Annotated in this window: 82 protein-coding genes, 3 pseudogenes and 2 other annotated features (1 of these 87 running past the window's edge); of the genes and pseudogenes, 14 read left to right on the top strand and 71 right to left on the bottom strand. The window is 37.5% G+C overall.

Going from position 1 to position 89,314, the window contains the following annotated elements:
• Window positions 1-462: the 5' portion of a helix-turn-helix transcriptional regulator gene (locus J3U73_RS10880; protein WP_323848366.1), read on the bottom strand. It extends 540 nt beyond the left edge of the window; 462 of the gene's 1,002 nt are visible here — the first part of the coding sequence; its start codon is at window positions 460-462; the stop codon falls past the left edge of the window.
• Between the two features lie 206 nt (window positions 463-668).
• Between J3U73_RS10880 and J3U73_RS03960 the strand changes: the two genes are divergently transcribed.
• Both J3U73_RS03960 and J3U73_RS03965 read left to right on the top strand, forming a co-directional pair.
• A complete protein-coding gene (locus J3U73_RS03960; RefSeq protein ID WP_220268154.1) occupies window positions 669-1,025 on the top strand; it encodes an arsenate reductase family protein in 357 nt (118 codons plus the stop codon).
• 101 nt (window positions 1,026-1,126) lie between these two features.
• Window positions 1,127-3,529 (top strand): Xaa-Pro dipeptidyl-peptidase, encoded by a 2,403-nt coding sequence (locus J3U73_RS03965; protein WP_267409650.1) that lies wholly within the window; start codon window positions 1,127-1,129, stop codon window positions 3,527-3,529.
• Window positions 3,530-3,630: 101 nt separating this feature from the next.
• Here J3U73_RS03965 and carB read toward each other — a convergent pair whose 3' ends face one another.
• From carB to J3U73_RS04010, 9 genes are all read right to left on the bottom strand, one after another.
• The gene (gene carB / locus J3U73_RS03970; RefSeq protein WP_267409651.1) at window positions 3,631-6,813 is read right to left on the bottom strand and encodes a carbamoyl-phosphate synthase large subunit; all 3,183 of its coding nucleotides are present in this window, start codon (window positions 6,811-6,813) and stop codon (window positions 3,631-3,633) included.
• On the bottom strand, window positions 6,806-7,891 hold the full coding sequence (locus J3U73_RS03975) for a carbamoyl phosphate synthase small subunit (RefSeq protein WP_267409652.1): 1,086 nt from the start codon (window positions 7,889-7,891) through the stop codon (window positions 6,806-6,808). The genes carB and J3U73_RS03975 overlap by 8 nt, the downstream gene beginning before the upstream one ends.
• Window positions 7,892-9,166: a dihydroorotase gene (locus tag J3U73_RS03980; protein WP_267409653.1), complete on the bottom strand. Its 1,275-nt coding sequence runs from the start codon at window positions 9,164-9,166 to the stop codon at window positions 7,892-7,894.
• Window positions 9,166-10,122, bottom strand: coding sequence for an aspartate carbamoyltransferase catalytic subunit (locus tag J3U73_RS03985; RefSeq protein WP_267409654.1), 957 nt, complete (start codon window positions 10,120-10,122; stop codon window positions 9,166-9,168). Before J3U73_RS03985 ends, J3U73_RS03980 begins: the two co-directional genes overlap by 1 nt.
• 167 nt (window positions 10,123-10,289) lie before the next feature.
• On the bottom strand, window positions 10,290-10,829 hold the full coding sequence (gene pyrR, locus J3U73_RS03990; protein WP_267409655.1) for a bifunctional pyr operon transcriptional regulator/uracil phosphoribosyltransferase PyrR: 540 nt from the start codon (window positions 10,827-10,829) through the stop codon (window positions 10,290-10,292).
• Between the two features lie 340 nt (window positions 10,830-11,169).
• On the bottom strand, window positions 11,170-11,433 hold the full coding sequence (locus J3U73_RS03995) for a hypothetical protein (protein WP_267393296.1): 264 nt from the start codon (window positions 11,431-11,433) through the stop codon (window positions 11,170-11,172).
• 121 nt (window positions 11,434-11,554) lie between these two features.
• The gene (locus J3U73_RS04000) at window positions 11,555-11,911 is read right to left on the bottom strand and encodes a hypothetical protein (RefSeq protein WP_267409657.1); all 357 of its coding nucleotides are present in this window, start codon (window positions 11,909-11,911) and stop codon (window positions 11,555-11,557) included.
• 91 nt (window positions 11,912-12,002) lie between these two features.
• Complete coding sequence (locus J3U73_RS04005) at window positions 12,003-12,371, bottom strand: hypothetical protein (protein ID WP_267409658.1); 369 nt, start codon at window positions 12,369-12,371, stop codon at window positions 12,003-12,005.
• Between the two features lie 152 nt (window positions 12,372-12,523).
• Window positions 12,524-13,447, bottom strand: a complete 924-nt coding sequence (locus J3U73_RS04010) for a dihydroorotate dehydrogenase (protein ID WP_267409659.1) — start codon at window positions 13,445-13,447, stop codon at window positions 12,524-12,526.
• 241 nt (window positions 13,448-13,688) lie between these two features.
• Here J3U73_RS04010 and pyrF point away from each other — a divergent pair, with 241 nt between their 5' ends.
• The gene (gene pyrF / locus J3U73_RS04015; RefSeq protein WP_267409660.1) at window positions 13,689-14,396 is read left to right on the top strand and encodes an orotidine-5'-phosphate decarboxylase; all 708 of its coding nucleotides are present in this window, start codon (window positions 13,689-13,691) and stop codon (window positions 14,394-14,396) included.
• Window positions 14,397-15,035, top strand: coding sequence for an orotate phosphoribosyltransferase (gene pyrE / locus J3U73_RS04020; protein WP_267393306.1), 639 nt, complete (start codon window positions 14,397-14,399; stop codon window positions 15,033-15,035).
• Window positions 15,036-15,095: 60 nt separating this feature from the next.
• Here pyrE and J3U73_RS04025 read toward each other — a convergent pair whose 3' ends face one another.
• The 10 genes from J3U73_RS04025 to J3U73_RS04070 all read right to left on the bottom strand — a co-directional run bounded on the left by J3U73_RS04025 (window position 15,096) and on the right by J3U73_RS04070 (window position 24,531).
• The gene (locus J3U73_RS04025; protein WP_220268166.1) at window positions 15,096-16,274 is read right to left on the bottom strand and encodes an MFS transporter; all 1,179 of its coding nucleotides are present in this window, start codon (window positions 16,272-16,274) and stop codon (window positions 15,096-15,098) included.
• Between the two features lie 243 nt (window positions 16,275-16,517).
• Window positions 16,518-17,855, bottom strand: coding sequence for a type I glutamate--ammonia ligase (gene glnA, locus J3U73_RS04030; protein WP_267393310.1), 1,338 nt, complete (start codon window positions 17,853-17,855; stop codon window positions 16,518-16,520).
• Window positions 17,856-18,039: 184 nt separating this feature from the next.
• The gene (locus tag J3U73_RS04035) at window positions 18,040-19,287 is read right to left on the bottom strand and encodes an aminotransferase class I/II-fold pyridoxal phosphate-dependent enzyme (RefSeq protein ID WP_103751847.1); all 1,248 of its coding nucleotides are present in this window, start codon (window positions 19,285-19,287) and stop codon (window positions 18,040-18,042) included.
• The gene (gene miaA, locus J3U73_RS04040; protein WP_220268168.1) at window positions 19,280-20,200 is read right to left on the bottom strand and encodes a tRNA (adenosine(37)-N6)-dimethylallyltransferase MiaA; all 921 of its coding nucleotides are present in this window, start codon (window positions 20,198-20,200) and stop codon (window positions 19,280-19,282) included. Before miaA ends, J3U73_RS04035 begins: the two co-directional genes overlap by 8 nt.
• Before the next feature lie 78 nt (window positions 20,201-20,278).
• Window positions 20,279-20,683: a rhodanese-like domain-containing protein gene (locus tag J3U73_RS04045; RefSeq protein ID WP_103751849.1), complete on the bottom strand. Its 405-nt coding sequence runs from the start codon at window positions 20,681-20,683 to the stop codon at window positions 20,279-20,281.
• A 49-nt stretch (window positions 20,684-20,732) separates the two neighbouring features.
• The gene (locus tag J3U73_RS04050; protein ID WP_220268169.1) at window positions 20,733-20,951 is read right to left on the bottom strand and encodes a YqgQ family protein; all 219 of its coding nucleotides are present in this window, start codon (window positions 20,949-20,951) and stop codon (window positions 20,733-20,735) included.
• Window positions 20,948-21,631, bottom strand: a complete 684-nt coding sequence (locus J3U73_RS04055; RefSeq protein ID WP_103751851.1) for a rhomboid family intramembrane serine protease — start codon at window positions 21,629-21,631, stop codon at window positions 20,948-20,950. The genes J3U73_RS04050 and J3U73_RS04055 overlap by 4 nt, the downstream gene beginning before the upstream one ends.
• 11 nt (window positions 21,632-21,642) lie before the next feature.
• A complete protein-coding gene (locus J3U73_RS04060) occupies window positions 21,643-22,215 on the bottom strand; it encodes a 5-formyltetrahydrofolate cyclo-ligase (protein WP_267409662.1) in 573 nt (190 codons plus the stop codon).
• Between the two features lie 54 nt (window positions 22,216-22,269).
• Complete coding sequence (gene rpmG / locus J3U73_RS04065; RefSeq protein WP_081945351.1) at window positions 22,270-22,419, bottom strand: 50S ribosomal protein L33; 150 nt, start codon at window positions 22,417-22,419, stop codon at window positions 22,270-22,272.
• Window positions 22,420-22,503: 84 nt separating this feature from the next.
• The gene (locus J3U73_RS04070) at window positions 22,504-24,531 is read right to left on the bottom strand and encodes a peptidoglycan D,D-transpeptidase FtsI family protein (protein ID WP_267409707.1); all 2,028 of its coding nucleotides are present in this window, start codon (window positions 24,529-24,531) and stop codon (window positions 22,504-22,506) included.
• A 326-nt stretch (window positions 24,532-24,857) separates the two neighbouring features.
• On the opposite strand from J3U73_RS04070, the gene J3U73_RS04075 reads away from it, so the two are divergent.
• Window positions 24,858-25,772 (top strand): N-acetylglucosamine kinase, encoded by a 915-nt coding sequence (locus J3U73_RS04075; protein WP_220234668.1) that lies wholly within the window; start codon window positions 24,858-24,860, stop codon window positions 25,770-25,772.
• Between the two features lie 68 nt (window positions 25,773-25,840).
• Here J3U73_RS04075 and greA read toward each other — a convergent pair whose 3' ends face one another.
• The 5 genes from greA to J3U73_RS04100 form a co-directional block, all read right to left on the bottom strand.
• Window positions 25,841-26,317 carry a transcription elongation factor GreA gene (gene greA, locus J3U73_RS04080; protein ID WP_103751854.1) on the bottom strand — a complete coding sequence of 159 codons (477 nt, stop codon included), beginning with the start codon at window positions 26,315-26,317 and terminating at the stop codon, window positions 25,841-25,843.
• Window positions 26,318-26,394: 77 nt separating this feature from the next.
• Window positions 26,395-28,812, bottom strand: coding sequence for a phenylalanine--tRNA ligase subunit beta (gene pheT, locus J3U73_RS04085; RefSeq protein ID WP_267409663.1), 2,418 nt, complete (start codon window positions 28,810-28,812; stop codon window positions 26,395-26,397).
• Entirely contained in the window at window positions 28,812-29,861 is a 1,050-nt protein-coding gene (gene pheS / locus J3U73_RS04090; RefSeq protein WP_103751856.1) for a phenylalanine--tRNA ligase subunit alpha, read from the bottom strand. The genes pheT and pheS overlap by 1 nt, the downstream gene beginning before the upstream one ends.
• A gap of 40 nt (window positions 29,862-29,901) precedes the next feature.
• Window positions 29,902-30,106: a binding site (T-box leader), on the bottom strand.
• 52 nt (window positions 30,107-30,158) lie between these two features.
• Window positions 30,159-30,509, bottom strand: a complete 351-nt coding sequence (locus J3U73_RS04095; RefSeq protein WP_103751857.1) for a winged helix-turn-helix transcriptional regulator — start codon at window positions 30,507-30,509, stop codon at window positions 30,159-30,161.
• A 77-nt stretch (window positions 30,510-30,586) separates the two neighbouring features.
• On the bottom strand, window positions 30,587-31,354 hold the full coding sequence (locus tag J3U73_RS04100; protein ID WP_103751858.1) for a TrmH family RNA methyltransferase: 768 nt from the start codon (window positions 31,352-31,354) through the stop codon (window positions 30,587-30,589).
• A 105-nt stretch (window positions 31,355-31,459) separates the two neighbouring features.
• On the opposite strand from J3U73_RS04100, the gene J3U73_RS04105 reads away from it, so the two are divergent.
• Window positions 31,460-31,789, top strand: a complete 330-nt coding sequence (locus J3U73_RS04105) for an acylphosphatase (RefSeq protein ID WP_103751859.1) — start codon at window positions 31,460-31,462, stop codon at window positions 31,787-31,789.
• 36 nt (window positions 31,790-31,825) lie between these two features.
• On the top strand, window positions 31,826-32,794 hold the full coding sequence (gene yidC / locus J3U73_RS04110) for a membrane protein insertase YidC (protein WP_103751860.1): 969 nt from the start codon (window positions 31,826-31,828) through the stop codon (window positions 32,792-32,794).
• Window positions 32,795-32,980: 186 nt separating this feature from the next.
• On the opposite strand, the gene J3U73_RS04115 is transcribed toward yidC, so the two are convergent.
• The 39 genes and pseudogenes from J3U73_RS04115 to J3U73_RS04305 all read right to left on the bottom strand — a co-directional run bounded on the left by J3U73_RS04115 (window position 32,981) and on the right by J3U73_RS04305 (window position 74,488).
• Window positions 32,981-34,552, bottom strand: a complete 1,572-nt coding sequence (locus J3U73_RS04115) for a HAMP domain-containing sensor histidine kinase (RefSeq protein WP_220219919.1) — start codon at window positions 34,550-34,552, stop codon at window positions 32,981-32,983.
• Window positions 34,530-35,242 (bottom strand): annotated as a pseudogene (locus J3U73_RS04120) (response regulator transcription factor). The gene J3U73_RS04115 and the pseudogene J3U73_RS04120 overlap by 23 nt, the downstream one beginning before the upstream one ends.
• Before the next feature lie 144 nt (window positions 35,243-35,386).
• Window positions 35,387-35,950, bottom strand: a complete 564-nt coding sequence (locus tag J3U73_RS04125) for a DUF177 domain-containing protein (protein ID WP_267409665.1) — start codon at window positions 35,948-35,950, stop codon at window positions 35,387-35,389.
• Window position 35,951: 1 nt separating this feature from the next.
• Entirely contained in the window at window positions 35,952-37,106 is a 1,155-nt protein-coding gene (locus J3U73_RS04130; protein ID WP_267393338.1) for a nucleotidyltransferase, read from the bottom strand.
• Between the two features lie 6 nt (window positions 37,107-37,112).
• On the bottom strand, window positions 37,113-37,460 hold the full coding sequence (rsfS, locus tag J3U73_RS04135; RefSeq protein ID WP_220268177.1) for a ribosome silencing factor: 348 nt from the start codon (window positions 37,458-37,460) through the stop codon (window positions 37,113-37,115).
• 12 nt (window positions 37,461-37,472) lie between these two features.
• Window positions 37,473-38,069 carry a bis(5'-nucleosyl)-tetraphosphatase (symmetrical) YqeK gene (yqeK, locus tag J3U73_RS04140; protein ID WP_220268178.1) on the bottom strand — a complete coding sequence of 199 codons (597 nt, stop codon included), beginning with the start codon at window positions 38,067-38,069 and terminating at the stop codon, window positions 37,473-37,475.
• Window positions 38,062-38,703, bottom strand: a complete 642-nt coding sequence (locus J3U73_RS04145) for a nicotinate-nucleotide adenylyltransferase (RefSeq protein ID WP_267409666.1) — start codon at window positions 38,701-38,703, stop codon at window positions 38,062-38,064. The genes yqeK and J3U73_RS04145 overlap by 8 nt, the downstream gene beginning before the upstream one ends.
• An 8-nt stretch (window positions 38,704-38,711) precedes the next feature.
• Window positions 38,712-39,827 (bottom strand): ribosome biogenesis GTPase YqeH, encoded by a 1,116-nt coding sequence (gene yqeH / locus J3U73_RS04150; protein ID WP_267409667.1) that lies wholly within the window; start codon window positions 39,825-39,827, stop codon window positions 38,712-38,714.
• Window positions 39,820-40,344, bottom strand: a complete 525-nt coding sequence (locus J3U73_RS04155; protein ID WP_103751869.1) for a YqeG family HAD IIIA-type phosphatase — start codon at window positions 40,342-40,344, stop codon at window positions 39,820-39,822. The genes yqeH and J3U73_RS04155 overlap by 8 nt, the downstream gene beginning before the upstream one ends.
• Before the next feature lie 105 nt (window positions 40,345-40,449).
• Entirely contained in the window at window positions 40,450-40,806 is a 357-nt protein-coding gene (rplT, locus tag J3U73_RS04160; protein ID WP_103751870.1) for a 50S ribosomal protein L20, read from the bottom strand.
• 36 nt (window positions 40,807-40,842) lie between these two features.
• Window positions 40,843-41,043: a 50S ribosomal protein L35 gene (rpmI, locus tag J3U73_RS04165; RefSeq protein WP_103751871.1), complete on the bottom strand. Its 201-nt coding sequence runs from the start codon at window positions 41,041-41,043 to the stop codon at window positions 40,843-40,845.
• 27 nt (window positions 41,044-41,070) lie between these two features.
• On the bottom strand, window positions 41,071-41,580 hold the full coding sequence (gene infC, locus J3U73_RS04170) for a translation initiation factor IF-3 (RefSeq protein ID WP_103751872.1): 510 nt from the start codon (window positions 41,578-41,580) through the stop codon (window positions 41,071-41,073).
• A 37-nt stretch (window positions 41,581-41,617) separates the two neighbouring features.
• Window positions 41,618-41,731, bottom strand: a sequence feature (ribosomal protein L20 leader region).
• Between the two features lie 72 nt (window positions 41,732-41,803).
• Window positions 41,804-42,460: a putative bacteriocin export ABC transporter gene (locus J3U73_RS04175; protein ID WP_267393349.1), complete on the bottom strand. Its 657-nt coding sequence runs from the start codon at window positions 42,458-42,460 to the stop codon at window positions 41,804-41,806.
• 8 nt (window positions 42,461-42,468) lie between these two features.
• A complete protein-coding gene (locus J3U73_RS04180) occupies window positions 42,469-44,484 on the bottom strand; it encodes a DUF1430 domain-containing protein (protein ID WP_267409668.1) in 2,016 nt (671 codons plus the stop codon).
• Window positions 44,485-44,696: 212 nt separating this feature from the next.
• Window positions 44,697-46,078: pseudogene (locus J3U73_RS04185) on the bottom strand (IS3 family transposase).
• Between the two features lie 119 nt (window positions 46,079-46,197).
• Entirely contained in the window at window positions 46,198-46,854 is a 657-nt protein-coding gene (locus J3U73_RS04190; RefSeq protein ID WP_103751875.1) for an amino acid ABC transporter permease, read from the bottom strand.
• A gap of 17 nt (window positions 46,855-46,871) precedes the next feature.
• Window positions 46,872-47,510 carry an amino acid ABC transporter permease gene (locus J3U73_RS04195; RefSeq protein ID WP_103751876.1) on the bottom strand — a complete coding sequence of 213 codons (639 nt, stop codon included), beginning with the start codon at window positions 47,508-47,510 and terminating at the stop codon, window positions 46,872-46,874.
• Complete coding sequence (locus J3U73_RS04200) at window positions 47,507-48,325, bottom strand: transporter substrate-binding domain-containing protein (protein ID WP_267409670.1); 819 nt, start codon at window positions 48,323-48,325, stop codon at window positions 47,507-47,509. The genes J3U73_RS04195 and J3U73_RS04200 overlap by 4 nt, the downstream gene beginning before the upstream one ends.
• A gap of 12 nt (window positions 48,326-48,337) precedes the next feature.
• A complete protein-coding gene (locus J3U73_RS04205; protein WP_270262716.1) occupies window positions 48,338-49,075 on the bottom strand; it encodes an amino acid ABC transporter ATP-binding protein in 738 nt (245 codons plus the stop codon).
• A gap of 215 nt (window positions 49,076-49,290) precedes the next feature.
• Window positions 49,291-51,222 carry a threonine--tRNA ligase gene (thrS, locus tag J3U73_RS04210; protein ID WP_267409672.1) on the bottom strand — a complete coding sequence of 644 codons (1,932 nt, stop codon included), beginning with the start codon at window positions 51,220-51,222 and terminating at the stop codon, window positions 49,291-49,293.
• A 317-nt stretch (window positions 51,223-51,539) separates the two neighbouring features.
• On the bottom strand, window positions 51,540-53,375 hold the full coding sequence (locus tag J3U73_RS04215) for an ABC transporter ATP-binding protein (RefSeq protein WP_267409674.1): 1,836 nt from the start codon (window positions 53,373-53,375) through the stop codon (window positions 51,540-51,542).
• The gene (locus tag J3U73_RS04220; RefSeq protein WP_267409676.1) at window positions 53,362-55,245 is read right to left on the bottom strand and encodes an ATP-binding cassette domain-containing protein; all 1,884 of its coding nucleotides are present in this window, start codon (window positions 55,243-55,245) and stop codon (window positions 53,362-53,364) included. Before J3U73_RS04220 ends, J3U73_RS04215 begins: the two co-directional genes overlap by 14 nt.
• A 255-nt stretch (window positions 55,246-55,500) precedes the next feature.
• A pseudogene (locus J3U73_RS04225) lies at window positions 55,501-56,768 on the bottom strand (ISL3 family transposase).
• A 251-nt stretch (window positions 56,769-57,019) separates the two neighbouring features.
• Window positions 57,020-57,913, bottom strand: coding sequence for a primosomal protein DnaI (gene dnaI, locus J3U73_RS04230; protein WP_267409677.1), 894 nt, complete (start codon window positions 57,911-57,913; stop codon window positions 57,020-57,022).
• An 8-nt stretch (window positions 57,914-57,921) separates the two neighbouring features.
• The gene (locus J3U73_RS04235) at window positions 57,922-59,271 is read right to left on the bottom strand and encodes a DnaD domain protein (protein WP_267409678.1); all 1,350 of its coding nucleotides are present in this window, start codon (window positions 59,269-59,271) and stop codon (window positions 57,922-57,924) included.
• Window positions 59,272-59,273: 2 nt separating this feature from the next.
• Window positions 59,274-59,741 carry a transcriptional regulator NrdR gene (nrdR, locus tag J3U73_RS04240; RefSeq protein WP_103751882.1) on the bottom strand — a complete coding sequence of 156 codons (468 nt, stop codon included), beginning with the start codon at window positions 59,739-59,741 and terminating at the stop codon, window positions 59,274-59,276.
• Window positions 59,728-60,345, bottom strand: coding sequence for a dephospho-CoA kinase (gene coaE / locus J3U73_RS04245; protein WP_267394096.1), 618 nt, complete (start codon window positions 60,343-60,345; stop codon window positions 59,728-59,730). The genes nrdR and coaE overlap by 14 nt, the downstream gene beginning before the upstream one ends.
• Complete coding sequence (mutM, locus tag J3U73_RS04250) at window positions 60,342-61,172, bottom strand: bifunctional DNA-formamidopyrimidine glycosylase/DNA-(apurinic or apyrimidinic site) lyase (RefSeq protein ID WP_103751884.1); 831 nt, start codon at window positions 61,170-61,172, stop codon at window positions 60,342-60,344. The genes coaE and mutM overlap by 4 nt, the downstream gene beginning before the upstream one ends.
• 13 nt (window positions 61,173-61,185) lie before the next feature.
• The gene (gene polA / locus J3U73_RS04255; RefSeq protein ID WP_267409679.1) at window positions 61,186-63,861 is read right to left on the bottom strand and encodes a DNA polymerase I; all 2,676 of its coding nucleotides are present in this window, start codon (window positions 63,859-63,861) and stop codon (window positions 61,186-61,188) included.
• Window positions 63,862-64,070: 209 nt separating this feature from the next.
• Window positions 64,071-65,342 (bottom strand): SLAP domain-containing protein, encoded by a 1,272-nt coding sequence (locus J3U73_RS04260; protein ID WP_267409680.1) that lies wholly within the window; start codon window positions 65,340-65,342, stop codon window positions 64,071-64,073.
• 150 nt (window positions 65,343-65,492) lie between these two features.
• Window positions 65,493-66,248: a DeoR/GlpR family DNA-binding transcription regulator gene (locus J3U73_RS04265; RefSeq protein ID WP_267409681.1), complete on the bottom strand. Its 756-nt coding sequence runs from the start codon at window positions 66,246-66,248 to the stop codon at window positions 65,493-65,495.
• Between the two features lie 81 nt (window positions 66,249-66,329).
• On the bottom strand, window positions 66,330-67,706 hold the full coding sequence (locus J3U73_RS04270) for a PTS transporter subunit EIIC (RefSeq protein ID WP_220232137.1): 1,377 nt from the start codon (window positions 67,704-67,706) through the stop codon (window positions 66,330-66,332).
• A gap of 33 nt (window positions 67,707-67,739) precedes the next feature.
• The gene (locus J3U73_RS04275; protein WP_323848367.1) at window positions 67,740-68,678 is read right to left on the bottom strand and encodes a sugar phosphate isomerase/epimerase family protein; all 939 of its coding nucleotides are present in this window, start codon (window positions 68,676-68,678) and stop codon (window positions 67,740-67,742) included.
• A gap of 549 nt (window positions 68,679-69,227) precedes the next feature.
• Window positions 69,228-70,538, bottom strand: coding sequence for a UDP-N-acetylmuramate--L-alanine ligase (murC, locus tag J3U73_RS04280; protein ID WP_103751887.1), 1,311 nt, complete (start codon window positions 70,536-70,538; stop codon window positions 69,228-69,230).
• Window positions 70,539-70,870: 332 nt separating this feature from the next.
• A complete protein-coding gene (ytpR, locus tag J3U73_RS04285; RefSeq protein ID WP_220219935.1) occupies window positions 70,871-71,518 on the bottom strand; it encodes a YtpR family tRNA-binding protein in 648 nt (215 codons plus the stop codon).
• 20 nt (window positions 71,519-71,538) lie between these two features.
• Window positions 71,539-71,859 (bottom strand): thioredoxin family protein, encoded by a 321-nt coding sequence (locus J3U73_RS04290; protein ID WP_103751889.1) that lies wholly within the window; start codon window positions 71,857-71,859, stop codon window positions 71,539-71,541.
• A 32-nt stretch (window positions 71,860-71,891) separates the two neighbouring features.
• Window positions 71,892-72,551: a tRNA (guanosine(46)-N7)-methyltransferase TrmB gene (gene trmB, locus J3U73_RS04295; protein WP_267409682.1), complete on the bottom strand. Its 660-nt coding sequence runs from the start codon at window positions 72,549-72,551 to the stop codon at window positions 71,892-71,894.
• Between the two features lie 4 nt (window positions 72,552-72,555).
• Entirely contained in the window at window positions 72,556-73,755 is a 1,200-nt protein-coding gene (locus J3U73_RS04300; protein WP_267409683.1) for an ABC transporter permease, read from the bottom strand.
• The gene (locus tag J3U73_RS04305; RefSeq protein ID WP_267394115.1) at window positions 73,748-74,488 is read right to left on the bottom strand and encodes an ABC transporter ATP-binding protein; all 741 of its coding nucleotides are present in this window, start codon (window positions 74,486-74,488) and stop codon (window positions 73,748-73,750) included. The genes J3U73_RS04300 and J3U73_RS04305 overlap by 8 nt, the downstream gene beginning before the upstream one ends.
• A gap of 90 nt (window positions 74,489-74,578) precedes the next feature.
• Between J3U73_RS04305 and J3U73_RS04310 the strand changes: the two genes are divergently transcribed.
• From J3U73_RS04310 to J3U73_RS04320, 3 genes are all read left to right on the top strand, one after another.
• A complete protein-coding gene (locus J3U73_RS04310; RefSeq protein WP_103751893.1) occupies window positions 74,579-75,010 on the top strand; it encodes an HIT family protein in 432 nt (143 codons plus the stop codon).
• Between the two features lie 9 nt (window positions 75,011-75,019).
• Complete coding sequence (locus J3U73_RS04315; protein WP_103751894.1) at window positions 75,020-75,361, top strand: hypothetical protein; 342 nt, start codon at window positions 75,020-75,022, stop codon at window positions 75,359-75,361.
• A gap of 126 nt (window positions 75,362-75,487) precedes the next feature.
• Window positions 75,488-76,387 carry a peptidylprolyl isomerase PrsA gene (locus tag J3U73_RS04320; RefSeq protein WP_220219939.1) on the top strand — a complete coding sequence of 300 codons (900 nt, stop codon included), beginning with the start codon at window positions 75,488-75,490 and terminating at the stop codon, window positions 76,385-76,387.
• 49 nt (window positions 76,388-76,436) lie between these two features.
• Here J3U73_RS04320 and J3U73_RS04325 read toward each other — a convergent pair whose 3' ends face one another.
• From J3U73_RS04325 to J3U73_RS04345, 5 genes are read right to left on the bottom strand one after another with little or no spacing between them, the layout of a single operon-like run.
• On the bottom strand, window positions 76,437-77,414 hold the full coding sequence (locus J3U73_RS04325; RefSeq protein ID WP_220219940.1) for a 3'-5' exoribonuclease YhaM family protein: 978 nt from the start codon (window positions 77,412-77,414) through the stop codon (window positions 76,437-76,439).
• Window positions 77,407-79,908: an ATP-binding protein gene (locus J3U73_RS04330; RefSeq protein ID WP_267409684.1), complete on the bottom strand. Its 2,502-nt coding sequence runs from the start codon at window positions 79,906-79,908 to the stop codon at window positions 77,407-77,409. Before J3U73_RS04330 ends, J3U73_RS04325 begins: the two co-directional genes overlap by 8 nt.
• Window positions 79,889-81,106, bottom strand: coding sequence for a metallophosphoesterase family protein (locus tag J3U73_RS04335; protein WP_267409685.1), 1,218 nt, complete (start codon window positions 81,104-81,106; stop codon window positions 79,889-79,891). The genes J3U73_RS04330 and J3U73_RS04335 overlap by 20 nt, the downstream gene beginning before the upstream one ends.
• A gap of 8 nt (window positions 81,107-81,114) precedes the next feature.
• Window positions 81,115-81,465 (bottom strand): YlbF family regulator, encoded by a 351-nt coding sequence (locus J3U73_RS04340; RefSeq protein ID WP_220268202.1) that lies wholly within the window; start codon window positions 81,463-81,465, stop codon window positions 81,115-81,117.
• Between the two features lie 16 nt (window positions 81,466-81,481).
• Complete coding sequence (locus J3U73_RS04345) at window positions 81,482-83,539, bottom strand: PBP1A family penicillin-binding protein (protein ID WP_267409686.1); 2,058 nt, start codon at window positions 83,537-83,539, stop codon at window positions 81,482-81,484.
• An 86-nt stretch (window positions 83,540-83,625) separates the two neighbouring features.
• Here J3U73_RS04345 and J3U73_RS04350 point away from each other — a divergent pair, with 86 nt between their 5' ends.
• Window positions 83,626-84,495: an RluA family pseudouridine synthase gene (locus J3U73_RS04350; RefSeq protein WP_267409687.1), complete on the top strand. Its 870-nt coding sequence runs from the start codon at window positions 83,626-83,628 to the stop codon at window positions 84,493-84,495.
• Between the two features lie 29 nt (window positions 84,496-84,524).
• On the opposite strand, the gene J3U73_RS04355 is transcribed toward J3U73_RS04350, so the two are convergent.
• Window positions 84,525-85,244 (bottom strand): GntR family transcriptional regulator, encoded by a 720-nt coding sequence (locus J3U73_RS04355; RefSeq protein ID WP_267409688.1) that lies wholly within the window; start codon window positions 85,242-85,244, stop codon window positions 84,525-84,527.
• A gap of 18 nt (window positions 85,245-85,262) precedes the next feature.
• Window positions 85,263-86,510, bottom strand: coding sequence for an alpha-L-fucosidase (locus J3U73_RS04360; protein WP_267409689.1), 1,248 nt, complete (start codon window positions 86,508-86,510; stop codon window positions 85,263-85,265).
• Window positions 86,511-86,684: 174 nt separating this feature from the next.
• On the opposite strand from J3U73_RS04360, the gene J3U73_RS04365 reads away from it, so the two are divergent.
• Genes J3U73_RS04365 through J3U73_RS04375 form a run of 3 tightly spaced genes read left to right on the top strand, consistent with a single transcriptional unit; the run spans window position 86,685 to window position 89,188 of the window.
• Window positions 86,685-87,596, top strand: coding sequence for a PTS mannose/fructose/sorbose transporter subunit IIAB (locus J3U73_RS04365; protein WP_220268207.1), 912 nt, complete (start codon window positions 86,685-86,687; stop codon window positions 87,594-87,596).
• Between the two features lies 1 nt (window position 87,597).
• Window positions 87,598-88,392: a PTS mannose/fructose/sorbose/N-acetylgalactosamine transporter subunit IIC gene (locus tag J3U73_RS04370; protein WP_220268208.1), complete on the top strand. Its 795-nt coding sequence runs from the start codon at window positions 87,598-87,600 to the stop codon at window positions 88,390-88,392.
• A complete protein-coding gene (locus tag J3U73_RS04375; RefSeq protein ID WP_374106766.1) occupies window positions 88,367-89,188 on the top strand; it encodes a PTS system mannose/fructose/sorbose family transporter subunit IID in 822 nt (273 codons plus the stop codon). Before J3U73_RS04370 ends, J3U73_RS04375 begins: the two co-directional genes overlap by 26 nt.
• Window positions 89,189-89,314: the final 126 nt, after the last annotated feature.

Below are 89,314 nucleotides of genomic sequence, written 5' to 3' on the forward strand. Positions count from 1 at the left end.
TAAGTTTTTAGAATAAATGGCATAAATTAGGCAAAGAAATAGGATTCCAAGATCTTGCACACTTCTTTGCAAAACAGACGTACCAGTATTACTGTAAAAAGCCAAAACTGCCACAATATCTATTAACGTAACGACAATAATTGGCAGATAAAAGAAAAAGCGTGGTTTTTGCAAGAGCATGCTAGACATTAACTTGACATAACAGCACCCCCCAATTAAATAAATAAGAACCCTAATTAAACAGTAGGCTCGATTATTAATCTGTAACCATGAATTACTCATTTTTAAAATATCAAAGGAAAATGCAGTCGTACTATCAATAATTAAAATAACGTATAGCAAAACTGCATAGTAAAAAAAATTATTTCCTGTAGCTTTATATGCATAACCAGCGACGTTAATAACCCATAGATACAGAATAATAAACCCAATATTATAAATATAAACAAATATTTCTTGCAAGTAACTCACCTCTATATTTTTTTAATAGAATGTAACAGGACATTTAAATCATACAAAAGTATACGAGTTCATCATAATACTTTTTAGCAAATAATTTGTCATTATGATTAAACTTACTTAATTTTTAGTTATTAGAATTCCTCTAAAAGTATAAATTTTTAAGTACTGCTATAATAAAGCATGAATAAATATGAAGGGAGCTATTAATGATAAAGTTTTATGGTTACAAGCGTTGTTCAACTTCCAGAAGTGCACAAAAATGGCTAAAAGACCACGATGTAGACTTTGAGCTACAAGACTTAGTTGAAGAACCACCAAAAAAAGAGGATTTGGTTAAATGGATGAGTGAGCACCAAGACCGCGGCTTAAAGTATTTCTTTAATACCCATGGTCAAGACTACCGCAAACTTCATCTTAAGGATAAAGTTGACCAAATGTCAATTGATGAAGCGGCAGAGCTAATGTCCCAAAATGGTAAACTGATCAAAAGACCATTAGTTGTGGATGGTAAAAAATTAACTTGTGGTTTTAACGAGGAGCTATACCAAAATACTTGGTTATAGTTTTTAGCCCAAACGAGTCTAACGACTCGTTTTTTACTTCAGACCAACTTTCTTATTTTAATCATAACAGGTAAAATAAGTAGTTAAAAAAGGAGCTTAGCATGAAATACAATCAATATGCCTACGTTGAAACTGACTTTAATACTCAGGTTAAAGAACTAATTAATATCAAATTCTTACCTAGCAACTATCAAACTCTATCATTTACGGATCTTTTAAAAGTAATGTCTGAAAACGCCATAGCTGAAGTTGCTCCAGATGCTGAAGATGCACGTCAAGCAAAACTAACCGAATTTGCTGTTTCTTCCGAGCAAACTTTAGCGGATTTTCTAACGCAGCAGCCTGAACAAGAAACTGCCACGCAGTTTTATAATGTTGCTTTGCAGCTTTTGGGCTATCATGTTCATTATGATTATGACTTAGATGATCCCCTGAAATTGATGAAAAAGCAGGCACTACCGTTTTTAACTAAGTTTGAAAACAAGGATGATTTGATTCAGGGTTTTTACCGCCTACTTAATACTCGTGCCAAAAATGGTCAATTACTAATTGACGTCATGGCAGGCAAAGGCTACTTTTATAACCGACGTCAGCTATTTGACAGTAATAAGTTTGTTTTCTTAAATGGTAAAAGCCTACCAGTTTTTGCCACTAGTAAAATAATCAGAGAAGTTGTTTACGTTGAAAGCGACTTAGATACTGATAATGATGGGCACTCAGACCTTCTCCAAGTTACTATTTTTAGGCCATTTGAGAGCCAGAAAATGCCAGTACCAGCATTGTATACAGCCAGTCCGTATTTTGGCGGTATCATTGCCAACGAAAAGCGCAATCACAACGTCGACGAGAATTTAAGCGATGCTACTGAATGGACTAATCCCAAATATGTTCCTTCTAATCAGGTAACTGCTAAAAAGCCAACGGGTACAAATTCACCTGCCAATCAGGCGATTGAAAATGCCGTAGGTAAATCATCTTACGGTCTTAATGAGTACATGTTAGCCCGCGGGTTTGCCAGTGTTTTTGCCGGTGCAATCGGTACACGTGGAAGTGATGGCTTGCGCATCACGGGAGCACCAGAGGAAACAGAAAGTGCAAAAGAAATTATTGAGTGGCTTCATGGTGACCGAATTGCCTACACTGATCGCTCACGCAAACACGAAACAACCGCTTTTTGGTGCAATGGTAATATCGGCATGACCGGTCGTTCTTATTTAGGAACTTTGCAAATCGCAATTGCAACCACTGGTGTTGCCGGTTTAAAGACCGTGGTTTCTGAAGCAGCCATTTCGTCTTGGTACGACTATTATCGTGAGCACGGCTTAGTCATTGCCCCGGAAGATTGTCAGGGAGAAGATCTTGATTTACTCGCTGAAACTTGCCAGTCAAATCTTTGGGATGCAGGTGATTATCTCAAGATTAAGCCCAAGTATGACGGGATGCAAAAAGATTTATTGACAAAAAGCGATCGAACAACGGGACAGTATTCAGATTTCTGGGAAAAGAGAAATTACCGGCATCAGACAGATGGCATTAAGTGTTCTTGGATTAGCGTTCACGGTTTGAATGATTGGAATGTTAAACCTAAAAATGTCTATAAGATTTGGCAAAAGGTTAAGAACTTGCCAATTAAACAGCACCTCTTTTTGCATCAGGGACCACATTACAACATGAACAACCTAGTTTCAATTGACTTCACTGATTTGATGAACTTGTGGTTTGTCCATGAATTACTTGAAATTGACAATCATGCCTACGAGCAATGGCCAACCGTAATGATTCAGGATAACCTAGAAGCAGATAATTGGCATGAAGAAATTGATTGGAGTAACGATCTTGGGCAAAAGACGGTTTACTATCCGACTGATGACAGCGAATTGCAAAAGGATGGCAACGGCAAACAGCATCTAAGTTTCATTGACCTTGGCGGCAAAGAATTTAAAGAAGCTAAAATTACGGAAAGCGACTGGCAGTATAAGTTTATCTGCGGTGATGAAAAATGGGCCAAACCAAGTTTGCGGTTTACCACTGACGAGTTCATCCATCCCGTAACTATTGTCGGTCGACCTCAAGTCAAGGTTCGCGTATCTTCAAGTCTTAATAAAGGCCAGCTTTCCGTCGCATTAGTAGAAATGGGCGACCGTAAACGCTTGACTCCTACTCCTAAATTCATCATGCCTGGCGGACAAGAGCTCGGCTTTCGGTTTGGTCAAGATACATTACAAGAATTTCAACCTGATAAGCTGACACATGCTAAGTTAATTACGAAAACTCACATGAATTTACAAAATTATGCCGATTTAAAACGGCCTGCCGCTATTAAACCAGGAGAATTCTATGATCTGACTTTTATGCTGCAACCAACATACTACCAGATTCCGGTTGGTAGCAAGCTCTGTCTGATTATCTATTCAACTGATCAAGGAATGACTAAGAGACCACTAGAAGAAACTACCTATACAATTGACTTAGCTGGAACTGAAATCAATTTTAGTCAAAAATAGGAATTAGATTTAAGAAATAAATTTTGCACTAAAAAAGAGCTAGATCTTAATCTAGTTCTTTTTTGTTTGGTAAATTAAATTGTAGTTTTATGCTAAACAGCCTAGTTTAAACTAGTTGTTGAAAATGACCGGTTCTCTAGAGCGGTTAAGAGAGCCCTAGCGGTGTCCAGACTAGTTAAAAGTGGAATATTTTGCTGAATTGCAGCTTGCCTAATGATAAAACCATCTGAATTTTTGGCAATGTCGTGCCCCATAGTATTAATGACTAAATCAATTTGTCCAGTCCGAAATTCTGCTAAAATATTATTTTCTTTCTGTTCGTGAATTTTGCTTACCTCGGTAACATATAGACCATTTTCTTTAAGAAAAGCTGCCGTTCCGCTAGTTGCAAATATTCGGTAGCCAATTTGGGCAAATCTTTTAGCGATTGGCAAAATTTCTTGCTTATCCCTATCCTCAATCGTTAATAACACATTACCACTGTCAGGAATTTGCATATTAGCACCGGAAAAGGCCTTATACAGAGCTTTAGGGAAACTTAGGTCACTGCCCATTACTTCACCGGTTGATTTCATTTCGGGTCCCAGATAACTGTCAACATCGGACAGCTTACTAAACGAAAAGACTGGTGCTTTAACACTAATCATTTTTGGTTCTGGAGCTAACCCATCTTCAAATCCTTGTTCACGTAAACTCTTACCCATAATTACTTTAGTTGCAACCTGGGCCATTTCAATACCAGTAATTTTACTTAAGAAAGGAACAGTCCGACTAGCTCGTGGGTTCACTTCAATGATATAAATCTCACCGTCACGCTCAATTAACTGTAAGTTCATAATGCCATGGCAATTTAGTTTCAAGGCTAATTTCTTAGTGACTATGGCTATTTTTTGTTTGATTTCAGGGGTAAAAGTTTGCGCTGGATAAACAGCCATTGAGTCACCGGAGTGCACGCCCGCATGTTCAATATGTTCCATAATTCCGGGAATTAAAACCGTTTCACCATCACAGATAGCGTCGACGTCACATTCTTTGCCATCAAGGTAATCGTCAACTAAAATCGGGTGACTAGCTGCTATATCCACGTGATTTCGTAAATAATCTTCTAGTTCGCTTTCAGTATAAACAATTTCCATTGCTTTACCACCAAGCACATAACTTGGTCTAACTAAAACAGGATATCCTAATTCTTTAGCGGCTTTAATAACGCCATCATGAGTGGTGGTAGTGATGCCTTGCGGTTGCTTAAGATTTAGCTCTTTAACCACTTGATCAAACAGTTCCCGATCCTCTGCTCGATTTAGATCAGCCACAGTTGTTCCCAAAATCTTAATACCGTGATCTTCAAGCCCAGCTGCCAGATTGATGGAGGTTTGACCACCAAACTGGATAATTACCCCTTCAGGCTGCTCAAGATCACAAACATTTAAGACATCTTCTAGTGTTAGAGGTTCAAAATAAAGTTTGTCAGAAATTGAAAAATCGGTTGAAACTGTCTCAGGATTTGAATTAATTACAATCGCTTCATAGCCCATTTTTTGAAGAGCTTTAACACAATGAACGGTTGCATAATCAAACTCTACACCCTGACCAATTCTGATTGGACCGGATCCAACAACTAAAACAGACTTCTTGCCGGTTTTTTCACTTTCATTTTCACCATCATAGGTTGAATAAAAGTATGGCGTTGTTGACTCAAATTCAGCTGCACAAGTATCAACCATTTTGTACACCGGAATAAGATGATGCTTTTTACGCAAATTGCGGACATCATCTTCTGTTTGCTGCCATAATTTGGCAATCGTTGCATCACTAAAGCCGTATCGCTTAGCATTTTTTAACGTAGCAAAATCGCTCGGCTTAGCTGCGATTTCTTTTTCTAGCTCAACTATATGTTTAACAATATCTAAGAAATAGTAATTGATCTTGGTAAGTTCATGAACATCCGACATTGTATAGCCTCTTCTAAATGCCTCAGCAAGATAGAAAAGACGGTCATCCTGGACCTTTACCAACTTGTTTTCAAGATCTTCATCACTAGCATGATGGGCCTGGGACGAATAAAAATCTTTTTGATCAATTTCTAATGACCGAACCGCTTTTTGAAATGCTTCTTCGGCCGTGCGCCCAATTGCCATTACCTCACCGGTTGCCTTCATTTGAGTACCTAATTCACGGTCTGCCTTAGTAAATTTATCAAACGGAAAGCGTGGTATTTTGCATACTACGTAGTCAAGAGCAGGCTCAAATTCCGCAAAGGTAGTCCCAGTGACGGGGTTTTTAATTTCATCCAGAGTTAAGCCAACAGCAATTTTGGCAGCCATTTTAGCAATCGGATAACCAGTGGCTTTTGAAGCTAGGGCTGACGAACGAGAAACACGGGGATTAACTTCGATAACATCATAATTAAAACTGTTGGGATCAAGAGCGAGTTGGACATTGCATCCCCCTTCAATTTTCAGTGCCCTAATCAAGCGTAAGGAGCAGTCCCGCAACATTTGATACTCTTTATCAGATAAGGTTTGCGATGGGGAAAAAACAATCGAGTCACCAGTATGCACGCCAACAGGATCAAAGTTTTCCATACAGCAAACAATCATGGCATTATCATCATGGTCACGCATTACCTCAAACTCAATTTCTTTATAACCAGCAATTGAACGCTCGATTAAGCACTCTGTCACCGGCGAAAGCTCTAAACCATTTTTGGCAACACTGGCTAATTCTTCGCGGTCGTTACAAATACCGCCACCCGTTCCGCCCATTGTAAAAGCGGGACGAACAATAATTGGGTAACCAATTTCATCACCAAACTCTAAGGCTTCCTGAACCGTCTTTACACTTTTAGATGGCGGTACTGGCTCACCCAGTTTTTGACAAAGCTCTTTAAATTTTTCCCTGTCTTCTGCTTGCTCAATTGACTCAAGTTTAGTTCCTAATAATTCAATATTGAGTTCCGTCAAAATACCGCTTTTAGCTAAGGACAAGGCCATATTTAACCCCACTTGTCCGCCTAAAGTTGGCAGAATTGCATCGGGGTATTCTTGACGAATGATGCGGGAAACTGAATCAACTGTCAACGGCTCTAAATAAACCTTATCGGCAATTGTCATATCAGTCATGATCGTGGCAGGATTCGAATTGACCAAAACCACTTCATACCCCTCTTCACGCAATGCTAAGCAAGCTTGCGTTCCTGAATAATCAAATTCGGCAGCCTGGCCAATAATAATCGGGCCAGACCCAATAACCATAATTTTTTTAATATCAGTTCGTTTAGGCATGATTTTCAGTTTCCTTTCTTTGATCAATCATCTGCATAAAGTAGTCAAAAATACCTTCCTCATCGTGTGGTCCAGGTGTACTGTCTGGGTGAAACTGTACTGAAAAGGCTGGATACTTTTTATGGCGCAAACCTTCAACGGTACCGTCATTAACTTCAACATGCGTAATCATCAGGTTATCGGGATCAATTGATTCGCGCGCAACAGCATAGCCATGATTTTGGGAAGTAAAGCCAATATTACCGGTTGCGATTTCCCTTACTGGATGGTTAAAACCACGGTGACCGAATTTCATTTTATAAGTTTTAGCACCATTGGCTAAAGCAAAGACTTGGTGACCCATACAAATGCCCATCAAAGGAATTTGTTTTTCCACCTTGCGAACCATTTCAGCCGCAGCGCTCATTTCTAAGGGGTCGCCCGGTCCATTCGATAGTAAAACACCGTCTGGCTTTAATGCTAGAATCTTTTCTGCCGAAACAGTATAAGGCAAAACAACGCAGTTACAATCACGTTTTCCTAATTCACGTAAAATACTATTTTTTAGTCCAAAATCGACCACCACAATGTTGCGCTTTGATCCTGGTACGGGATAAGATTTTGAAGTTGAAACGCGGTCAATCACTCCTTTAGTGACATTTAATTGCTGCAACTGTTCAGCAATCTCTTTTGCTTCAGCTTTATCAGAGCAAATTTGACCACGCATGGTGCCGTACATTCGTAGCTTTTTAACTAAAGCGCGCGTATCAATTCCCTGAATTCCAGGAATATCCAAGCTTTTCAGAAATTTAGGCAAAGTTGTTTGCATCCGCCAATTATCTGGATGACGTGCTACTTGGTGACAGATGACACCCTTAATTCCGGGCTCCAATGATTCGTAATCTGCTAAGGTAATACCATAATTACCAATTAGCGGATTAGTAAAAACCAGAATTTGATCTGCATACGACTGGTCCGTAATCGCTTCTTGGTAGCCAGTCATTCCAGTTGTAAAAACAACTTCACCTTTGGTTTCACGGTCACTGCCAAAACCTTCACCCTCAAAAATACTTCCATCTTCTAAAATTAAATACCTCATTTAATTTCCTTTCTTTTGGAAGACAATTTCACCTGCCACCATTGTCAGTTCAGTTTGTCCGTATACTGAGTCACCAGTAAAAGGTGTATTTTTACCCTTTGATAAATAATCCTGTTCCTTTATTTGCTTTTCATGCGCTAAGTCAAAAATTGCTAAATCAGCTGGCTGACCAAGTGCTATCTTACCAGCGTGTAGTAAGTTAAAAGCGGCTGCAGGTTTAGTAGTAAGCCAACTCAGTAATTGCGTTAAAGTAAAAATCCCGGGTTTAACAAAATGTGTGTACAGTTCGCTAAAGGCAGTTTCACTTCCCGTAATGCCAAAAGCCGCTTTGGCAAATCCGCCCTGTTTATCTTTTGCTGTGTGTGGTGCATGGTCAGTAGCAATCATGTCAATTGTGCCATCAAGTAAACCCGTAATTAAGGCCTGTTGGTCGGCCTTAGATCTTAGTGGTGGATTCATCTTATATTGTCCTTGGTTAGCGATAATATCTTGGTCAGCTAATAACAAATGATGCGGTGTTACTTCACAAGTCACATGAATACCCTTTTGCTTAGCAATTCTGACCAGTTCAACACTAGTTGCGGTTGAAACATGACAAATGTGGTAGTGGACACCCGTTTTTTGCGCTAGTAATAAATCACGGGCAATTTGGGTGGTCTCAGCTAATTCAGTGACTGGTCGCAATTCAAACTCATCCGCTTTGGTTCCTTCATTGATCACACCAAAGTTAAACAAAGAATCATCTTGGGCATGTTCTGCAATAACCAGATCATTTTCTTGCGCTTTTTGCATTGCCAAATACATTGTCTGGGCTTCTTGAACACCTTTACCATCATTACTAAGAGCAAAACAACCTGCTTGTTTCAAACTATGATAATCAGGTAGTTCAGTTCCTTGCTCATCGACTGTAATTGGGCCGTATTGCAAAATATTTACTTGGCCATTTTCCCGATTATTTTTGACCATTTTACTCATTAATTCGGCAGTGTTGGGAACCGGTACAACATTAGGCATTGCCCCCACCGTAGTAAAACCACCTCGAGCAGCCGCTAGCGACCCGGTTTGCACATTTTCCTTAGCGGTTTGTCCTGGATCACGATAATGTACGTGCATATCCACTAACCCTGGGCTTACTAACTTGGCATTGGCATTTATTTCATGTTCGGCTTGCAAATTAGTACCGATCGCACTAATTACACCATTTTCAATTAATAAATCTCCTCGCTCAATCTGATCCCCTAAAAATAGCTGACCGTTTTTAATTACCGTCGCCATTATGAAAGTCCTCCTAATTTGCGTCCACGAAGAACTGCCTCAATCATCGCCATTCGCATAAACACACCATTTTCCATTTGACGAACAAAGCGTGACTTGGGGGCCTCAACCAAGTCCCCTGCAAGTTCAACATCATGATTAATTGGACCCGGGTGCATAATGATGGCGTCATCCTTCATGGCCTGATAGCGCTCTTGATTAATGCCATATTCTGCATGATACTTTTTAGCATCAAATTTCGACTCATTAGGGTCACCCGCATGGCGTTCATGTTGAACACGCAAAAGCATCATGACATCCATCTCTCTAACCAAATCATCAAGTTTCTTAAATTGACCATAACGATCATATTCTTTGTCATACCAGTATTCAGGGCCGGAAAAGTAAACTTTAGCTCCTAGCTTAGTAAGAAGTTCCATGTCACTTTTAGCAACCCGAGAATTAGTAATGTCACCGACAATTGCGACCTTTAGATCTTTAAAGTGGCCAAATTGTTCATAAATCGTCATCATATCCAGCATGCATTGTGATGGGTGCTGACCGCTGCCATCACCAGCATTAATTACCCCAATAGCCAAATGGTGACCTTGACCTGGATGAATCAGCTTTTCATAATATTCATTCTCAGAATGTCTGATTACTTCAATATCAATCCCGAGAGCCTGCATGATTAACGAAGTATCATATAATGTTTCGCCTTTTTTAGTAGAACTGTGAGATGGGTCAAAGGGAATTACAGTTAGGCCCAAACGTCTTTCTGCCATTTCAAAACTGGTATGAGTTCGACTAGAATTTTCGAAAAACATGTTAGTAACATAAACTGGTTTAGTAAGGTGCGGACTCGCACCACCATTTTTGAAGTATTGTGCACGGTCAATTAAGGCCTCTACTTCTTCGACACTTAAATTTTCCACACTGACAAATGAAGGTAAGGTAACTAAGTTAGTTGTTTTCATTGTTTAAAACTCTTTCTTTTGTAAAAAAATAAACCTGAAGCATTAATTTCGCTCCAGGCTTATCAAAAGGATTTTTTCGGTGCAACAATGTGCATGACGAAAGAAACTCAAACCCTTCTGACCCTCTCTGGAGCCAATTAAATGGTTGAATTAATTAAAAGTATTAATCATGATAATGGTTTTAATTCGACACTATCTTTTTGGTCGATTTCTTCAACGTGAACAGCAACTTGCTCATGCGATGAAGTTGGGATATTTTTGCCGACAAAGTCAGCACGAATCGGCAATTCACGGTGACCACGATCAACCAAAACGGCGACCGCAATTGAACTTGGCCGGCCAGCATCCATGATGGCGTCCATCGCGGCACGAATAGTTCGGCCAGTAAAGAGCACATCGTCAACTAACACAACATGCTTGTTAGAAACATCAACGCCCAAGTCCGCGTTATTGACAACTGGATCTTGCTTAAGCGAAGCATCATGGCGATCATCACGGTAAAGCGTAATATCAAGTTGGCCAATTGGGACATCTACACCTTCAAGCTTTTGAATGCGATCATGAATTCTTTGTGCCAGATAAACACCACGCGTTTTGATGCCGACTAAAACTAAATACTCAGTTCCCTTATTATGTTCAATAATTTCATAAGTAATTCGCGTTAAGGCCCGCTTCATTGCGAGTGCATCCCAAATTTCTTTTGCCATTTTCTTCTCCTCTTACTTCTTCGCCCATGAAAAAAGCACCTAATCTGCTTGAGACTAGGTGCTTCCTAAAAAGTCAATACTTAATTGAGCTTGCCTTGCTAGCCTCACGGGACTAATTTAAAAGACATTAATCTAGTTAAATATACGAGATGTTGGGCAAGTTGTCAATATAAAAATCGTTTATTTGTAAAATATATTATTTAGCCTGGATAGTAGACACTAACTTGATTGAAATCAAGAAAAAATCTTAATTTAAAAAAGGAGCAGAAACTAAGATAGAAAACCCAGATAAGAAACATAACTGGCTTTTTAAAATTTGGACCTTTTAATTCTTGCAGTTTCATCCTTTGACAAAATAAATAACCCAAAGCATCATTGCAGAAACTATAAGAGTGACCGCCGCGGCAACCCCTTTAAATTTCGTGCTAGTCGTTTTGTTAGCCAAGAATTCACTGCCAAATGCTGTTATGAAAACAAATAAAACAAAAAATGGCGCCAGCCAGCCTGGTTTAAAATCACTCTTAAACGAACCACCTACGCTAGTCAACACAGCTAATATAAAAAAAGTCAGAGTTACAGAATAATCTTTTATTGCTTTTTGCATTGTGTCTCCCCTTTACTTTAATTAAAACCAATTATCTTTTGTAATGATCTTTTAGCAAAAATGTCTTATACACTGTTAACTAGCTACTTTCCAAGCTTATTTAATTTCAATTGACTTCTAACTAAAGTATTTCAAAAAAGACCATGCCTAAAACTAAGATCGGCCAATCAATGTCAGGAATTATTTTTTTCAGAAACAAGAGGTCAAGCGCGGCAAAGATAATCATAATAAGCCCAATAACTCTTTCCCATTTCTGCAAAGAAGATAGGCGTGCGCCGACTTCATGAGGATAAAATTTTTTAACCACTTTTTGGCTAAAAGACAGAGCGAAGAAAATTACTCCAAGCCCAACCCAAAAAAGCAGGTAAAATAACCCTTGTTTTGAGTTAAAATCAGAATAATTAACTATTCCAACAAAAACTGCAAAAAAAGCGGTAATTCTCATTATCTGCTTGCCCGTAAACTTAGAAGTTAACATCTCTTTTTACCTTAAACCTTTTTAATCCTTTTCACCGTTAATAATAATTTGTTTGTAAAAATCGATCACTTTAAAATGCCAAGTAAAAAAATCATTTCCAAAGAGAAAAGGCAGCCTCAGCAGGAAAAAGTGCAAATAGCAACCCGGTATCAAGTGTTATTAACGGAACTGTCTCATTATCTAGCATAAAGCAAAATAATGATACTGCAATCAACACTAAACCTAAGCCTCGGTCGAATTTTTGATTAGAGGATAATTGCGCATTTTTTTCGGGTATTTTTGCAACAATCTTGGGAATAAAAGAACCCGCCAAGATTAAAAGCCCAATAATTAAAAATGTTATCAGGTATGTTGAACGGAAATTAGAACTTGTATGATAATATCCAAATAAACCTAGCAAAAATTGGACAGCTGCCATTAGCCACATTCTGACTTTACTGGCTAATTTTAACTCAAACATAATTAATTTACGCCGCCTTTAATTCCAATTACTAAAAACAAAAATTAAATAGTATTTTTATTATTTAATAATATTATAATACAGCCAGAAAGTAAAGCTGCCTATTAAATAAAAAGCGCAAGCTTCCCGAGCGGATTTTGCGTTTTCCTGAACTAATTAAATTCTACTTGACCAACTAAGTCATTAATATCAGCAACACCTAATTTTTCAAGTATTGCAGGCAAATCTTGCGCAATGTGCGGACAAATAAGGGCATCCTTAAAGTGTGCACTGCCAACAGCTACTGCATTTGCTCCAGCTAGCATAAACTCAACTACATCTTGAGCACTTTCAATACCACCCATGCCAATAATCGGCAAGTCCGTTACTTGGCGAACCTGATTAATTTGATACAAAGCAATTGGCTTAACACCCTCACCAGAATAGCCGCCAATATTATTACCAAGACGCGGTTTGCGGGTTTCAATATTGATCCTCATTCCGGTAACGGTGTTAATCATGGATAAGCCATCTGCACCACCCGCTTCGGCAGCCTTGGCAATTTCGGTCACGCTCGTGACATTAGGCGTCAGTTTAATGTAAATTGGCACATCCACGACTGCTTTAATCGCTGCTGTTAACTCCTCAATTAAAGCTGGTTGAACGCCAAAGGTCATTCCGCCTTCAGCCACATTTGGACAGGAAAAATTAATTTCTAAGGCATTTACTTTGCCCGAATCTGCTAATTTACGGGCAACTTCAATATAGCCTGTCTTACTTTCGCCACCAACACTAGCCATTAATGGCAATTCGGGATATTGCTTTTTAATTGGCGGCAACTTAGCCGTAATTACTTCATCGACTCCAGGATTAGTAAGTCCCACAGAGTTTAGAACACCCTCATCGAGAACCGCTATTTGTGGCTGTGGGTTACCAATTCGTGCTTCAGGTGTTGTGGTTTTAATGACTAACGCACCTAATTCGTTTAAATCAAACTTTTTCGCCGCAGGCACATCACCGAACCCAAAAGTACCACTGGCCGGCATAAGTGGATTTTTCATCGTTAGTCCTGGTAAATTAACGTTAATTTTTGTCATCTTTTCCTCCAAAAAATGAATGCTCTCCGTCATTACAATTATTTTTGGGTCTATTTTACACGTTTTCTCATTTTTTAAAAGCAAAATTTTTGTTGTATTTTGCCTATCCCGGTGGTAAGCTCTTAATTAACGAACTTTAAACGGTACAGAGAGACCGCAAGTTAAACACGACTTAAATAAAAAAAAGTCTATTTTGATGCACTCTCGTACCAGAATAGGCTTTTTTGCTTGTGGAGGTTTTATGAAAAAAGCAGTATTTGTAGCTTTGGACTATGACAATTTATCTGATGTTCAACAATTGTTAAAACAGTTGGGCGCGCCCAAAGAAACTTATTTAAAAGTGGGAATGGAACTCTTTTATCATTCTGGCTCTGAATTCGTTTCTGAACTAGTTCAGAAAGGTTATCATATTTTTTTAGATTTAAAGTTGCACGATATCCCTAATACCGTATATGGAGCAGCTAAACAATTGGCCCAGCTAGGGATTGATTGCACAACGATTCACGCTCTTGGTGGTAGTGCAATGATTGCAGCAGCAAAGAAAGGCTTAATTGAAGGTACAAAAGCTGGCAATGAAGTGCCCAAGCTTTTAGCAGTAACTGAATTAACCTCGATTTCAGACCAAATTTTAACAGACGAACAAAACTGTTCATTACCCATGACCAAGCAAGTGGTTAGCCTTGCTAAAACCGCTAAAAATTCTGGAGCAGATGGCGTTATCTGCTCACCGCTGGAAGTTAGCAATCTGCGTAGTCAAGTTGGAGAGGACTTTCTCTACGTAACTCCCGGAATCCGGTTAGCAGAAAATCAAAATGGCGATCAAAAACGCGTTGCGACACCTCAAAAAGCTAAAGAATACGGCTCAAGTGCAATTGTGGTTGGCCGTCCGATTACGCAGGCTAAGGAACCAGCTATTGTCTATGAAAAAATTAAGAAGGAGTTTAATTAAATGTTTCAAGAACAAATCATTAATAAACTAGTTGAACAGAAAATCATTACAATTTCCCCAAGCAAACCATATACCTATGCCAGTGGAATGCTTTCACCAATCTATACTGATTTACGGTTAACAGTCTCATACCCCGATTTACGGGACTGGATTGCTACCGATCTTGCCGACTTAATTAAAAAGAATTATCCAGATGTCACAATTATTGGTGGTGTAGCAACCGCTGGAATCCCTCATGCGGCTTGGGTTGCAGCTAAATTAGCGTTACCAATGATTTATGTTCGTCCTGAACCCAAAGATCATGGTAAGGGTAGACAAATTGAGGGGCGATTTAGTGCAAACGATAAAATTGTTTTAATAGATGATTTAATCACGACTGGTGGTTCCGTCTTAAATGCTGTCAAAGCTACTAAAAATGAAGGCGGCAATGTTATCGGTGTTGCTTCTATTTTTACTTATTATTTAAAAGATACTAAGCAAAACTTTGCCAAAGCTGGTGTTAATTTCAGTCCCTTATTAACTTATCCTGAACTATTAAAAAAAGAGCAAGAAATGAATTATATCAGTGTTAAGGAATATGAAGCATTAAAAACCTGGCACGAAGACCCGTGGGCATGGGGTGAAAAATTTAATAACTAAAAAAATTTAATAACTAAAATAAAAACCGATTACCAATATCAGTTGGTGATCGGATTTTTATTAATGATTGTTAATTGCATTATTGAGCCGTTTACGGTAACGGAAATATACCAAGAGCATGAGTGGCAGTAAAATCAATTGAATAGGGTAAAAGTACTTTACAGGTAAGATATCATTGACAAAACCCATGATTATTGGGCCAAAGGACATCCCAACATCCAGTCCAAGATAAAATGTACTACTTGCCAGGCCCTGCTCACTGATCGGAGCTAATAGTAACGCGGTCGACTGTAAGATTGAATAAATGACACCGTACCCAATAGCCATAAACGCCGCTGCCAAGACCATAATCCAGTTATCTTTCATCACTGAAAGCAATACGATGTAAATAAAAGTTGAGGCTAAACTAATCCAGAACCAGACTCCAAATGGAACAGTATCAAATAAATTCTTTAGCATAATTCTAATTAAAAGTAAGACTAGCGCATAGATTAAAAAGAAGGAACTAACAGCAACATGCAAATGTCTTTCTTCAGCATATGTAACCAAATCAGCTTGGGTGGCAAAATAAGGAAAAGCAAACAAAGTGGTTAACAGTGCGATTGGTAATACATTTTTCTGAATAATTTTAAGGTGGTGTGATAAATCTTGTTTTTTGACATGCTTTCGCGGGTTCGCCCGATTACCAACAAATTGAATCATAATCACCATTAAAAATGACGAGAAAGCTGATGCAATTATAGCTTCCCGGTAACCAATCTTTTGATAGATATTAATTGCTAAAGCTGGTGCAACTGCCATTGCCAACGCATTCATCAGACCATAAAAGCCCATAGCCTGACCGACATATTGCCGCGGAACTAAAAATGCTAACCAAGTAGTCATACAAACGGTGCATAATACAAAACCGGTTCCATTAATAATGCGAAACAGTAATAGCCAGCCGCTAGCCGGTGCAAAAACATAGCCAATGACACCGATCATAATCAAAATTCCACCAATAAAGGAAAGCTGATATTTTGAAAATTTATCAGTTAAATTACCGGCAATAGGCCGCAAAAACATTGCTGCAATACTCATAATACCAACAATAATACCGGCAAATGCACTGCTTGCACCTAAACTTTTGGCATAACCGTTGATTAATGGGTTAACGAACATCGTGCTAAACATAAAGAAAAACGATGCTGCCATCACTAATATAACATCCTTAGTATAAATTGATTTTCCCTTAGCCATTTTCTCCTCACTATCTCTAAAAAATAGTTAATATTAATATTCTAGCACTTCTATGGCTTATAAGTAACAGATGCTAACTAAATAGGCGGTTCGTTTTTGCTAATATAAGTGGCTTAATGAGTATAGTTCTACAATTCTTTTAGAAAATTGGTCTACCTCATAAAACACAAAAACACTGAATCAATTAGATCCAGTGTTTTATTATTTTATATTTACCAGTAAGAAAGTTGTTGGTTTTCTTAATTAGTAACCCATGTATCTGTTTCTTTCCCAATCAGAAACAGTTTCAGCATATTGCGACCATTCAAGTTCTTTAGAGCTTGTAAAACTTTGAGTTAAGTGCTTTCCAAGAGCATCTTGAATTAACTTGTCTTCCTTAAAAGCTTTAAGAGCATTGTGCAAAGTTGAAGGCAATGGCTTAATTCCCATCTTATTTCTCTGCTCTTCGCTAACATCAAATAAGTTGCAGTTGATTGGATCCATTGGCATTTCTTCTCTCTTAATACCATCAAGTCCTGCAGCAAGACATGCGGCCAATAATAAGTATGGGTTAGCCGTCGGGTCAGCTGAACGCATTTCCAATCTGGTGTTAACCTCTTCAGCCGAAGGTACGCGAACCATTGGTGAACGATTCTTTGAAGCCCAAGAAATATATACAGGTGCTTCATAGCCAGGAATCAATCTCTTGTATGAGTTGACTGTTGGGTTAGCTACAGCAGTGATTGCACGTGCATGATTTAAGATACCATTTAAAAAGTAAAGCGCTGTATTAGACAAGTGGAATTTATTATTCTTGTCGTAAAAAGCATTTTTACCATTTTTGAATAACGACATATTCGTGTGCATTCCGTTACCAGCTTGCCCCTGTAATGGTTTAGCCATGAATGTAGCGAATAATCCATGCTTTTTAGCAATTTCACGAACAACCATCTTAAAGGTTTGAACCCGGTCGGCTGTGGTTAATGCGTCATCAAACTTAAAGTCGATTTCTTGTTGACCGTCACCAACTTCATGGTGCGCTGCTTCAACTTCAAACCCAATACTTTCCAAAGTTTCAACGATGTCACGTCTACAACTAGCACTTTCATCATTAGAAGTAAGATCAAAGTATGAAGCGTGATCAGGAACCTTTGTGGTCCAGTTCCCATTTTCATCAAGCTTAAGTAAATGAAATTCAGCTTCAAAACCAATATCAAACGCGGAAAAGCCCATATCCTTCATTTGTTCAACAATCCGCTTCAAATTGTTCCGCGGATCCCCTGCAAATGGCTTACCATCTGTCATATGAACAGAACAAATTAAGCAGCCAATCTTACCCCCCTGGCTATCTGTCCAAGGTAATACTGACCAAGTTGAGAAATCTGGATATAAAACCATATCGCTTTCTTCTAAGCGAACAAAACCATCAATTGAAGAGCCGTCAAACCGAACATCATTGGTGAGAACCTTTTCCAGTTGACTATTAGGCACCTCAACTGCCTTGAGTGTCCCATTAATGTCAGTAAAAGTTAGTCGAATAAAACGAACATCGTCATTAGCGACGCTTTTTCTTATATCATCTGCTGTAATTTTCTTTGTCATGCTTTTCCACCTAAAAAATATAAACAACTTGTAATTGGTATAGCCTAGACAAGTACTCAACTCCCTGCCTAAAACTTGATTATTACATTAGCAAAACATTAAATAAAAGTCAAAGTGGTCTAACCACTTTTTGCTAATCTTTACCAAAGTTTTACTTTAATTAAAGCCCTTTTCAAAGCAAAAATTAATTTTGGAAAAAGAGCTCATTAACTGCATTAGTGATAGCAATCTTGACATGAGCATATGTCAAGCCACCTTGCATATAAATCGCGTATGGCGGCCGAATTGGTCCATCGCCTGAGAATTCGATGCTTGCACCTTCGACAAATGAACCATCTGCCATGATTACCTGATCCTCATAACCAGTATCATTACTTGGGACAGGATCAACGAACGAGTTAATTGGAGAATTTTCTTGCAGTGCTTTAGCAAATCTAATCATCTTATCTTTATCATGGAAGATAACTGCCTGAATTAAGTCTGTCCGATCATCATCCCATTTTGGTGATACTTGAGCACCCATTCTGGCCAATAAGGCAGAAGAATAAATTGCCCCTTTAATCGCATTACCAGTAACACTTGGTGAAATAAACAAGCCTTCAAAATAGTCAAGGTTGTTGTTAAGACTGGCACCTTCTTCTCTACCAATTCCTCCAGCCGTGAGTCTGGCGGCAGTATTTTCAATTAATTCATGTTTACCAACAACATAACCACCAACTTTAGCCAATCCACCGCCAGCATTTTTAATTAATGACCCAGCCATTAAGTCGGCCCCAAACTCAGTCGGTTCATGCTTTTCGGAAAATTCACCATAGCAATTATCAACAAAGACAATACTATTAGGACTAACTTCACGAATCATCGCAATCATCGGCTTGATTTTTTCAACCGTAAAGCTTTGACGTGTGTCATAGCCACGAGAGCGCTGAATGACAACCATCTTAGGTTGGTGCTCAGATAACAACTTGCGAGCTGCTGCAAAATCAACGTCTCCGTCTTTTAAAGGAACATGGGAAAACTTAACGCCATATGACTTTAAGCTTCCTCGGCCGTCGCCCGCAATTCCAATTACTTGTTGCAGTGTATCATATGGCATACCAGTAATATAAGTTAGCTCGTCTCCTGGCAGCAAATTGCCAGCCATCGCTGTTGCTAAGGTATGAGTACCGGAGACAAATTGTGAGCGAACTAAGGCATCTTCAGTATGAAAGATTTGCGCGTAAATGCGATCAAGCTTATCGCGACCACTGTCATCCGAACCATAACCAGTACTTCCGATTAAGTCAGCTTCAGCAACTGCTTTATCTTTAAAGGCTTGTAAGACCTTATTTTGGTTAAAAAGGATATTATCATCAATTTTGCTTAATTGCGGTGCAATCTGTTGATCAATTTCGTTAACAATTTGTTGTAATTCTTGCGGCCAATTATTCATTCAACCATTCCTTCACTTTCTGTTCTATCTTAATCTGACATTCTGGGTCATCTAACGGGTCAAACCAGACAACGGGCAATTGATTTCTAAAGTATGTTAGCTGTCTTTTGGCATAGCGCCGAGATGCAGCTTTAACTTTTGCGATACAATCCTCTAATGTGCTTTCGCCGGTAAAATACGGAAAAAATTCTTTATAGCCTATCGCTTGCAAAATCTGGTGCTCTTTTTCCCGATTTTGATAAACAAATTTTGCTTCGCTTAACAGTCCCTCTTGCATCATCTGATCTACCCGAAGATTAATTCTGCGATAAATTTCCTGTCTGTTTGCATTAAGACCAATAATTAAATAATCATACCGTGGCATTATTTTTTCCTGTTGTTCAGAAAACTTTTGTCCGGTTCGGTCAATAACAGTCAACGCTCGTAGTACACGTCGGGTATTATTAAGTGGAATTTTTTCGGCCGCGGCTTGATCTCGCTGGTTTAATTCCTGCCATAATTTTTCCGCTCCATTTAAAGCCAAGAATTGTTGCCACTTTTCATCAATTGCCTGCTGCTGTTCCTTCTTCTCACCTAATTGCATCTGGTTTAACAGTGCATTGACATAAAAGCCAGTTCCACCTACGAGCAGCGGTAATTCTTTTTTGGTTGCGATTGTATTGACCGCCGTTTCGGCTTGTTTAACAAAATCAACAACGGAGTATGGCTCAAAGACCGAGCGCGTGTCGACTAGGTAATGATGGACTGCTTTTTGCTCTTCAGGTGTTGCTTTGGCTGTCCCAATTGCTACTTCACGATAAACCTGCATCGAATCGCCCGACACAATAGCCGCGTTAAGCTTTTGTGCCAAAGAAATCGCCAAACTGGTTTTGCCAATCGCTGTTGGTCCTACGATTACTATGATTTTCTGCATTTTTCGCTTCCCTTTTGTACTTTTTTAATTATATATTAAAAAAACACGTTTGAAAAAAATGACAAACATGTTCCTTAATTAATATTTAGATGATTTCGTCCGTCCATTCCACTCATCAAAGCCATTTTTAAGCCATTTAATTGAAGAGAAGTGCTTTTTTTGTAAAAATCTTGCTGCACGAAGAGTTACTGATAACGAATCTGAATAAAGGTAAACTGGAAGATCTGCTCTTAATTCTGTATATTGGTACTTCAACATGGTATAAGGCAAATTCCGTGCCCCATCAATGTGCTTTCTTTTGAAGGGAGCTTTTTCCCGTAAATCAACAATCTGAGCCTTTCTCATGCCCTGATTGAACTCATCATTAGTCAAATCACCGTTACCTAAGCGCTTAGTTTGAATTTTATTCCATAGCCAAACCAGAACAAAGGCAAGGATGATAACAACCAATACCACGTCTACAATAATTAAAAAAGTTGACATAAATTTTCTTCTCTCCTATCAAAGTTTATAAAAATAATATACTCCTAAATTAGGAGCGATGCTTATTTTTCTCAAGCTTTTCTTCATATTCGTGTTCCCGGCGAAGAATTAGCTTAGCAATTAAATATTCATGCTGATCAATTAAATGCGCACGATTAATATTATCAAGCTCCAGCGCCATTAATTCAATATCCCAAATTCTTTTGCCAACATGGACCATAATGCCATATTTTTCAAGAAGTTGTTGAACATCGTATAAAGTTTTCATGATAATTTGATAACCATACCCATTCTGACAGTAGCCACACAATAGACAATTAATACGGCGGCAGCCACCACTCTTTCCTTAACAGAATAATGGTGGGTTGTCCGATCACCGAGGATAATTGCAATTAGAAAGCCGACTGCTAAACCGCCAATATGGCCCTGAATATCGATATTAGGCGAAAACAAATCAAGCACAATATTAATCACAGCTAGCCAAAAAGCCTGCTTACCTAAATAAGAAATAACTGGATTGGCACGATTCTTAACTGCTACTGCGGTCATGGCGCCAAATAGGCCAAATAACGCAGTCGATGCACCAGCACTTAAAGAACTGTCACTACCAAGAGCCAAGCTAAGCAAATTGCCCCCAACACCAGCGGATAGATACAGAAGTAAAAAACGCCAGTGGCCCAATAATGGTTCAATATAAGTACCAATGTAATAGATCATCACCGCATTAGAAGCTAAATGCATGATCCCAATATGTAAAAACTGAGCCGTAAATAAACGCCACCATTGGTTTTGTCCCACAACAGCAAGATTATTCATTGCGCCCATTTTTACTAAAACATAGGCATTCTCTGAACCACCTTGCATCACTTCAATTAAAAAGACTACCAAAAGTGTTAGTAAAATGGCAACAGTAATATAACAGTTTTTCAAATATTGTCGTTGATTCATCTTAACCTCATTTATTTTTGCAAGATTGAATTAGGCGTAATAATAGTTTGAATCGGGACATCTGTTTGTTCAACATTCCAAGTCGCGGTTTCAAAAATCATTTGTGAGTTTGCCAAAGCAACAGTTGCTGCATTCGGATGTTTAGCTAAAAATCTGTCGTAGTATCCCCCACCAAATCCAACACGTTGATGGGAATCGCGAGCAAAGGCCAAACCAGGAACAATGATTAAGTCAAGTTGGTTATTGACTTTTGCCTTAGGATCTTCAACTTCCTCAACACCAAATTTTGTTTTACCAAGCTTCGTAGTGTAATTATATGAAAGAAAATCTTGTGAACGTTCAGGATTGTCATTAGCGCGGGCTAAATAGACATCCTTACCCTGATCCCATAAATAGGCAATTAATTTAGAGGTATCGACTTCATATGATAAAGAAGAAGTTACTCCAATACTTTCCTTTCCATCTAAAATTTGTGAATTAATGAAATTCGTGAGCAAAGCTTGATCTTCAGTATCTTTTTCAGTACTATCCGCAAAACTGCTCAATCTTTCTTTTTGTTTTTGCCGTAGTTCTTTTTTATTCATGCTTATTCCATACAAAAAATAGCAGGAGCATAGGCCCTTGCTATAGTTAGTTTATTACTTAGTTTCACGATGAAGAGTCGTATGTCTTTCAACTGGGCAATACTTCTTCAAACTTAAACGTTCCGGATGCTTACGCTTGTTTTTCTTAGATAAGTAACTTCTATCTCCACATTCGGTGCATTCCAAAATGATGTTATCTGCCATTTCTTTCACCACCTAAATTCTTTATTCTGACTGTATAAGTTTAGCATTTCTCTGGACTTTTTACCAGCGATAATTACCAAATTTCTATTTTTTATGTAGTTTAAAGTAATCTTGAACCATTGCCTTAGTCATTTGCAGCGTATAAGACCCTTCTAATTCTGGGTCTAAGCCTGGAAAGACAACAGCCGTAGCAATTTCCGCATTGTTAGAAGGTGCATACCCGACAAAGGTGGCATTAACCAACTCCGGCGGATTTTTCTGGTTAGGGTGATCAGGATCATAGTAAAAGGTTTGCGCCGTACCAGATTTACCTGAAATCGATGGTTTGACATCCTTTAGTTTGTGGGCCGTTCCCCAAGAATTGGTACCATGAACTACCCGCCAAAAACCTTGCCGCACAACATCTAATTCACTTGGGGTCCAAGGAATTTTCAGCTGGACATTAGGCTTTTTATTATAGTCAATGTAAACCTTTTTGCCATTACTTGCTGTTCGACCAATTGACTGCACAACATATGGCTGCATCCTATAGCCACCGTTGGCAATAGTTGAAACATATTGCACCATTTGAATTGGCGTGTAGGCGTCATAGTTACCGTATGACAGGTCAAGAACAGAACCAGAAAGAATATTTCCGTGTTCGTTAAAAGACTTACCCTGAATGCCTGATATTTCACCCGGCAAGTCAACGCCGGTTTTTTGACCCAACCCAAACATGTTAAAGTTATGCCGCAAAGTATCAAATGCGGTCGAAGGCATATGAATGTCTTGTTTAGGAATATATTTTGCATGTACCCAGTTCATCGCCAAGTGCATCATGTAAATGTTACTGGAAACTTCCAAAGCGGTCGAAGCATCAAGAGCACCAAAGGTTCCAACCGGATAAACTGATTTTTTAATCGGTGTTCCTGGAAGATAAACTGGCGTATCCGGTAAGACATTATTAGTTGGCGTGATTACGTTATTGATTAAACCGCCACTAACCATTGCTCCCTTAACAGCAGACCCCATAACAAATGCTTGGTTAATTACACCGAGAGCATTGTTAGTTGTTTTATTCTTCTTCGGATCACGACTAATACCGGCTACAGCTAATAATGCACCTGTTTTAGGATTCATTGCAACCGCATAAGCACCATTAGAATAGCGAGCCGCACCAGAAGCAATTGCTGAAGAATATATTTGTTGTAAAGAGTTCTGCACTTCTTTTTGATATTTGGCATCTAAGGTCAAAACTAAGCTTGCTCCAGCCTGACCAGAGTAAACTGACTTAGTTTGTTCAATGTTGCCTGAACTCTTAGTCCAAATTTTGCTAGTGGATTTAGTTCCCTTTAATAAAGGCTCATATTCTTGTTCTAAGTAGGAAGTACCCACGCGATCATTACGAGAATAACCGTTAGTTAAATAATATTGTAAATTATCACTTGGCAAGCCGGCCTTTTCTGTTGATACAGATCCGATAATACTCTGAATTGAAGACCCGTTAGGATATGATCTCTGCCAATCTGTTCCAATTCCAACACCGGGTAAATCGGATAAGTGCTCCCCAACTTCAGCTATTTCTTTATCAGTCAAATCGCTGTTTTTTAAATAAATTGTCGATAAAGTATAGGCACCCGAGATTTTGTTATAAATCAGAGCCGCCGTTTTTTCCCGATCGGTTAATTTAATGTGTTCAGCCCGCACTTGGTCATGAATTCTATTATTGATTAGTTCATCATCTTCTGTTGCCCTGATTGACTTGGGCACTTTAGCGGTTTCTTTTGTACTATTTTTCTTATCACCCAAGTAATAATCAATCACTTGTTGTTCAGTTGGTTTTTCGTTCTTGATCCGAATATACTGGCTGAGCTTATTTGAAATAGAATAAATATCATCAGCAGTTGTAGAAACACTTTTGGTGTAAGTAATAGCATTTTTGGCTTTATTACCAACCAAAATACGGCCCTTGCTGTCATACATCACTCCCCGAGGTACTTGGCTGGAAACGACGGCGGAATTTGATTTTTGTACTTCGGCTTTAAACCGCGACCCATAGCCAATTTGCAGATAAGCCAGCTGCCCAATTAAAGTCGCAAAAAGTACAAAAATAATCGCCAAAATGATTTTCATTCTAATTGGCGTTGAAGGTTGATTTTTTGTACTATTAGATTTAGTTTTTCGATTATTCTTAAAAAATTTCACGTAACTCAAACCTCACTAAACTAGTGGTTATTTTACCAAAAACTAGGGTGCAATTCTATTAGTTGGACATTGCTTTGACAAAATTTTACCAGATTTTAGTTAATCCGCATAATTGCGCTGTTTTAATTATCATCATTCTCTGTCAGGATAGAAGAACTTGAAAGCCTTTTGCTAAAATATCTTCTGTATTTATTTCTTTTGTAATAAAATAAATAATATAAAGACTAAGATTAAAATGGAAAGAAGAAACAAAAATGACACTTGAATACCAAATTGGTGTTGATGCTGGTGGTACTCATACTACCGCAATCGCCTATGATATGAGCGGTCAAGAAATTGAACGCAGTGAAGCTGGCCCCGGACAAGTTAATACAGATTACGACAATGCAATTAGTAATATTACCGGAGCTATTAACCAACTAATTGACCAAATTGACGGTGATTGCCAACGGATTTTATGTGGTATGGCTGGACTTTCAGTAATCGGGCATGCACCTGAAGTAGCTGCAGAAATTTCTGCCAAGGTTAACAATTTGCCTACTAGAGCTGTAACAGATTCACTACTTGCCTTGTATAGCGGGCTTGAAGGTGAAGATGGTGGACTAGTAATTGCTGGTACTGGTTCAGTCTTTAATGGCCTGCAAAAAGGGCGAATCATTACCACTGGTGGTTATGGCTCAATTTTAGGTGATGAAGGTTCTGGTTATGCAATTGCCTTAACTGCCTTAAAAGCCGCACTTTTAAGCTGGGACAAACGCGAAGAAAATGCTTTAATCCCAATGTTTAATGACCTATTTAAGACTGATAATATTGTCGATGGGACCGCTAAATTCTACCAAATGTCCAACCCAGAAGTTGCCTCAATGGCCGTTAGCGTGGCAAAGCTTGCCGATAATGGTGATCAAGATGCTACTGCTGTAATTAAAGAGCAAGCTGAATTGCTTGCCCGCGATATTATTATCGGAATGGATCGCTATGAGGAGCCTAAGCCAATGCGAATTGCTCTGACCGGATCAGTTCTAGCTAATAATGCAATGCTGCGCAACTTTTTAGAAGAAAAGGTTAAAAAGCATTACCCTAATGCGGAATTCTCTATTTCAAACGGCGAAAATGCTCGCGGTGTTATTTACGATAAAAGTAAGGATTACCGCTACTTTACAAGTCGGTAATATTTACTAAGAAATACTAAAAAACAGATTACTGGTTGCAGTAATCTGTTTTTTTTAATTAAATAGTTTTATTCTTCAACTTTGTTGATAACAACGTCGAACTTACCACCAGGGGTGGCAATAGTGACTGTTTCACCTTTTTTCTTGCCTAAAATTGCTTGTGCAATTGGTGAATCGTTAGAAATCTTTCCACTTAATGGATCAGATTCATCACTTCCGACAATGGTGTATGTTTCTGGTTCGTCTTCACCAACCTCAGTATAAGTAACAGTCTTACCAACTGCTACTTCATCGGGGTCACTTGAATTAGCATCTACCACATGAGCATACTTTAACATTTCTTCAACAACGTTAATCCGATCTTCAAGATGACTTTGCTCATCCTTAGCAGCATCATATTCTGAGTTTTCAGATAAATCACCGTAAGAACGCGCAACCTTAATTCGCTCAATTACTTCAGGACGTTTAACAACTTTTAAATTTTTTAATTCTGCCTCAAGTTTTTCTTTTCCTTCGGCAGTCATTGGATATGATTTCTCAGGCATAAAATTTCCTACTCCTTAAAGTTAAAATTCTTTTTGCACTGGTCTATAATATTGATTTCTGTGCTTAAAGTCAACCTCTAACGAATTTCCGCACCAAGTTGATTCTCTAAACTACTTGTAATTTGAGCCGTTACTTTATTAACAACTTCATCAGTTAACGTATCTTGCTCATTTAAGAAATGAAGTCGGTACGCGAGACTCTTCTTATTATTTTCAATATGTGACCCTTGATAAACATCGATTACGCGCAAGTCGTGCAAATACTTGCCACCATTTGCCTCAATTACATTTTCAATTTCTTGATTGGTAATATCTTGCTCAACTAAGATTGAAAGGTCGCGATCAATTGCCGGGAATTTAGGTGCTGCTTTGGAAACAGTCTTAGGATTAACAATTAACGGCACAATCAGATCAAGGTCTAATTCATAGCCATATAATTCGCTACCTCTCATTACCTTGCTTGAACGGGTAACGTCATGACTAATCATGCCGATCATCCCCACGTACTGCTTTTTGATATAAATTCCAGCAGTCCGAGTCGGATGCATCTTAGCAATTACCTCTGCTTTATATTCAACATCACTAGAATTGATACCAATAGCAGTGAATAAATTAGTTAATTGCCCCTTCACATAATAAAAATCAATTTTTTCTTTATCATGTTGCCAATTTTCAAAATACACGTTACCAGAATATAATGCTGCAAGATGCTCATGCTCATTGTAGGTATTGTTTTCAAAGTCATAAACACGGCCTTGCTCAAAAATTGCTAGTTGATTCTGCTTCCGCGCAATGTTGTAACTGGCAGCATCAACTAAACCAGTTAGCAAGTTTTGCCTTAATGTAGAACGACTTGAATTCAGTGGCATCTGAACTTGAACCATTTTTTGGGGTTCTCTCATAAAAGATACAGCCTTTTCAGGTGAGGTTAGCGAATAAGAAATTGCTTCAATTAATCCCTGTCCCTGAACAACATTTTTAATTCGTCTGATAGCTTCTTCTTTTTCAGAATAGCCCCCATGAGTTTCTGCTAAAACTGGCTGGGTTGATTTAATATTATCATAGCCATAAAGTCGGCCAACTTCTTCAACTAAATCAGCAGCGATAGCCACATCCCAACGTCTTGCAGGTACTTCAACAGTTAAATTATCGCCATCGATTTGTGCGGCAAAATTAAGTCTTTCAAACAAGTGTTTAATTTCAGCAGCAGAAATTGATGCGCCAAGTGTCTTATTTAAATATGAAATGGTCGTATGAATAACATCTTGCTTACGCTCAGTTTCGGTAGCGGTAATGACGCCTTCGTTGATTGTTCCGTTAGCGTCATTGCGTAATAATAAGGCAGCTATGTCAAGCGCTCTTCTAGTTGCATCCCAATTAACGCCCTTTTCATAGCGACTGGAAGCTTCGGTTCGATTAGCGTGGCGTAATGCTGCTTTTCTGATCAAAGTTGGATCAAAAATTGCTGACTCCAGAATAACATCTGTAGTGTCGTCCTTAATTTCTGAATTAAGTCCACCCATTACACCGGCCATCATAACCACTTCGTTTCCGTTCGTGATTACAATATCTTCTGGATCAAGGTCAACATTTTTATCATTAAGGAGCGTGAGTTTTTCGCCCTTGTTAGCTTTTCTAACTACCAGCTTGTTAGTTGCAAATGCTCTGGCATCATACGTATGCATCGGTTGGCCAGTTAGCAGCATCACGTAGTTAGTAACATCAACGACATTATTAACTGGGCGAATTCCGGCATTCCACAAGCGTTTTTGCAGCCAAAGCGGACTGTCAGCAACTTTTACTCCGCTAATCTTGCGTAGGTAAAACTTCGGAGCAAGCTGAGAATCAACCTCGGTGTTAAAATTGCTTGTCCAATCAGGACCATCTGCCCTTAAAGTTACGTCTTCAATTTTAACCGGCTCGTCGACAATGGCACCTACCTCGTAGGCAGAACCTTCCATTGACAGCGTATCTGCCCGGTTAGGAGTGATGTCAAAATCAAAAATATAATCATCCATTCCTAAGGGTGCAAAAGCAGCTTCACCAGGCTTAACATCAGCATCTTGAGGAAAGACATAAATTCCATCGGTATATTTTTCTGGAACAAGATTATCAGCAAAACCAATTTCTTGTAAACCACAGATCATACCATCAGATTGATAACCACGTAATTTACCCTTTTTAATTTTAACGTTGTCGGCAATGCGGGCCCCAGGAAGGGCTACAACAACATCTTCGCCTGCAGCAACATTAGGAGCACCACAGACAATTTGATGAGGTTCATCTTCACCAACATCAACGTGAGTTAAATTAAGGTGGGTGCCCTCAATTGGCTCACAGTCTAAAATATGACCGATGACGATTTTTTTCAAACCTTCTTCAGGGTGCTTTACTTCGGCGACTTCGACACCTGTCCTAGTAATTTTTTCACCTAATTCATTTGGATCCTGATCCAATTTTAGAAAATCTTGTAGCCATTGATATGAAACTAGCATTATCTTTCCTCCCTACTGAATTGTTCTAAGAAACGGACATCATTGGTATAGAAATCACGAATGTCATCAATGCCATATTTAAGAATCGCAAACCGGTCGAGTCCAACACCAAAAGCAAACCCGCCATATTTATTTGAATCAACACCAGCATTTTCAAGTACATTAGGGTGAACCATTCCTGCTCCCAAAACTTCGATCCAGCCAGTATACTTACAAATTGGACAGCCCTTGCCGTCACAGTTGAAACAGGAAACATCCATTTCGACGGATGGTTCAGTGAATGGGAAGTAACTTGGACGCAAACGTGTCTCACGATCCTGACCAAAAACATGTTTAGTCATCAATTCTAGCGTTCCCTTCAAATCACCCATCGTAATATTTTCATCAACAACGAGCCCTTCCATTTGCATGAATTGGTGTGAGTGCGTTGCATCATCATCATCACGACGATAAACCTTACCTGGGCCAACCATTTTTAAAGGACCTTTAGTAAAATCATGTTTTTCTAAAACTCGCGCCTGATCACCAGAAGTTTGCGACCGTAATAGGTCCTCCTTATCAACATAGAAGGTTTCTTGCATATCGCGAGCTGGGTGATCCTTAGGCAAGTTCATCATTTCAAAACAGTAATGGTCAGTTTCAATTTCAGGACCTTGAACAACCTGATAGCCCATTCCAATAAAATAATTTTCCAAATCATCAAGAATGATATTAATTGGATGCTTTACGCCCAGATGAGTTACCCGACCTGGCAAAGTAACATCAATTTGTTCCTTTGCGAGCTGCTCTTCAACCAACTTTTCAACGATTTCATTTTTGGCATCATCTAGTTTTTGGTTAAATAAATCCCGGACTTTGTTGACGTTTTGCCCAACTTCTCGTCTTTTTTCAGGTTCAACCTCTTTCATTGAATGCAAAATTTCAGTTAATTCACTTTTGCGTCCGACAAGTTTAACCCGAACATCATTCAGCTTTTCTTCAGTCTTAGCTTGAGAAATTTCGCTTAAGCCCTGCTCACGCAGCTCCTTCAGCCTTTCAAATAAATCCATAAATAACTATTTCCTTTCAAATAAAAAAGCTCCGTCCCCTAAAAGGGACGAAGCTTCGCGGTACCACCCTAGTTTGGGCATTAATAACCCACACTTAAGTTTTCGATAACGGCGAATACCGGAATTGATTAGATCCTACTAGTAAGATGAAATTCACAGATCCGTTTAAACTTTTCTTTCAGCTTAATAAAAAAAGTCTCTCTGATTAAATGATCGCTGCTACTAGTCTTACTTTCTGTAATTAACTATAAGAATAATTCATTTCACTCAAACTTGCAAGTAAATATCAAATTCTCATTAAACCCATTTATCTGCCCAATTATGAATTTGATCAAAGACTGGCTTGAGATCTTCGCCTTTTTTAGTTAGACCGTATGAAATGATTTTGGTTTTACTGTCAACTGAACGCTTGACGATTTTTGCTTGCTCTAGTTCTTTCAGACGCTCAACTAAGACACGGTCAGAGCATGCCTTAACGCACTGAGCCAAATCCTTAAAACGCATATAATCACCAGCACAAAGGGAACTAATAATTAGCCCATTCCACTTTTTACCAATAATTTTAAATGCATTTATAAAATGCTGACAGTGCTCATAATCTGTCCCTAAACAGTCAGAACAACCCTTAGTTTTATCGTCTTTAGCCATAATCCATTCCTCCCACAGCAAAGCAATGATATCAATTTATTATAAAAAAAACACTTACTAAAAACAAGGACAATCCATTATGCAAAGTGGTAAATAATAATACCAGCCGCTACGGCGGCATTCAAGGATTCTGCTTGGCCTTTAATCGGGATATATAATTTTTCATCACAAATTGCCGCAATCTCGTCACTAACCCCATGTGCTTCATTGCCAATAACCAAACCAAGCTGCGCTACTTGGGCAAATTCTTGTAACTGCTTGGCAGTTTTATCTAGCATACTGCTATAAACCGGTATGGCATTGTCATTTAGTGCATTGATTACTTCAACTAAGTCAGCATTGATGATATTGATATGGAACTGGCTTCCCTGCATAGCACGCTGCGTCTTGGGATTATAAATATCAACACTATTGGGCGATAAAACTACGCCGTCAAAACCAGCCGCATCCGCAGTTCTAATTATTGTACCGGCGTTGCCAGGATCTGATACATTATCTAGCAAAACCCATTTACCAAAATTAAAAGGGTATTGCTTGGGTTGAGCTATCTTTAAGACCATAAAGATGTTTTGTGAATTTTTGGTACTAGATAAATGATGAGCAATGGCTGAATTAATCAAATAAATATTTTTACCATCTAGGTCAACCTGATAGTCTTCTGCTACTTGATTTAACGCTTGCTCGGTTCCCAGCAAATCGACAAAATTTAAATTAGCTTTAAACGCTTCTTCAATTAAGTGAAAGCCCTCAATTAAATATAAGCCAGTATCTTCACGGTATTTCTTTTGTTTTAATTTAGCTAAATCTTTAATCAGTTTATTATTAACTGAACTAAGTTGTTCCATTTAGTAAGCATCTTCTTTCAAACTTTATTATAATGTAATATCTATCAAATAAAATGGTAAAATCGACTTAGACTGAGTTTAATTTTTATTAGAAAGGAACCCATCATGGCATTTTTCAATAATCGACACGAAAAACAGTCACAACCAGCGCAAGATTCATTTGAAACATGGAAACTAACCGCTTCAGGTGTAGTTCAAGGCGTTGGTTTCAGGTGGAGTGTTCTAAACCTTGCCAACAAAATGGGGCTTACGGGTAATGTTTGCAATAATAGCGATCAAACCGTAACAATCACTTTACAGACAAGTCTTGACCACGTCAACCAATTTATTAAGGAGCTGCCCCAAAATGTATCTCCTTATGCCCAGATCTCAACGATTAAAAAAGAAAAGCTGGCAAATGTAGCCAAAATGCATGGTTTTCATGTATTATATTAAGTATTGACTTTAAAAATAAACATTATGGTGAATTGAATGAAGAAATTTCGCAAATATATTGGATTGGCTGCACTTTGTTTTGCAGTCATGTTAATTGTTACCGCTTGTGCGCAAAATGGCAAAGGAGTTACTAAACCTCCTACAGACTTTTTCTATGGCACAATCTATAATTTTATTGGAAAACCATTACAAAATGTCATGCTCTATTTTTCCCACGTTATCGGTGGTGCTAATGGAGCTGGTTGGGCCATTATCTTAATGACCTTTGTTGTTAGAATGGTTCTTCTTCCTCTAATGCTTAACCAGCAGAAGAAGTCGACGACACAACAGGAAAAAATGGCTCGCGTTCAGCCGCAAATGAAGCTAATTCAAGAGACAATGAAGCGCAAGGACTTAACTCAAGACCAACAATTGACTCTTGGCACTTGGCAACGCGAATTGTATTCGCAGAATAATCTTTCGTTAACAGGCGGAATGGGCTGTCTGCCACTGATTATTCAGTTTCCAATTATGATTGGGATTTACCAAGCGGTAATGTATTCCAAGCCACTTGCCCATTCATTTTTCTTTGGTATTTCACTTAGTGAAAGATCTATTTCGGTAACAATCATTGCGACAATTTTTGCCTTTTTACAAGGATATATTTCTTTAATTGGCATTCCGAAAGAACAGAAGAAACAAATGCAATCAATGATGCTGATGAATCCGCTCATGACACTATTTATTTCACTGTCTGTATCAGGTTCAGTTGCATTATATTGGGCAGCCGGTAATATCTTTTCAGTTATTCAACAATTAATTGTTACCTTTATCATTATGCCAAAAGTTAAAAAAGAAGTTGATGAGGAATTAAAGCACGAGCCAATTAAGGCCGTCGTTACCCAAGAAAAAATTGATGAGTTGCTCAATCAATCTTCTGCGGCACCTAAGGTTAATAAACAGACGCAAGAATTACATCAAAATCTGCGTAACCGGAATAAAGGAAAACAGCATCATAAACATTAAGTAGCTTGCAAGCAAAAGATAGCTTGCGGTAAAACGATAAAAGCCTCGGAGTTAGGAACAACTTCGAGGTTTTTATTATGGGTAAATTATCTAAGCAAGAAAAAATTGAAGCAAAACTAAGAGGACTAACCCCGATTAAATATCGGCTATTAGTCCTCAATTAAAATTATTAAACTGTCCTAGTTTCTATTTGCCTTTTTTAGCTTTCTCAGCTTGATCACGTTCACGCAACTTTTGGGCTTGCTTCTTCGTTAGAGATGGGAATGCAATTATAAATTGGCTTCCTTGTCCTTCAACTGAATCAACGCCAATTTTGCCGTGATAACTATGAACTAATTTTTGAGCAATCGATAAGCCTAAACCGTTACCACCCTTTTCGCGCGTCCGTGCCTTGTCAACGCGGTAGAACCGGTTAAAGATCTTGCTTTGATCTTCTTTAGAAATCCCTTCACCAAAGTCCTGAACAATAATATGAACCTCGTTTTGCGCTAATCCAGCAGAAATGTTGATTTCTTTGCGATCAGTTGAATACTTGATGCCATTATCAACCAAGATAACAAGTAATTGTTCTAAGTGTCCCTGATAAATTTGAATTTGCGTATCTTGCGGCATATCATCCATATCAAGTCTGATGACAAAGTCTTTATGAACCATTGACATGTCGCCAGCAACACGTTTCAAGACATCAGCGACATTGGTAACAGCATTCGGGTATTGAACATTAATCTGTTCAGCTCTAGTTAAATCTAGCATTTCCTGAATTAAATGCTGCATTCTCTTGGCTTCCTGAAGAGAAGCTTTAATTGACTCCTCAAGAATTTCCGGATCATCTTTACCCCAGCGCTCAAGCATATTCAAGTGCCCTTCAATTACCGCCACCGGAGTTCGCAACTCATGCGAAACATCACCAACAAATTCTTTTTGCTGGTCAATATAACGCTGCATACGATCAAGCATTTGATTAAGCGAAACCGCTAATTCCTGCAGTTCATCGTGCCGGTGAAAGTCGCTAATTCGGGCAGTACTGTTTGGATCCGCATTAACTTCCAGAGCAACCCGCGACATTTCCTTAATTGGTTTCACGATCCCGCGCACAATGATAAATGCGATTAACGTGAAAAAGATAATTGCAACTGCAGATATGCGAATCATCCATTTGAGAAGGTCCTTCATCAAGCCGTTATAGTAAGACATTTTATTGGCAACAACAATGTAACCAGTTACCTTACCCTTATGCGCATCACGAACCTTCTGGTAAGTTAACAATTCTTTTCGCCGGCCCTTATAGACGGTTTCTGAGTGAAAATTACCCTTAAATTGTTTAAATTTGGGAATTACGCCGCCGTTATCAAATACATCTTCTTTTTCAAGGTTATAAACGACCACGTTTAAATCTTTATTTGTTAGTGAAGATAACAAGTCATCATTGAAGGCGTTATTGGGATGCTCATCAGGATTAATTGGCGGATTACCTTGCAAAATTTTTCGTGCCGATGGTGTAAGCGCAGGAACAACATTAGATATCTGCAACTCGCCATGAATCTGGTTTAAACTGTCATTAAGCTTAACCACCATTTCACGCGAAGTTTCTTTTTGCTGTACCATTGATTGCTGACCAACAATCGAATAAATAATGACCGAAAAGATAATAAAAGAGACCATAATTGTCAAAGCGACAATACTGACCCAACGTACAATAATAGATGAGTGCTTGGTCCCTAATTTTTCCTGTTTCTTACTTCTTTTCATCATCTTCATCTCTTACCATATATCCGGTACCCCGAACGGTCTTGATATATGATTGTTGACCAGGGATGTCGATTTTATTCCGAAGGTATCTAACATAAACTTCAACAACATTGGTTTCAATATTAGAACCTGGTCCCCAAATCTTGGATAATAATTGGTCGCGACTTACAACATTGTTCTTGTTCTTAATTAACGTCATTAACAAATTGTATTCACGTTTAGTCAAGTCAACAGCCTTACCGTCACCGCGACGAACGATCCGGTTTGCAGTTTCAATTGTTAAGTCCTTAAACTTGATGACCTTCTTTTCGATTGTGTCATCGGAAGCTTCTTTTTCGATCTTAACTCGGCGTAAAACAGCACGAAGCCGTGCTAATAATTCTTCAATCGCAAATGGCTTAACAATGTAATCATCAGCACCATGATCAAGTCCAGAAACACGATCAATAACAGAATCACGCGCCGTCATCATTATAATTGGCGTACTCTTAACTTGACGTACACGACGAGCAATTTCCAAACCGTTTAAGTCAGGCAACATCAGGTCAAGCAAAATTGCATCAAAGTCTTCGTTAAGTGCAAGGTCTAAAGCTTTACGTCCGTTGCTCTCAACAACTGTGTCATACTTTTCGTGTTTTAACTCCAACTCAACAAAACGAGCTAAGTTTTTTCGTCCTCAACAATTAAAATTCTTGCCATTCTTCTCATCCTCTATATTCACTATTAAATGCTTAATCAAGTTAAATTTCTTTTAATAAGTTAAGCATACTTTAAAAAAGCTCTTAAAACAAGATTAATAAATCAGGATATGAATATCACTGATTTTTGCACTATTTTATACTATTATTTATCTTTATTTTCACCGTTATTATTTTCATCAAATAATGTCTTTAGCTTTGCAAAAGCTGGGTTTACGTGATCTTTTTTGCTCTTATCAAACGCTTCTTCTGAGATAACAGACCAACCATCGCCTTCGGGATAAACATTTTCTTTTTCTTCCTCCGGAGTCAAAATGGTAATTGGAATATTAAGCAAAATATTGTCCTCAATTGCAGTCTGTAAATCGATTTTATCATCGTCCACTTTAACAATTGGAATCTCACTCTCGTCTAGCTTTTCCTTAGATACTTCATCTTCGGTGTAATTTTCCGTAAAATGAAAATCTTGCTCGAAATCAACCGGTGCTAAACTGCGGCTCGAAGGAACGACGAGCTTCGTTTTAACCTGAAAATCTCCTGTTACATATGGCGAATTATAAAATAATTGGCCAGTAACAAGCACATTTTTTACTTCGTAAACCAAATCTTTACTGCGCTCTAAAAATTCAGGACGCACTTGGACTTCCTGCTTAAGTGAAGTGATTGGTTCCCTATTATTCTTAATCTGTGAAAAGTTAATAGTAAGCATATTAAACCTCCAACGGACGTCGACCAAAGTTCTGATCAACCTGCACTATTTGTTCAAATAAGCGGTCAACCCGTAACTGTAAGTGCATTGAGCCCTGACGGCTATTTTTTTGATCAACCTTAGAAATGATATTAGCAGCTGTAGCTTTTCTAATCTGCTTTAAGTAATTTCGCCCTAATTTGCTATATCCTAACAAAAATAATGCTTCATCATTGAAACTGGCGATAATATCATCCTGTGTAACGTTTAGCAGCGTATAAAGTGCAAGACGGCGCAATCGCGAATAGGTATAGCGCTTGGACTTTATCCGTCGTAAAAATTCCGTAAAGTCACGTGCTAAATGAATTTCCTGCTTAAGCTTATATTCAAGCCCTTCACTCATTTGATAAATATCATGTAGCTGCTCAACCGACGAAGACTCAAGCCGATATTTTAGAAACGGAAACAAAATATTCCAATTCGGATATGCCTTTTGCTGGTATAAGTTTTGAACTTCTTTCTTAGGCATCCACTGCTCTAATTCAGCATTTACCTGACTATGCAAGATGATATTGCGAATTGCGCTCGCGCTTTGAACTACACCATTACTTTGCAAGTCATCATCATGACCAGCACCAATTCGGTTAATTGGGTGCAGAGACAGTGGCGTACCCAAATTATGATTAGCTACGGCATATGCCAAAGCCAAGATAGCATTGGGCTCGTTAACTTCATGGCCAACTTCACGGGCAACCATTTGATTATATTGCGTTGAATAGGTCTGACTATAATCGTTAAAGTCCATGTGACTTTGTGGTATTTCAGCAATCTTACTGCCTAAATAAGCAAAATTTTGCGTTGCATCTTCTACACCAAAGACTAAGTCAGTCACACCTAACTTAGCCAATTGATCAATACTACCTAAAGAAAATAGGTCAGCAGGCTGCACCGCCGTCGAAAAAGGTAGTTCAAAGACTAGGTCAGCACCACTTTCAAGTGCAGCTTTTGCTCGCGACCATTTATCCATGATCGCCATTTCGCCTCTTTGAACATAATTTCCAGACATTATCACCACTATTGGATCTTTGTCTCCCGCAATATAACGAGCTTGGTTCATTAAAAACTCATGTCCACTATGAAAGGGATTATATTCAGCAATGATCCCGACTACACTCATGCTTTGCTAATCTTCCTCTAACTCTAATTTTTTACCACTAGTCCATAACTTTTCAACATTGTAAAAGTCACGTGCCTCTTCGGTAAAGACATTAACAACAACATCGCCAAGATCAAGTAAAAGCCAGTTAGACTCGCTAGATCCTTCAACACGATAATCATAAAAGTCAGATTTATGTGCTTCGTCAATAATGGCATTGGCAATCGCATGTAATTGGCGATTTGAGCCTGCACTGGTAACAACATAATAATCAGCTAAAATGCTGTAGCCTTGCATATCATAAGCTGCAGTATCCTCACCATGGCGATCGCTGATTGCTTTTAACGCAAAAGTTAAGATTTCTTTACTAGTCAATTTTTCTCCTTACTATTTTTTGATACTCCACACATTATAGGAATCTAATGTAAGTGGATAGATTTTACTTCGACGACTAACCAAATGTTCTAGAGTGTGAGCCAGTTGATACCCCACACCATTGTCTAAATTTTCATAAGTAACTTGACGAGCTTCATCCACATCAGCAAAAATTCTTCCAGGTTCGATATAGTCCGCCATGAAGACAATTTTATCGAGCATGGTCATTTCCGTATCAGCGGTTGTATGCCGCCTTACAGCTGTCAATATCTCTTCATCCGTAATTTTTAAATCACGTTTAATAAAATATGTTCCTACGATGCCATGCCAAATTGCGGGGCCCCAGTTGAGTAAATCCAGATCAAATCCTTGCGTTTTAATGGCATTTTGAAAATCTGCGGCTGAAACCTGCTTAGCATAGTCATGAATAAAGCCAGCTAAAGCTGCTTTATCTTCGTCATAGCCATTTAAGTTAGCGAGTTTTCGTGCAGTTTGACTAACACCAATGCAATGATCAAAACGGCGCTGATCCATATTATTTTTTTCCCGGTTAACAATCTCATCGCTACTTAACGGCGAAAATGTTTTTTTAAAAAACAACTCATTCATGATATAAATCCTTTTTTTGAATATAATTTCTAACTGAATCAGGTACAAGATATCTAATTGAACCCCCCATTGCAATAGTTTGCCTAATTGAAGTTGAACTCACGTCCAATCCGGGTACATCAACCCAAATCATCGGTAATTCACCTGATTGTGGGTAGCCAGCACGCTTTACGCCAACTAAGGTAGCTAATTGCGCAATTTTGGTTGGCTCTTTCCATTGCTGGAAGTTATTTACTTGGTCACTTCCTATAATCAAGAAATATTGATTTTCAGGGTGTAGTTCATGCAAATAACGCAACGTATCAACGGTATAAGAAATCCCACCGCGGGATAATTCAAACATTTTTACTTGAAAATGCGGATTATCCTGCGTAGCTAGTTCAAGCATGTTTGCCCGATCTTGCGCTGAAACGACCGGCGCATCTTTTAATGGGGGAATATTAGTTGGAATAAACCAAATTTCATCAAGATGTAGTTTACTCAAAACTTGTTCACCCACAATTAAATGTGCTGTATGTACCGGATTAAAAGTACCGCCTAAGATACCAATCTGTTTACCTTTTTTAGGCTCAATTTTTTCTTCTTTTAGCTCAACCGTCGGAGTTTTCTCAAAACTTTTTGCAATTGCAATCATATTTTCCTCTAAATTAACGCACGTCTAATCCCTAAGCCAATTTTACCAGGAGTATAGATTTTAACTAAACAATCTGCCGGAACCGTCACAAAACCTATTCCACCAAAAAGTAAATCACTCTTATAAGAAGTATGCAATTCCTGCCCCTTAAGTTCTGGTAATTCGCTGGCATCCTCTGGCGGATTAAGCAATTCTCCTACATGTCTTTGGTAAAATTCTGTAGCGTTTTCTGTTTTTGTCCGGTGAATATATAAACCACGTGCAGCATAAACAGTAAAGCTAGCAGGGTTCCCCTTTAAAAAGTCAATTCGGCCCAAACCCGCTAAAAACAACGTATTACCAGGTTTTAATTGGTAAGTAGCCGGTTTAAGAGGCTTTTGCGGTGATATTACTGCCAATTCTTTAGCATTTAACCGCGTAGCCAGTTGATTTTCCGTCATTATTCCCGGTGTATCAACCAAAAAATGACCATTTTCCAACGGAATTTCAATTTTGTCTAAAGTAGTACCAGGAAAACGGGAAGTTGTAATCAGATTCTTTACGTCTCCCATTTCATCAATAATCGCGTTTAATAAAGTCGACTTACCAACATTTGTCATTCCGACAAAATAGACATCTTTATCTCGTGAACCCTTATTTAGATATGAAATTAACTCAGTTAGGTTCTTTTTGTTTTTAGCACTAACTAAGAAAATCTTTTTGGGAAATAGTCCAACTCGATTAGCTTCTTGACGCATCCAATCCTTAATTTTACTTTGTTTTGAATTTAGGGGAAATAAATCAAATTTATTTCCAACCAAGATGAATTCATTATCACCCACAAATCTCTTTAATGAAGATAAAAGTGAATTAGTAAAATCAAAAAGGTCGACCACATTGACAATCAATGCTTTTTTAGAAGCTAGTGAATTGAGTAAGGCCAAAAAGTCATCGTTATCAGCATCCACTGGCATTATTTCATTATAATGCCGTAAACGAAAACAACGCTGACAATAGATGTCGTTACCCTCATCTTCACTTTCGATTGCCTTTTTTAAACGCGATGCAGGCAAGTAGCCCGCTTCTTCGGGGTTATCGGATTGTAAATCAGCTCCACAACCGATACAAATAATATTATCATCCATTTTTTAATGTCTCCTTGAATGTAACTGGATGTGAAATAGCTAAAAAGAAAAAGATAATTTTCTCAAAAAAACGATTTATTCTGGTATTCCATTTATCTGTTTGAATTAATGGCTTAACCAAAACTGATTTTACTCCAGCTAAATTTCCAGCTTGAATGTCAGTAATTAATTGATCGCCAACCATCATTACCTGCTTTTGCGAAAGATTCATATTCTCCCGCTTTTTAGTTATAGCAAAGGGTAACGGCTTTTTAGCTTTTGCGACATAAGCAATGTGATAAGGATCTAGCACTTTACCAATTCGCTCAGCATTATTATTAGAAATGACCACCAATTTTATATCAGCAGCAGCCAGGCGGCGATTAAGTTCATCCATCTTCTTGGCTGTTTCGAACTCATTCCATGCAAGAAGCGTGTTATCTAAATCTGAAAAGACAGCTTTAATTCCCATCTGTTTAAGCACGTCAGTATCTAAATGATAGATTGTGTCAATTGTATAACGTGGCCTGAATAACATTCAACTTCCCCTTCATTTAACATTTCCCTAATCTAATATATCAAAAAATAGTACGAAGTGATAAATTTTGACATAAAAAAATGGCGCTAATGCGCCATTTTTAAATTAATTTAAAGCCTTTTTAGCAGTTTCAGCTAATTGTGCAAAGGTCTTTGAATCGTTATAAGCAATATCAGCTAACATTTTACGATTAATGTCAACACCAGCTACTTTCAAACCGTGCATTAACTTAGAATATGAAAGATCATTTTGTCTTGCTGCCGCATTGATTCTAGCAATCCATAATTTTCTAAAGTCGCTCTTGCGTCTTCTACGGTCACGGAATGCATATCTGTAAGAAACAAATAATTGTGTACTTGCAGCTTTAAATTGCATATGCTTTGCGCCACGGTAACCCTTGGCAAGCTTCATAACCTTCTTACGACGTTTACGTGTAACTGTTCCACCCTTAACTCTTGGCATCTAAAATTCCTCCTAAATATCGTTTTTATTTAATGATTAACGCATTTGAGAGAGCATCTGTTTGATGCGCTTCAAGTCGCTGCGTGAAACTAATGCAGCCTTTCTCAAATGACGACGTTGTTTCTTAGTCTTGCCATGGAAACGGTGACCAGTAAAAGCGTGATGACGCTTTAATTGACCAGAAGCAGTTCTTTTGAAACGCTTAGCAGAAGCGCGGTGGGTTTTCATTTTAGGCATTTTCTAATTCCTCCAAATTAACTTTAATTATTTTTTATCACTCTTGGGAGCAAGCATTAAAAACATTGATCGACCTTCCATCTTCGGTTTGCTAATCACTGTAGCAATATCTGAAGTGGCTTCAGCCATCTTTTCTAATACTTCGCGACCTAATTCCTTATGAGTAATTGCTCGACCCCTGAACCTGATTGAAACACGAACTTTAGCTTCCTCTTTAGTAAGGAACTTCCGAGCGTGTTTTAATTTAGTGTTGAAATCATTGCCTTCAATTGTTGGACTTAAACGGATTTCCTTTACACTGACGGTTTTGGACTTCTTACGAGATTCCTTAACCTTCTTTTGTTGTTCAAACCGGTACTTACCGTAATCCATAATGCGGGCAACTGGTGGCTTGGCATTAGGCGAAATTAGAACTAAATCTAAACTTGCAACATTAGCTTGGCGCAAAGCTTCAGCCTTTGTTACAACACCAACTTGTTCACCATCTTCATTAATTAAACGAACCTCGCGAGCGCGTATTTGGTCGTTTAATATCAAATTCTTTGGTATAATTCTTCACCTCCATGTTAATTTGAGGACAAGAAAAAGGCGGGTAAGAAGTTACCCGCCTTTAATCAACAGAAAATATCGATTAGCCCAGAGGTCAACTTAACTTAGGCGAGAAGCGGGAAAGCTTCTTCTTGTTCTCAACTACAGTGATTATACGCTTTACTACTTATTAAGTCAATATAAAAAGTGCAAATCGGATATTAGACTTAAATCAAATCTTATCTCTAATTATTATACCAGAATTCTTTATTTCAATTACATAATCACATTTTTGCCAAACATTTTGATCATGCGTAGCAATTATGATTGTTGCCGCAGGATCAAATCCGGTTAACAATGTTTTTAAAACTACTTGGCCGTTTTCTGCGTCGAGGGAGCCTGTTGGCTCATCAGCAAAGATTACTTTAGGTGATTTTAAAATTATTCGAGCCAAGGCTACTCGTTGTTGTTCTCCGCCACTAAGTGTATAAACTTTTTGCTTCAACTGTAGCTTATTTAACCCAACATGAGAAAGAGCATTCTTCATTTTAGTCTCTTTTGCAGATTTAGATAGCTTTTGATTAGCAAAACTTAAGTCCAGATTTTGTTTAACCGTTTCGGTATCAATTAAACCAAAATTCTGAAAAATAAAGCCGAAATAATCACGGTACAGTTTTTTGCGACTTTTAGAATTAACCTTGATATCAGCGACCTTCACCTCTCCCGCAGTGGGCCTTTCTAAACCACTCAAAAGATTTAACAACGTTGTCTTACCGGCTCCACTTTTACCAACAATGGCATAACTTTTACCAGACTCAAGATTGCAATTTATATCGTTAAAAATAATTTTATCGTTAAATTTCTTAGTAAGATGTTCTACTTTAATCATTTAGACTCCTAGTTTCCATGGTTAAGCGAAGTTAATAGGTCACGTTGCGCTTGGTAATATGTCAGCCAAATAATAATTGCTTCAAGCAAAAGATAGCCTAGACCATATGACAGTAGATTTAAGCGATTTAAGCCAGCTAAAGTAACCGTAATAATCAATATATCAAGTATTAAATTACCCGTTAAAAATGTTCCAACAAGTTTGGCATTTGATTTGCCAAATACTTGGTATACTGCAATTTTACGACGATTATTCTGCAAGAATGTTGAACTAACAAACAAGATGATAAAAATAAGTTGCAGAAGCGTCAAAACAGTTGTAATGGTCAACATGAGTATTTGTTTATTAGCTTTAATATTATAATCCCATAATAGTGTCTGTCGACTAGTTATACTGACAACATATGGTTTCAATCCTAGCTGCTTAACTAATTTTTTCAGTTCCTTAAGGTGAAGAAACTGAATTGTTCCTTGGCTAATAGTTGCCAGATAAAAATCATCGGAAAACTGCTTATCATTTGTAACGGCAATCAAGGGATCTGTTGAGATTGACGATAAAATATCGTATACAACCGTATAATTAAAAATTTTCTGGCCGCTCGCAATTGGTATTACCTGAATCTGTGGATGGAGAACTTTTGAATAGTAATTGGGAAGAGTGTTTTGAGTGTTAATAAAAGAGCGCAGTTGTTTTTTTGCCGTTCTTGCTTGATCTAAGCGGTTCTTTGGTACCAGAAGCATAATTTGATGCTTATCTATCTTGGACAGTTTAGGTTTAATTTCACTATTTTTAACAAAATTATGATTGGCAATAATCACATTTCCACTATCTTGGGGGTTAGTTGTACGTATTCCTGGTTGAAACTGTTGTGAATTTTGCGCGACAATCACGTCTGATGCCTGTACAACCAACTGATGGGCTTTTTTAGCTACTTTTTGATTCTCATTATGATCATTAACATTCCAGCCCAACCCTAGTAAATAACTGTTTTTTTGTCTGTGCCATTTCTTAACAATATTTTGATCTCTGTCATAGAGTTCATGATGATTGAGTAAAGTTGCCACGTTAACTATCATTAAGGCTAAAATAGCTATTTTTAATACATACCCAATTAGGAGAAATGATTGAGCACTCTCTTCTCCTTTAATTGCCAAATACGGATTCATTAAAGCCAAAACCACGTAAGAAATGCTATTTAGCAGGAAAAAGCTAGCAAATAATATTAATAAAAGAACTGATAGATATGGCAAAAAGAACCGCCACCCACTTGCTGTAAAAGTCTTAAGACTCCATATAATCGTCATCAGGATGATTATGCCAAAGGAAGCTTCCAACAGTGCAGATTCATTTTTCAGATCATGCTTAAACATTTGCCAATTACTTAGACCATTAATTTTCATCACGGCGTATGCTTTAAAACGGTAAAGCTTTTCTAGTACCATGACAATAAATAGTACTCCAATTATTCCCATTCCAACGATCAAATCAAATTGCGTAACATTTTCTAAAAATATCATCAACAAGGTTTTTGGAGTCAATGAGGTATCTTCAACTTGTATCAAAAATTGGTTTTTCCTTAGCCATGATACCAAGTGCTTTAATGATTTCCCTTTAGCATTAGTCGAGTATAAACCATACATATCTTCTAGCATAAGTTCTTTATCAGTTAGCTTTTTAATGGATTCATTTTGATAAAGTGAAAAGTCATTACTATTACCGTCAAAATCATAAACTATTTTCGTGCGATGGCCGTTAAAATTATTAATTCGCATTTTAACCAAAGAAACATTTTCATTACGAGTAAATTTCTTCAAGATAGCAAAAAAAGCTTTTTTATTGTGCTTCTTATTCCATTTTTTAGTGTCTTTAATTCTTTTATTAATCGGCTTTGAAGCATAAATGTTTATAATAGTAGAATTATTTGGAATGGAATTATTATCGTATTCACGCATGAATCCAGCAAAGAAAATAGCTGTAACGATTGTTATTATCGTATAAAGCAAGATTTTTATTTTTCGAAGCATTTTCAACCCCTAATTACTATTGCAAACCCACTGGCCTTATTTAACAATTTAACTTATGCAAATCGTAAAGATATGCTTGACCATCTTTATAAGTTTAACTTTATCATACTAGTTTAAATTAGACCATTTACCTTCCAAAAGCTGCTAAAAATTAAATAAACAAAAAAGCCGCTTTTGATGTGAACCCCAAAATTAGGACAGTTTAATAAATTTTAACTAAGGACTAATGCCCGATATTCAAGCGGACTTAGTCCTTTTAGTTTTACTTTGATTCTTTGCTGGTTATAGTAACTGATATATTTTTGGATTGCTTCTTCCAGTTCGTTTAAATTCTTAAATTGGGTTTCAAAGCCATAGAACATTTCCCGTTTGAGTATGCCAAAGAACCCTTCCATTAATCCGTCATCTAAGGAATTGCCCTTACGCGACATGGATTGTTCGATTCCATGGTCTTTTAGCCAAGCTTGGAATTTAGGATGCTGGTACTGCCAGCCTTGATCTGTATGAAAAATTAGACCATTTAATGCTGGATGCTTGCGCCAAGCTTGTTTTAGCATGTCCATAATCTGTTTAAGGTTAGGACTGCGGGAAATGGAGTAGGCAATCACCTCTTGCGTGCAGCCATCAACAATGGGTGACAGGTAGGTCTTCTGACCGTTGAGTTTGAACTCGGTCACGTCTGAATACCACTTATGTTCCGGGTAAACTGCGCTAAAATTACGTTTAATCAAGTCGGTCTTAATTGGCCCCTGGTTGCCGCGATAGCTATTATACTTACGCCAGCGTTTACTGACGATGCCAAAGAGTTTCAGCTTGTTCATCAAGCGTTGTACTTTTTTGTGATTGACTAGCCAACCACGCCGTCTAAGTTCCAGAGTAATGCGCCGATAGCCATAGCGGTGTCGGTGTTCTTCATAAATGGCTTTGATTTCAGCCATCACCTGCTGGTTGCCACGATCCTTATCCTTTTTCTGCAAATTGTAGTAATAATTACTGCGGGATAGATGCGGGAGATTGGGATTAGCATTAATAACAGCAAGAATAAAAGTTACGCTGACCTTGAGTTCATGCCTCAGCTGGGTAACTGCCCGGGCTATTTCCGCGGCTTGCGGTTCTTGGTCCGCTGGTCGACTAAGGCGGTCAATTTTTTATAAATTCGTTCTCGACGGTCAGCTTCAAGTTCTGCTGGCGTAAGTGCTCGTTTTCTTGCTTCAGACGGTTGATTTCTGGATCTTGTTTGGGCATGGGGCGATCGTCCTTTCTGTTTGATAACGACATTATACCCGTTTTCACGATAGCTGCGAAGCCAATTAGCCAACATACCGTTACTTTTTAGGCCAAGATCAAGTGCCACCTGATAAGCTGGTTCATGCTTGACTAGTACTCGTATAATAGCCTGCTTTTTAAACTCAAGCGAATATTCAGTATAGGGCTGGTCTAAAATAGCTAGGCCGTGACGCTGAATAAGAGCAAGCAAATACTTAATGTTAGCAGGATTAATACCATAACGTCGACCCAATTCACTAGGTCTAATGTTATAATTCCGCCAAAGATTGAAGATTTCAATTTTATCTTGTTTGGATAATTTAGCCATAATAAAAACCTCGAAGTTGTCCTAACTTCGGGGTTCATACCATTTTTAGAAAAACGACTTTTTCATACTAACTTGTTTTTACCAAAATATTTAAATGTTATTTGACTACCTAAACTAATTTAGTTTGCCATGTGGCGGTGCAAATAGCTACCTGCCATCGACAACGTAAAACAGATTATGAAATATAGCAGTGTTAATGCTGCAAACATTGGCACAATATAATTAGCATTTTGGCCATAAATTACTTGTGCATGCTGCATTAACTCTGGAACCACGATAATCGTGGCTAATGATGTATCTTTAATTAAAGAAACGAACTGGCCAATGATAGTTGGAATCATGTGCCGGTATGCTTGCGGCAAAACCACATGCCACAGAGCCTGAACGAACGACATCCCGGTTGAACGAGCACCTTCTATTTGACCAACCGCGACTGATTGAATCCCGGAGCGGACAATTTCCGCTAGCATGCTTGATTCAAAGATTGTCATTGCAATTACTGCTGAAAGAATTGCACCCGGTCTTAAGCCGATATTGGGAAGACCAAAGTAAGTAAAGAAAATAATCAACAATAAGGGTAAGTTACGAACTAAATCAACCACAAAACCAATAATCGCTGAAATAAACTTTATTTTAGAGTAACGGATTATACCTAAAATTGAACCTAAAACAAAGCTTAGCACAATCGCAATTACCGAAATAAATAATGTCACGGCTAAACCTTTTAGTAGAAAACCAAAGTTTAGCCAAGATAAAGCTTCAATCCATGTTTGCATCTTTTTAGTCGCCTCCCTTAAGCTAACTTCTTTTCTAAATATTGCATGTAGTAGCTCAGTGGCATGGTGATGAGCAAGTATAAGACACCAATTACCAAGTAACTGTTGATTGTATCAAAAGTAACAGACGCAATTGCATTTGCCTGGTACATTAAGTCAAATCCTGCCACAAATGCCAGTATTGAAGAGTCTTTGATCAGATTGACAAATTGATTGCCTAAAGGTGGAATCACAATTTTTATCGCTTGTGGCAAAACAATATACTGCATTGCCTGCTTATACGTCATTCCAGTTGAACGAGCTCCCTCCATCTGTCCACTTGACACAGATTGGATACCTGAGCGAATGATCTCAGCAATAAAAGCCGCTGTATAAAGGAATAGGCCTATAGTTCCAGCAGTAAAGCCGTCCATCTGCACAAAGTACTTGGGAACAATCAAGTAAAAGAACATTACGATAATTAGTAAGGGAATATTTCGAAAAATTTCGACATACGTCTTACCTATTTTATTAGCAAACTTATTCGGAATAACTTCTAATAATGCTATTAACACGCCAAAGATTAAGCTAAAAATCAGTGTTAATAAACTGGCCAATAGCGTCCAGCCAAAACCATCAAAAAGCTGATTACCAAAGTGACTGAAAATATTAATCATTTGTAATACATCTCCTTATAGTTAAAACCTGGTACTTGACCAAACCACTTCTTGATTAATCGGTTATATTCACCACTACTGTAAATATGGTCAATCGCACGATTAATTGCTTTATGAAATGGTTCCTGATTTTTATTAACTGCAATACCATACGGCTCCCTGGTAAAAGTACCGCCGCGAACTTCTAAACTGTCTGGGCTTTGAGCGGCTAAACCATATAAAACACCGTTATCACTTGTTAAGGCATCACCTTGGTGTGATTTCAAAGCGGAAACTGCTTGACCATAGTCCTGCATGGCCACCACTTTAGCCTTAGGCGCCACTTTTTTGATTACCTCAACAGAATTGTCGCCCACGATTCCGATAACCGTTTTACCATTCAAATCGCTTGCTTTTCTAATTTTTGAACCTTTAGGGACTAGTAATGACTTACCTGCCTGAAAATAAGACTTAGAAAAACTAATCACTTTAGCCCGTTCTGGGGTAATTGTAAGTGTCGCAATCACCGCATCAACATTGCCGTTTTTGAGCAAAGGAATCCTTGATTGTGAAGTTGCCAAAGTAAATTTTGCTTGACCCTTAGGGCCTAAAATTTCTTTGGTTATTGCCTTTGCCATATCAATATCAAAGCCCTTTTCTTGGTCATCTCTAATATCAATTAAACTAAATAATCTTTTATCACCTTCAACAGCCCAAGTTATTGTATTGGTAGAATGAACGTTTTTTAAAGCTGACTGATCAGTCACTTTCTTACCACAACCAGTCAGCATGAACGCACTGAAAATTATGACTAGGGGCCACAGTAGTTTTTTCATGCTGGGCACCTCCTAGTGCGAAATAATTTTGCTCAGAAATTGCCGAGCTCGTTCTGTCTTAGGTTGTTTGAAGAAAGCCTGACTTTCATCATCTTCTACGATATGACCCTGGTCCATGAAGATAACCCGGTTAGCAACTTCCTTGGCGAAACCCATTTCGTGGGTCACAATCAGCGATGTCATATCACTTGCTGAAGTTACCTTTTTAATTACCTGTAAAACATCGTCAATCATTTCTGGATCAAGCGCTGAAGTAGGTTCATCAAATAAAAGTAATTTAGGCCGCATGGCTAAAGAGCGTGCAATCGCAACTCTTTGCTTTTGACCACCAGATATTTGAGCAGGCATATTTTGCGCCTTATCTTCTAGGCCAACCATTTTAAGTAAATCCATCGCCTGTTTTTTATTTTCTTCTTCCGGCATATGGCTAACTATACGCGGTGCAAGCATAATATTTTCTAACACATTTTTATTTTTATAAAGGTTGAAGTGTTGAAATACCATTCCTACATCTTGACGCAATCGGTTCGAATCGGTCTTAGGATTTGATAAATCTTGATTATTAACTATTAACTTGCCGCCCTGAATTGATTCCAAACGATTGACCGTACGAATTAGTGTACTTTTACCCGAGCCAGAAGGACCGATTAAAACTACTGTTTCACCCTTATCTATCTCCAAATTAATATCGTGTAAAGCGTGAAATTTTCCGTAATATTTTTGCACGTCGTGAAATTCTATCATTGACATTTTTAGTGCTCCTTTGTGTTATGCCGATCATTAACCAACTAAAACACATCATGCTTTTCTTAACAATTGATTGAAAAATCAAAAGTGCATCCCGTCAACACTACATTTTGTTACCCGACCTGCAAAGTTCCAGCAGATTTTATCATTAATGTTCAAGTTGCTATTCTACAATTGTTGGCCTCTTAAATAAGTAATTAAAATTTAAATTTGCTATTTTAGTCATTTCTTGAATATGACTTAACATCTTGTTTAATTTCGGATAAGAATTCGTCAAAGCTCTTAGCTACTTCTTCTTCGGTACCATAGCGACGAACGTTGACATTATTTGCTTCCATTTCCTTGTCACCTAAAACTAAGGTATATGGTACTTTTTGGGTTTGCGATTCACGAATCTTATAGCCCAATTTCTCATTGCGCAGATCAGCTTCAGCCCTGAAACCTTGCTTGTTGAGCTCATCGCGAACCTTCTTAGCATACTCTGAATGAGCATCGAGATTGACTGGAATTACTTCCACTTGAACTGGTGCAAGCCAAGTTGGGAAAGCACCCTTATAAATTTCAATCAGATAAGCAATGAACCGTTCCATCGTACCAACGATTCCGCGGTGTATCATGACTGGACGGTGTTCTTCACCATCTTGACCCACATAAGATAAGTTAAAGCGTTCTGGCAACATAAAGTCTAATTGAATAGTTGACATCGTTTCGTCTGCACCCAAGGCAGTCTTAGTTTGAATGTCAAGCTTAGGACCGTAAAAGGCAGCTTCACCTTCTGCTTCAACGTAGTCAAGACCCATATCATCCATTGCCTTTTTCAGCATTGATTGACTTCTTTCCCACATTTCATCATTAGCAAAGTACTTCTCGGTGTTCTTTGGATCACGATATGAAAGTCTAAAGTAGTAATCAGTGATATCAAAGTCCTTGTATACTTCCATGATCAATTTCAAGATCTTCGAAAATTCTTCTTGAACTTGATCAAGAGTTACAAATGTATGACCATCATTTAAAGTCATTTCCCGAACACGTTGCAAACCAGATAAAGCACCGGACTTTTCGTAGCGATGCATCATTCCCAATTCAGCAATTCTAATTGGTAATTCACGGTATGAACGAATATGATGCTTGTAAATTTGAATATGTGATGGGCAGTTCATTGGCCGAAGTTCAAGCATTTCACCGTCACCCATGTCCATTGGTGGAAACATATCATCACGGTAATGTGCCCAGTGGCCTGAAGTCTTATACGCATCAACGTTCATTAAGACTGGCGTATAAACATGTTGGTAACCATCAGCGACTTCTTTATCGATAATATAGCGTTCAACAACGCGACGAATTGTTGCTCCCTTTGGCATCCAGTAAGGAAGACCAGCACCAACCTTAGGATCAACAAAGAATAAGTCTAAATCACGGCCAATTGTTCGGTGATCACGCTCTTTGATCTCTTCACGGCGCTTAATGTCAGCGTCAAGATCTGCTTTTTTAAAGAAGGCAGTTCCGGAGATTCGTTGAAGCATTGGGTTAGAAGATTGACCTTGCCAGTATGCGCCGGCAACAGATAGTAACTTAAACTGCTTAATTTTACCTGTATTTGGCAAAAGTGCTTCAAAACCAAAATCCACAAAGTCACCTAGCTTGTATGCGTGGACTTCTTCATTTTCTTCTTTTAATAATTCTAATTTAAACGGATCATCCTGATATCTATCAGCTAATTCTGCTTTTGGTAAAATTACTGATTCAATTTTTTCACCAGCTTTAACCGCCTTTTTGACAGCATTTTCTAGTTGCGGCAGTTCACTGATTTTAATTTGGTTTTCCTTGTCAGTATCAACGAAAAAGCCATCATCATCAGCTGCATGTTCCCCAAAATGAAGTTCAGGATATGCCTTTTTAGCAACAGCTTCAAATACAAATGCTACTGTTGCACGCAAAACACCTAAACCTTCTTCATCTTTATCAGTAATAATTGCCACTTGGGCATCTTGGTTAAGTTCAAAGTCAACCGGTTGCAGCCTGCCATCAACTTTCCCGGCTAATGCCGCCTTACCAAGTGAAGTTGAAATGCCGTGTGCCAATTCACCGATTGTAATTGCCTGGTCAAATTCATGCTTTGATCCATCTGGCAAAGTAATTGAAAAACCCATATATACCTCCAAAATTAAAAACAAAAAAAGTCCCAGTGCACTTAATTGCACTGGGACGCATTTAACGTGGTTCCACCCAAAATTCAGTTAGTCAGACTAACCCTCTTAATATGAATTGATAGCGGAATTCACCCATTTTAATTACTTTTTAAGTTTGAATGATTGGGGTAAAACTCATTTGTGCAACTTCCAGAATACTGTTCCACTCTCTGAATTGAGTTCTATCATGTTCATTCATTGCATTTTATTATACATGCTTAACTTGTAAATGCAAGAAATTTTTAAAAAATTCTGGGAAAAAGGTTATGGAACTTGAATCAGTCAGCTTGAAAATATTTTGCTTGTTCATAATACAACTGCTGATATAGGCCTTTCTGACTCATCAACTCATCATGCGTGCCACGTTCAATAATTTTTCCGTCTTTTAAAACTAAAATACAATCACTAAACTGTGTCGAACTCATTCGGTGTGATATAAAGATTGCCGTTTTACCAGCCGTTAGTTCGTTAAACTTGCTAAAAATATTGGCTTCAGCAACCGGGTCAAGTGCGGCAGTCGGTTCATCTAAAACCACCGCTGGCGAATCACGATACAGCGCCCGAGCAATGGCAATTTTCTGGCGCTCGCCGCCGGAAAACTCCACCCCGTCTTCATCCAATTCCTGCGAAATATTCGTTTCAAGTCCTTGCGGAAGTTGGTTAATTCGGTGAGACAGTTCAACTTGACTAAGTATTCGCCTCATTTTCGCTTGATCAAAAGGCGCACCCATTAAAATATTATCCTTGATTGACCATGCAAAAAGCGTGAAGTCTTGAAAGACCGCACCAAAAATCCGCTGATAACCAGTCAGATCTAGCTGCCTAATGTCTTGCCCATTTAATAAAATTTGCCCCTTGCTGGGCTCATAAAGGCGTAAAAGCAGCTTGATCATTGTCGTCTTGCCACTGCCGTTAGGACCAACAATCGCAATTTTTTCACCCATAGTAATTTTGAAATTAAGGTCTTTTAAAATGTCTTCTTGGTCTTCAGGATATTTAAAATAAACGTGTTTAAATTCAAGCGTTAATTTTTCAGCTGGCGCAGCACTCGCAATCTTATCTGTTTTTTCACTGTTTAAACCAGTCTCATCTTCTGTTTGCATCAAAGTAATGTACTGCTGAACAGTTGCCAGTGAAGCATTGCGGCTATTCCAGGCATATAACATGCTGCTCAGATTATTGATGATTACCTCCAAATAACCGACACAAGCAATCATCGTGCCCAACAACAGCTTGCCCCTTAAAACGCGAACTGACAAGATGCAGTACATTAAACCGATTACTATACTGGTAATAATATCACTTAAATTGCCAATGCCATCGGCCTTTAATTGATATTTCGTATCTTCATTCACTTGCTGATTGATGTCAGCAGCAGCTTGTTTTGCGACTAAATCATCTGGATCATATATCCGCAACAGCTTGGCGTAATTAACATTTCCAAACAGAATGTTGGAAAAATAGTCGAGTGCACGATTGAATTGAATATTAAAATCAAAGAACTTAAGCATTACTTTATTGCTCTGTTTGGAACAAAAAATAGCAGCCATTATTGGAATTATGATTAAAACGCAAATGACAAAATTGGAGACAAAATAAATAGAGTAGTTAGGAACAATGATTAAAGCATTGACTAATAAGCCACCAGCAATAACTAGGGTCAGAACTAACTGAGCCACGCTATTTACTAGTCTTGAAACAAATATTTCAAAACCACCAGTGAAATCCAGACCGTTTTTGGTCGCGCTATATAACTTGCGAAATTTGGCACTGATAAAAGTACTGTAACTAACCTCCGTTAATTTTTCCGTCATATCAGCATAGGCATTTACGTTTAACATTTGCCTACCTTTTTCAGCTTGCTGTTCTATCAAAGCTTGAAGAATTTTTATTATAAATAGTAACAGTAAAAAAATTATTGTGAATAAAAATAATTTATTTAATGTATTTGCTCGGGTTTTACTTAATAAGTTAATAATGATACCTAAAAAACTAATTACCAGTATTTGATTTAAAACATTTAATAGGGCTGTCACAACTTGGTAAAGAATAATATGTGGATATAATTGATTAACTGTACGCAGTATTTCAAAGGTGTGGTTATTTCTTTTCATTTTTAACCTCCTTTTGGTAATACTTTTTCTGTAAATTAAACAGTTCACGGTAATCGGGAGAAGCAGACATTAATTCATCATGAGTACCCCGAGCGATGATTTTTCCTTTATTCATCAAAATAATTTGGGTGGCAAACTTAGTAGAAGCAAGACGGTGCGAAACAAAAATGCTCGCTTTATTTTTAAAAAGCTCGTGTATTTTCTGGTAAAGCTTGCTTTCCGCCAAGGCATCCAATGCAGCTGTTGGCTCATCAAGGATAGTCAGTATGGTATTGCGATAAAGCGCCCGCGCCAAAATGATTTTCTGAGTTTCTCCTCCAGATGGCGTGATTCCTTCATCGTCTAGATAACGCGTCAATTCAGTTTGCAAGCCTTGGGGAAATTTGGCAATTACTTTCGGTAAATCCGCTCTAACAATTGTTTTTTCTAACAATTTAGGTTTGTTATTTTGCTTGATCGTAATATTGTTTTCAAGGGTGGCCGCAAGCAAAATATTTTCTTGAAAAGCTGGTGTAACCAACTTTTGATAATCTGTTAAATCAAGCTCAGATATATCGTGACCATTTAATAATATCTGACCGCTGACCGGTTTGATTAAACCAAGAATTACCAAAGTCAGCGTGGTTTTTCCCGCACCATTAAGTCCAACTAAAGCCAAGTGAGTGCCGGCTTTTATTTTGAGATTAATGTTCTTTAAAACATAGTCATTCGAATTGGGGTATCTGACTGCTACATTTTTCAGTTCCAAAGAAAAGTTTTTCCCATTCATCTTAATATTTGGCTGCTTTTTAACAGGAGTATTTGACAAATTTGTCAATATCGGATCAAGATAGGTGCGGCTTTTAGTAATATCGCTGTCCGCATTCAAAAGTAGTGACAGACTATCACTTGTTTGCTTAATGAAATCGTTAAGCATTCCCAAAAAGGAAAACAAAAAAGAAAATAAAACAAGGTTAATTTTTCCATTAAGAGTTTTAGCTATTAAAAGAAGATAGATCGGTACACTGCAAACAAAGTTTAATAAAAGCAGTATTATCTTCAAGTTAAAATTATTACGCGCAATTTTTTTCTTCAGATTCGCTACTTTCTCTCGATAATTTTCAACTTTTTGTTTTAACAAATTTGACATCTGGTAAATTCTAATTTCCTGGCCAGCAGCTATGTCAAATGATTTTCGATAGATATAATTTGCTTCCAAATACGTCTGTGATAAGTTGGCTTGCAACTTTTTTCTCTTTTCAGTATAGTGAGGAATTATTTCTAGAGATAGGCAGACTGTTATCAGTACCAAAAGAGGGCACCACCACGCAATCAAAAATGTCAAAATACACACTAAAATCAATGATAGCGCATTTTCCAAAAAACCGTTTAAACTAGGCGTAAACATGCCAACCCCACTGTCATCATTGTCATAGCCATAAGCTGCGCTTTCTTGACGCGCACGGCCTGTTTCAGCGTTAATCACTTTAAAGTAGGGCAAATGAATAAAGCCCCGTCCCTCTTCAGCGACCAGATTCATCCGGGTATTAACGCCATCCCAGAAATTTTTTGTTTTTAATAAGCCTTGGGCCCAGTTAATCATTCCAGTGATAACACTAAGTATAATTATTATAATTAGTCCAGCAGTAACTGAGTCCTTTTGTAAAAGCAAGGCCATAACAATTGAAGGAAAAGCAGTAGTTAAAAACTGCTGAATAATGCCAAAAGCGACTGACAAAAAAGAGTTAACAGTCATTGATTTTTTCTGGGTTTTAGTCAAATTTTTTAGCCATAAAAAATTATCTTTTATTTGGGCAAGCTTCATTTCGGATACCTCACTTTGTCCGGCAAGTAAGTTAACAATATTGATGACAAATCGTTGATGCCTCATATTTAATTCTGCTAAAAGATTTTTGATAACCACAAAGTTTATCTTATTTTAATAATTTATTTATTATTTTATTATATTATAGTCATTTTATTAGAGTCGTGCAACTAAGTTAGCAAACAAATTAAGATGAAAATCTATATACCAGTTTGATATTAGGAATGATTTTTAAACAACTTTTCACTTAGCAACTACCATTTTTAAAAGGGCTCTTTGTCAAATCCTGTTGATAGAGTTTTATAATGTTTTGAAAGAGTATCAGGCTACTAAGTAGCTTGATGCTCTTTTCTTAATCTTAGTTTTGGGCTCTTCTAGTATAATCCGAGCAACTAAATGATTAAAATTGCGATAGCCATAGGCTGTGTGTTCAATCTGCTTAATTTTGCGGTTGGTTCCTTCCAGACAACCGTTGGACTGACTGTACGTAGCTGCATTAAGCAGATCAGGCAAGCAGCGTTTGAAAGTTTTACGCGTGATTTCCATTTGCCAGCCCAATTTATCTGAACGCTTGAGACAGGTCCTTATTTGCTTAACATCTTTTTCTTTAAGAGCCTGGTGCAGATCCTGCATGAAGTTGTAAGTATTCTCCAGGATTGGGTCAAGCGCTAACCCGTCTGCTACAACCTGGGCTTGCGTCAACCGATCCTTGAGGTGCCAATTGTAGCCGGGATGCTTTCTTTCTAACTGGTCAAAAGGCTTAAGGTAGAGCTTCCAAGAATATTTAAGTAAGCGGTAGCTGCGGCTGGACTTGGGATACTGTTTCATCACCTGAATCCGGCAGGCATTAAAGGAACGGTTGAGCATCTGAACAATGTGAAAACGATCTAGGACCACTTGCGCGTTAGGAAAAAGCTCCTTGACCATAGCGGCATAAAAGTAGTTAAGGTCCATGGAGACCGTTTTAACCTGGCGGCGGACAAGTTCCGGATAATGTTTGAAGTAGGTCATGATGGTTTGTTTATAGCGTGTTGGCAGAATCTTAACTATTTGGTGAGTGCTTGCATCTAGGGCAATAAAGTGCAACTTACGTCCAACACCGCAGAATTCATCGAAGGCTAGATGCTCGGGCAGCCAGTTATCGTCGTCATGAAAAGGACTGCTGTATTGCTCAAGAACTCGTTGGATGGTATTAACGGAAACATTAGTAAAAGCGGTAATGGAGGTCATGGTCCAGTCGTCACGCAAGCTAGACAGAATCTTGCGTTTAACGTGGTTGGTAATTACTTATCAACAAGGCTGGTTTTGGCCATGGCGCTTTGTCCGCAGTCGCGACAGATACGCTGCTTGGCTAATTTAAGTATAAGTGGCCGACTGGCATCGCTGCTCAAGTATCTGACTTTGACCGGAGCGTAGCCATTACGCCAGATATGAGCCGAATGACAATCAGGACAAGTCGGCAGTTTAAGGTTGCAGCAGGCGACAGTAGTTACTACTGAATCAATCGTTTCAGACTTAAAAGCAAGAAATTCAAGATTAGGGTCTTTAATATTGAGCAAAAGTTTAATACAATTAGATAGAGAGGTCATAAGAAAACTCCTAAATAGATCTGAAGAGTGGTTTCAAAGGATTATATGGACAGAGGACTTAGGGCCTCTTTTTGTGTGCAAAAAAATCCTGCCAATAGAATACCATAGAAACTAAACTAAGATAATCTATCAACAGGATTTAGTATAAAGCCTTTAAAACAAAATAACCGACCAGCTCAACTAACATTGAACTAGTCGGTTATTTTTTTACTTTTAATGCTTAATTTGCAAATAAGCATTTTACAATGTTCTTAACGGCGCCTGTTTGGTCCAGAAACAATGACTTCTTTAGCCAAAGTACGTACACGTTCCATCAATCTGGCAGCCTTAATTGGATCAATAGCATTTTTGGTTTCCTTAAAGTGCTCTTCCAAATCATCCATTGAAAAGTTGGAAGAGAAAAATGTCGGTAGTTGATTATCCATTCTTGATTGCAAAATAACAGCCAAAACTTCATCGCGTGACCACTGGCTCAAATTTTCAGCGCCAATATCATCCATAATTAACACATCACAGCTTGAAATGCGGTTGATTTCCGTCACCAAGCTATTATCATTGAAATGGCTTGATAGGCTAACAATAAAGTTAGGTACATGGATAAAGATGACGTACTTGTTCATCATCGCTAAAGAATTAGCTAAACCAGCCAGGATAAATGTTTTACCGACACCAAAGTTACCTGATAAATACAGGCCTTTTTGATACGCATTCTGCGAATAAGCCGCCAAAAATTGCCCGATCTCAGCCATTGCTTGCTGACGCTGCGGTGTTATTTCCACCTGACTTAAACGAACATCATGCAAGCTGCTAGGCAAATTAATTAGACGCAAGTGCTTTTTAGCTGCAAGTTCACGATCATGTTCCAACTTGCTATTTTCAGGAGCATAAATGATATCAATTGCATTTGTATTCAAGATTAATTTAGGCCGATAACCCTTGGTCACCGGATCTTTTTTATTCTGCTGATCTAGGTAAAATTCGAATAAAGCAGACATGCTTTTATCAATCATTTCAGAGGTGATTTTATCTTGATTTTCACTAATAAACTGTTTAATTTTTGGCTCGGATAGAATCTCGGCCCGAATCTTAGCTACATCAAGATGGTCGGCTTTTTTCTTGTCTAAAAAATTATTGATTGACTTCATTTGTTCACCTACTTCATGCCATTTTGATCTTCAAATTTTTTGAAAAAGTCTTTTAAGTCAGCTGAAGAAACATCGGACTTAACACTAGATTTTTTCTTACTCCAATCGGTACCTTTTTCAACGCGTTTATTTTGCACATAACGGGGGTACTTATCCTTATTTTGCTCCCTTTTTTGCATATATTCAATTGCTTGGGCCCCATCTTTAACACCATGTTGAAGCCAATCATGTAAAATCCGATTAGCCAGGCGGTATGAAATATTCGGTGCACTTTTTAAGCAGGCATAAGTTAAGATATTAAGCAAATCAGCCGGGATTCCCTTTTCATTATATAAACTATCAAGTACTTTATATTCACTGGCATCAACATAATCATGCCGATCCGTCTTCAACCGGTACAAAAATTGAGCTGGTGATTTACTTTTAGCTAGCTGCAATACTTGCTGCTCATTTTTACTCAATTTAGCATTTATCGGTTGATCGTCATTATATTTCTTAGTCTCTTGCTTAATTCGAGCCCTAGTATGAGAGCCGTGAATGCCGCTAGCAATCGCTTGTTTAATTTGCACCATATCCAAGTGATAATCACCGTGAATACTTGTCAGGGCCTCATCGACAAATTCTTGTTCTGTTAGCCCGTAAGTGCGCATTACAGAGCGGATTGCTTCCCGATTACGGTCAATCTCCGTTCCTGGAATCTGGTAAATTTCAAATTGCTGTTTCATGAAATTCCAGTCAACCGTATCATGCTCATTAATAGTAGCTTTGATATTATTGTCTGTTTTATTTTCTTTTGCGGCATATTTGACATCAACTGAAGGCTCAATTGCTTCTTGCTCAGGCAAACGAAAAACTTCCATAAACGAAGCAGAGATATCATCAGCATTCTGCATACCATTAACTTGGTTCTGCTTAGACTTACTTTCACGAGCAAAATCTTTACTTAATTTTTGAAAGGCAGAAATACCAACTTTTTCTTTAAGTAAGCTTGCTAAAAGAGGCGTTGAAAAAAATTCACTGCTGCTAGGGATGCAGGTTAAGCGAAAAATCAGTACTTGTCCCATGATTTCATTATTAAGTAAACGCGTCTGAACTAGGCCAACGCCCTCGAGCTTATGTAAAGCAGAAAATAAGTGCTTAACATCACAGTCAAGCTGTTCTTGCAGAGCATAAATACCCGTTGAGTCCGATAGCATTGCATGCGCATTAAAATCCGCATTTAAACTAAAATATAAGGAAAATGCTAGTGAACCAATCAGCGGCTGATAAAGTTTAACCAGAACTCGCACATCTTCTGGGAAAATATCAACTCGGTTAGCAATAAAAAATGGTTGTTTGGGATTAGGGGTCTCAAACATTTCTAGTTCCCCTTCTCTCGCTTAGCAATCATATCCTCCATTGTTTTCATGAAACTAGACATATCTTTAAATTCACGGTAAATGGAAGCAAAGCGAATGTAAGCAACATCATCTAGTTCAGCCAATTCATCCATCACTAGTTGACCGATTTTCTTCGAAGAAATCTCACTTACTCCCTGCTGTCTAACCTTATTTTCAACGTGATCAACCAATTGCTCGAACTGCGAGCTTGTAATTGGACGCTTTTGACCAGCTGCCATGACACCATGCAAAATCTTTTTCCGGTTAAAAGGTTCCCGGGTATTGTCATTTTTGATTACCAATAATGGTGTTGTTTCAATTCGCTCAAAAGTAGTAAACCGAAAACCACAGTTTTCGCATTCACGCCGTCTTCTAATAGCACGATTTTCATCACTCGGTCGAGAATCAATCACGCGCGAGGCATTTTGCCGACAATTAGGACATTCCATACTGGTCCTCCTTTATTAATTTAAGTAGCAGCTCGTTTAATTTGTCTTCTAGTTCTTTTATTGTACCAGTATTTGTAACAACATAATCAGCTAATTTTTGCTTTTGCGCTAAAGGCATCTGACTATTAATTCGCTTTAATGCTTCAGCTTCAGTTATGTGATTGCGCGCCATCAAGCGTTTTACTTGCATTTTTTCAGGTACAGCAATCAGCAAACTGCGGTCACAATAGCTTAAACCACCTGACTCAAATAATAACGGTGCATCTACTATGATAAGTGGCTCATTTTCCTGTTTATGTTGGCTAATTTTAGTCTCGATTTCTTGAAAAATCAACGGGTGGGTAATTTCATTTAATTTAGCTAAGTCTTTAGGTGAATTAAAAACTAATTTACCTAACTTTGCGCGATCAATTGCTTTATTTGCTGCTAAATACTGATCGCCAAAATAATTAATTACTAAATTGTAGCCCTTTTCACCTATATCTAAAATATGGTGAGCAATTAAATCACTATCAATTACTGGAATATGCTTTTTTATAAAAAAGCTATCAGCTGTACTTTTACCGCTAGCTATTCCCCCAGTAAGACCTAAGACAATGGTCATTGATAATTCACCTGACATTTAGGACAATATGTTGTTCCGCGACCATTTACCTTAATTTTTTCAAGAGGGGTTCCACATCTTGCACATGGTTCACCTTTATGTCCGTATACCCGCAACATTTTCTGAAAGCCGCCAGTTTCACCATTAGCATCCAGATAAGTGTGCACGGTTGTCCCACGCTCAGCAATAGCTAATTTGATCAAAGAATTAATATTGTCATGTAATTGTTTCACTCTGGAAGGTGGAATCTTATTGGCCATACTTAACGGATGAATTCTAGTTAGCCATAAAACTTCATCGACATAAATATTGCCTAAACCGGCAACTACAGATTGATCAAGAAGCGTATTTTTAATATTTTTCTTTTTATGCTTAAGACAATTTGCAAAATAAGCAACCGTGAATTTATGAGAATTAGGTTCAAAGCCCAGTTTACTAATTCCTGTTGTTCTTTTTTCTGTTCCAGTTTTAACTAATTGCATTCGGCCAAATTTGCGGACATCATTATAACGCAAGGCTGTATTATCGGTAAAAGCAAACTGCACGTGATCATGTTTATCTTTCGGTGCAGCCACGTCAACTAGACGATACTTTCCTTCCATGCGTAAATGGGAAACTACAGTTAGGTCATTCGTCAGCCGAATCAATAAATACTTTGCATACCGGTCAATTGCCACCACTTCTTGACCCGTAAGCTTTTGAACGAATTCTGTTGGATCACTAGCAATAATTTTGGGATACCACAGCGTGATTTCTTTAATCGTTTTTCCTTTAATTAAGGGGAGAAGAGTACGGCGAACCGTTTCTACTTCCGGCATTTCTGGCATTTATTATTACTCCTTATTTTGCATCAAACCAATTATGACCGTACCCTGAATCAGCGACAAGCGGAATATCAAGAGTAACGGCAGACTGCATTACCTCTGGGACAATCTTTTTAATTGTTTCTATCTCATCTTTTGGCACATCAAAAATCAACTCATCATGAACCTGAACCACCATTTTAGTCTTAAGGTGTAAGTCATTCAATTTCTTCTGCATATTGATCATCGCAATTTTAATAATGTCAGCAGCGGAACCCTGAATTGGTGAGTTAATTGCAGTTCTTTCCGCAAAAGACCGCACATTATAATTCTTTGCATGAATGTCAGGCAAGTACCGTCTTCTATGCATAATTGTTTCTGCGTAACCTTTTTCGCGAGCAAATTTAACGGCCTTATCCATATATTCTCTAATTTGCGGGTATTGCTCAAAATAATTATCGATAAATTCTTTGGCTTGTTTTCTACTAATATTCAGATTTTTCGATAAGCCATAATCCGAAATGCCGTAGACAATACCAAAATTGACTGCCTTTGCTCGGCGCCGCATTAATGGCGTAACATCATCGGTTGACTTCAAGTGGAATATTTTCATTGCGGTATGAGCGTGAATATCGTAGCCGGTCCTGAATGCTTCTTGCATTTGTTCATCACCAGAAACTTGAGCTAAAACACGCAATTCAATTTGAGAATAATCACAAGAAAAGATATAGCCATCAGGTTCACTAGGAACAAAAGCCTTTCGAATTTGCTTACCTTCTTCTGTTCTCGTCGGAATGTTTTGTAAATTAGGATCAACCGAAGATAGGCGTCCAGTTGCCGTTAGAGTTTGCAGATACCGTGTATGAACTCGACCATCTTTTTGAATAACATCTAGCAGGCCATTAACATAAGTTGACTGAATTTTAGCAATTTGCCGGTAAGAAAGGATTTGCCCGATAATTGGATTTTCATCTTTTAACTGGTTCAAGACATCAACTGATGTTGAATAACCGGTTTTAGTCTTTTTAATTGGCTTCAGGCCCATTTTTTCAAACAGAATATGACCAAGTTGTTTCGGCGAATTAATATTAAATTCTTCACCAGCCTCATCATAAATCTGCTTTTCCATCTTTTTAAGTTCAACAGCAAATTCATCTTGCAGCTCAGTTAAAGTATCAGCCTGAACCTTGATTCCATTTATTTCCATAATCGCTAAAACGCGTGCCACTGGAATTTCGATACTTGCAAACAAATCATCTTGTTCATGCTCTTTTAGTTTGGCAAGCAGCGTTTCTTTCAAGGTTTCAATTGCTTCGACTTTGGTGGCTAAATGATTATACAGCACATCATCATCAGTAGGAATCTTTTCACTTTTACCTTTGCCATAAACGTCAAGATCACTTCTGACAGTGTCATTCCCATACATCCGGCAGACTTCGGCCATATCATCCGAATTATTTTCATTATTAATCAAATAAGAAGCTAGCAGCATATCATATTCAATCCCATGTGCGTGGATTCCTAAACGATTGAGCCCCACAGTTGTCCGCTTAAGGTCAAAAACATCTTTGCTAATTTTCTTATCTTCTAAAATCTGTTTTAGCTTGGCATCCTGTAATAGCGTTACGTCGCGACTTAGAAAAATCTGTTTGCTAATCTTAAAGGCAAAACCGACGAACTCGGCCAAATGATAATTTGGTCCCAGCATCCCTAAGTAAAAAATGACCTCATCGCCTTCATTAACCGTAATTTTAGCCAAATTGTCCTTGGTTAACTCGGTGTATTCCATTTTGACATGCGAATCTTGGGATGTCTCATTTTTACCAGAATCACCATCAGGCGCTAATTCACTCAAAAACTTGCGGAAATTCATTTTCTCGTAAAAACGCCGCAACTTTTGGTAATCAACCGGCCTTCTTTTAATATCATCAATTCCAATGGTTACTGGCGTATCACAGTTGATCGTAGCCAATTTTTTACCTAACAGGGCTTTATCCTTATCATTAAGCAAATTTTCTTTTAGCTTTGATGCTTTCATGTCATCAATATGATCATATAAGTTTTCAACTGAACCATATTCTTGAATTAACTGCGATGCTTTCTTTGGTCCTACTTTGGTGACACCCGGATAATTGTCCGAGTTATCCCCCATCAAGGCCTTCATATCAATAAATTCAGTTGGGGTAACACCATTAACTTCCTTCATATGTTCAGGCGTATAGGACTCAAGGTTCATCACACCTGACTTGGTTACCATCACCGTGGTGTGCTCAGAAGCAAGCTGCGTTAAATCCTTATCCCCAGTTACGACAGTTACATCAAAACCATTTTTTTCACCAATTTTTGCAAAGGTTCCGATAATATCATCGGCTTCATAGTTTTCTAATTCATAAGTCGAGATGCCTAAATCGTGCAATAGTTCTTGCACATATGGTAGCTGCTCCGAAAGTTCACCTGGGGTTTTTTGTCTGCCACCCTTGTAATCAGAATACATCTTATTTCTAAAAGTAGTTTTACCCGCATCAAAAGCAACTAAAACATGATCTGGCTGAACATTGTTTAAAACAACATCAAGCATATTCTTAAAAGTATAAATGGCATTTGTATGCAATCCTTCAGGGTTTCTGAAATTTTCAAGTTGACGATAAAGTGCATAAAACGCACGAAAGGCAACAGAATTACCATCAATTAAAAGTAATTTTTGATTAGCCATTAGATCTCCTCACAATTATCACTTGTCTTTAATTCAACTACCATTTTACCAGTTTTTACGGCATTCTGGCATAATACTGTTTTTCTTCAGATTTGCTATACATTTTAGACAATTAACTTCAATTCAAAAGCCAAATTTTAAATTTAGAACCTACTTTTTTAGCTAATAAAAAGCATTGAAAACTTAATTTCAATGCTCTAACTCGCTATTTATTGAATAAAATTCTGACGCTCTAACAAATATGGCGTACTGGTTCCTAACAACTGATCGCCTTTTTCTTGTTTTGGTGTACAATTCAACACGTTACTATGAGCTTTTTGCAAAATTGCAGTCGCTTCTTTTACCTCGGCAATCGTGGCCTTTTCAGATTTTAAGGTATTTTGTGCTAATTGCAACGCATAACCAAATCTAAAACCACAAAGGGTAAAATTATTGTCTTTTTGGTATGGTGTAATCAATTCTTGATCAACTAAAGTCTGTAATTTTTGTTTATCTTCTTTAGTAGCAATTTTAGCATCTGCTTGCGCTTGTTCTGGAGTGTTATTTGGTTTCAAGTATGGGCCTGAAATGTAATTTGTTCCCTCAACCTTAACATAAGTTAAACTTGGCGTAGCTGCTGGCTGATAATTTGCTAGCGAATAAAAACGTGGTTTAGCCCATGAATCTTTTAACAGGTAAAATAATTCAGCCTTCTTTTCACTAGAATTCCATAAATAAGTAAGTTTTTCAACTGGATACATGTCACCAGTGTTAAAAGTCGAATTTGCACTTTCAGTCGGAAGTGCTGTTGCGGTGATGTCATAAGTCCCAGCTGTTTTTAAAAAGCCGACATATGTAGCTTGCATATACAGTTTCAAATTCTGCCGGGGGGTTACAGCCAAATCTTTCTTAGGAATAAAAGCTTCGATTGTTCCGCTAATTCTGTAATTAACTACAGGCTTAGAATCGGTCGTTAATGCAGTAATACTGTCTACTCGATAGGTTTTTCCGGGCTTGATAACCGTCTTATCTTTACCAATTCCTGCTGTATAAGGTTTTACCTTTTTAGCGATTTTGACCTTTGCCTCATGAGTATAAAGTGGCTTATTGTTAACTTGACCAACATTTACTGCCTTAACAAAGCCGCCTGAACCCAAGCTGTAAAAGTATTCTCCACCAATTTTATGGTAAGGCAACCATGATTGATGATAATTATCATCATTTAAAAGATAAAATTGTTTGTCATTATGCTCAATCGGTTCGATTTTACCGACGAAAGGTACACTTAAGCCCCTTTTTAAATGCGCCTTTTGCTTGCTTCCTTGAAACTTGCTTAAACGCTTACCGTGTTTATTATAAACATAGGCGTTATGTGCTAGTGTTATTTCATTAGTTTCTTCGGTTGCCTCGATTGGCTGGGCACCCAAACTTAAATTAGCTACCAAGGCAAGAGCAAACATACTGACTACTGAACCAATTGCTGCTTTTTGCTTTAATTTCATATAATACCTCTACCTGTTTTAGATTTTAGTATTAATTTTATAACAAAATCGAAATTAATAAAGAAAAAACTCACATAAAATTAAAAGCGTTTAGTAATAAAACGCTTTTAATTAACTAATTTAACTTAAACTATAAAAAACAAACGACAATTAATTCTGACCTTTACTTTTAGGGAAAATAATTTGAGTTTGTTTAGCAATTTCGGGATCACTGCTATCAGAAATCAGGGTGGCATCCTTCAATTCCAAGGCTTGAACATTTGACGATATTCCAAATTTACTACTGTCAGCAAGAATAAAGGATTGTGTAGTACGCTTTGCAATCAGCTGCTTTTTTATCGCCTCGTCAAATTGTGGAGTAGTGTAACCACTATTAAGACTAATACCGTTCATACCAAAGAAAGATTTATCAAACCGCAACTTAGAAAGCAAATCATTAGTTAAGGCACCTGTAAGTGAAGACGTAACCCCATTATATTTACCGCCAATTAAAATAATTTCTGCCTTAAAATTGCCACCTATATGACAGACCTGAGTGTTAGTCGTATAAACTGTTACTTTCTTGTTCTTTATCTTATCAAGTAACAGTGTACAGGTAGTACCAGAATCAATGTAAATAGCATTATTATCGTGAACTTCTTTTGCTGCAAGTTCAGCAATTAGCTTTTTTTCCTTTTGATGATTGTGCTCTTTTTTGGCAAACTCAACCTCACCAGCACCATCGCAAAGCCTCACAGCTCCACCAAAAAGATATTCAATTTTTCCTTCATTTTCTAAGGCTTTAATGTCTCTTCTCAATGTTGAAATTGAAACGCCTGGAATTTGCGTGTGAAGTTCCTCAAGTTTACTCATATCTTTGTTTTCAAGAATTTGCAAAATTTGATTTTGTCTTTCAATCGGAAGCAAGTTAATTCCCCTTCTTTATAATTTTCATGCTCCCCTTTATTATACTCTTATAATATGTTATTTCATTTGCTTTTAATCACATTAGGCAAGATGTTCATCACGCCTTGTAACTATAAAACCTAGTGCAATTCCGACAATAGTGGAAATTGCTAAGCCAATCATTGCATTAAGAAAATTATTACTGTTTTTAGCAATGAAAGCGGGAAAAGTAGTCACTGACCCAAAAACAAATGCATTTGTATACACCTTAGTTAGTCCTAGGTATGCACCGCCCAAAGCGCCAGCAATTATCTGCGCTGCCCAAATTCTACGATTTTTTACTAAGAGTCCGAACAAAGTTGGTTCAATAATTGCCGACAAACAAATAGTGATTACACCAGTCAGCGAAAAACTCTTTAATTCTTTATTGCGCGTCTTAAGCCAGACCCCAAGAGCAGTGCCAATTACACCAAAGTTGCAGGCAAACGTTAGTGGACAAATAAAGTCAAACCCTTGAGTTGCAATATTATTAATCATAATTGGATTGACGGCCCAATGGATCCCCAGTGAAACGAGAAAACTCCAGCCCCCACCAACAACAACACCAGCTAATAACGGAACATTTTTAATTAACCAATTAACAATATTAGCAACTAATTGTCCGCCATAGACACCAAGAGGACCAATAACAATTACCGTTAAAGGTACCATAATAAGCAGACAAACTAATGGGACAACGACTAATTCCAAGTTCTTGCTTACATGTTTATCAAGCCATTTATATAGATAAGAATACGCCCAAATTGCTATTAGAATTGGAACAACCGTTGAATTGTAATTCATTAATACAACAGGAATTCCTAGAAATGATGTCATTGCCCCGTTGCCGTGACTTCCCATTAATTGGATAAAGTCTGGATACAAAAGGGCGCCAGCAATTAAAGCTGCAATATAGGGACTAACTTTAAATCTTCGTGCAGCCGAAAACGCCAAGAGAATAGGTAGAAAATAAAAAACAGCTTTTGATGCAGCGGTCAAAATAACAAATGTACCGCTCTTTTGGCTAATCCACCCCAGTTCGCTGCAAAGAAGCAATAAGCCATATAGAATACCTGATCCAGCTAAAGCTGGCAATAGTGGCGCAAAAATACCTGCTATTGCAGTAAATAATGCATTAACATATCCCTTAAAACCCTCAGGCTTGAGATTGGTACTGACTGTTTGAGCGCTATTACCATTTACTAGTTTTTCAAATTCACTAAAAACTTTAGGGACTTCAAGTCCAATCAAAACTTGGTATTGACCGCCTCCCCGTGAAACGTTAATTACACCGTCTACTGCTTTGACTTTGTCATCATTAATTTGGTCATTTTTTAAGTTTAATCGTAATCTTGTTGCGCAATGCGTCATATTAGAAATATTATCTGGCCCGCCAACAGCATCTAAGACACCTTGTGCCGTTTTTTTATAATCCATCATATGCCTCCTTGAATTAAATCTAGGCTTTGTTAGTTAGTTTTTCATAAATTCAAGTAATAGTTCGCGTGCCTTAATTGCATCATTTTCTTGAATTATGGTCTCGATATGATCCATTCCAATTCGGTCTAAAAGGTTCAACAGATACTTCAGCATTTCAATATTTTTCGCAGTTTCCTGACTAGGATTTTCAATTACCGGAGCGGTATCAAAGTAATACATCCCATCAAAATCATATTTTTTCATGTAATACAAAAATTCTAAGGTTTTAAATGGTGTAACAGTTCCAACCATTAGACCATCATCATGTACGCCATACCCGTCATTAATGTGAACACCAAACAATTCTTTTTGATTTGCAAATAAAGCAGCACCCATGGCAGGATTTTCATGTTTCATTAGCATATGACAATAATCTAGTAAAACACCAAAATTTGGTCGGTTAATATCTTTTAGCATCATGCCCAAAATTCCCATACTGTCAACAAAGGCGTAGGCACGAGGCTCATATGGTTTATATTCAATACTAAATTTAATGTCAGGAGCATAATCTGCAATTTCTTGACATGCTTTGACGATTCGTTGCCATACCTTTAAATAATCAATTTGAAAGCTGTAATCAAAACCGTCGTGAGCACTCCAGATATTAATCATTGTTCCACCAATTGCATGACAATAATCAGCGGCTTTTTTACACATCTCAATGGCATCTCGATAAATTCGATCATCCAAGTTGCTTAGATCGCCATTAAGATAATGATCCTCAAAGCGCATTTCCATTCCATTGGGACACAGGTCATTTTGCTGAAGCATTTGCTTCATTTTTGCTGCTGGAATACCAATTGTCTGCTGCGGAAAGTTAATATCAACATAATTGATTCCTACCCTTTTTAATTCCTTAAAAACCTGATTGATATCATTATTGTAATGTGGCAGATATGCATTTAATCTTGTCGCCGTTTTAATTGTAGTCATTGTTTTCTCCTTGTATTTCAATTGTTATCGTTTACATTTTCATTATATTCCATAAGTTTTCATTTTACAACCACTAATTTTCAATTTATTTTATTTTATTTCAAAATATTTCATAAAAATGAATAAACCTTTTACATGCTAAAAAGTAAAAATAAGAGAGCTTTCTAAGACTTAAATAGCAACAAGAAGATCAAAAGCTAAAACATGCAAAAAAGCGTTGAGCTTATTTCTCAACGCTTTCTTTAAAAAAATCTACCGCAGTCTTTATAACCCGATTATTTTCGCTCGTGGCTACTAAAAAGCTCGTTGTTAATTTGGCTTTATTAATCGCATTTTCATTATGCTTATTTATGTGAAGCTTGCTAGTTAAAGTAACGTTAGTATGCGGCTGTTTAGCCCTACTATTTGGTCTTAATTTTTAACCCATAACCTAGAATATCTTTGGCACTAACCAGCAACTTTGTTATGACAACATTAAACAAGAAAAATAGAGTTTACGTTAATTAAACATAAACTCTACTTAAACTATTAACAAAATTTTAGATACAATTACAGCAGCTTTTCTAAAGCATCTTCATATTTCTGAATGTCGCCTGCACCCATAAAGACAATAACACTATCTTGGTTTTGAGCTAAGTCAGCAATATTATCTAGATTAATAACTTCGGACCCAGGGATGTTAGCAACTAAATCATTACTGGAAATATCTCCACTTGCTTCACGAGCGGAGGCATATATCGGCGTAATGTATGCCTTATCAACCCCGCGTAGAATTTCTTCAAAATCTTTTGCATATTTCTTTGTCCGGGTGAATGTATGAGGTTGAAAAACAACTACTAATCGCTTGTTAGGAAACTTTTGACGTGCTGCTTGAATTGTTGCTCGCATCTCAGTAGGATGATGAGCATAATCATCAATCACATTAATGTCACCAAAATCTTTTTCTGAAAAGCGTCTTTTGGCCCCTGTATATGACAATAACCCCTTTTTAATGTCATCTAATGGAACTTTTTCAGTGTAAGCGACGGCAATAACGGCGGTAGCATTTAAAATATTATGGTCACCAAATAGATGAATGGTGAACCTACCGATTTCCTTACCATGTGTAATAACAGTAAATTCAGCCCCCGCAGTCGTTCTGTTGACATCAACAGCCTGAAAGTCATCATTGTCCTCAAAACCATAAGTATATTTAGGGATCTTAGCTTCTAACGCCTGCAAACGCTCATTGCCTCCCCAAACAAACAAAGCCTTTTTAGTCTGATTAGCAGCAGTTTGAAAGGCTGAAGTATAGTCATCTTGGTCTTTGAAATAATCCGGGTGATCAAAATCAATGTTGGTCATAATTTGGTAATCAGGATGATACGCCAAGAAGTGTCTACGATATTCATCAGCTTCATAAACAAAAAAGCGCGAATCTTTCACTCCCTTACCTTCCCCATCACCAATTAAATATGAGGTTGGAGCAGCTTCACCCATGACACGGGCAAGAATACCAGTTGTAGAAGTTTTCCCATGCGTTCCGGAAACACCAATACTTGTGTGCATTTGAACGATTTCTTCAACAGTATCCGGATAACTTTGCCAAGCAATCTGCTTATCTTCACAAGCTTTAACCTCGACATTATCATTCTTAAAGGCATTACCTTTAACAATTACTTGACCTGAATCTTTAATGTTATCTGGCGAAAATTGTGTTACCGGTATGCCAGCTTTTTCTAGTGGTACCTGCGTAAAAGTATATTTTGCAATATCACTACCAGCTACATCATAGCCTAAATCCTTAAGCAATAAGGCTAATGAAGCCATTCCGGTACCTTTAATTCCGATAAACCAAATTTGTTTATTTTTATCTAACATTTTCTAAGCTCCAAAATTCTATTTAACATCGTTTCTTATTTTACCATTACTACAATAAAAAGAGCTTAAACTCCCGAAAAACTGCCGGAAAAATTTCGACAGTTTAAGCTCATAATTGTTCACAAACGATAGTTAATTAGAACCATTGCGGTACATTAATTATACTTAGCTCTAAGTAAAACATCCGTTGTTAAATTTCAACTTTACCACCAAGACGGTAGTGGTCCAATTAGCTTTAGCACAAGCCAATTAACTTGGAAATTTTTTTAACTATTAATACCACTAACTTTTTTCAAGCAAAAAAAGCCCCACATTGATGGAGTCTTTTTACTTTATAAACTAATTTTGCCGCTGGCAAGCAATTCATCACATTTCTCAGCGTCAAATGCATCCCCAACGGAGAAATCATCAGGTACAACCATGATGCCACGCTTTTGCGGTGCATGTTCTAAGCCTAATTCACGAGCAGAACAAATCATGCCATATGAATCAACTGACCGTAATTTACCTGGCCAAATCATCTGACCATTTGGCATTAATGTCCCTGGAAGGGCCACAACTACTTTTTGCCCTTGAGCAATATTTGGCGCACCACAAACTATTTGATGCTCCTCACCATTACCAACATCGATGGTTGTAACATGCAGGTGATCAGAATCAGGATGTTTTTCACAAGTTTTCACATAGCCGTAAACTAGTGTCGGCTTACCATAAGCAAGCTTATCATCAAAACCTGCATCGGCAAGTTTTTGATTTAAAGCAGCTAAATCCTTTTCAGAAAGTTTAACCTCACCATTTGGTAACTTGTCATAATCAATTACTTGGTCAACGTTAAAGAAATTGTAGCCTGTGACATTACCTTTTTCGTCAGTAATACGCGTAATATCTTCTTTTTCTTCGTATTCACTTTTACCTTGGTCTTGACCTAAAATCACAATCAAGGTATTAGGATAACTTTGTTTATTAATACTAGTAATCATTTACAATAATCCTCTTTCACTTAGTCAAGTGACCGCAAAAAGTCTTCGACTTCTTCCTTGGTTTTGCGATCCTTATTAACTAGTCTACCAATTTCTTGACCATCTTGGTAGACAACAAAAGAAGGAATTCCCATAATATTTAACTCTTTAGCGACATCTACTGCGCCATCACGGTCAATTTGATAAAATTTGCTATCAGCAAAATCACTTTCAATTTCCGGCATTAATGGGTCTAAAAAGCGGCAATCTGGGCACCAATCAGCTGAAAACTCGAGGACTACTCGACCAGTTTTGGTAATTTCAGCTAATTTTGCATCATCAAATTTTTTTATTTGTTCCATTTGTAAACCTCTCAATTCAAATCGCTTCTCAACTATTTTACTCCAAAGTCTGCATGGAGGGCATAAATTGGATTACCATTAGCTACAAATTTATGTTCATATTCAGTTTCAATATTTCGCGTCACAATTTCTTCATTTTCATGATGTAAATCAACGGAGACAAAGTCAAAGCGCATGCCAAAATTGTTCATGCTCAAAACAGAGTAAGCATAAAGACCAGCATTATCTGTTTTAAATTCTAAATGGCCGTGTTGCGCCAGAATTGCTTGGTATTTTGCCAAAAAAGTCTTATAAGTTAAGCGCCGCTTTTCATGACGACTCTTTGGCCATGGATCACTGAAATTTAAGTAAATCGTTTCGGCGCTATGCGGGCTAAAAAATGAATCTAAATTAGCTGCATCAGCGCAAAGAATCTGTAAGTTTTCGAGCTTCTTTTCCAATTTTGTTCGTAAGATAATTCCTGCCGCCGTGATTTGCAATTCCACAGCAACAAAGTTCTTTTCAGGATGTTGTTCAGCCAGTGTTGTAATAAAGCGCCCTTTACCTGAGCCAACTTCAATTTCAAGCGGCCTAGAAATAACTGCAAATCTTTTTGACCAGTCGATTTTACTTGCTGGATCTGGTCGATCTAAGACGCTTTCTGGGTGTTCACCGACCAATTTAACAGCCCAAGGCTTATTTCGTAACCTCATTAAATTATATCTTCCTTTTCTTGATTTTTGCGGGTAAATAAATTTGTCCGATTAGTAAGCTAAAGATGAGCAAGGCAGCGCATGCTTCTAATAGGTTTAAATTAATTGGCAGCAATAGCAACCAAAACAGACTAATAATTAACCATTGTAAAACTAAAGCTAGTGCCAAAACGATTACTAAGTCTTTCCCACGATTATTTCGCTGTATTGGATATATCCGATACATAATATTGTTATCAAATTCATTGGCCATTGGCAGCAATTGGTAAACCGTCAAGAAGATTACTAAGCATGACAGTCCGAGCGCCCATAACCAATTTTGTACAAGCCAGGAGACTAAAACGGCAAAAGCAGTCATTCGCACCAATAAGCTGATATTTTCGGGATTCCGTAGAAGTGATCTCCGATACAAAAAACGATTAGGATTTTCACGTGCAAGTGATTTTGGCAATAAAAAGTCCAAATACTTACGCCGCTTGATTGTCACTCTTTTTTCTTTTACATCGGTAAACATGCTAAAAGCACTGTAAACTCTGCTTTTGCGTTTTTGCTCTAATTCAACCGCATATTGCCAATCAAAAAGTGCATCATGACGCGGTTTAAAAATCAGTAGCCCGACACAAATTACCAATAAAAAGAGTACGACATAAAAAATTTTGACCGAAGTCAGACCTAAAATAAAAGCTAATAATAGCACTAGGTTGACAGCTAGTAAGGATATTTTGCGATTAAAGAACAGATTATGCTCCATTATTTTCAACTGTAAAATTTTAGCAATAAAAACACCAAAAACAGCCAGAATGTATTCTAACGGTGCTATCTTTGCCTTAATAGTCGCAAATGGAAACAAAATTCCAGCCAGCAAAATAAGGATAATCCCAGGTACAACCAAACTATAATTAAACATTGGCTTTAAATAGTCATCTATCTGCTCATCTTGCGGCAGTAAAAACTGTAAATCAGCCGGTTTCAACATCGTAACCAGTCTTCCAACCAATAGTGGCAGCCATAAAATTGCCCCAACCAAAGGACGATAAAACCAGCGCTGGCTTGGCATTGTTTTCATTGCCTGCGCATACCAAAACATAATGGCACCGAACAAAAAGATTAATGCCAAAATAAAAAAGTCATTAAATACTAAAACCAGATATTTGAGTGATTGTTGTAAATTGGATTGCAGTCTTTTTTGAGCTAATTTACGCATGTCTTTGCTCCTCATTCAAGATTTGGTAGATCTTGTCAAAGGAATCGGACTCATTCAAGCCATAATGCTTTCTAATGTCTGTTAAACTTCCAATTACCTCAATCTTGCCATTGTTCAAGACAGCATAGTTAGAAATTGCTTGTTCGGCGTCTGCCAGTATATGCGTTGACATCAGTATCATTTTTTTCTGCGCCACCGCTTTTTTAATTAAATCAATCAGGTTGCCAACAGCAAGTGGATCAAGGCCAGTAAAAGGCTCATCAATTACCAGCAAATCAGTATCTGCCAAAAAAGCAGTCACAATCATCACTTTTTGTTTCATTCCCTTTGAAAAATAGATTGGCATCCAATCTAGCTTATCATCAAGCCTAAACATTTTTAGCAGTTCATTGGCCCGCTTCCAAGCTTTCTTTTCATCTAATTGATAACTCATCATGGTGAGTTCTAAATGTTCTTTCAAAGTTAATTCTTCGTACAAAACCGGAACTTCCGGAATGTATGCAATTTGGCGTTTAAATTCAGTCGGCTGTTTAATCAATTCAACCGAATTTAATACAATTTTGCCTTTTTGTGGTCTTAGTAAACCAAGAATGTGCTTAATTGTAGTTGATTTGCCCGCACCATTTAGGCCGATAATTCCTAATGCTTCACCTGGCTGAATTTCTAAATTAATATCTTTAATGACTGGTATACCAGTATACCCACCAGTCAAATGCTCTATTTTGAGAACCATATTTCCTATCTTTCTTTTAATGAATTTCTTCATTTAATATGATAGCATGATATTAATGGAAACTACATTTCAAAGTTAAGAGGTTTAAAGATGGCTGAATTAGATAAAGATTGTTTATTCTGTAAAATTATTCGTGGTGAAGTTCCTAGCTACACTATTTTTGAAAATGATGATGTCAAGGCATTCTTAGATTTGTCGCAAGTAAACCCTGGTCATACTTTGATGGTCCCAAAAAAGCACATTGCTAACTTTTTTGATTACACAGCTGACGATGCGCAGAGATTCTTAAAATATATTCCTGCGATTGCTAATGCAATCAAAAATTATGACCCTAAAATTACAGGGATGAATATTAGCACCAATAATGGCGCTAGCGCAAATCAGGTGGTAATGCATTCACATATTCATTTTGTTCCTCGTTTCGAAGGTGATGGTCTAAAAATCGTTACCAGAAACAACGAAGCAAACTATACTGAAGCAGATTACCAAAAAATTGCAGAACAAATTAAGGCCCAGTTTTAAGGAGAAATTATGAAGAAATTTAGTCTTGGACTAGCAGTCGGTGCCGGATTTGGCATGGTTTTATCATTATTTAGAGACAAAAACGGTCGACGTCTTGGTCAACCAATTCAAGATCAATTTCAGGGTACAAAGGAAGATATCAGCGATTTAACGAACGCAATTGGGAGCTTGCAAGAAGCTCGCCAAGAACTAAATGCCTCGTTACCTCCTGTTAAAAAGAATCTTACTGAATTGGAAAAAGATATTCAATATTATCAAATGAGCATTTCGCGGATAATCGCCCAATTGCAGAAACAGACACAAAAAATTAGTGAAGATATTACACAAAATCTGCCAAAGAAATCGGAATAATGCTAAAAAATTATAAAGAAAGTTTGTTTTTTTAGTGAAAACGATAAAATTAAAAACTAGAGCTGCCAGTTTATGTTATATTAATTGACGGTGACTTAATTTATTAAGGATGTGGAGAATTACTTTATGAAAAAATATTTTAAGAAAATTGCTGCAGTAGCCGCTGTAGCCGGAATTGCTTTATCAACTGCTGCTTGTTCTAATGATGGCAAGACAGTTGCCTCCTACAAGGGTGGTAAAATTACCCAAAAAGACTACTACGATGAAATGAAGAAATCGCAAGCTGGTCAAACCGCTCTTGCTAACATGATTATTAACCATGTTTTGGAACAACAATATGGTAATAAAGTTTCCAAGAGTGAAGTTAACAAGCAATTTGATAATTACAAAAAGCAATATGGTTCCCAATTTAACGCTGTATTGCAACAAAACGGTATGACTGTTTCAGGCTTTAAGCAAAACCTTAAGACTAACTTACTTAGTGAGGCAGCTTTAAAAGACGTTAAGAAGATTTCTAAGAGTCAAGAAGACAAGGCTTGGAAATCATATCAACCAAAAGTTACCGTTCAACATATTTTAGTTGCCAAGAAATCACAAGCTGAAGATATCATTAAGCAATTAAAAGATGGTAAGAGCTTCAAGAGCTTAGTTAAAAAATACTCACTTGATACTGGTACTAAATCGAACGAAGGAAAATTACCTGCCTTTGATTCAACCGATTCAACTTTAGACCCAGCATTTAAGAATGCGGCATTCAAGTTAAAGACCGGTGAAACCACCAGTAGCCCAGTTAAATCACAATCTGGTTACCATGTGATTAGAATGATTAAACACCCTGGTAAAGGCACATTTGCTTCACACAAGAAGGAAATTGATGATCAGATTTACCGTTCTATGTCACAAGATCAAGAAACAATGCGTAGCGTAATATCGACTGTATTGAAAAAAGCCGATGTTAATATTAAAGATAACGATCTTAAGAATGTCTTATCTTCATACATTTCTACTTCAGATGCAAAGAAATAAGCATAGTTTAATCGCAAATAAAAAAGAAGTTCAAATGAACTTCTTTTTTTTACTCTAATTTTCTAGCTTTAGTTAACGGTTCATCTTTTTTTGGCCGATAAAATTTCCTGCCACCTTGGCTCATAATATTATCAGTAAAATTACCCGGCCGCGTATTTTGCAAAGCGTTAGTAATTGCATAAACAGCAGCATCCAAATCATCTATGCGATGTAACAATTCGGCTTCCAATAACGCTGGTAATTTAGGTGAGCCATACTCAAATTTACCATGGTGCGATAAGACCATGTGCCGTAACAACAAAATATCCTCGGCTTCTAAATCGAAATTAAGTTCCTTAGCCGCCAGCATAATTTGTTCATCTATTAATACTAAATGCCCGACCAAATTACCTTCAGTGGTATATTGCGTTGCAGCTGGTCCAGTTAATTCAAGAACTTTACCCATGTCATGCAAAATACAGCCAGCATATAAAAGCGACCTGTCAACCTGCGGATAGTTGTCGGCAATTGCCTTGGCATCCCGCAGCATTGACAACGTATGATAGGCTAAACCGCCTCTAACCGCATGATGATTGCTTTTTCCAGCGGGATAATCATAGAAACGCTCACCCCATTTTTTCAGTAAAAAGCGAACTATGCGATTCCATGTCGGATTTAAGATTTCAAATACATACTGATTAATTTCCTCTTTCATGACAGAAATTTTTTCAGGTGCCGACTTAATAAATTGCTTAAGATCATAGCCTTCTTCAGGACCAACAACTCGTAAACTATAAATCTTGATTTGTGGTTGTCCTTGATATTCCTCACGTTTGCCATCTAATTCAACAATGGTGCCAGCACTAAAAGTCGCAGCATCCTGATTATTGGCATCCCAAAAGTTACCACGAATTTCACCTGACGAATCACCAAAGGACATTGCTAAATATAGCTTGCCCTTTTTCGTATGTCGCAGTTGTGAATTTTTAATTAATACAACTGCCTCCAATTCTTCACCATCATTATAATCCAGCAAACGTTTATACATTCTCGGTTCCTTTCCTAAAAGTTAGTGGCTGAATATGCAATTTTTCAACTAAAGTGGATTGCGCTGTAAAAATTAACACCTGATTGTTTTGCGCTACTTGATCCAATAGTTGCTTAATCTGGTCAACTCGTTGATCATCAAAATTGACAAAAGAATCATCAATTAAAATTGGTAAGTTGATTTGATCTTTTATTTGCTGAACAAATGCTAGTTTTAATGCAAAGTACAGTTGTTCAGAAGTACCACGAGACAAATACTGTACCTTGATCTTCTTGCCATCATAACGAGTAACTGTTAGTTTCTTGTCAATTTCAATACTATTATACCGATTATTTGTTAATAGTCGCAAATATTCTTTTGCCAGTACTAACATTTTAGGAAAGCGTTCATTTGAAGCTAAATCTAGTGCTCGCGCAATCCATTTTGATACGGCTAAATCTGCTAAATATTCAGTACTTAAATTCTGAAACTTAGTTTTTAGGTTAGCTAAATCTTGCTTAGCTGAAAAGACGGCGTTTGAGTTAGCTAGGTTAGTCATCTTAACACTCAACTCAGCCTTTGTCGCTTGTAATTGGCGTATCTTTTCTTGCTGATTGGCAATTTGCTGTAATAATTCTTGAAGCTTGGATTGCAAAGCAGTATCTTGCTGAATTAATTTTAACTCAGCCATATCTTGCTTAAGATTTGTCGTTAAAACATTAATTTCAGCCTGGAGTTGTTCCTGCTTTAATTTAGCTGATTTAAGCGCCGTATAGCCCGCCATGTCAGTTACATTAGCTGCAGCAAAAAGTGCATTTAATTTTAAATCGAGCTCCTTAATACGAGAATTATTATCAGCAATTGTACTTTGCAAACTAGCTTTTTCTTCGCTACTCTGACGGGCAAGATTTTCCTGTGTTTCTAACTGGTCTAAAGCAGTAAGAATACTCTCAAAGTCTGGCTGGACTTCTTGGTGAAGAAGTTGACTAATCTTATCAGCAAGTTTGCTAGACTGTAAAAGTAAATCTTCTTCTTGGCTTTCAACTACTTTTTCTTTTTGAATTTGTAATTGATATTGCCGCCACGCGCTAAGCAAATTCGGTAGATCCAATAGGTCCGGTTCTAATTCATACTTACTGGTAAAAGCGGCCCGCTGTTTTTGAGCTAAATCTCTTTGCTCTTCCTGCTGGGCCTTAACCTCCCTAGCCTGCTTTTGTTTAGTGAAACCACACATTCCACAGACAATACCGCCAAATAGCGCGGCTCCGCCAAATAGCGGTGAATTGACTACCAACAGAATTAAACCAAGAATGATGATTAAGCCAGAACCAATCAGCCAATATCTTCCATCAGTTTGAGTGTTTTGCCTTGAAGAGTCATCTTTTAAAGACAAGTTTTGGTAATCTGTTTGCAATGTAACCATTTGATCTTGATTAAAATCAGCTACCTTTGCCAATGCGGGGTTAAGAGTAACTAGCTGTTCTTTTTCACTGGCAATTTGCTTCTGCTTTTGTAAACAAGAGCGATATTCTGAGCGCCATTGCAAAACTTCAGGCTTTTTTTGAACCAATTCATGCTCATTTTGGAGCGAATTATCTTGACCAGCAACTTTGGCTAGTCGTTTTTGCAAATTTTCCATCTGTTTTTGCAAATTTTGCTTTTCTATCAGCAAATTTTGCGCTTCTTGATATTTTTGTTCATCAAAGTAAACAGTTTTTACTTCTTGCTTTAACTTGGTAAGTTTTTGGTAGCTCGGCAGTAATCTTTGCAGTTGTTCAACATGCTTTTGTTTATCTTGCAGCTTGGTTAAAAGTGCTTCCTGTTCAGTTAATTGTGCTTGCTGATCACTGAACTGCTTTTGCAATTCTTGGTAGTCGGAAAATTCTTCCTCTGCCTCATCAACCTTGATTTTCTGCTCTTTTAACTGCTTAAGCAACTGGTTAAGCGGCGGATTAGTCCCACCTTTTTTAAATAATGTACTTGCTTTTTTGGCAAAATCGTCACGCAGATCAATCAGCTTGTCACTATTAGCAGCGCCTAAATAATAAATTCGTTCAAGCAAATCTGTCTGTCCAATAGTGCCAACTTTGGCTAACATGTCTTGATTAAAGATAAAACTGTCCGAATAAAATTCACCGTCAATATTTTTTAACTGATCAAAAAAAATATTTTCCGGAACAACCTGTCCATTACGCTTAACAGTTAGCGTACCAACTTTAGAACCCTTGCCCGGTGCATACAGACGTTCCAATTCAAATATATTAGCCTGCTCATCCGTAAAAAACAATGATCCACCCATTGGGCTGACCCTCGCTAAAGGCTTATAATCTTCAAAAAAAGCAGAAGTATGCTTGGCTAGGTGAAAACCAAATAGAACTTGTTTAATAAAAGCAACAATCGTACTTTTACCAGCTTCATTAGCACCAAAAAAAACCGTGAGATTAGATTCCGGCAGTTCAAACGTAAAATCAGAGAATTGGCCAAAATTGACAACTTTAATCTTCGTTAATTTCATCGCTAATTCCTTTCAATTTACTATTCAGTTTGACCTCAGCAAGTTGTTGCACTTGCTCTTCGAAAAGCGCACTTTGGGCAAGTTCGGCCGCAAAATCATCTTTTTTAGCCCAATCATTACTGAAAGACTGAAACTCTTGCTGGTCAAAAACTTCTTTTTCAGCTTGCTTGAAATAAACCTGATCATTTTCGGCAATTTCTAGGTGACTGTTGCTGGCCAGTCGTACATCCACTAATTGTGATTCACAATCTAATTGCTGCGAGATCATGTGCCAGAAATCACTTTCTTGGATCATTTCACGTTCTTTTGCACTCAGATACTCGGCACCAATAATTTTTAGGCAGTAATAAGTCGTTACCGAAGAAGCGAGATTATCGCAAATTAAAGTCTGCAAATCAGCTTGGGACAGCGGTTTTTGCAATTTGATAGCAACTTTTTGCCAGACAATAGGACAAGTAGGAATAAATTGAATTTTTGTTTCTTTTGTTTGCTCATTTATTTCGCCCAGATAACAGCCTTTTTCGCCTGTTTCATTGATATGGCGCCCTTGCAAATTGCCAGGATAAACAATCCAAGGAGTGGATGATAAAACTTGCCGCAAATGAATGTGACCTAAAGCAAAATAATCATAGTTTAACTCTTTTAATTCGGTTAAATTAAATGGAGCATATACATTTTGACTACTTTGGCCTGACTTTTCTTGTGCGTGCATTAAGCCAAAAGTATAATGTCTGCTTTTAGCTGGAAATTCACTAATTTTATTGGTAGTGATGTGATTTTTTAAATAAGAAAAACCCGTGACCTCATATTCGAAACCGTTAGCTGTTTGATAGCTGACGGTTTCAACCGTTTCGCCATCACCTATTAATTTAAAATAGGGGCTTTCAGAAATTAACAAGTCTTCTTTTTTCATGTGATCATGGTTTCCAAAAATCATGACAACTTGAATCTTGGCATCGGTTAGTCGGGCAATTTGTTGTGCAAAAAAGATTTGACTACTGGGATTAGGCCGAGCACTATCAAATGTATCTCCTGCAATCAACACAAGATCAACATTTTCTTGTAGGGCCAAATCAACGACTTTTGTTAATGACTGGTTAGGAGCACCATGGATAAATGAAGAACTCCTAGATGGCAAAAAAGATAGCCCCAAAAAAGGACTATCTAAGTGTGCATCAGCAAGATGAATAAATTTCATTGTTTTATCTAATTCCTAAGACCCTTATATAAATCATTTATTGGTTTAGTAATCACTCTTTGAACTTCTTCTACTATCTTGTAAAGGCCCTGTTCTGCCTCCAACAGTTTCAAAATTTGTGGATCTTTTTGAACTTGATCATTTAAGTTCTTATATTCTTCCTGCATTTCTTGTGACAATTCCTGTCCTTGTGATTGAATTTTCATAATTGCATTTTGCATCTTATCCATTTTTTTAAATAGAGTTGAACTTTCTGTGTTTTTTTTAACTCCATCAATCGCAACTTGTAAAGTCTTAAATTCATCAATTTCTTGCAAATCAGAAGCTAATTGATTGGTTGCGTCATAAATATTTACCATGATTAAATCCTCCTAATTAACGGTTAAAAAACCCCTTCAAGTCATTATACCATTCATTTATTTTTTCTCCCGCAGATCCTAAGCCTTTTTGTATTTTTTCATTCAAGCCATTAGTCCAATCCGAATTAGAACCATTGTTCTGAATAATTTGTTTAGGAGCCTGTTCAGCAAACTGATTTTGCGCAGTATAAGGAAGAATTCCTTCCATTTCTGCTTTATATAACCTAGTAATTTCGGTTTCTGAGACACCGTGCATAAAATGTTGTTTATTAGTGCGATCATAACCAACCCAAGTGGCAACAACTACATCAGGAGTATAACCAACTATCCACTGGTCCTTGGTACCAAAGCCATATGAATTGGGCACCTCAGTTGAACCCGTCTTACCAGCAACACGATAACCGGCTGGTTGTGCGGAAGTACCCGTACCACCAGCAAAAACTCCTAAAAGCATTGTTGTCATTTCTTTTGCTGTGCTTTCAGAAATAATCCGGTGTCTTCCAGTATCATGATTTTCACCAATAACATTGCCACTAGCATCCGTAATTTTAGTAATGAAATAATAATTATTTGGAAGATTTCCCTTATTGGCAAAAGCAGAATACGCCCGCGCCATTTGGATGGGAGAAACTCCAGTTGATAGCCCACCTAAGGCCAAAGCGAGGTTTTGATCTTCTTTGGCTACTTTAATACCGAAATTATTAGCGGACTGGACGCCCTTAGAAACACCAATCCGATCAAGTAACCAAACGGCTGGCACATTTTTACTTTGTGCTAATGCCACATACATTGGAATCTTATCAGAATAACCGTTATCAACGTTATGCGGCTGATAGCCATTTTTACCAAAGCGTTGCAGATTATTCGAAAGCTGTGAATCATAATGGTAGCCCTGCTGGAGAGCAGGTGCGTAAGACACAATTGGTTTAATCGATGAACCCGGCTGCCGCTTCATTTGTGTTGCACGATTATAACCCCGAAAGACATGTTTTCCTCGTCCACCAATGACAGCACGAACAGCTCCAGTACTTGGATCCATCACCACACTGGCTCCTTGAGTCTTTGTTCCGTCAGAAGACCCCTGTGGAAATAGCCAGTCTTGGGAAAATTTTTCCTGAAGTTGCTGCTGATAATTTTGGTTTAACGTCGTATAAATACGAAGTCCCTTATTCATCACATCTTCTTCTTTTAGACCGTAGCGATTAATCGCTTCATCGACCACAGCGTCAAAAAAGTAAGGATAACGATAGCCATCCTGATTATGATAGGTATCACGTAAAGTTAAACCTTGTCTTTGAGCTGATTGTGCCTGCTGTTTGGTTAGCTTATCATTTGAAACCATCAAGTCCAAAACCAAATTACGCCTTGAAAGTGAATAATTCAGATGATCAATTGGATTATATTTACTTGGATTCCGCAAAATTCCAGCTAAACAAGCTCCTTCGCCCACCGTTAACTGACTAGCATCCTTACCAAAGTATTTCCTACTGGCATCTTGCACGCCCCAAACACCGTTACCAAAGTAGGCTTTGTTCAAATACATAGTTAAAATATCTTTTTTTGAGTAAACGTGCGTAATCTCAATCGCAAAAAATAGTTCTTCTACTTTACGTGAGATAGTTTGGCGTTGCGTTAATAAAGCATTTTTGGCTAGCTGCTGCGTTAAAGTTGAGCCACCGCCAGAAATTTGTCCTCGGTGAATCACTAGCCCTAAGGCTGCTCTAACCATTCCCTTAATACTAAAGCCAGGGTTTGTCCAAAAAGTTCGGTCTTCAGTTGAAATTACGGCATTTTTGACGTTAGGTGAAATTTTATTGTATTCAACAAAAGTTCCCTTTTGTGAATATAACGAACCCGCTTTTTGACTTTTATGATCATAAATGGCCGTGGTCGTTGACAGGGATGCTTTTAGATTTGAGATGTTTGAAGTTTTTACTTTGACGGTATAATAAGTACAAACCAAAAAAGTGAAGGTTAGCAGGATCAAGATAATCCAGCGCCCGATATAAAAACGGTGATCAAACCGGTGCCATAAGCCACCAAGTCCGTTTCTCTTTGGTTCATTATTTTCCATTTTATCTGCTCCTTTTTAGAAACAACTAAAATTGTATCATATCAGAAAGTACTACCTTTATTTTCAAAAAGATTTAATAAATATTTATGAGCTACTATTTTACACTTAACTACCCCAAAAATCTTAAACCATGTTCTGTAAATGAACTTTTACGCAAACTTTTAATTCCTCGAAAATGGCGTCATTATTTGCGGTGCGAGCAAAAAGTACTAATTAACGGTTCTTATCTATATTTTAATCGCCTAATCAATCCAGGCGATAAAATTGAGCTTTTTTTAGAACATGTTGAATCAGGCCAAAAAAAATATCCCGAAAATGGTCAATTACCTGATGTAGTTTTTGAAGATGAAGATTTGTTAATCATTAACAAACCCGCTGGACAAAAAACACATCCAAATTCAAATGAAACCAATACTGCTCTGAACGATTGTGCAACCTATTTAAAGCACACTCCTTTTATTGTTCATCGCTTAGACATGCTAACTAGCGGGCTACTCCTTGTAGCTAAAAACCCAGCTGTTGTGCCAATTTTGAATCGAGAATTGACTACTAAGGCTTTTCATCGCGAATACTTAGCACTTGTTGACAACTCTAAAACTTTACAGGATTCAGGTATGATAGATTTGCCAATTAGTCGCGATCCATTAGATCAGCGGAAACGAATGATAAAAAGCGGTGGACTCAAGTCAATCACTCATTACCAAATTTTAAAACGTTATGATGATCAAACCGCATTAATCAAAGTTATACTTGAAACTGGCCGAACGCACCAAATACGGGTCCACTTAGCCGCAATTGGCTCCCCTATCATTGGAGATCCATTATATAACCCGCAAGGTGACTCAAACGAGCTTTTACATTTGACTGCATACCAAATGTCTTTAATAAAGCCATTTAGCCTCGAACAAATTGAAATCAAACTACCTGAAGAGAAAGTACTGCTGCTGAAAAAATAAAAGCCTTGAGAAAAATCTCATGGCTTTTATTATTGTCTATATGCTGTTGCTTCAGCTTCATAGCCCCAATACTCAGGCAACTTATAACTAACTGCATATTCTAATAATTCATCAGATGTATAGGGAAGATACGTTTCTCTTTCCTGACAAATAAACAAGAGTTTACTCTGAATTGGTATAAAGTACTGCAAAATTTCTTTATTTTCAATACTTTTAGCCCAATTTTTTTGTTTAAATGGTAATTCATATGGGTCTATTTTTGAATCATCACGTACTTTTTGATAAATAGAATTAAATAAAGATAAATCATTTAAATTTGTTAAATCAATAAATTTAGGATTTAAGTAGCTTATAGAATACTGAGAAGCTTTTTCTCCAATATACCTTATACGTCTAACCTCAAGATACTTATCACCTTTTCGGAGATGGAGCCTTTTATTAATTTCTTGGTCTTTACCTAAATTAGCTGATAAAACCTTGACGCTTTCCCCCTGACCAACACCCAAATTTAAGTCAGTCAACATTGCTATTCTTTTATGTGATTCTTTAGCAACAAAAGTACCACTACCTTGCACTCGGGTAACCTTATTCTGCTGCTCTAATGTGTTTAAAACTTTAACAGCAGTAGTAGAGCTCACGTGATAAATTTGGGTGATTTCAGATTCACTATAAAAACGGTCCCCAGGATTTAACGTACCATTATTTAGCTTTTCAACTAGTTTTAAAACAATATCTTGATATTTTGACATTACCTTTCACCATATTTTTTAAAAATTGATCTTGGCTACCCTCACACACCAATCAGTTCCATAAGTATAGCCACCAGCATCAATTGTTAGTATTCCCTTATTTTTATCTTGCATGAATGGGACACTCTCACCATTATCTAACCAAGTTATCTTCTTAATTTCTTTGAATATACCACTAAATGACCGTAAATTAATACCTTCTCCTCCTAATACAACATTTTCATTACCAACAATTTTCAAATCATGAATAAATAAGTATATACTATTTTTACTTTTGTTTTGCAATACCACGTCTTTCGTATTTCCACTAGCCCTAAGTTCTTGCTTGGGGCGCGTTTCATAAAGACTCTCATTTGCCATATTTACCCATTTACCAACTTGTTCCATTATTGCTTGATTCATTATAGGAATTTCACCCGTACCAGTTAAGCCAATATTTAATAAAATATTAGCTCCGATTCCTCGAGCGTGAACGATATTTTCGACAATTTCCTTAGTAGATTTGAAATTAACATCATTTTTTGCAAACCCCCAATGTTGATTCATTGTAATTGATGCTTCTCCAGCTACATATTTTCCCCCAAATCCATGGTTGACCTGATCTGGCGTTTTTCTTTCATAAGTTACAACGTCAATTTCTGGATTGCTAATTTTTCCTCTACTCTTGAGACCAGTGTTATTCACAATAATTGCATTAGGCTGATATTTTCTAATCATGCCATACAAACGATCTAGTTTCCAGTTTGCATCTTTTTTGTTCCAGTCCCCATCAAACCAAAATCCGCCTATTGGCCCATAATTTGTACATAAAATTCTGACAGATTCCAAAAGATAATTAAGATAACCCTCAAAATCGTTTTGGTACAAATCAGAATGCCAATCATAGGTAGCCATATATAAAAAAGGCTTGATTTTTTGTTTGTTACATGCATTTATAAATTCTTTGATTATATCTCGTTTGGCTGGACTATGTATTGCATCAAATTTAGATAAGCCCTTAGTATCATATAAGAAAAAACCTTCATGATGCTTTGTAGTTAAAACAATATATTTTGCACCCATTTTTTTGGCATTAGAAACTAAATAATCAGCATCAAATTCTTCAGCATTAAATTTATTTATTAATTGTTCATATTCTCTTTTATCTCTATGATGGATATATTCAGTCCATTCTCCAACCTTAAGTTGAGAGTACAAACCCCAATGAATAAAAAGACCGATCCCTAAATCTTCATATTTTTTTATTCTAGTTAGTTTTCTATTCATGTTAATTCCTTTCTTTAACTTAATACATTAAGTTAATCACTATTATGAAAAAATGTCTACTTTGTTTTTATGCAAAAAGCTTTAAATAAGGTATTGCAATTGCTTTCATTTAGAATTAAAATTTAACTTGTCAGCAAGTTAACACATTAATTTTGATAAGAGGAGTGTGATTTAATGTTTATTCTAGCTAGTCATGGTGATTATGCTTTAGAAACACTGAAAAGTTGTGAAATTATCACAGGATCATTGAGTGGCTTTGAAGTGATTTCTTTTAAAGACCCTATGAGCGTTGATGATGTCGTTAGATGCTATAGAGATATCTTAAAAAAAAGCAATGAAGCATCAGAGAATATAGCAATTATCGTAGATATTCCTAATGGAACACCTGCTAATGCCGCTAAAATTTTTATAGCAGATCATCCAAATATTAGACTTTTTTCAGGACTATCTTTAATGCTAATTTTATCTTTAGCAACAGGGACTCCTATTGATGAAGCCATACAACAAACCATTGAAATGACTGGTGATACGGGAAAGACACACTTAAAAACCGACCCTAAGACCTCAAATGAAAAAGTAATTTCAAAGAATACTGGAAACCCACTAATAAATGTGCGAATTGATTCTCGCTTAATACACGGCCAGGTTGCAACAATGTGGACCAGAAACTTGAATGCAACAAGAATTATGGTAGTTGATGATCAAATCGTTAAAAGTAAAGTTCAAAAAGAAACTTTAAAAACAGCTGTTCCTGCTGGAGTACATTTGAGTATATTAACTATTAAAGGCGCCGCAAAAAGAATAACTAGTGGTCAATATAATGGTCAAAGAGTTTTTTTAATTGTTAAAAAGCCACAAGTACTTTATCAGCTAGTAAACAGCTCAGTCAAACTTCCCGACATAAATGTAGGCAACATGTCTATGTCACAAGGAGCAAGACAAGTCGCCAAAAGTGTTGCTGTGACTTCAGACGATGTTGTTATTTTTAAAAAGTTAGCTGATCAAGGAATTACCCTTTATCATCAGATGGTCCCTAATGATAAGCAAGAAGAGTTTATGCCAATGATAAACGAAAAGGAGAACTAAAATGGGAATTGCATGGTGGCAAATATTATTATTAACAGCTTTAGCCTTTTGGATGATTATAGATCAACTTACAGTTGGTATTTTATGCAATTATCCATTATTAATTGGTCTGGTATCCGGTATTATTATGGGTGATATCAAAACGGGTTTAGTTGTTGGTGCAACATTGCAGTTAATGGTACTAGGTGTTGGTACATATGGTGGGGCAAGTATGCCTGACTTTATGACAGGTGCAATTGTTGGGACCGCTTACGCTGTGATGAGTAATAAAGGGGTTAGTTTTGCAATTGGATTAGCCGTTCCTGTCGGTCTATTAATGGTACAACTCGATGTTTTAGCACGATTTACTAATACTTATTTCTTACACAGAGTAGACAAAGCAATTGAAAAAGATGATGAAATTGGAGTTGAACGAAACATTATTTTTGGTATGTTCCCATGGGGACTATCGCGTGCTGTTCCAGTACTTTTAATGTTACTAGTAGGTAAAAGCACAATTCAAACTGTAGTTAATGCACTACCTACTTGGTTAACTGCTGGACTATCCGCGGCAGGTGGTATTTTACCAGTAGTAGGAATTGCAATACTTCTGAGGTTCTTACCTACAAAGAAATTTATTGCATACCTTTTTATTGGTTTCTTTTTAGCTGCATACATTAAAGTACCAATGTTGGGCGTAGCAATTATCGGAGTAGCAATGGCTATAATTTACTATAAGCAAACTGATAATAATGTTGCAACTAATAATGCTACTGAAGGAGGGCAAGAAAATGAGTTCGGCGAATATGAAGATTAACAGTCAAAATATAACAAAAAAAGATCTATTTCGAGCAAATTGGAGATGGTTATGGAGTAGCCAAATATGTTGGAATTATGAAAGAATGATGTCAACTGGCTATCTGTATACAATGCTGCCAACTATTCAGAAGCTATACCCTGATAAAGATGACCGAATAGCAATGATGAAACTTCATAATCAATTTTTTAATACCAACGCATATATTGGAGGATTTATTGTTGGTATGGATATAGCCATTGAAGAGAAAGAAGGCCGCAAAGCTGAAGAAGCAATTGCAGGATTAAAGGCGGGTCTTATGGGTTCTTTCGCAGGTGTTGGCGACACAATAATAGGCGTCATTTTACCAACTATTTTTGGCTCAATTGCGGCTTACATGGGGTTGAAAGGGAATCCGATTGGAGCAATCATTTGGCTAATAGCAAACATTGTAGTCTTATTTCTTCGCTTTACTCTTCTTCCTTTAGGATACTCGCAAGGTGAAAAATTAATTTATGCTGCTGGAAACAAATTAAATAGGCTAACCGACGCAGCTATTCTACTTGGAGTTACAGTTGTTGGTGCTTTAATACCAACTGTTGTGAACGCAAACGTTCCTTTAGTGTTTAAAACAGGTAAAGTAACACTTCGGGCCCAGACCATTTTAGACCAAATAATGCCAGCTATTGTACCAGTGCTTTTAGTTGCTATTTGCTACTGGCTTTTAGGTAAAAAGAAAATGTCATCTACTAAATTAATTGTTACTGTTCTAGTAGCTGGAATTATATTAGGCGGATTAGGAATTATTGGTAAATAACTGTCTTTTAAATATAAAAACAAAAAACATGAGATAAACCTTGAAGTTAACCCCCGGAATTGGACAAAGATTCCAATTCGGGGGTTTTCTTATGTCTAAATATTTACTAAAAACTAAATTAGAAGC

The sequence above is a fragment of the Lactobacillus sp. B4005 genome (genome assembly GCF_026536045.1).
In the GTDB taxonomy this organism is placed as follows: domain Bacteria; phylum Bacillota; class Bacilli; order Lactobacillales; family Lactobacillaceae; genus Lactobacillus; species Lactobacillus panisapium.

Excerpts from the sequence above, each read along its gene's own strand:
- J3U73_RS04215 (WP_267409674.1), bottom strand. The coding sequence starts at position 53,375 with ATGAAAAGAAATAACCACACCTTTGAAATACTGCGTACAGTTAATCAA.
- J3U73_RS04270 (WP_220232137.1), bottom strand. The coding sequence starts at position 67,706 with ATGATGGATTATAAAAAAACGGCACAAGGTGTCTTAGATGCTGTTGGC.
- J3U73_RS04290 (WP_103751889.1), bottom strand. The coding sequence starts at position 71,859 with ATGGAACAAATAAAAAAATTTGATGATGCAAAATTAGCTGAAATTACC.
- J3U73_RS04220 (WP_267409676.1), bottom strand. The coding sequence starts at position 55,245 with ATGAGGCATCAACGATTTGTCATCAATATTGTTAACTTACTTGCCGGA.
- J3U73_RS04305 (WP_267394115.1), bottom strand. The coding sequence starts at position 74,488 with ATGGTTCTCAAAATAGAGCATTTGACTGGTGGGTATACTGGTATACCA.
- J3U73_RS04075 (WP_220234668.1), top strand. The coding sequence starts at position 24,858 with ATGACACTTGAATACCAAATTGGTGTTGATGCTGGTGGTACTCATACT.
- J3U73_RS04045 (WP_103751849.1), bottom strand. The coding sequence starts at position 20,683 with ATGTCAACTTTTTTAATTATTGTAGACGTGGTATTGGTTGTTATCATC.
- carB (WP_267409651.1), bottom strand. The coding sequence starts at position 6,813 with ATGCCTAAACGAACTGATATTAAAAAAATTATGGTTATTGGGTCTGGC.
- J3U73_RS03995 (WP_267393296.1), bottom strand. The coding sequence starts at position 11,433 with ATGCAAAAAGCAATAAAAGATTATTCTGTAACTCTGACTTTTTTTATA.
- J3U73_RS04345 (WP_267409686.1), bottom strand. The coding sequence starts at position 83,539 with ATGGAAAATAATGAACCAAAGAGAAACGGACTTGGTGGCTTATGGCAC.
- J3U73_RS04340 (WP_220268202.1), bottom strand. The coding sequence starts at position 81,465 with ATGGTAAATATTTATGACGCAACCAATCAATTAGCTTCTGATTTGCAA.
- J3U73_RS04055 (WP_103751851.1), bottom strand. The coding sequence starts at position 21,631 with ATGAATCAACGACAATATTTGAAAAACTGTTATATTACTGTTGCCATT.
- J3U73_RS04035 (WP_103751847.1), bottom strand. The coding sequence starts at position 19,287 with ATGAATAATTGGCCGCAAGAATTACAACAAATTGTTAACGAAATTGAT.
- pyrE (WP_267393306.1), top strand. The coding sequence starts at position 14,397 with ATGTTTCAAGAACAAATCATTAATAAACTAGTTGAACAGAAAATCATT.
- J3U73_RS04180 (WP_267409668.1), bottom strand. The coding sequence starts at position 44,484 with ATGCTTCGAAAAATAAAAATCTTGCTTTATACGATAATAACAATCGTT.
- J3U73_RS04200 (WP_267409670.1), bottom strand. The coding sequence starts at position 48,325 with ATGAAAAAACTACTGTGGCCCCTAGTCATAATTTTCAGTGCGTTCATG.
- mutM (WP_103751884.1), bottom strand. The coding sequence starts at position 61,172 with ATGCCAGAAATGCCGGAAGTAGAAACGGTTCGCCGTACTCTTCTCCCC.
- pyrF (WP_267409660.1), top strand. The coding sequence starts at position 13,689 with ATGAAAAAAGCAGTATTTGTAGCTTTGGACTATGACAATTTATCTGAT.
- nrdR (WP_103751882.1), bottom strand. The coding sequence starts at position 59,741 with ATGGAATGTCCTAATTGTCGGCAAAATGCCTCGCGCGTGATTGATTCT.
- ytpR (WP_220219935.1), bottom strand. The coding sequence starts at position 71,518 with ATGATTACTAGTATTAATAAACAAAGTTATCCTAATACCTTGATTGTG.
- J3U73_RS04095 (WP_103751857.1), bottom strand. The coding sequence starts at position 30,509 with ATGGCTAAAGACGATAAAACTAAGGGTTGTTCTGACTGTTTAGGGACA.
- J3U73_RS03965 (WP_267409650.1), top strand. The coding sequence starts at position 1,127 with ATGAAATACAATCAATATGCCTACGTTGAAACTGACTTTAATACTCAG.
- J3U73_RS04350 (WP_267409687.1), top strand. The coding sequence starts at position 83,626 with ATGAGCTACTATTTTACACTTAACTACCCCAAAAATCTTAAACCATGT.
- J3U73_RS04195 (WP_103751876.1), bottom strand. The coding sequence starts at position 47,510 with ATGATTAATATTTTCAGTCACTTTGGTAATCAGCTTTTTGATGGTTTT.
- J3U73_RS03975 (WP_267409652.1), bottom strand. The coding sequence starts at position 7,891 with ATGAGGTATTTAATTTTAGAAGATGGAAGTATTTTTGAGGGTGAAGGT.
- J3U73_RS04365 (WP_220268207.1), top strand. The coding sequence starts at position 86,685 with ATGTTTATTCTAGCTAGTCATGGTGATTATGCTTTAGAAACACTGAAA.
- J3U73_RS04175 (WP_267393349.1), bottom strand. The coding sequence starts at position 42,460 with ATGATTAAAGTAGAACATCTTACTAAGAAATTTAACGATAAAATTATT.
- pheT (WP_267409663.1), bottom strand. The coding sequence starts at position 28,812 with ATGCTAGTTTCATATCAATGGCTACAAGATTTTCTAAAATTGGATCAG.
- J3U73_RS04000 (WP_267409657.1), bottom strand. The coding sequence starts at position 11,911 with ATGTTAACTTCTAAGTTTACGGGCAAGCAGATAATGAGAATTACCGCT.
- greA (WP_103751854.1), bottom strand. The coding sequence starts at position 26,317 with ATGCCTGAGAAATCATATCCAATGACTGCCGAAGGAAAAGAAAAACTT.
- J3U73_RS03980 (WP_267409653.1), bottom strand. The coding sequence starts at position 9,166 with ATGGCGACGGTAATTAAAAACGGTCAGCTATTTTTAGGGGATCAGATT.
- dnaI (WP_267409677.1), bottom strand. The coding sequence starts at position 57,913 with ATGAAGTCAATCAATAATTTTTTAGACAAGAAAAAAGCCGACCATCTT.
- J3U73_RS04205 (WP_270262716.1), bottom strand. The coding sequence starts at position 49,075 with ATGTCAATGATAGAATTTCACGACGTGCAAAAATATTACGGAAAATTT.
- J3U73_RS04275 (WP_323848367.1), bottom strand. The coding sequence starts at position 68,678 with ATGACTACAATTAAAACGGCGACAAGATTAAATGCATATCTGCCACAT.
- J3U73_RS04005 (WP_267409658.1), bottom strand. The coding sequence starts at position 12,371 with ATGTTTGAGTTAAAATTAGCCAGTAAAGTCAGAATGTGGCTAATGGCA.
- J3U73_RS04325 (WP_220219940.1), bottom strand. The coding sequence starts at position 77,414 with ATGTATAAACGTTTGCTGGATTATAATGATGGTGAAGAATTGGAGGCA.
- J3U73_RS04320 (WP_220219939.1), top strand. The coding sequence starts at position 75,488 with ATGAAAAAATATTTTAAGAAAATTGCTGCAGTAGCCGCTGTAGCCGGA.
- J3U73_RS04375 (WP_374106766.1), top strand. The coding sequence starts at position 88,367 with ATGAGTTCGGCGAATATGAAGATTAACAGTCAAAATATAACAAAAAAA.
- J3U73_RS04115 (WP_220219919.1), bottom strand. The coding sequence starts at position 34,552 with ATGAAGATGATGAAAAGAAGTAAGAAACAGGAAAAATTAGGGACCAAG.
- rpmI (WP_103751871.1), bottom strand. The coding sequence starts at position 41,043 with ATGCCTAAAATGAAAACCCACCGCGCTTCTGCTAAGCGTTTCAAAAGA.
- J3U73_RS03960 (WP_220268154.1), top strand. The coding sequence starts at position 669 with ATGATAAAGTTTTATGGTTACAAGCGTTGTTCAACTTCCAGAAGTGCA.
- J3U73_RS04025 (WP_220268166.1), bottom strand. The coding sequence starts at position 16,274 with ATGGCTAAGGGAAAATCAATTTATACTAAGGATGTTATATTAGTGATG.
- yidC (WP_103751860.1), top strand. The coding sequence starts at position 31,826 with ATGAAGAAATTTCGCAAATATATTGGATTGGCTGCACTTTGTTTTGCA.
- trmB (WP_267409682.1), bottom strand. The coding sequence starts at position 72,551 with ATGAGGTTACGAAATAAGCCTTGGGCTGTTAAATTGGTCGGTGAACAC.
- yqeK (WP_220268178.1), bottom strand. The coding sequence starts at position 38,069 with ATGAATGAGTTGTTTTTTAAAAAAACATTTTCGCCGTTAAGTAGCGAT.
- J3U73_RS04050 (WP_220268169.1), bottom strand. The coding sequence starts at position 20,951 with ATGAAAACTTTATACGATGTTCAACAACTTCTTGAAAAATATGGCATT.
- rplT (WP_103751870.1), bottom strand. The coding sequence starts at position 40,806 with ATGCCAAGAGTTAAGGGTGGAACAGTTACACGTAAACGTCGTAAGAAG.
- J3U73_RS04130 (WP_267393338.1), bottom strand. The coding sequence starts at position 37,106 with ATGAGTGTAGTCGGGATCATTGCTGAATATAATCCCTTTCATAGTGGA.
- J3U73_RS04260 (WP_267409680.1), bottom strand. The coding sequence starts at position 65,342 with ATGAAATTAAAGCAAAAAGCAGCAATTGGTTCAGTAGTCAGTATGTTT.
- polA (WP_267409679.1), bottom strand. The coding sequence starts at position 63,861 with ATGGCTAATCAAAAATTACTTTTAATTGATGGTAATTCTGTTGCCTTT.
- rpmG (WP_081945351.1), bottom strand. The coding sequence starts at position 22,419 with ATGGCAGATAACATCATTTTGGAATGCACCGAATGTGGAGATAGAAGT.
- J3U73_RS04100 (WP_103751858.1), bottom strand. The coding sequence starts at position 31,354 with ATGGAACAACTTAGTTCAGTTAATAATAAACTGATTAAAGATTTAGCT.
- J3U73_RS03985 (WP_267409654.1), bottom strand. The coding sequence starts at position 10,122 with ATGAAAACAACTAACTTAGTTACCTTACCTTCATTTGTCAGTGTGGAA.
- J3U73_RS04360 (WP_267409689.1), bottom strand. The coding sequence starts at position 86,510 with ATGAATAGAAAACTAACTAGAATAAAAAAATATGAAGATTTAGGGATC.
- pyrR (WP_267409655.1), bottom strand. The coding sequence starts at position 10,829 with ATGGCAAAAGAAATTTGGGATGCACTCGCAATGAAGCGGGCCTTAACG.
- J3U73_RS04315 (WP_103751894.1), top strand. The coding sequence starts at position 75,020 with ATGAAGAAATTTAGTCTTGGACTAGCAGTCGGTGCCGGATTTGGCATG.
- J3U73_RS04310 (WP_103751893.1), top strand. The coding sequence starts at position 74,579 with ATGGCTGAATTAGATAAAGATTGTTTATTCTGTAAAATTATTCGTGGT.
- thrS (WP_267409672.1), bottom strand. The coding sequence starts at position 51,222 with ATGGGTTTTTCAATTACTTTGCCAGATGGATCAAAGCATGAATTTGAC.
- J3U73_RS04370 (WP_220268208.1), top strand. The coding sequence starts at position 87,598 with ATGGGAATTGCATGGTGGCAAATATTATTATTAACAGCTTTAGCCTTT.
- J3U73_RS04105 (WP_103751859.1), top strand. The coding sequence starts at position 31,460 with ATGGCATTTTTCAATAATCGACACGAAAAACAGTCACAACCAGCGCAA.
- J3U73_RS04355 (WP_267409688.1), bottom strand. The coding sequence starts at position 85,244 with ATGTCAAAATATCAAGATATTGTTTTAAAACTAGTTGAAAAGCTAAAT.
- coaE (WP_267394096.1), bottom strand. The coding sequence starts at position 60,345 with ATGACCATTGTCTTAGGTCTTACTGGGGGAATAGCTAGCGGTAAAAGT.
- yqeH (WP_267409667.1), bottom strand. The coding sequence starts at position 39,827 with ATGGATGATAATATTATTTGTATCGGTTGTGGAGCTGATTTACAATCC.
- J3U73_RS04155 (WP_103751869.1), bottom strand. The coding sequence starts at position 40,344 with ATGTTATTCAGGCCACGTTATACAATTGACACAATCTATCATTTAGAT.
- J3U73_RS04190 (WP_103751875.1), bottom strand. The coding sequence starts at position 46,854 with ATGCAAACATGGATTGAAGCTTTATCTTGGCTAAACTTTGGTTTTCTA.
- miaA (WP_220268168.1), bottom strand. The coding sequence starts at position 20,200 with ATGCAGAAAATCATAGTAATCGTAGGACCAACAGCGATTGGCAAAACC.
- J3U73_RS04300 (WP_267409683.1), bottom strand. The coding sequence starts at position 73,755 with ATGCGTAAATTAGCTCAAAAAAGACTGCAATCCAATTTACAACAATCA.
- glnA (WP_267393310.1), bottom strand. The coding sequence starts at position 17,855 with ATGACAAAGAAAATTACAGCAGATGATATAAGAAAAAGCGTCGCTAAT.
- pheS (WP_103751856.1), bottom strand. The coding sequence starts at position 29,861 with ATGGATTTATTTGAAAGGCTGAAGGAGCTGCGTGAGCAGGGCTTAAGC.
- J3U73_RS04010 (WP_267409659.1), bottom strand. The coding sequence starts at position 13,447 with ATGACAAAAATTAACGTTAATTTACCAGGACTAACGATGAAAAATCCA.
- J3U73_RS04060 (WP_267409662.1), bottom strand. The coding sequence starts at position 22,215 with ATGAATAAAAAAGAACTACGGCAAAAACAAAAAGAAAGATTGAGCAGT.
- J3U73_RS04235 (WP_267409678.1), bottom strand. The coding sequence starts at position 59,271 with ATGTTTGAGACCCCTAATCCCAAACAACCATTTTTTATTGCTAACCGA.
- J3U73_RS04145 (WP_267409666.1), bottom strand. The coding sequence starts at position 38,703 with ATGATTGCAATTGCAAAAAGTTTTGAGAAAACTCCGACGGTTGAGCTA.
- J3U73_RS04070 (WP_267409707.1), bottom strand. The coding sequence starts at position 24,531 with ATGAAAATCATTTTGGCGATTATTTTTGTACTTTTTGCGACTTTAATT.
- J3U73_RS04125 (WP_267409665.1), bottom strand. The coding sequence starts at position 35,950 with ATGCTTACTATTAACTTTTCACAGATTAAGAATAATAGGGAACCAATC.
- J3U73_RS04335 (WP_267409685.1), bottom strand. The coding sequence starts at position 81,106 with ATGAAATTTATTCATCTTGCTGATGCACACTTAGATAGTCCTTTTTTG.
- J3U73_RS04330 (WP_267409684.1), bottom strand. The coding sequence starts at position 79,908 with ATGAAATTAACGAAGATTAAAGTTGTCAATTTTGGCCAATTCTCTGAT.
- murC (WP_103751887.1), bottom strand. The coding sequence starts at position 70,538 with ATGTTAGATAAAAATAAACAAATTTGGTTTATCGGAATTAAAGGTACC.